Raw genomic sequence first — 112,061 nt, 5'->3', positions numbered from 1 at the left:
AACCGTTTCAAACTCGACTGGGTCAAGGCCCAGTTCGCCAGCCGCATCACCAACCTCGCCAGCGAATACTGGGAGTCCCCGATCGAAGTGCAATTCGTGCTCGACCCGCGCGTAGGCCAGGCCCGGCGCGCGGCGGCGGCCACCAACGGCGGCGCCGAGGCCGGCTATCCGGGCGCCGGCGGCGGCGGCATTTCAGGCCTCGGCCTGCCCGCGGCCCAGGCCTACCAACCTGAACCGGAACCGGTGCGCGCAGTCGCCCCGCGCCAGGAACAGTCGCGCATCAACCCGGTGTTGACGTTCGACAACCTGGTTACCGGCAAGGCCAACCAGCTGGCCCGCGCGGCCGCCACCCAGGTTGCCAACAACCCCGGCGTGTCATACAACCCGCTGTTCCTGTATGGCGGCGTGGGCCTGGGCAAGACCCACATCATCCACGCCATCGGCAACCAGGTGCTTGTGGATAACCCCGGCGCCAGGATCCGCTACATCCACGCCGAGCAATACGTGCGCGACGTGGTGACCGCCTACCAGCGCAAGGGTTTCGACGACTTCAAGCGCTACTACCACTCGCTGGACCTGCTGCTGATCGACGATATCCAGTTCTTCGGCGGCAAGAGCCGCACCCAGGAAGAATTCTTCTACGCCTTCGAAGCGCTGATCGCGGCCAAGAAGCAGATCATCATCACCAGTGATACCTACCCCAAGGAAATCAGCGGCATGGACGACCGCCTGATCTCCCGTTTCGACTCCGGCCTGACGGTGGCGATCGAGCCGCCCGAACTGGAAATGCGGGTGGCGATCCTGATGAAGAAGGCCTCCGCCGAAGAAGTCGTGCTGTCCGACGATGTCGCCTTCTTCGTCGCCAAGCACCTGCGTTCCAACGTGCGCGAGCTGGAAGGCGCGCTGCGCAAGATCCTGGCCTACTCGCGCTTCCACGGCAAGGACATCACCATCGATGTCGTCAAGGAAGCCCTGAAGGACCTGCTGTCGGTGCAGAACCGCCAGATCTCGGTGGAAAACATCCAGAAGACCGTGGCCGACTTCTTCAACATCAAGGTCGCCGACATGTACTCGAAAAAGCGCCCGGCCAACATCGCCCGGCCGCGCCAGATCGCCATGTACCTGGCCAAGGAACTGACCCAGAAAAGCCTGCCCGAGATCGGCGACCTGTTCGGCGGCCGCGACCACACCACGGTGCTGCACGCGGTGCGCAAGATCTCCGCCGACCGCGCCAAGAGCCCGGAATGCAATCACGAGCTGCACGTGTTGGAGCAGACCCTCAAGGGCTGAGGCGGCAAGCCGTACGTCATGCCGGCAAGATGCCGCCCGCGTGCGCCGGGCGGCATTTTTATTGGTGGCCCGGTCGCCTGAAAGCCACTCCAGCCGCCATCCCAATGGTTTTTCCCGCGCCGTGCCGTTCGGCGGCAACGCCCTCGCCAAAAGTCCTCGCCAAGCAAGCAAGAACTTACGTTCAAGGGGGATGATTGGTACAATGGAAGGCGATATTTCGCCGGCGGACGCCAGGGCCGCCCAGCACGCGGAAAATTCGCGGGATATCGCGGAAACTTCGGAGAAAAACCCTTTAAAAATAGGGGATTTGCCTTCAAATGTTCCCAAGATGTTGTCAGGCAGGTCGGGTCGGCCCGGGTTGTGAGTGAAAACACAACAATCGGCCCGCCCCAACGCTTGCCGGCGGCATCGGAACAGGTTTCGGACCGGCTGCGGGCAGGCCGTGCAAATGCAGGAGCGTTGCGTATTCCAGGCAGGTTCCGGCTGTTTTCACCAGAGGAGGAACACGCGCGACATTTGCATGAGCGGCTAGTCAGCCAACGGCATCCTTTAAACCACTATTAGCAAGGACAAACAGACTATGCAATTGGTTAAAACCCAAAGAGACACGCTCCTGCGTCCTCTGCAGATCGTGAGCGGTATTGTCGAGCGTCGGCACACATTGCCGATTCTGGCCAATATCCTCATCCGCAAGGACGGCGAGAAAGTGTCTTTCCTGTCCACCGACATCGAAGTGCAGATCACCACGCACGCCGAAGTCGGTTCCGGCAGTGAAGCCGTCGCCACCACCGTGGCCGCGCGCAAGCTGCTCGACATCCTGCGCGCCCTGCCCGACTCCGGCGAAGTCTCCATCTCGCTTGCCAACAAGCGCCTGACCGTGCAATCCGGCAAATCGCGCTTCGCGCTGCAGACCCTGGCCGCGGAAGAATTCCCCACCGTCGCCCAGGCCGAGCAGTACAACGCGCAAGTCACCCTGCCGCAAAAGACCCTGAAGCACCTGTTCAACATGGTCCACTTCTCCATGGCCCAACAGGACATCCGCTACTACCTGAACGGCCTGCTGCTGGTGGTCGAAGGCAAGAACGTCATCGCGGTCGCCACCGACGGCCACCGCCTGGCCTTCTGCCAGGTCGCCACCGAACAGGACTTCCCGCGCCAGGAAGTCATCATCCCGCGCAAGACCATCATCGAGCTGCAGCGCCTGCTCGACGAGAGCGATGAAGAAGTCAAACTCGAAATCGCCAACAACCAGGTCAAGCTGACCTTCGCCGACATCGAACTGATCTCCAAGCTGGTCGAAGGCAAGTTCCCCGACTACACCCGCGTGGTGCCCAAGGGCTACAAGAACGGCTTCACCATCAGCCGTGAACAGCTGCTGCGTTCGCTGCAGCGCGCCGCCATCATGACCAGCGACAAGTTCAAGGGCGTGCGCTGGGTGATCGCTCCCGGCAGCCTGAAGATCAGCTCCACCAACGCCGACCAGGAAGAAGCGGTCGAAGAACTCGAAATCGACTACGGCGGCGACACCGTCGACATCGGTTTCAACGTCAGCTACCTGCTCGACGTGCTCAACAACCTGAAGAACGACTACGTCAACATCGCCCTGGGCGATGCCAACTCGTCGGCCCTGGTCACCATCCCGGACAACGCCGACTTCAAATACGTCGTCATGCCGATGCGCATTTAAGCGCTGCCGCCTGCAAGCGAACGAGGGGCCGTCCGAGACGGCCCCTCAGTCGCTTTTAAGAATTCCGTTTTCAGCCGTACCCCGGTCGCATTTTGTAATTTCTTTGTCGTTTCACCCGCAGTCTCTAGTCGTTTGGCTAGCTTTTTCAGAAGGTAACCATGTCCTCCAGCCCAGCAGACAACACCAACTCCGCGCAACAAAGCTACGGCGCCTCCTCCATCCAGATCCTGGAAGGCCTGGAAGCGGTGCGCAAGCGTCCCGGCATGTACATTGGCGATACTTCTGACGGCACCGGCCTGCACCACCTCGTGTTCGAAGTGCTGGACAACTCCATTGACGAAGCGCTGGCCGGCTACTGCAGCGAGATCCACGTCACCATCCACGCCGACAACTCGATCTCGATCACCGACAACGGCCGCGGCATCCCCACCGGCCTGAAGATGGACGACAAGCACGAACCCAAGCGCTCCGCCGCTGAAATCGTGATGACCGAGCTGCACGCCGGCGGCAAGTTCGACCAGAACTCCTACAAGGTCTCCGGCGGCCTGCACGGCGTGGGCGTGTCCTGCGTGAACGCGCTGTCCAAGAAACTGCTGCTGACCATCCGCCGCGACGGCAAGGTGCACTCCATGGAGTTCGCCAAGGGCGTGGTGCAAAACCGCGAACTGGAAACCGTCGACGGCATCCAGGTCTCGCCCATCAAGGTCATCGGCGAATCCGACAAGAAGGGCACCGAAGTTCACTTCTGGGCCGACGAAGAAATCTTTACCCACGTCGAGTTTCATTACGAGATCCTCGCCAAGCGCATCCGCGAACTCTCGTTCCTCAACAACGGCGTGCACATCAAGCTGACCGACCAGCGCACCGGCAAGGAAGAAAACTTCGCCTTCGAAGGCGGCACCCGCGGTTTCGTCGAATACATCAACAAGAACAAGAACGTGCTGCACCCGACCGTGTTCCAGGCCACCGGCGACCGGATGTCGGACCAGAACACCAACATCTCGGTCGACGTCTCCATGCAATGGAACGACGCCTTCAACGAGCAGGTGCTGTGCTTCACCAACAACATCCCGCAGCGCGACGGCGGCAGCCACCTGACCGGCCTGCGCGCGGCGATGACCCGCGTCATCAACAAGTACATCGACGAGAACGATTTCGCCAAGAAAGCCAAGGTCGAAATCTCCGGCGACGACATGCGCGAAGGCCTCACCTGCGTGCTTTCGGTGAAAGTGCCCGAACCCAAGTTCAGCTCGCAGACCAAGGACAAGCTGGTCTCTTCCGAAGTGCGCGGCCCGGTCGAGGAAATCGTCGCCAAGACGCTCACCGACTACCTGATGGAAAAGCCCAACGACGCCAAGATCATCTGCGGCAAGATCGTCGAAGCCGCCCGCGCGCGCGAAGCCGCCCGCAAGGCGCGCGAACTGACCCGCCGCAAGGGCGTGATGGACGGCCTGGGCCTGTCCTCCAAGCTGGCCGACTGCCAGGAACGCGACCCGGCCCTGTGCGAACTCTACATCGTCGAGGGTGACTCCGCGGGCGGCTCCGCCAAGCAGGGCCGCGACCGCAAGTTCCAGGCCATCCTGCCGCTGCGCGGCAAGGTCTTGAACGTCGAAAAGGCGCGCTTCGAGAAGATGCTCTCCTCCGAGCAGATCACCACCCTCATCGCCACCCTGGGCACCAGCATCGGCGCCGACGAATTCAACCCGGACAAGCTGCGCTACCACCGCATCATCATCATGACCGACGCCGACGTCGACGGCGCCCACATCCGCACCCTGCTGCTCACGCTCTTCTACCGCCAGATGCCGGCGCTGGTCGAACGCGGCCACATCTACATCGCCCAGCCGCCGCTGTACAAGGTCAAGGCCGGCAAGGACGAGCGCTACCTCAAGGACGACCTCGAGGAAGCGCAATACATGATGCAGATCGCCCTGAACGACGCCGAACTGAAACCGGCCGAAGACGCCCCCGGCATCAGCGGCGACGCCCTGGTCGAACTGGCCCGCCAGTACAACACCGCCAACGCCATCATCATGCGCCTCACCCGCGCCATCGATGAAGCCGCGCTCGACGCCATCATGAACGCCGGCGTCACCCTGAAGATGGAAAACCTGGAACAAGCCGAAGCCACCGCCGCCGAACTCACCAAGGCCATCGCCGACCCCAGCGTGCAAGTCGTGGCCAAGCTCGACGAACTCTCCGAGAAGCTCGCCCTGCACATCCAGCGCCGCCACCACGGCAACATCAAGGCCACCGTGATCGACGCCGACTTCGCCAGCGGCCCCGACTACCAGGTGCTGTCGAACGCCGCCCAGACCTTCAAGGGCTTGATCCGCAAAGGCGCCTCCGTCGCCCGCGGCCAGGGCGAAAAGCGCAAGGAGTCAGCCGTCACCGACTTCCGCCAGGCCATGGCCTGGCTGCGCGACGAAGCCGAACGCGGCGTCAACAAGCAGCGTTACAAAGGCCTGGGTGAAATGAACCCCGAGCAGCTGTGGGAAACCACGATGGATCCGACTGTGCGCCGTTTGTTGAAGGTGCAGATCGAAGATGCCATTGCGGCGGATCAGATCTTCATGACGCTGATGGGGGATGATGTTGAGCCGCGTCGGGCGTTTATTGAGTCTAATGCGCTGCAGGCTGGCAACATCGACGTCTAATTAGTAGGGCGATATTTATATGTCATACCAGTTTTAATAAAGTAGTACCTAGGGGTAATCGATGAGATCGGTAGAGCTTTTTGCCGGTGCAGGTGGTCTTGCCATGGGCTGTGAAATAGCCGGCTTTGAGCATCTTGCGGTTGTAGAGTGGGACAAATGGGCGTGTGACACAGTCCGTGAAAACAAAAAGCTCGGTTATCCGATTCTAGCGAGTTGGAATTTGCACGAAGGAGATGTTCGGGCTTTTAACTGGGACTCTATTCCACAAGACATTGAATTGTTAGCTGGGGGGCCACCTTGCCAGCCATTTTCTATTGGTGGAAAGCATAAAGCATTTGAAGATAATCGCGATATGTTTCCTGCGACAGTGGAAGTGATCAGACGATTACGTCCAAAGGCATTTATTGTAGAAAACGTCAAAGGCCTCACTCGTGTAACGTTCGCAAGTTACTTTGAATATATCCGTTTACAACTAGAATTTCCCGAAATGCCTCCCCGACTAGAAGAGGATTGGGCGGATCACTTAGTACGTTTGCAAAAAGAAAAAGCCATAGAAAAAAAAAGAAGGAAGGGGCTAACGTACGACGTTAAATACACGTTGATAAATGCTGCGGACTACGGTGTTCCTCAGAAGCGAGAGCGCGTTTTTATTATTGGTTTTCGCGATGATTTAGACATAAAGCCATTGTTCCCAGCGCCGACACATAGTTATGACGCCTTGCTATTTGATCAGTGGGTGACGGGTAACTATTGGAAGCGCCATGGAATAATCCAACCGAAGTCCCCTCCTAAACTTGCGGGGCGGATTAGGAAATTACGTGACGCTAAATCTCCACCATCTGAATTGCCTTGGAGGACGGTACGAGATGCGATCTCGGGTCTACCGGATCCTGAGTTATCTAATCATCAGGTACCAAACCATGTATTTCAACCTGGAGCGAAGGCATATCCTGGACATACAGGTAGTCCGTTAGATTTTCCCGCGAAGACATTGAAGGCGGGGAATCATGGTGTGCCGGGAGGCGAAAACATGCTCGTCAAGGACAATGGTGATGTTCGTTACTTTACCGTGAGAGAAAGTGCCCGCATCCAAACTTTTCCGGACGGATTTCGGTTTCATGGAAGCTGGACCGAGACGATGAGGCAGCTTGGAAATGCAGTGCCAGTACTATTGGCTCAACGCGTTGCGGCAAGTGTTTCGCAGCAACTAGCGTTGGCCGGATTTGCTAGGCTTGAGAAGCTTGTAAAAGGGAAAAAAAGGGGAAATTCACGTGACAGGGAAGGTAATTCCATTCAATCCGCTGGATAAGAAGAATCTTGGTGCCAGTGTTGCAGAGGCGCTGCTTGCAAAAGAGATTTATCCGCTAGGAGACATTCCGAGCTTCGAAGGCGCGGGTATCTATGCGATTTACTATACCGGAAGCTTCCATGCGTACGAACAGTTAGCACGAGTAAACGCTAATGGAAAATTCGCGCTTCCAATTTATGTGGGCAAAGCTGTCCCCGCAGGAGCTCGTATGGGGGGCACCTCAGATCAAGCAGTTGGAAAGGTCTTGCAGAAGAGACTTAAAGAACATGCTGATAGCGTTAAGGCTGCACAAAACCTGGATATCAAAGACTTCTATTGTCGTTTTCTGGTGGTGGACGATATATGGATTCCTCTTGGCGAGTCTTTAATCATCGCGAGGTTTACTCCCGTATGGAACTCGCTAATTGATGGATTTGGTAATCACAATCCCGGCAAAGGTCGTCACGCCGGAATGAGGCCGCGTTGGGATGTTTTACATCCGGGGCGAACATGGGCGGCAAACCTCGGTGAGCGCCAAGAGACGGCTGCTGAGATCGCAGGTGACGCTGAAACTTATTTGAGAGTACTTCCCTCGAGTCTTTCAAGCAGATTCATTGACACACCTGGGGAATAGTTTGTCCATAGATTCGCGCACAGCGAACGAGGCAAAAACATATTGGGGAAGGGATCGGGGGATATGAATTACTTCAAGGACTTAGAGTTTGATTTACCAGAGGCATTACTTAACAGTGTTGTTAAGCATTTTGAGGCCTTAGAGTCCGCCCCACTTTCTGAAGAAAATGCTAACGCCATACCAGACGCTCAAGGAATTTATCAATTATTTTTCCAGAATAACCTTGTATATGTGGGGAAAACAGACTCAGAGCAAGGGTTAAAGAAAAGACTCGTTCGACATGCGAGAAAGATTCAATCTCGGAAGAATCTCTCAATCACGGATGTGACGTTTAAAGCTATTCGTATCTATGTGTTTGCAGCGATGGATCTTGAAACTTCGCTGATCAACTATTATAAAAAGAAAAAAATTAAGATGGCGTGGAATCTTAGTGGATTTGGCTCGAATGACCCAGGTAGGCGCCGTGATGCGACGTCCCTAAAAGAGGAACACTTTGACATACTCTATCCGATCAATATGGAGCTGCCGGTTGAACTAGATGAACCATCATCGGATTGGAGCGTCGCTGACGTGCTGACTCAAATGAAGAATTCACTTCCGTATGTTATTCGCTTTCAAACGTGCGGAGGGGGGGCAAAGAAACCTCACCCCGATCTTACGTCAACGCCATTAACGATAAGACCCTCTAGCAAGACTGTCTCAGGTGTGCTCCAGGACATCGCGACAGCGCTCACGTCTAAATGGCAAGTAGTTGCTTTTCCTGGATATATTATTGTTTATGAAGGGAATGAAGATTATCCGTTTGGAAAAGTGATCTCACCGCTTCCAGTTTTATCGAACTAAGAATTTTTCGAGCCGGTTTTTTAGTTTTTCTTCACTTAAAGTTTTTATCTGGCATTCCCAAATAACAAAATAGGCCCAGCCCATTTGGCGCAACTGCCGAAAATTTTTCTTGTCGCGTTGTTTGTTCATTTCAAACTTTAGACTCCAAAAGTCTACGTTCGATTTAGGCATTCTTGTGAGTGAACAGTTTGTATGTCGATGCCAAAAGCAGCCATGGACAAAGATCACTTTTTTTCTTGATGAAAAGACTAGATCAGGTTTTCCCGGAAGTTTCGATACATGCAATCTATAGCGAAAACCTTCTCGATGAAGGAGACGCCGAACTATCATCTCTGGGTGGCTATCTTTTCCCTGCACAAGAGACATGATGTGACTACGATGTTCAGGAGTTAGAGTGTCTGCCATAGAAGAAGGATCATAATCGCTACAGAACCGCGTTTAGCTCGGCGAGAAATCGGAAGGGACTTTTGATGGATAGCGGAGACGATATGCGAAGGTCATGTCACTAGCTTGCGGAAGGGTTAGAGAGGCTGTTCGTTTAGCTTTCGAATTTACGCAATATCGCCACAGCCTCATCCGCTAACAAGGGCCCGACCACCTTCACAACAGGCGATGCCCCCTCAACCGCACCAGCCGCCCGCAACGGCAACACCGCCCCCCCCAACGCCTCCCCAATCTGCACAGTAGAAGCAGCAAAAACCACCCTCCCCACCCCACCCCAAAACATCGCCCCAGCACACATCGCACAAGGTTCCCCGCTGGCATATACGGTAGCACCGCGCATCGCCGCCAACCCTAATTCCTTCTGCGCCCGCCGCACCAACACCATCTCCGCATGCCCCGTGCAATCTTGCGCGGTGTTCTGGTTATTCATCTCCACCAGCAGCACTTCGCCATCGGGCGAAACCAGCGTCGCGCCAAACGGCATGTCGCCGCGCTTCAATGCCTGTTCGGATGCCTCGATCGCCAGCCGCATCGCGGCAACATCCTGTTCGGTAAATCCGGTCACGGGTTTGTCACTCATGTCAGCCTCACATTTCATCAATCTGGGTAGATGCAGCCTGCGCCTTGTCCAGCGTAAATCGTCCACTGGAATTGAGATAAAAACTGGCCCCAAAGCGCCCGACCGGATGGTAGTCCTGCAACCTTACCCGCCATTGCTCGGTGTCGATCAGTCCATCGCGCGCGGCCAGCCATTGCACGCGGCCGATGAAGATGTAACGGCTGGGTGTTTCCAGTTTCTCGTGCAGCACGCATTCGAAGGCGACCGGCGCTTCGGCGATGCGCGGCGGGGCGATGGTGCGGGATGCTACGGCGTGCAGTCCGGCGTGCTCCAGCTCGCTCTGGTGCGGCGGCAGCGTGGCGCCGCAGGCGTCCATTTGCGTGCACATGGCTTCGTCGGTGAGGTGCACGACGAACTCTCCTGTGCGCAGGATGTTGGCGGCGGTGTCTTTCAGCGCGCCGTCTTGCAGGCGGTTGATGCTGACCATCACGATCGGCGGGTCTTCGCCCAGCATGTTGAACATGGAGAACGGCGCGGCGTTGACGGTGCCGTCAACGCCCAGCGTGGTGATGAGTGCGATCGGGCGCGGCACGATCAGGCTGGCCATCAGCTTGTAGCGCTGGTAGACGCCGATTTCGGAGAAGTCGATTTCAGTCATGGCGGTTCATGTGGATGCGGCCTGTTGCGGGGCGTGGCGGGCGGTCATGGTTGCTTGCCCTGGATGCCTTCCACGTACCACTTCATGGTCCACAGTTCGGATTCGGGGACGGCCTTGCCGGCGGCAACCTGCAACTGGCCGGCCTGGTTGTTGATGGGGCCGGCGAAGGGCTGCAGCGTACCGGCGACGATGGCCTTGCGGCGTTCTTCCGCCTGCGCCACCACGTCCTTGGGCAGCGCGGCGTTGTAGGGGGCGAGCTGGACGATGCCTTCTTTCATGCCCCATTTGGTGTCCTCCGCCTTCCATTTGCCTTCCAGTACCTGGCGCACCTTGTGCACGTAGTACACGCCCCAGTTGAGGGTGTTGCCGGTCAGGTGCGCCTTGGGGCCGAAGCGGCTCATGTCGGAGTCCTGGCCGAAGGCGTAGAGGCCACGGCTTTCCGCCACCTGTATCGGGGCCGGCGAGTCGGTGTTCTGGTAGAACACGTCGGCGCCCTGCCCGGCCAGCGTCTGCGCGGCGTCGCGCTCCAGGCTGGGATCGTACCAGGCATTGATCCACACCACCTTGGCGTTGACCTTGGGGTTGACGCTGCGCGCGCCCAGCACGAAGGCGTCCAGGTTGCGGATCACTTCGGGGATGGGGATCGGCGCGATGTAGCCCAGCGTGTTGGTCTTGGTCATGCGGCCGGCGATGGTGCCGAGCACGTAGGCGCCTTCGTAGAAGCGCGTCTGGTACAGGCCGACGTTGCGCGCCATGGTGTAGCCGGAACAGTGTTCGAAGATCACGTCCGGGTTTTCCTTGGCCACGCGCAGCACCGGGTTCATGAAGCCGAACGAGGTGGCGAAGATCATCTTGCAGCCGTCGTCGATCAGCTGGCGCATGACGCGCTCGGCTTCCGGCGTTTCGGGCACGCGTTCGACGAACACGGTCTCGATGCGCGTGCCGAATTCCTTCTCCAGCATGCGGCGTCCCAGTTCGTGCTGGAACGACCAGCCGATGTCGGCCACCGGGCCGGGGTAGATGAAGCCGATTTTGAGTTTGGGGGCGGCGGCCAGGGCAGCGAAGGGTTGCGACGAGGCGGCTAGGGCGGCGCCCGAGGCGAGCAAGAATTGACGGCGGTTCATGGCGGCAAGACTCCTTGATTGGATGGATCGATCGGTGGCGAAAGATCGCCGTTGATCGTATACATGCAATTTGAATGCCAGCCATAAATGTTATTCAAATAATTGATTTAAAAGGATTTAATTATATTTATTTGATTGTATACATTTTTTGGTTTGCACGCAAAATGGGCAAAAACCGTTCGACCGGAGGGCGCGCGCACCGCCAGCGGGCAGGCGCCGTATTGGTCGTATCGGGCGCATTGGCCGGAGATGGCGGGCGGGAAATCAGAATGCGCGGCGCAGCGCTTCGGTGTTGTCTTGCGGCAGGCGCAGCCGGGCTTCCAGCGCCAGCAGGTGTTTGTCCATTTCAGTGGCGGCGCCGTTGCCGTCGCGCAGCGCCAGGAGGTCGACCAGGCGCGTGTGTTCGTCGTGCTCGCAACTGGCTTCGCCCGGCATTTCATAGAGCGCCACGATCAAGGAGCAGCGCGTCATCAGCTCGGTCAGCATGCGCTGCAGGACCTGGTTGCCGGAGAGCTCGGCCAGCGCCAGGTGGAAGCCGCCGGCCAGCGCCACCCAGCGCGGGTGGTCGCCCTCGTGCAGGGCGGCGTGTTCGGCTTGCAGGCGTTGCTTGAGTTTGGCGACTTCGCCGTGGTCGATGCTGCGCGCCACTTCGCGCACGATCGCGCCTTCGATGGCGCGGCGCGCGGCGAACACGTCGCGCGTTTCCTTCGGCCCCGGCGTGGCCACCGCGGCGCCCTTGTTGGGCACGATGTCGACGATGCGCAATTCCGCCAGCCGCCGCAGCGCTTGCCGCACCACCGTGCGGCTGACGCCGAACTGCTCGCACAGGCTGGCTTCTTGCAGCCGCGTGCCGGGCTTCAGCCGTCCGTGCATGACGGCGTTGAAGATCGCCTCGTACACGTTTTGGTCGAGGGTTTCCGGGTTGTTGGCGGGCGCGCGTTGGGGTTTCATGGATGGTGAAGGGTGAGGCGGAGGATCGATATCATAACGCGGGGCGGCTTATCTCCAGCACTTTGGTTCGCGCCTCTTGTCTCAAGAGGCGCGGGAACTCGGCAATGTTTTTGCATTGCCGGCGGGGCGGCATCGCGGATCGCAAGCGGGTACGAACGCAGGGCAAGAACTCACAGGCGCGGTGCAAATACAGGCAGCAATTCAACATGACGCGGGATAGATCAATTATTGACTTTGACTGAATTGAGGCCTAAATTCGGGTCTATTCGTCTGAAGGAGTTTTTCATGCAATCCATTGCCAACATCAAGTCAATTTCCTATCTGAAAAGCCATGCGGCGCAAATTTCGGAAGACCTGGAATTGAATGGAAACCCATTCATCATCACCCAGAACGGCGAGGCCAGCATGGTGATCGAGGGCATCAAGCAATTTCAGGAAAAAGAAGAGCTCATTGCCGCGCTGAAAATCATCGCCTTGGGCGAGAAAGACCGTTTGCAGGGCAAGGGGCTCACCATCGATGAATCTCGCGCACAACTTCGTGCTGCCCGTCAGCGTCGCAAATAATGGCTGTCGTCATTCTTCCCGATGCGCAAGAGGATTTTCTCTCGCTTCAAGAGTACATGCTGGATAAATGGGGGGAGCTCGAATGGATCAAGGCGGAGGACGAGATTTTTGAAAAACTGCAACAGGCCCATGCGGGGGACTATCCGGGTACCGCCATAAAAGAGTTGGCGGCGGTTGGCATTTTTGAATACCAGAATGTGTTTACCTCGCATCACAAGCTCGTCTACCGACGAATCGGCAATGACATTTATGTATATGCCGTCGCCGGGCATCAGCAGGATTTCCCGACGCTTTTGATGAAGCGGCTACTGAAGAAGTAAGCGAGAAGTCCGAACGGCCAGTCGAGATTGCATGCTTGCAGCTTAGGGCATGCCAACAACAAGGAGAAGGTCATTTCGAAGATGGATCGCTTCCTGATTTCCGTTGATCAATTGCATGTCTATAACTGGCTGAGCATTCCGATGTGGGTGTTCGACAGAAGCCGGCTGCGAATCACATGGGCCAATCCGTCAGCCCTTGAATTTTGGGCGGCCAACTCGATTGAGGAGCTGGCGCGCAGGGATTTTTCAGACATCACCCCAACCGCGATGGATCGCCTGCATGCCGTCCATCGCAATGCCTTGAAAGGGATCAACGTTGAGGAGCAATGGACGCTTTACCCTCCAGGCCAGCCCAGGCAGGTGGTCCTGAAAAGCGCGGTGGTGCGGGAAAAAGATGATTCAACGGAGGGAATACTCTTTTGCGCGGCAAACCTGCGTGCCATGCCGGATGCGCAGTTGCGCGGCGTCCAGGTGCTGTCGTACACCTCAAACGTCGCGGCGCTTTACACGCTGGCAGGAGATGTTTTATTCCGAAACCCGATTGCATCTGCCATGTGGGATGGCTTGAGCAATGATCGCGACACGGATGCGCTAAGCGCCACCTTTGTCGACCCGCAAGATGCCAGGCGGATTATTCGTGCCGTATCGGATAAAGCGAGAATTTTGGCGGAGTTCAACGTTCGCACCGCGAAACAAGGGGAGCGGATTTTTGAATTGGATTGCCGGCCGGTCATCGATCCGATCGACGCGCAACTCGTGCTGGGCATTAGTGGGCGCGATATCACCGAACACAGGCAGGTGGAGGCTGAACGTAATACCTTACGTGAAGCCCAGCTCAGGGCCGCACAAGCAGTCGCTTCGGAAAAAGAGCTCACCGTTGCCGCGCGCAAGATCTTCATGGCCACGGCCTCGCATGAACTGCGTTCCCCCTTGCAAAGCATCATGAGCAGCCTCGACCTTCTTGAGCGCTATCCTCACGAAATTGAAAACTGTGTCATACCGATGCGCGAAGCGACGCAACAGCTCAATGACATTGCTCTGGACCTGGTTGAATTCGTACGCGCCGACAGCGCTCCCGGCTTACGCATACGCGCTTTGCACGCGGTCACGTTTTTCAGGAAAACACTCGCTCCTATCTGTAAGCAAGCGTTGGCAAAAGGACTCGATTTTTCATTCCTGCCTGAAGGGCTGGATGTGACCATCGAGATTGACGAAATCCGCATGCGGCAGATTATCGTCAACCTTGCAGACAATGCGGTTAAATACACATCTGCAGGTGCCGTGCAAATTCATGCCGAAATTCAACACGGAAAAGATTTGGTGCTGCTGGTCAAAGATACAGGAATTGGTATGAGCAATGCGGCAACCAAACGTGTTTTACAACCCTTTTCCCGCGGTAGTAAAAGTCATTTGATAAACCCTCAAGGCTTGGGCTTGGGATTGGCCATCGTTCAATCCCATCTGCTCGAAATGGGCGGCGAAATGGATATTCGCTCTCAATTGCAAGCGGGAACGGAGATCAGCATTCGCCTTCCGCTTCAAAATACATCGGCGTTCGTCGATTCAGAACCGACTTGAGTTTCTCAACAATAATCGATGTCGGAAACGGTTTTAGCAGGACATCAATATTGTGTGTGCGCACAAGTTCGGCGATATCGTTTTCGTTTTCTATCCGGGCCTGAATGGTGCCGGTCAAAAGAATGATGGGACAGGTCTTGTCAACGCGACGAATCGCCTCAATCAATCCCCGAGAAGTTTCTCCATCGGCCAACGTCCAGTCCAGGATATATCCATCGGGAAGCGGATGCGTTTCAAGAAGGGGGAGGACAGGCCCGGAATGGCTGAAATATTTTGTGTTGAAGCCGCCGTCGATTTGTATGAATCTACAGAAAGGCCGGGTTGACGTCTCTTCATCATCAACAATGACTACGGTGGGGCCTGAGGTGCTGAATGCATCCACATGCAAATCGAGAACCCCTCTTTGCGCCGTCCCGGTCGGTGCGTCGTTTGTCGGACAAACGACCACACACTTTTCGGCTTCATCTTCATAAGCGACAAAAAGATCGTGCGGCTCAGGTATTGATTTTCTTGTAATGACCGTACATGCACACTGAGAATTTCCAATTCGGAGCAAGGCCTTGCATGCTCCAGGCACTATTCTTTCCTCGGGAAAATTAGATTGCAACATCGCAGTGACGGTCGTCTTGAAGTGATCTGCAATAGCAAACAATTCTCCAAGTGAGAGAACGCTTTCATCCGCCAGGCGACGTGCGGCGGTTTTTTGCGTTCCGCCGATGATTTCTGAAATGATGCGCGCCCAACTTTTTTGCGGAATATTTTTGCGGCGTAACAGATTTTTCAGAATGGAAAACTCCCTTCTTCGGGCGATCTCATTTCTCATATGCGGTTTTATCAATTCTTATGGGCCCGAGCTGGCGGCATGACCTCTTCAAAAACATGTGCTGTATGGCGGGCAAAGACTACCGTGTAGTTTTTAATTCAAGCCCTTTGCCGGGCCACAACCAATGTGCTGATGGCATAAGTCAAATTATCTGGAGAGGGTTGATGCGTGAACGGGAAGACGCTCCCGTTCAGGTGATCGGTTAGTAAAGCCGATCCGAAAAGGCGCAGTCAAGCGAGCTTGGCGGCATCATCGACATGTATGCATATCTTGGTTGTTAAATGATTTTTTTCTAAAGATTTTTCTGGATTGCATACGATGTAGATGTGGAATCCAAAAAATTATCAATAGGGTAAAAAAATATAAGGTGGCAATATTTTTCCTTTTGGAAGTTTTTGGTGTTTTGTTGATTTTTGCCCGCGATCGGAAAAAATGTCTGCCAATGTTCTTTCGTCCTTATCTTCTTCGCTCGCCCCAGGCGATCTCGCCCGCGCGCGCCAATGGATACAAGCAGCCGACGCGCTCATCGTCACCGCCGGCGCCGGCATGGGGGTGGATTCAGGGCTGCCGGACTTTCGCGGCAACGCAGGTTTCTGGCAGGCTTATCCGCCGTTGCAGCGGGCCGGCATCGTCTTCACCGACATCGCCAATGGCCGGGCCTTCGACAAAGATCCGGCGCTGGCCTGGGGGTTCTATGGACATCGGCTCACGCTGTATCGCCAGACCGGGCCGCATGCCGGCTTTGCGCTGTTGCGCGAACTGGCCGCGGACAAGCCGCAGGGAATGTTCGTCTTCACCAGCAATGTCGACGGGCAGTTCCAACAGGCCGGCGTGGCGGAGGATCGCATCGTCGAATGCCATGGCAGCATCCATCACCTGCAATGCACGCACGACTGCGTCGGCGCGATCTGGCCGGCCGATGGGGTGATGCCGCAGGTGGAGATGGCGCACTGCCGGCTGCGCTCGCCATTGCCGGAGTGCCCGCATTGCGGCGCGGTGGCGCGGCCCAATATCCTGATGTTCGATGATTCCCGCTGGAATGAGCAACGTACGGATGGGCAGTATCGTCGCATGCGTTCCTGGCTGGACAAGGTCCGGCATCCGGTGGTGATCGAGCTTGGCGCCGGCACCGCCATTCCATCGGTGCGGCGCATGGGGGAGCGGCTGGGGGCGCCGCTGGTGCGAATCAATCCGCGCGAGTGGATGGCGGAGGGGGCAGATCGGATCGGGTTGCGCTGCGGCGCATTGGAGGGGCTGCGGCAGATCGCGGCGGGCTGGACCGCTTGATGCGCGACTGAGGCCGGAGCTCAGAAAATCGAAAACCCGGTGCGCCCGGCAAACAACTCCAGCGCCCTCGCCCCCGCCAGCGAATTGCCGTGCACATCCAGCGCCGGCGACCACACGCATAGCGCCATGCGGCCCGGCACCACGGCCAGGATGCCGCCGCCGACCCCGCTCTTGGCCGGCAGGCCGATGCGAAAGGCGAAGTCGCCGGCGGCGTCGTAGGTGCCGCAGGTCAGCATGATGGAGGCCACGCGCCGTACTTCGCTGGGCGTGAGCAGCGCCTCGGGGACGCCCGGCGCGGTGCCGTAGTGCACCAGCAGCTGCGCGGCCCTCGCCAGCTCGGCGCAACTCATTTCGATGGCGCATTGGTGGAAGTAGGCTTGCAGCACGTTGTCCACCGGCGCCTTGAGGTTGCCGAAGCTCTTGATGAAATTGGCCATGGCCGCGTTGCGAAAGCCGTGCTGCGCTTCCGAGCGCGCCACGCGGGCGTTGAAGTTGATGTCTTGCACGCCGCTGACCTGGCGGATGAATTCCAGGATGGCCAGGTGCGGGTTGGCGTATTGGCTGCACAGGATGTCGGTCACCACCAGCGCGCCGGCATTGATGAAGGGATTGCGCGGAATGCCCTGGTCGGTCTCCAGCTGCACCAGCGAGTTGAACGGGTTGCCGGAAGGCTCGCGCCCGACGCGCCGCCACAGCGCGTCGCCCAGCATGCGGTAGGCCATCACCAGCGTGAAGACCTTGGAGATGCTCTGGATCGAAAAGCGCTCGTGCGCGTCGCCGGCCGTGTAGATGCCGCCGTCGGGCAGGTAGAGCGCGATGCCCAGCTTGTTGCGGTCGATGTGGCCCAGTTCGGGAATGTAGCTCGCCACCTTGCCTTGCAGCGTCAGGGGGCGGACTTCTTCGAGAACCTGTTCCAGGATGGGTGTGAAATGGGTGGCGGTGTCCATGCGGGCGTGGCGGAGGATGGCAACAGGCACATCATGCCATCGGCTGCGCCCGCACGGGCAATTCCCGGTATCGGCAAGCGCGGTGAGGAAGACGGCGGCTTAATCGCCCAGGTCGATGGACGAGGCCAGCGCCACACCTTCCGGCGCTTCGTACAAGGCCACCACCCAGGCTTGCCGCTGGTTGCCCGCTTGCGCGTTGAGGGTTTGCGTGACGAAGTTGATCGAGGCGCGGTCCAGCCCGGCAAAGGGATCGTCCAGCAGGTTCAGCGCGGCGCCGGCGGCAAAGGCGGCGGCCAGGTAGACCTTGCGCTTGCTGCCGGTGGAGAGCATGAACAGTTTCTTTTCCAGATGCGGCGCCAGCGACAGGCCTGCGATCAGCGCCGGCAGGCGCGCATGGTCGAAGCCGGGAAAGCGCTTCTCCATGGCGTCGAAGAATTCCGGCGGCGTCATCTGGTCGTAAGCCTCGGTACGCGGATCGACGTGAAACACCTGGCGCCGATAAGCTTCGCTGTCTTCATCCAGCCGGATGCCGTCCAGTTCCAGCACCCCGTCCTTGACCGGCATCAGCCCGCCCAGCAATTGCAGCAGGGTGGTCTTGCCGCGGCCGTCGCCGCCGCGCACCAGCGTGACGCCGGGCGGGACCGTGGCGGACAGGTCCTTGAAGAGTTCATGCCCGGGATAGGCGAAATTGAGCTTGCGGACCAGCAACAGCGCGGGGCGGTCTTGTGATGTCGTCATGGAAGTCTGGCGTGGAAGCGCCGGGCGGCGGATCCGTCCGGCAATGCGGCTGGGAGCCGGTCAGCGCCGGCGTTGCTGCGCGGCCTGTTTTTCCCGGCGGGCGTCGGCCAGCATGGCGATCGCCAGCGCGACCGGCGGATACAGCAGGATCAGGCCGCTCCAGTCATGGCCGGAGAGGAACATCAGGCCGGCGATGCACAGGTCGAGCGCCATCAGCAACATCAATGGCCAGCCCACGGGCGCGCCAAGGAAGGTCTTCGGTCTCTTGTTCTTGAAATACAGTGCCATGCCATTCACCGTCGTTGTTCGCGCCATGCCGTCTTGACTGCTTGCCATCAATTCCGCCTGGCGGGTTCGATGACGAACCGGCAGGCATGCCGCGAGGGGTTGTCTCCTGTGGGCGATTATAAAAGATGTTGGCGGCCCGGGCGACGAAGACGGGAGATATTCATGCGCCGCGTTCCCCGGCGGCAAGATGCGCGCAGCAAGGCGCGGCCGCGATGGCGCTCAGAAATCGACCTGCGCCGACAACAGCAATGTGCGCGGCGCCGCCACCGTGGCGTAGGGGCTGGCCAGCAGCCAATAGTTGCGGTTGAACAGGTTTTCCACGTTGGCGCGCAACACCACCGGCTTGCCGGCCAGGCGGGTCTGGTAGCGCGCGCCGATGTCGGCGCGGGTCCAGCCCGGCAGGCTCAGGGTGTTCTCGGCGTTGAAGTAGACCGACGAGGTATGGACCACGCGCGCATTCAGGGCCAGCCCGGCCAGCCATGGGCTATCCCAGTCGGTCGCCAGGCTGAACGCGTATCTCGGCACGCCGGCGGCGTTCTTGCCGTCATTGGCGCCGTTGGCCGTGCGCGTCAGCTTGGCGTCGAAGAACGCGCCGCTGGCCATCAGGCGCAAGCCCGATGCCGCCTCGCCATAGGCCGAAAGCTCCAGGCCGCGGTTGCGCTGTTCGCCGTCGTAGCCGTAGAGGCTGGCGCCGGGCGGATTGGGCAACATGGTGATGACCGCGCTCGGGTTGGCGATCTGGAATACGGAGGCGCCGGTGGTCATGCGGCCCCAGTCGACCTTGACGCCGGCTTCGTATTGCCTGGAGCGGTAGGGCGGCAGGATCTGGCCGGCATTGAGCACGCCGGTCGGCACCACCGTCCCGCGGGTCAGGCCGGCCGTGTAGTTGGCATATAGCGAGACTGCTCCGGATGGCTTGAGCACCACGCCCAGCAGCGGCGAAACGGCGCCGGCACTGTAGGAAGAGGTCTGCAGCCCGGTGACGGTATCGAAGCTGTCGTAGCGCACCTGTTGCTGGCGCGCCCCGGCGAAGATGCTCAGCCGGCCTTCCAGCATGGACAGGGTGTCGGCCAGCGTCACGCTGGTGAGCACCATGTCGTAGGACTTCTTGGGCGAGGTGCGGGCATCGGTGATGGCCGGCAGCGGTGTGGCGCCGTAGATGCTGTAGGTGGCGGTGCCGCCGGAGGGGATGTAGGCGTTGCCGGCTTCCTGCTGCAGCCGCGTCATGCCGATGGCCAGCGCATGGTCGATGCCGGCCGTGTCGAAGCGTATGCGCAGGCCGGCGTCGGCGGTGATGGTCTTGCTGTAGGTGTCGTAGTAGCTGTTGCGCAGCGTGCCGATGCCGGCGGCGTCGACCGCGCCGGTCGTCAGGTTTTGTCGGGACGCGCCGTAGCGATAGCCGATGGCGCCGTAGGCGGTCAGGTCGCCATCGATGTCGTATTCGAGGCGCGATACCGTGGCCGCATCTTCCAGCCGCAACTGGCTGCCGCGATAGAAGTTCGCATCCGCCGGCGGCGGCGAGGGGATCGTCGTCACCTCCGGCAGGAAGCCGACCTGCGGGCGGAAATTGTCGCTGTCCTCATGCTGCGCATAGGTATCCAGCGACCAGCGCAACTGGCGGCCGCGGTAGTCCAGCGCCAGCGCGCCGACCGCCAGTTGCTGGTTGCCGTCCTTGATGCTGGCCTCCCCATCCTTGTAGACGCCGTTGACGCGGATACCCCACGCGTTGCCGGCGCCGAAACGGCGGCTGGCATCGGCCTGCACGCCGGCTTGCCCCTTGCTCTGGAAGGATGTGGTCAGGCGCGCGAGCGGCTCGTCGCCGGCGCGTTTGGTGACGATGTTGATGCTGCCGCCGATGCTGCCGTCGGGGTTGATGCCGTTCATCAGGGTGCCGGGGCCCTTGAGCACTTCCACCCTTTCCATGATGGCGGCCGGCATGTGGCTGGCCGAGGCCAGGCCGAACAGGCCGTTGAAACCGATATCGCCGCTGGAGAGGCTGTAGCCGCGGATCTGGAAGGTATCGCCGAAGCCGCCGGCGGCGGTGAGCATGCGCACCGAGGCGTCGTTCTCCACCACGTCGGCCAGCGTGCGCGCCTGCTGGTTGTCCAGCAGGGCGGCGGTGTAGTTCACCGTGCTGAATGGAACATCCATGGCATTGCCGGCGCCGAGGATGCCCAGGCTGCCGCCTTTGGCGAGCTGGCCGCCGGCGTAGGGCGCGGTGGCGTCCTGGTCGGCGGTCGACATGATGGTGACCGTGGGCAGCGGCCGGCTGGCCATGCCGAAGGCGGGCTTGCCCAGCAGATAGCCGCCGTTGCCCTGGCGGTTCGCCTGGATGCCGGTGTCGGCCAGCAGCGCGGCCAGGCCGCCGTCGACGCTATAACTGCCGCGCAGCCCGTCGCTATGGAGGCCGGCGGCGATGTCCGGCCGGAACGACAAGAGGATGCCGGCATCGTGGCCGAAACGGCCCAGCACCTCTTCCAGCGGGCCGGCGGGAATGTCATAGGTGTGCACCGCGGCCATGGCTTGCGCGAAGGCGGGAGCGGGGATCAGTTGCGCGGACATGGCGGCGCCGGCGGCAACGGCGCTACAGACGCGTGCCGCACGCCGCAGCACCAGCTGCATTGCCTGCATGGCTTGCGCATAGCGCGCCCTCGCCTGCTCCATGTCGATGCGACCTTTCCGGATAAGAAATTGACGTCCCTGCTCCGATGACCCGTGAAAACCGAAAACGGATCAGCCGCGTTGCGGGCGCGGGCCCATGCGGATGCGGCGGCCGCCCCAGAAGCGGTGGCGGATGTCGGCCTGCACGTCCAGCGTGGCGGCCAGCGTTTCGACGATCTTGTCGATATCGTCCAGCGGAAACGAACCGGATACCCGCCGGTCGGCGATGGCCGGGTCGCAAGCGAGGGTGTCGCGGCTATAGCGGCCCAGGTCGGCGATGAAGTCGTCCAGCCGCATGCTGCGGGCGATGATGAAGCCATCGATCCAGCCGCTGGCGGCCGCATCCACCCGGCCGGCGGCATGGATCCCGGCGGCGCTGAAGCGCGCCTGTTCGCCGGCCTGCAAGAGCAGGCCCCCGGCGGCAGCGTGGCGCGGCGCGATGCGCACCGCGCCTTCGAATACGCGCACTTCGGTGGCGTCGGCCATTTGCCTGACCGTGTAGCGGGTACCCAGCGCATGGGCCGTGCCGTGCACGGTCTCGACCATGAATGGGCGGTGCGCCGCATCCTTGGCCGTGCTCGCCAGGATCTCGCCGGCCACCAGCCGGATGCGCCGTTCGGTCTGGCTGAAGCCGAGGTTGACGGCGCTGCCGGTGTTGAGCATGAGCTGCGTGCCGTCGGCCAGCGTGAGCGTGCGGCGTTCGCCGACGGCGGTGCGGTAATCGGCGTTCCACTCGCGCCAGGGCGTGTATTGCGCCACGCCCCAGGCGCCGCCGCCGGCGCACAGCGCCACGGCCAGGCTCTTGATGATCTGGCGCCGATGCGGCGCACCGCGCGGCGCCAGCGCGGCCTGGGCGACGGCCGAATTGAGCGGCGAAGCCAGCGGCAGCAAACGGCCCCGCACCGACTCGATGCGCTGCCATGCGCGCTCATGGTCGGCATGCTCGCCGCGCCAGCGGGCCCATGCCGCGATGGTCTGGGGCGGCACCGGCTGGGCTTGCAGTTCCACCAGCCATTCGAGCGCGCGCTCGGCCACATGCTGCGGCAGCGTGGCGGCATCGGGCGTGTGCTTATACCAGTCGGAGGCGGACAAGGACGGCCTCATCCGAGGAAGGCAATGTCGGCAAAGTAGCAGCGCTGCAGGGCCTTGACGAGATAGCGCTTGACGGTGGGAATCGAGATGCCGAGCGCCGCGGCGACCTGGGCATGGGTTTGCCCGTCGAGCTGCGACAGCAGGAAGGCGCGCTTGACGATGGCCGGCAGGCCGTCCAGCAACTGGTCCAGTTCGAGCAGGGTTTCCAGCAGGATCGCCTGCTCTTCCGGCGACGGCGCCAGGCCGGCCGGGGCTTGCGCCAGCGCTTCGAGATAGGCCTTTTCCAGCTTCTCGCGCCGCCAGTGGTTGGATACCAGGTTCCGGGCGACCGTGGTCAGGTAAGCGCGCGGTTCATTGATGGCGGCCGGCACGCGTTCGCTGCTGAGCAGGCGGATGAAGGTGTCATGCGCCAGGTCGGCCGCCTGCTCGGTATTGCCGAGCCGACGCAGAAGCCATCCCTTGAGCCAGGAGTGGTGGTCGCAATAGAGGGCTTCGATGGACATGGGGAAAGGCATCCCAGACAAGATGGAAACCGATCCGGCAAGCCGCCTGCGCGCTTCGATCGGCGCCTTGTCGGCGCGGCCAGGCCGGGAGTGAGAAAGCGTGATTATAAATGATAGTGATTACCATTAACAAATGATGCCTGACGGTCGTTGTTTTCGTGCCGGGCCGGATAAAAAGAAATGCCGGCAGCGCCGGTAGTACCGTCCAGCTCCCGTTCGCCCTGAGTAGCTGCGCAGCAGCGTATCGAAGGGCAGGCAAGACCGCTAACGCTGACACGCTGGCTTCGATACGGCCCTGACGGGCCTACTCAGCCCGAACGGGTTCTGATGATTAGTCGAGAGTTGGCGCCATGCCGTCGATGGCCGTGCGCATGTCATGGTGGATGCGCACGACGCGGAAATTGGCCGGCTGCTCGACCATCACGCAGGTCTTGCCGGTGCGCTTGCAGTGGTCTTGCACGCGCCAGTAGGCGCCGTGGCTCAGGCACCCGGTCTGGCAGATCACGAGATCGGCGGCGACGATGCTGGCTTCCAGCGCCGAGATGTCTGGCGTCGCCGCGCCGGCGACGGCTTGCGGGCGTGCCGCCGGCGCCGGCGTCGATATGGTCGGGCGTAGCGTGTCGCGCATCAGGTCTTGCAGCCGCCGGCTCAGGTCCCTGACCTTGCGCGCCAGCGTGACGCGCGGCGCCAGATCGGGGATGGCCGCCTCCAGCGCGGCGCGGTCTTCGCAAGCCCAGGCCAGCGCACTGTCGCGCGCGATGATGGCCGCGCGCATTTGCATCGCCTGCGCGCGCAGTTGCGCGATCTCTGCGGCTTGCCGCCGCATGGTCTCGCTGCAACGCAGCTGTGCGGCAGCAAGGTGGCGCACCAGTGCCACGTGCTCGCCGGCTAGCGTGTCGTCCGGGCGCCGGATGGCGGGTGCAGGAAGCGTCGTGTCGTTCATGTGAGTCTCCCGTTGCGGGCCTCGCTGTGGAACCTGTCATCCGGCGAGGAGGGGCTCGATTATAGATGAGAACGATTGCTATTTGACGCGATTGGCAGCAGGGTTATTTCTGTCCATCGCCTTCGGCCGGCGATGAAAAAAAAGCGGCCCCGGCTTGCGCCGGGACCGCTGCAGGAAAAGGCTGGGGAGTGGCAGCCGGGCGTTCTCAGCGCGCCTTGGCGGCGCCCGGCCACAGGCGCACCGCCAGCGCCAGGATCGAGGTCAGCGTGGCCAGGCCGATCACGGCGATCCAGCCCCATTGCGCCAGCGCCAGGCTGCCCAATGCCGCGCCGCCGGCCATGCCGATGAACATGCCCACGAACAGCACCGCATTGAGGCGGCTGCGGGCGCCGGGCTCGATGCCGTAGACGATGGTCTGGTGCGCCACCAGCGTGGCTTGCACGCCGAGGTCGAAGCCGATGGCGGCCAGCGCGATCAGGACTAGTTGGCCCTCCTTGGAAAACCACGGCGACAGCGCCATCGCAGCGAAGGACACGGTTGCCAGGCCGACGCCCAGGCGGGTCACCAGTTCAGGGCCTTTCTTGTCCGAGATGCGGCCGGCCAGCGGCGCGGCCAGGGCGCCGGCGGCGCCCGCCAGGCCAAAGGCGCCGGCGGCGGCGCTGCCCAGGTGGAACGGCGCGCCATGCAGCATCACCGCCAGGGTCGACCAGAACGCCGAGAAACCGATCGACAGCAGGCCCTGGGCCAGGGCGGCGCGGCGCAAGGCGCCATGCTTTCTGACCAGGCTGGCCAGCGAACCCAGCAGCGCGCCGTACGGCATGCGGGTGGTCGGGTGGAAGCGCGGCAGGCCGCGCCATGCGGCCACGCCGATCAACGCAATGCTGGCGGCGGCGCCGACGAACATGGCGCGCCAGCCGAAGTTTTCGGCCACGAAACCACTCACCACGCGCGACAGCAGGATGCCCAGCAACAGGCCCGTCATCACGGTGCCGACGATGCGGCCGCGGTGCTGTTCCGGCGCCAGGGTGGCGGCGGCCGGCACGATGTCTTGCGCCATGGTGGCCGACAAGCCGACCGCCAGGCTGGCGGCCAGCAGCATGCCCACGCCGGAAGAGGCGCCGGCCAGCAGCAGCGCGGCGGTCAGCACCGCGGCCTTGATCAGGATGATGCGGCGGCGGTCGTAGCGGTCACCCAGCGGCGCCAGCAGCAGGATGCCCAGCGCGTAGCCGAGCTGGGTCGACATCGGCACCATGCCGACCACGCGCTCGGACGCGCCGATATCGTCGGCCAGTACGCCCAGCATCGGTTGCGAGTAATACAGGGAAGCCACGGACAGGCCGGCGCCGGTGGCCAGCAACAGGATCAGGGCCGGCGACAGGCCATGCGCCTGCGGATGCGCCTTGGCCGCCAGGTCGCCCGGGGCTATATGCGTGTTAGGAATGTTATTCATGATGAAACTCCCGATGTGTTTGCCATGCGTTTGCGTCAAACTGGTCTTGGAAAAGCCTTGTATGCCAGCGTTGTAGCGGATTCTGCGTCACCCGGCTCGCATACGGTAGTAGCGCAAACAGCAGAATTGATATACGTTTGGCGTATGACCAAGCCACCCGCCCCCGCCCAGCCGGCAGCGCTTGCCGCCGGCCTGACCGACCGCATCGAGCTGATGCAGACCTTTGTGCGCATCGTCGAAGCCGGCAGCCTGTCGGCGGCGGCATCCCAACTGGGCACGACCCAGCCCACCATCAGCCGCCGCTTGCAGACCCTGGAGCGTTCGCTGGGGGTGCGCCTGCTGCAACGTTCCACGCATGCGATGAAACTGACCGACGACGGCGAGCGCTGCTACGAGCGCGCCAAGGACTTGCTGGCGGGATGGGACGAGTTCGAAAGCGACCTGCGCGGGGCGCGCCTGCAGGCCGAGGGTTCGCTGCGGGTGGTGGTGCCGCATGCGTTCGGGCAAAAACAGTTGATCGGGCCGCTGGCGGAGTTCATGCGCCGCCATCCGCTGGTCACGGTGGAATGGCTGTTGCATGACCGCGCCGCCGATTTCATTTCCCAGGGCATCGATTGCGCGATCCAGGTGGGCGAGGTGCATGACCCTTCCGTGGTGGCGATCCACCTGGCCGAAGTGCCGCGCATGACGGTGGCCGCGCCGTCGCTGCTGGCAGGCCGTCCGCTGCCGCAGCATCCGGCCGACCTGGCCGCCCTGCCCTGGATCGCCATCCCCGCCTTTTACCGGCGCGAGGTGACGCTCACCCATGCGCGCAGCGGCGAGCAAAAGCACATCTCGTTCCGGCCGCAACTGGTCACCGACAGCCTGTACGCCTTGCGCAACACGGCCATCGAAGGCATGGGCGTGGCGGTCGGGTCGTCATGGATCCTGGCCGAGGATGTGGCGGCGGGCCGGCTGGTGCAGTTGCTGCCGGAGTGGGAACCGGCGCCGCTGCCGGTGTCGCTGCTGTATCCCTACGCGCGTTTTTACCCGGCGCGCCTGCGCCATTTCATCGACACCATGAAGGAGGCCATGCCGGGCGCCGTGCGCGGCGCGGTCGGCTGGGATGCGCTGGCGCGGCGGCAGCCTGCCGCCGGCAAGAAGGACTGAGCTTTCTTTCAGTCCAGGCGCATGGTCTTGTGCTGCGCGTAATGCTGGTGCCAGGAGAAGGCTTCGCCCAGCAGGTGCGGCGTATGGCCGCCGGCCCGGCAGGCGCGCTCGAAGTAGTCGCGCAATTGCGCACGGTAATCCGGATGGCAGCAATGCTCGATCACCTGCACCGCGCGCTCGCGCGGCGCCAGTCCGCGCAGGTCGGCCAGGCCCCATTCGGTGACCAGCACATCGACATCGTGCTCGCTGTGGTCCACATGCGTGACCATCGGCACCACGCTGGAAACCGCCCCGCCCTTGGCCACCGACTTGGAGACGAAGATCGAGATCTGTCCGTTGCGGGCGAAGTCGCCCGAGCCGCCGATGCCGTTCATCATGTGCGTGCCGCCGACGTGGGTGGAGTTGACGTTGCCGTAGATGTCGAACTCCAGCGCGGTGTTCAGGCCAATGATGCCCAGCCGCCGCACCAGCTCCGGATGGTTGCTGATTTCCTGGGGACGCAGCACCAGCTTGTCGCGGTAGCGGTCGAGGTGCTTGATGAAGTGCTCATACTTGGCCGGCGACAGCGTGATCGACGAGGCCGAGGCGAACGCCAGCTGGCCCGAGTCGAGCAGCTCGATGGCGCTGTCCTGCAGCACTTCCGAATACATGGTCAGGTCGCGGAACGGCGAGTCCACCAGCCCGTGCAGCACCGCGTTGGCGATGGTGCCGATGCCGGCCTGCAGCGGCGCCAGCGTATGCGGCAGGCGCTTGGCCTCTACTTCGCCTTCGAGAAAGCCGATCACATGGCGCGCGATGGCGTTGGTTTCCTCATCCGGCGGCAGCACCGAGGAGGGGCTGTCCGGCGTTTCGGTCAGCACGATGGCGACCACCTTGGCCGGATCGAACGGGATGGTGGCGCAGCCGATGCGTTGTTGCGGGCTGGTCAGCGGGATCGGGCCGCGCGCCGGACGATCGCCAGGCAGGTAGATGTCATGCAAGCCTTCCAGCGCCAGCGGCACGCTGGTGTTGAGTTCGATCACGATCTGCCTGGCCTGTTCGACGAAGCTGGCCGAATTGCCCACCGACATGGTCGGCACGATGCCGTGCTCGGTGATGGCCGCCGCTTCGATCACGGCGATGTCGATGCTGGACGGCGTGCCGCCGCGCAGCTGTTCGGCGGTCTCGGAAAGATGCTGGTCGATGAACATGACCTCGCCGGCATTGATCTTGCCGCGCAGCGTGGCATCCACCTGGAACGGCAGGCGCCGCGCCAGCAGGCCGGCTTCGGCCATCAGGCCGTCGCTGCCATTGCCCAGCGAGGCGCCGGTGATGACGGTGAAGCGCAATGGCTCGCGCCTGGCGCGCTCGGCCAGTGCGCGCGGCATGGCCTTGGCGTCGCCGGCGCGGGTGAAGCCGCTCATGCCGATGGTCATCCCATTGTGGAAGAATGCAGCGGCCTCGTCGGCCGACATGAGTTTGCCGGCCAATTCAGGCTGGCGAATGCGCTGGCTATCCATGGTGTGCTCCTGCTCGGTTTCTTTTGGAAAAGAGAAGTGCATCCGCGCCAGTGAGCGTTGCATGGCCTGCGGAACGGACTTCTTTCATTCTTGTTTTGATCGAGTATAGAAGTCGGCCTGCATGCGCTGTATGATTTAAATTCTGCGATTCCAGTCGGAATCTGCATACTTTGATCCGCCTCAAATTCGCCTTCGAAAGCCGGCCAACATGGATATCCGCGCCCTGCGCTATTTCACCGAAACGGTGCGCCTGAACAGTTTCAGCCGCGCCGCCGACGCGCTGCATGTGACCCAGTCCACCGTCAGCAAGATGGTGCGCCAGCTGGAAGACGAGGTGGACGCCCCGCTGCTGATCCGCGACGGCCGCCGCCTGGCGCTGACCGATACCGGCCGCGTGGTCTACGAGCAGGGCCAGCAGATCCTGGCCTCGATGCAGCGCCTTAACGCCGAGGTGCGCGACACCAAGGCGCAGCGCCTGGGCCACCTGGACATCGGCATCCCGCCCATGATCAACATCCTGTGCACGCCGGTGCTCAAGGCCTTCCGCGAGCGCCATCCGGAGATCGCGCTCAACCTCAAGGAAGACACCGGCCCGCAGATCGAACAGCGCGTGGCCAGCGGCGAGCTGGAGATCGGCATGACGGTGCTGCCCGTCGATCCCGAACTGGAGCTGGAAGTGATGCCGGTGGCGCGCTACCCGATCTGGGCCGTGGCCCAGGCCGGCAGCTTCCAGAAGAACCGGGCCACCTTGCGCTGCGCCCAGCTGGACGGCATGCCGCTGGTGATGCTCAACAACGAATTCGGCCTCACGCGCAGCCTGCGCGGCACCTTTGGCGATATCGGCATCGCCCCGCAGATCGCCGCGCAAAGCGGCCAGTGGGATTGGCTGGTGGCGATGGCGTTGGCCGGCATGGGCGCCGCCCTGCTGCCTGAACCGTTCATCCACCGCATCGCCACCGACCAGTTGCAGGCGGTGCGCCTGGTCGAGCCCGAGGTGCAATGGCAGGTCGCCTACGTGACGCGCGGCGGCTACCTGTCGCACGCGGCGCGGGCGTGGATGGAGATCAGCGCAGAATTGTTTGCCGGGGGCAAGCTGAAGACCTGAGGCGGCCTGAGATGGCTTGAGGCTTGAGTATTCGCCATTGGAATGCAACGCCGGAACTTAAGTCATACAAAGAATATTTCGGTCTTTCTATACTGCCTCCTGCCGATGCCTGCAGCGCCTGCCGGCCGTGGCGGCGGAACCGGAATGACGCCGCCGCGGGAATAAAGCGCGCGGGCCTCGGCCTCCCCTCCCCCAATTCAGACCGACCCGCCCGCCCCCTTAGCATGCCGCCGCCGCTATCCATCCCCGGTTTTTCTTTCTTGCGTGGTCTCGTCCGAACCCCCTGGCGCCGCGCCCGCGCGCGGCTGGAGCGCTGGCAAGCGGATTTCCCGTTGCGCAATGCCAGCCTGTCCGAGGGCCTGCGCGCGGCCTGCGGCGCCAGCGCCATGCTGCTGCTGGGCGAATGGCTGGGCAATCCGCTGTTCTCGTGGGCGGCGATCGGCGCTTTCCTTACCTGCCTGGCCGACAGCGCCGGTTCCAACCGCGCGCGGCTGGCGTCGATGGGCGGCTTCGCCCTGGCCTCCACCCTGGGCGGCATGTTCGCGGCCACGGTCGCCGGCTGGAGCGTCGAGGCGGGTTTGCTGGCCATCATGGCCTGCGCCGGCGTGGCCGGCTTCTCGCGCATCTACGGCGCCGCCGCCGGCCTGGTGCTGATGCTGGCGGCCGGGGTCTCGGCCATCATGGCCGACGCGCCGGTGGTGCTGTGGCCGCTGGCGCAAAGCCATGTGCTGATTTATTTCAGCGGCTGCCTGTGGGCCGTGCTGCTGGGGCTGACGGTCTGGCGCATCCACCCTTTCGCGCCGGCGCGCAAGGCGGTGGCGCGGGTCTATGGCGCGCTGGCGGAACTGGCGGCGATCGCCGCCGCAAGCCGCAATGACCAGGATCCCGCGCAATTGGCGCATGCCGCCGAACTGGCCGCGCATACGCGCCGCCATGCGCGCGTCGACATCGCCAATGCGCGCCGCGCGCTCGACGCGGTGGCCGGCGAGCGCACCGAATCGCGCCGCCTGTACGAAAACCTGCTGGTCCGGCTGGCGCGCGCCGGCGAGCTGCTCGATTGCATCACCGTGTTGGCCGACCTGCGCCTGACGCACTACCAGGCACCCGCAGCCGGCCGCCGCACCGCGCGCGTGCTGGAAGGCATGGCGCAACTGCTGCAAGGTATGCAGGCGGCGATGGCCAATGGCGACAGCATCGCGGTCGCCGATGACGCGCGCATCATGCTGCGGTTGCGGCAACTGGTGGCGCGCCTGCCCAGCGGCGCCGGGCGCGTGCTGCAATTGATGGAGGCCCCGCTGGCCGCGGGCGTCGGTGATATCGATCCGGCCGGGCTGAAGCAGGCCGCGCGGGGCGCCGGGGCAGACAGGGGCGGCGTGTTGCGCGCGCTGTCGCATCGTGTGCGCGCCCTGTGGCGCAAGGCGGCGCTGCACGCCAATGCCGGTTCGGCCGAGATGCATCACGCCTGGCGCTGCGCGGCGGCCGCCGGCGCCACCTACCTGATCGTGCATCTGCTGGAGCTGCCGTTCGGCTATTGGGCCACCATGGCCACCATGCTGGTGATGCAGCCGAGCATTGCCGACAGCTGGGCGCGCAGCATGGAGCGCGCCATCGGCAGCATCGTCGGCGGCGCGCTGGCCCTGGCCTTGTGCCTGGTGGTGCATTCGCCGCTGGCGCTGGCGGTGCTGGTGTTTCCGTTGACGGTGCTGACCATGGCCCTGCGCCCGGTCAGCTATGGCTTGTATGCGACTTTCCTGACGCCGGTGTTCGTGCTGGTGGCCGATGTGGCGGTCGATCCCGCGCAGCAGTTGGCCAACGCCGCGCTGCGCGTCGGCAACAACGTGATCGGCGCGGCGGTGGCGGTGCTGGCCAGTTACCTGTTCTGGCCGCGCCGCCAGCCGGTCGACCTGCGGGCGCAATTGCTGCGCATGGTGCAGCTCAACCTCGCGTATCTGGCCGACGCCATGTGCGCCGGACACGATGGCGCCGAGGTCGCCCGCATGCATGCGCGGCGGCGCGATGCCTGCGTGGCCAACGTCGAGGCCGGCCTGCTGTTGCAGCGCTTGATGCGCGAGCGCAGCCTGGCCGAGGGCGAGAGCGGCGCCGGCCGCACCGCCGTGGCGTTGTCGCGCCGCCTGGCGGCGGACGCCAGCCATGTCTGGACGCATCCGCAGCCGGGCGCGGCCGACCTGGTTCCCTGGTTGCAGGAGATGGGCGCGGCATTGGCGGCGCGGGATGGCGCGGCCTTGCATGCATTGTCGCGCCGGCGCCCCGCGCCGATCCAGTTGGCCCAGGCCGATGCGGTGGAAACCTTGTGCCTGCTGGCGGCGGCGCTCTGCCCTGCCCCGGCGCGGCATTGAGCGTTGCCTGGCAAAAAAGCGGAAACAAAATCCCCCTTCCCGGTTCGAACGCGGACACGGCGTTTGCATCCACGGCAATGCCGCGGCCACCACATGGAAGGGATACGATGAACCTGGATTTTCTCTACAACATGAACGAAGGCCCGCTGCGCTCGGGCCTGATCGTGCTGGGCGCGGCCATGGTGGCGGCGGTCGTGGCGCTCATCGCCCATCGCATCGGCATTGGGCTGATCCGCCGCATCGCCCGCGGCCATCTGTTCATCATGACCGCCACTGAAGTGGCCTACAACGCCAGTCGCCTGTGCCTGATCCTGTTCCTGCTGCGCCTGGTGTTGACCGGCGCGCCGGACAATACGCCCGGCCTGACCTCCATCTCCTACCTGGCCTCGATCGCGTTGATCCTGGCGCTGACCTGGTTCCTGACCCGTTGCGTGAAATCGGTCAGCGTCGCCGTCATCAAGCTCAATCCCTACGATGTCGCCGACAATCTCAGGGCGCGCCGCATCCTGACCCAGACCCGGGTGCTCTCGCGCAGCGCGTATTTCATCATTGCGCTGCTGGGTTTGTCGTTCGTGCTCCTGACGTTGCCGGGCGCGCGCCAGTTCGGCGCCAGCCTGCTGGCCTCGGCGGGCGTGGCGGGCATCGTCGCCGGCATCGCCGCCAAGCCGGTGCTGGGCAATTTCTTCGCCGGGCTGCAGATCGCCTTTTCCCAGCCGATCCGTATCGACGACGTGCTCATCGTCAAGGGCGAGTGGGGACGCGTCGAGGAGATCACCGGCACCTTCGTGGTGGTCCGGATCTGGGACGAGCGGCGCCTGATCGTGCCGCTGCAATGGTTCATCGAAAACCCTTTCGAGAACTGGACCCATCGCTCCTCCACTATCCTCGGCACGGTGTTCCTGTGGATGGACTTCAGCGTGCCCACGCAGCAAGTGCGGGCCGAATTCGAACGCGTGTGCCAGACCTTGCCGTTGTGGGACAAGCGCGTATGCGTGATGCACGTGACCGACGCCGGCGAGCGCAACATGCAGATCCGCCTGCTGGTCTCCGCCGCCGACTCCGGCAGCGCCTTCGAGCTGCGTTGCCAGGTGCGCGAACACATGATCGCCTTCATTGCGAAGAACTATCCGCACGCGCTGCCGCGCCTGCGCGCCGAAGTGCAGGCGCGTAATGACTCCGATGCGGACCCCGATGCGCCGGGCGCGATCATCGATGGCTCGCCGAGGGAAGGCGGCGCCTGAAGCGCGCTGGAAGAAGAGAAAACGGGAAGGCAAAAAGGTAGGCGGGCCACACTACTTGCGACCGAGGGGAGAGACTGTCGCTTTCATGGGGCCCGCCTGGGGAGAGCTTGGCACGCCGGGATCGCCGGCGTCCGGGGCAACGGGCGCGGATAGCGCCGCGTTGCCGGTTACTACGGTTGACGATGCGCAGCCTTGCCGCGCATCAGATCCGATTACAGCGGACGATATTGTTCGCTGCCGACGGCGTTGCCCTGCGAACGGGCCTGTTGCAGTTCTTCCTGCACTTGCTGGCGGGTCAGGGTCGAATGAAAGGGCTTGTCCACGGGATACTGGTCGGTGACCACCATCTCGCCGTTGGCGCGGGCTTCCTTCAGTTCGGCGACCACGTCGGCGCGGGTCTTGGTCGACACGAAAGGCTTGTCGATCGGGTATTGGTCGGTGACCAGGATTTCGCCGTTGGCGCGGGCTTGTTGCAGCTCGGCGACCACTTCGGCGCGCGACTTGGTCGACACGATCGGGGATTCCGGAGGATATGGAGCCTCGGCCATGGCGGCGCCGACGGCGCTGCTCAACAAAAGGCCTGCAATGATGTTCCTGGCAATGTTCTTGGTGTTCATGATCGTTTCCTTGTGAGAGAGAGGATGTGCGATTCAGCCCGGCCCGACGTTTGTGGATCAGTCGCTTTTCGCTTTCATCGTGAAACCAAGTGTAAGGATCGAAAGGGCCAAGAAAAAGGCTCAAAACCGGAATATATAATTCCCAAAACAAGAACAATCAGTTTTTTCGTACGAAAATATTGAATCCGAGGCAATCCCTGCATGTTGGGATGACATGTGAAATTTCAATGATAAATTACCTCGAATCGCCTGGAAACCCACGCCAGTAGCGGTTGTTCAATAGCGATTACTTGGTCCTTCGCGTCGCCGCGGCCAAGCCTTGAGATGGCGCAAGGCGCCGTCTATCGTCCCGATACAAAATGCCAATGAACTTGTTCAGTGTATTTGAGCAAGTCCTTCAGGCATTCGTTGTATACGTTAAGATATAGCGAAAACATCATCGACACCTTCGCGGCGCCGCACGCGCTCCTTTGCCACGCCCTCTTCCCTACGCCATCGCCATGAAAACCGCCCTCGCCCTCCGCCACGTCGCCTTCGAAGACCTGGGCCAGCTCGCGCCGCTGTTGAAGAAGAATGGCTACCAGGTCAGCTACTTCGATGTCGGCGTCGACTCCTTCGCCGATATCTCGCCGCTGGATGCCGACCTCGTCGTCGTGCTGGGCGGCCCCATCGCGGTCTACGACACCGCCGAATATCCCTACCTGCGCGCCGAGATCGCCTGGCTGCGCGCACGCCTGCTGGAAGACCTGCCGACGCTGGGCATCTGCCTGGGGGCGCAACTGATGGCCGCGGCGCTGCATGCGCGCGTCTATCCCGGCACCTGCGGCAAGGAGATCGGCTGGGGCCCGCTGCAACCCGGCGCGCATGCGGACGCGCTGCCGTGGTTCGGCCAACTGGTGGGCAAGGACACGCGCGTGCTGCATTGGCACGGCGACACTTTCGACCTGCCGGCCGGCGCGCGCCATCTGGCCTCGTCCGAGATGTATCCGAACCAGGCTTTCGCCTGGGGCGAGAATTGCCTGGCGCTGCAATTCCATCCGGAATTCGAGGTACGCATGGCCGAGCGCTGGCTGATCGGCCACGCGCACGAAATTGCCCATACCCGCAATATCAGCCTGGCCAGCCTGCGTTCGGATGCGGAACAATACGGCCGCTCTTTCCAGGCCGCTTCGCAGCACTTCTGGCAAGGCTGGCTGCGCAGCCTGGAAGGAGGAAAGGAAGAGATGCGGCGCACGGCATGAAGCCGCGCGCCGCCGTGAAGCGATTCAGGCCGAAGGCGTCAGCCGCAACGGCGATGGAGAGATGTCGCGTTCGCGCCGGGCGGCGCCTGCCGTCAATGGATGGCCCAGGCTGAACTTGCGTCCGGCCTCCGCCAGTTTTTGCGCCTGCGCGCGCAGCATGTCGGAGGTGGCGGTGGCCTGCTCCACCAGCGCCGCATTCTGCTGCGTGGCGTCGTCGATCTCGGTGACGGCGCGGCTGATCTGCTCGATGCCCGAACTCTGTTCGCGGCTGGCGATCGAGATCTCGCCCATGATGTCGGTCACGCGCCGGATGCTGTCGACCACATCGCCCATGGTGGTGCCGGCCTGGTTGACCAGTTTGCTGCCGGTATCGACCTTGCCCACCGAATCGTCGATGAGCTGCTTGATCTCCTTGGCCGCCGCCGCCGAGCGCTGCGCCAGCGAACGCACTTCCGAGGCCACCACCGCGAAGCCCCTGCCCTGCTCGCCTGCGCGCGCCGCTTCCACTGCGGCGTTCAGGGCCAGGATGTTGGTCTGGAAAGCGATGCCGTCGATCACGCTGATGATGTCGACGATCTTGTTGGACGAGCGGTTGATCTCGTTCATCGTTTCCACCACCTGCGACACCACGCCGCTGCCCTTGCGGGCGACATCCGACGCATCCATCGCGAGCTGGTTGGCCTGCTGCGCATTCTCGGCGTTTTGCTTGACGGTCGAGGTCAGCTGCTCGATCGAGGCCGCGGTCTCTTCCAGTGAGCCGGCCTGCTGCTCGGTGCGCGAAGAAAGGTCGAAATTGCCGGAAGCGATCTCGCCCGCCGCGGTGGTGATGGATTCGGTGCCGACCTGCACTTCGCTGACGATGGTGCGCAGCGATTCGTTCATCTCGTTCAACGCGCGCATCAACTCGGCGATCTCATCCTTGCCGTGCTGCTCGATGGTGGCCGAGAGGTCGCCCGCGGCCACCATCCTGGCCACGTCCAGCGCCCGTTTCAAGGGCGTGGTGATGCTGCGCGAAATGATCACCACCGCCACCGCGCCGATGGCCACCAGCAAGATGCCCAGCACGATCATCAGCTGCATGCTGCGCGCGCTGCTCTGGTCGATGCTGGTGGCCAGCCGGTCGATGGCGTTGCGCTGCATCGCCAGCAGGTTGTTGACCTGGGCGCCATAGGCCTTGGCCGCCGGGTCGAACACTTCCTTGTAGGCTTTTTCCGAAGCGGCGGCGTCGCCCGTCTTGCGGGTTTCCATCACCAGTTCCTTGGCGCCCTGGTATTTCTTGCGGGCCTCGATGATGACGGCCATCAGCGCCTTTTCCTCATCCGAAGACAACAGCGGCTCGATCTTCTTGATGATGGCGCTACCGCTCTTAACGCTGGCCTCGATATCTTCCTTGAAGGTATTGGAAAGTTCGGCATCGGTGCTGCGGGCGATCATCGAGGTGCGCACCACCGCGGAATACGTGAGCACGAACCAGTCGGCCACCAGTCGCTCCTTGGCCAGCGGGATTTCCATCATCTGTCGCGTGGCATCGGCGTTGCGCTTGGCGTTGTACAGCCCCATTACGGTGGAAAGAATCGCCAGCAGCAATACGATGGCGAATCCGATCGTCAGGCGGTTGGAGATCCGCATATTGGCCAGGATGTTCATGGTGCCTCGGATATAAATGGGCTTGGGGCCCGGGTCTCAGGATTATTAGAACTCATTTCATAAATAGGCGTGAGTGCGAGCTTATCCCGTTTGGGATGAAGTGCAAGGCGCGAAGTTGGGTCAAGACTGGACGTCTTGCCCCAACTTCGTAACGCAGCAATTCGCCCAAACGGGCCGCTCCCTTCGGGTTCTGCTCAGAAAGGGCGCTGGCCGTGTTGCGCTCCTTGCGTGTGGCACCCCACACGACGCGTCGCGCGCCTTGCCAGCGCCCTTTCTGAGCAGAACGCATCTCACGCCTATTTATGAAATGAGTTCTTGTTATTGGCCGTCGGCCTCGCAGCCCGTTCGCGGGGCGATACAGGCGTGCAAGGCGGGGCATGCCGACCCAGATTAGCGGCTTTCGCGGGTGCGGCAAACGGGGAAAAGAAGGCGGAAAGGGTGCCAGCGGCCAGAAAGCAACACAGTTGCTTCCAGGCATACGGATTGTTGCCATGCGTCAGGGGAACGCCGCGTTCCGAGTGATTTGACGCACGGTGCTATATCAAGCTTTCGCCGCGAGTCCGGCGCGCGCCGCCATCACCTGCGCCAGCGCGCGCGTGCCGGCGGCGAAGTCGTCCAGCGCCATCGCTTCGTCCGGATTATGGCTGCCGTTGCCGTTGCGGATGAACAGCATCGCGGTCGGGATGCCCTGGTTGGCGAACAGCGCGGCATCGTGCCCGGCCCCGCTGGGCAGGCGGCGATGCGCCAGTTGCAGGCGTTCGGCGGCGGCTTGCAGTTCGTCTTGCAGGGCCGCGTCCATGTGCGCCGGCTGGCTGCCGGTACGCTCGCCCAGCGCGAAGCGCACGCCATGCTGCTGCTCGGCGGCGGCCACCGCATCCAGCAGGTGGCGTTCCATGCGCTGCAGGCTGTCCACGCTGCGCGAACGCACATCGACGCCGAAGCTGACCTGCCCGGAGACCTTGCTGATGTCGGCTTGCTGCGCATCGGTATAGACCTGGCCGAAGGTCAGCGTCAGCTCATGTCCTTGCGCTTCCATTTGCGCCCAATCCTGCTGCAGGCGGGCGATCACTTCCGCCAGCGCCGCCACGGCGTCATGGCGATGGCTGCGCGGCGTGGCGCCGGAGTGCGCATAGTCGCCCAGCACTTGCGCGTGCCGGTAGCGCAGGCTGCCGCAGATGCCGGTGACGATGCCCACCTGTTCGCCCGCTTCCACCAGCACCGGCCCTTGTTCGATATGCAGCTCGAGGAAGCCGGCGATGCGTTCCGCCTTCAGGTGCGCCTGGCCATCGGCGATGCCTGCGGGATGCCCGCCGCATTCGGCCAGGTGCTGGCGCAGGCTGCGCCGCGTATCCAGGCGCAGGATCTCCAGCGCGTCGGCGCCCAGCAGGCCGAAAGCCGACTTGCTGCCGATGTAGGAGACCGGGAACCAGGCGCTCTCTTCCGCGCGCACGCCCATGACGGTGACGTCGCATTGCGGTTGCATGCCGGCCGCGATCCAGCCGGCCAGCACCGAGAGCCCCGCCACCACGCCGGCGGCGCCATCGTAATTGCCGCCGCGCGGGACCGAGTCGAGGTGCGAGCCGGTCATCAGCGCGGGGGCGGCGCGGTCGCGGCCCGGCAGCGTCAGGTACAGGTTGAGCGCGGCATCGGTGCTTACCTCCAGGCCGAGGCGGCGCGCGGTCGAGGCCATCAGTTCGTGCGCGCGCTGTTCGCCGGCGCCATAGGTGTCGCGCGTGATGCCGTGGGCGGCGCCATGCAGGGCCTCGTTGTCGCTGCGCAGTTGCGCGAAAAGCTGCTGCGCCAGTGGCATGTCGGGCTCGGCCGTCGCGGCCAGGGTCTTGATATCCATGTCTGCTTCCAATGTGATTGCGCTAGAGCCGGCGGCCAGGGATGAGGCGCCGTGGGGCATTCCGCTGTCCATTTATCCGTAGTGGCAAGCAATAGTCATGCCGCGCCCGGCGGCGGCGGGCCCTGCATCGGGCGCGCCAATGAAGAAGCCGGAGCGGGTCCGGCCGGGTTCGGCTTTTTCTTGAACGTATTCAGGCTCGGCCTGGCTGCCACAAGCGCCGGGCCAGCCAACCGGCCAGCAGCACCTGCAGCAACATGAAGCCCGCCACCGCATTCCACCCCGCATGCTCCCAGAACCAGCCGCCCACCGAACCGAGGATGCTGCCGCCCAGGTAGTAGGCCAGCAGATACAGCGAGGCGGCGTGGCCCTTGCCGCTGGCGGCCATGCGGCCGACCCAGCTGCTGGCGGCCGAGTGCGTGGTGAAGAAACCGATGGTGAGCAGCACGATGCCCAGGATCACCAGCGCCAGCACCGGCGTGCAGGTCAGGAACAGCCCCACGCAAGAAATCGCGATGCCGGCCGCCACCAGCGGCGCGCGGCCGAAGCGGTCGGCCAGGGCGCCGGCCCATGAAGAGGAAACGATGCCGAAGATATAGGCGCTGAAGATCAGCCCGGTGGCCGTGGCCGACAGCGAGAAGGGCGCGCCCATCAGCCGGAAGCCCGCGTAGTTGTACGAGGTGGCGAAGATGCCCATGGCCAGCGCGCCGATGCCGAATACCAGCGGCAGGCGGCCGTGCGTGAGATGCTGCTTCCACAGGGCCAAGTGGTCGCCCAGTCGCAGCGCGCCGTTGCGCACGAAGTTGCGCGATCCCGGCAGCAGCAGCATGAAGGCGGCCGCCAGCGCGAGGTCGAACACGCCGATGGCCAGCATCGCGTTGCGCCAGCCGAACGATTCGGCCATCAGGCTCATCGCCACCCGGCCCATCATGCCGCCGAAGGCGTTGCCGCCCACATACAGGCCCATCGAAAAGCCCAGGCCGCTGGGGTCGATTTCTTCCGCCAGGTAGGCCATCGCCACCGCCGGCACTCCGCCCAGGGCGAAGCCTTCCAGCGCGCGCGCCGCCAGCAGCATATGCCAGGTGGGCGCGACTGCCGCCAGCAGGTTGCAGCAGGCGGCCAGGGCCATCGATGCCAGCATCAGTTCCTTGCGGCCGTAGCGTTCCGAGACGATCCCGGCCAGCGCGATCGATAGCGCCAGCAGCGCGGTCGACAGCGACAAGGCCAGCGAGGCGCCGGCCGCGCCGACGTGGAACTCCCCGGCGAACTCGGGCAGCAGCGGCTGCACGCAATACAGCAGCGAAAACGTGGCGAAGCCGGAACAGAACAGCGCCAGCGTGATCCGGCGGTAGGCGGCCGAACCGCGCATGGCGCCTTGCGCGGGTTTGGACGGCGGGGTGGTCGGGGCCGGGGACTGCGCCGCGTCGGCGGAGTCGGAGAGGGATTGCATGATGGGCTTCCTTGCCGGCGGCCTGCGGGGAGGGCGCCGATTGATTCGGATGGCGCCAGTCTGGAAGAAATCAGCTATATTGTCCAATATATATCACTGGCTATCTCCATCTATAAAACAGATATCATGGAACTGCGTCACCTGCGTTATTTCCTCGCTGTCGCCGAACACCTGAGCTTCACGCGCGCCGCCGAAAAGGTCGGCATCGGCCAGCCGCCGCTGTCGATGCAGATCAAGTCGCTGGAAGAGCAGGTGGGGGCGCCGCTGTTTCGCCGCACCTCGCATGGGGTGGAGTTGTCCGAAGTCGGGCGGGTTTTCCTGCCGCATGCGCAGCAGGCGGTGGAGGCCGCGGGCCAGGCGCTGCGCGCGGCCCGGCAGGCCGCCAGCGGCGAGGTCGGCTTGCTGCGCATGGGCTTCACCTCGTCGGCGGTGTTTCATCCGCTGGTCTCGCATTCGATCCAGCAATTCCGCGAGCGCCATCCCAAGCTGGAGATTTCGCTCAGCGAAGGCATTACCGAGCAACTGCTGGCCGACATCGCCGGCTCGCAGCTGGATGCGGCGTTCGTGCGCATCGTCGGCACCCCGTCCGACGCAGTGGGAGTGGTCGAGCTGCCGGCTGAGAAGTTGAAGGTGGCGTTGCCGCGCGCGCATCCGCTGGGGCGCCGCAAGTCCTTGCGGCTGCAGGACCTGGCGCAGGAGAAATTCATCATGGTCCCGCGCGGCAAGGGGTCGGCGCTGTACGACGGAATCTTCAGCGCCTGCCAGGCGGCCGGTTTCGATCCGCAGGTGATCCAGCTGGCGCCGCAGCTCACCTCGGCGATCAACCTGGTGGCTGCCGGGCTGGGCATCTCCATCGTGCCCGAGGCGATCGAGCAGGTGCAGCTCGACCAGGTGCGCTACATCGAGATCCGCGAACCGGCGCCGCGCGCGCAGTTATCGCTGGCGTATCACCGGCAATCGATCGCCGCCGCGCGCTTCGCCGCGCACCTGCAGCGTTCGTTGCGGCGCACTGGCGGCACGGAGCGGCAGGAGTGATGGGGCAGGGCGGCCGTGTCGTGCCGTAGCCGATCGCGCCGCGCGCGTCACTGGGGCTTGAAGCGGTCGAGCACCGAATTGGCTTGTTCCAGGAAGGCGGCCGGATATTGCTCCACCAGTTTTTCCAGCGAAGGGATCATGCGTTCCAGTGCGATGGTCAGCGCGATGTCGCTGATTTCCTCGCCCCACAGCACCTTCTGCACGAAAGCGGCCGGCCCGATCTCGGCAATCAGGCGCATGCTCATCTGGCGTTCGATGGTGTCGGTGCGCGGTCCGAAGATTTCCTCGAAGATGCGCACGATGGCGTGTTCCAGCAGGCGGCGGAAGGCCTCGACATCGTCGACCAAGCGGCGCGGATCGTCCGGCGGCGGCATCTCGCCCCGCTCATAGAGCTGGCGGGCTTCTTCGGCCATGCGGCCCAGTTCCTGGACATGCAGCGTCAGTGCGCCGATCTCATCGATCAGTGTGCGCACCCGCATCTGTTGCGGCATGTCGGACTCGGCGGAATCCTGTGGCGTTGGATTCATGTTGTTCTGTTTGCGCAGGGCGCCGGCCGGAGATGGCCCGCACGACCCGCCTGAATCAAAATCAATTGTGCCGATGAAACCGTTCCCATGCGGTTTCTTCGCCACCCCTGCGAGCGCTGCCGGCCTTGCGGCCGTCTTCGGTTTCCCGGCCGGAATGGGCAGCCACTCGTCCCTTATCTTGGCAATAATTTCTTTACGGAAATTAATGGAAGTATAGTGCGGTGCAAAAAAAATCGCGCAACAATTTTGACCGGTTCGACGCAGAAGCGACAACGATCAGCGTAATTATTGTCTGGATATTAAAAAAAGGGGCCGGAATTACGTTTCTTAGCATGCTGCTGGCCCGCCAGTTCCTCGATCTGGAACATGTCGGAAAACTCGCAGCATTCCTGCGCCAGCATCAGGATGGATGAAATGAAGCTGCTCTTGCGTTCGCTGCGGTAAAGCGCCACGTAGGGCACGTCGGGCAGCCTGGGCGAGGTCTCGATGATTTCCAGGGTGCCGCTCTCGATCAGCGGGCGCAAGGGCTGGTAGGGCAGGTAGCTCACTCCCATGCCCGATACCGTCAGGCCGATCAGCGCCACCACGCTGCTGCAGCTCAAGGAGTGGCCGGGGAAGATCGACTGCGACTTGATCCAGCGGTCGTAGATGATGCCGGTGCCCGATTTGTTGCCCTGGGTGAGGATCGTGTGCGAGGCCAGCTCATGCATGCGCAGCGGTCGCTTGCGGTCGCCGATCAGCCCCGGGCGCGCCAGCCATACGCTCTTGACGCTGGCCAGCGGCAGCGCCGACAGGCCGGGATCGGTGAAGGCGTCGGGCACGATGATGGCGTCCATCTCGTCGTTTTGCAGCTTGTCGCGCAAGTGCACGCTCAAGTCCACGTCGGGTTCGATCACCACGCGCGGATAGTGCTGGTGGATGCGCCTGACCAGGCGCGGCAGCCAGGTCATCGCGGTCAGCTCGGTCACGCCGATGCGCAGGCGGCGCTCGATCACCTCGGGCTTGCTGAACTGTTCGACGGCGATATCGCGCTGCTCCAGCAGGCGCCGGGCGATCAGCAGCATTTCCTCGCCTTTTTCGGTCAGGCGCGCCTGGCGCTGTTCGCGGTCGAACAAAGGGGTATCGAAACTGGTTTCCAGCTCCTTGATGCGTTTGGACACCGCCGATTGCGTGGTGTTGAGCTTGCGCGCGGCCGGCGCGAAACCGCCCAGGGTGGCGATCCAGTAGAGGGCTTCGAGTTGCTTGAACGAGAACATGGGTATTTCCTGGCTGGCCGCCGTGGCGCCACGGCGGATGGCGCATTGTAGTGCAAGCGGCGGTGGCCCCGGTTCACGGGGTTGGCGACGGTGCACCGCATCTGGCTGCGTCATATCGCCGCAGCCAGGCCCCGTGGCGGCATTGAGGCCGGTGCGATCGGGGCATGGCTTATATAATGAGAATGCTTATCGATTCATTATTTTCCTGAAGCCATGCGATTGACCGAACTAGCCAGGGGCGCCTCCGCCATCGTTGATCATGTCGCAGACAGCCACGCCGCCGATGCGGTAGCCGGGCGCCTGCGCGACCTGGGATTCGTCGATGGCGAACCGGTGCGCGTGGTGGCCCTCGCGCCTTGGGGCGCCGACCCTATCCTGGTGCAGATCGGTTCCACCCGCTTTGCCTTGCGCCGCGCCGAGGCCGACCGGGTCCGGATACGCGCAGAGGGCGCGCAATGAGCGCCGGCGCACTCAACATCGCCTTGGTGGGCAATCCCAATTGCGGCAAGACGGCACTGTTCAACCAGTTGACCGGCGCGCGCCAGAAGGTGGCCAACTATGCCGGCGTCACCGTCGAGCGCAAATCCGGCAGCTTCACCGCGCCTTCGGGCCGCGCCATCCGCGTGGTCGACCTGCCCGGCGCCTACAGCTTGCGCTCGGTCAGCCCCGATGAGCGCGTGACCCAGGCCGTGCTGCAGGGGCGCTATCCGGGCGAAGCGGCGCCCGACCTGATCGTGTGCGTGGCCGACGCCACCAACCTGCGCCTGCACCTGCGTTTCGTGCTGGAAGTGCGGCGCCTCGGACGGCCCATGGTGCTGGCGTTGAACATGATGGATGCCGCGGTGCGCCGCGGCATCACCATCGACATCGAAGGCCTGGCGCGCCGGCTCGGCATGCCGGTGATCGAGACCGTCGCCGTCAAGCGCGGCGGCGCCCAGGCGCTGGTGGCGGCGATCGACCAGTCGGCGCTGCCGGCGGTGGCCGGCGATATCGCGGCCGGGGACTTGCACGCCGAAGTGCGCGCCATCCTGGCTGACACGGTTTCCATGCCCACGCCCACCGACCGCCGCGACGATGCGCTCGACCGCGTGGCATTGCACCCGGTGCTGGGTGTGGTGCTGCTGGCGGTAGTGATGTTCCTGGTGTTCCAGGCGGTCTATGCGATCGGCAAGCCGCTCACCGATGCCATCGCCGACGGCTTCGGCGCGCTCGCCGGGGTGGTGTCCGAATGGCTGCCCGACGGCCCGTTGCGCGGCCTGGTGACCGACGGCTTGCTGTCGGGGCTGGGCACGGTGCTGGGTTTCCTGCCGCAGATCCTGGTGCTGTTCTTCTTCATCCTGGTGCTGGAAGAGTCCGGCTACCTGCCGCGCGCGGCCTTCCTGCTCGACCGCCTGATGGTCTCGGTCGGCCTCTCCGGGCGTTCCTTCATCCCGCTGCTCTCCAGCTTCGCCTGCGCCATTCCGGGCATCATGGGCACGCGCAGCATCACCGACCCGCGCGACCGCCTGGCCACCATCCTGGTGGCGCCGCTGATGACCTGTTCGGCGCGCCTGCCGGTGTATGCGCTGCTGATCGGCGCCTTCATCCCGCATCGCCTGGTGCTGGGTGTCTTCAACCTGCAGGGGCTGGCGCTGTTTTGCCTTTACTTTGCCGGCATCGCCGCCGCCATGCTGGTGGCCTGGATCGCCAAGCGCTTGCGTCGCAGCCAGCAGGAGCGTGCGCTGCTGATGGAATTGCCGGCCTATCGCCTGCCCAAATGGCGCGATATCGGCATCGGCCTGTGGGAACGCGGCAGCATTTTCTTGAAGCGCCTGACCGGCGTGATGCTGGCGCTGACCGTGCTGATGTGGGCCATCTGCACCTTTCCCTCGCCGCCGGCAGGCGCTACCGAAGCCGCCATCGACTACTCGCTGGCAGGCTACATCGGCCACACGCTGCAATACGTCTTCGCGCCGCTGGGTTTCAACTGGCAGATCAGCCTGTCGCTGATCCCGGCCTTTGCCGCGCGCGAGACCGCCGTCGCGACGCTGGCGACCGTCTACGCGGTGGGCGGCGATGAAGGCATGGCGCTGCAGCAGGCATTGGCCAGCCACATTTCGCTGGCCAGCGCGTTGTCGCTGATGGTGTGGTTCGCCTTTGCGCCGCAATGCATGTCGACGCTGGCCATCATCCGCCGCGAGACGCAATCGTGGCGCATGGTGGCGCTGTCGTTCAGTTATATGTTCGTGCTGGCCTATGCCGCTTCGTTTGTCACTTACCAGGTCGCGAGGTGGCTGGCATGAGCGCGCTGTGGTGGCAATACGCGGTCATCGCCGTACTGGTCGCGGCCAGCCTGGTCTATATGCTGCGCAAGCTGGCGCCCTCGGCCGCCTGGCGTTGGCAGGCGCGCCTGGCGGCATGGCTGCTGCGGCGCGGCGCCGTTCCCTGGCAAGCGCTTGGCCGCCGCCTGTTGCCGCCGCGCGCCTCCGGCGGTTGCGCTGGCGGCGCCTGCGATGGCTGTGGCGACACGGGCGACGTGGGCGACGTGGGCGATGCCCAGCCGCCGCTGGAACAGAAAGTCACCTTCCATCGCCGCCGCTGAAGCGGCGCATCGTTTTTTCACCTGCTGGCTATTGCCGGCCCTGCCGTTCTTCCTTCCGTTTTCCTCCATCTTCCTTGGTGCATGAGACGCCTCTCCCGGTGGCCGGGAGAGCGTCTGCGCCCAAAAAGCCGTTTCATGCCGGGCATGCAATACATTCTTAAAAGCGATCATTTCTGATAATTAAATATCGCTTTTTTTACGTTTTTATCGCTCCTATGATGCGGCCATCAACCAAAACAACATGCATCCGAGGAGATCGACATGGCGACCACCGCCCCTGTTTCCGCTTTGCCTTTCCAGATCAATCCCGTTGCCGCGCCGGCCCCGGCCGACATCGTCGCCGCCTTGCAGGACATCGTCGTCTCGCACCTCTCCGACAACTTGCAGCGCCTGTGCGGCATGGGCGGCTTGCGCCGTATCCATGGCGGCAAGAAGCTGGTCGGCACGGCCGTCACGGTCAAGACCCGTCCCGGCGACAACCTGCTGATCTACAAGGCGCTGATGATGATGCAGCCGGGTCAAGTGCTGGTGGTCGACGGCGGCGGCGAGACCAGCAATGCGCTGGTCGGTGAACTGATCATGCTGTACGCGCAGCAGCGCGGCTGCGCCGGCTTCGTGCTGGACTCGGCGGTGCGCGACACCGCGGCTTTCCTTGAGGCCGATTTCCCCTGCTATGCGCGCGCCGTCTCGCACCGCGGCCCCTACAAGAACGGCCCCGGCCACATCAACGTGCCGGTCACCATCGGCGGCCAGGTGGTCAATCCCGGCGACATCGTGGTCGGCGATGAAGACGGCCTGGTGTCTTTCCCGCCGGCGCAGGCCGAGTCGCTGATCGCCGCCGCCCGCAAGACCCAGGCGTACGAAGAGGCCATCAAGGCTGAAATCGCCAACGGCCGCGTCGAGCAGGAATGGCTGGCCCGCGTACTGACGCCGTTCGGCCTGTGAGCCGCGCCGGCATCGCCCCCTGTTTTCACCCCATTGGAGTTTGCATTGAATTTCCTGCCTGCCCATCGGCTTGACAGCGTCAAGCCATCCCCCAGCATGGCTGCAAAAGCCCGCGTCGACGCCTTGCGCGCCGAAGGGCGCAGCATCATCGATTTCACCATCGGCGAGCCCGACTTCCCGACGCCGCAACACATCGTCGACGCCGGCATCGCCGCGCTCAGTGCCGGCCACACCCGTTACACCGCAGCCACCGGCACGCCGGCGCTGCGCCGCGCGATCGCCGACAAGCTGCAGCGCGAGAACGCGCTTTCCTACGGCGTCGACCAGATCGTGGTCGGCATCGGCGCCAAGCACATTATTTACAATGCCTTCGCCGCCACGTTGAACGAAGGCGACCAAGTCATCATCCCGACACCATTCTGGGTGTCTTATCCGGACATGGTGGCGCTCAACGGCGGTACGCCGGTCATCGTCGGCTGCGACGAAAGCTCCGGCTTCAAGCTGACTGCCGCCGCACTCGAAAAAAGCATCACGCCGCGCACCCGCTGGCTGGTGCTCAATACGCCCAACAATCCCAGCGGCGCGGTCTACTCCGCAAGCGAACTGAAGGCGCTGTGCGAGGTGCTCATGCGCCATCCGCAGGTATGGGTGATGACCGACGAGATCTACGAGCATTTCGTCTACGCCGGCGCGCAGCACGTATCGCCGCTGCAGGTGCAGCCGGAGCTGGCTGCGCGCACGCTGGTGATCAACGGCGTTTCCAAGGCTTATGCGATGACCGGCTGGCGCATCGGTTACGGCGCCGGCCCGCGTCCGCTGATGCAGGCGCTGGGTTTGCTGATGACGCAGAGCACCACCTGCGCCGCCGGCGTCAGCCAGGCCGCTGCCGTGGCGGCGCTGTCCGGGCCGCAGCAATGCGTGGCCGAAGGCGCGGCGCTGTTCGCGCAGCGCCGCGAGCGCATCGTCGCGCTGGTCAATGCCATCGACGGCATGCGCTGCCTGGCGCCGGACGGCGCCTTCTACATCTTTCCAAGCGTGCAGGGCCTGCTGGGCAAGAGCACGCCGCAAGGCAAGACGCTGGCCAGCGATGTCGACGTGATGATGTATTTCCTCGAGCAAGCCGGAGTGGCCACCATCGACGGCACTTCGTACGGCCAGCCGGGTTACCTGCGTTTTTCGTTCGCGACTTCGCTGGAGCAGATCGAGCAGGGATGCGCCCAACTCGCCGCAGCGGTTGCGGTGCTGAAGTAAGCGCGGGTTCAGCCAGACTTGTCGGCCGGTCTTGACCGGCCGGCTTCACACAGCGGCCATTCAAAAGGCCGCGAATAAACCGGGGGCGTGCGTCACGCGCTCCACCTAACCGGAGGGATCATGATGGACTTCAAGAAAACCGTTCTGGCCGTCGCCCTGCTGGCGGCGAGCTTCTCCGCCGCAGCCGACCAGCTGGCCGACATCAAGCAAAAGGGCACCCTGGTGTGCGGCACCCTGGGCACGGCTGAGCCGTTCAGTTTCTCCAACCAGCAAACGCGCGAGATCCAGGGCTATGACGTCGACTTCTGCAAGGCCATCGCCAAGAACCTTGGCGTGAAGCTGGAGCTGAAGATGATCTCGGTCGCGGCCCGCATCCCCGAGCTGCAGCAAAACCGGGTCGACATCGTGATCGCCAACCTCGGCTGGACCGCCGAGCGCGCCGAACAGATCGCTTATTCCGACGCCTATTACGCCAGCCCGCAAAAGCTTGCCGTCAAGCGCAGCTCCGGCTACAAGTCGCCGGCCGAGCTGGGCGGCAAGCGCGTTTCCGCGACCAAGGGTTCCACCTCGGAACTGGCCGTGCGCAAAGCCATCCCGACCGCTTCCGTGACCACCTTCCAGGATCCGCCGGCTGCTTTCCTGGCGATGCAGCAGGGCAAGGTCGAAGGTTTCGCCGTGTCCGAACTGATGCTCTCGAAGTTCCAGGCGCAAGTGGAAAGCAGCTCGCCGATCGACATCCTGAACCCGCCGCTGATCAATGAACTGTGGGGCGTGGGCATGCGCAAGGAAGAGGGCGGCCTGATCAAGCAAGTCAACGCCACGCTGGAAGGCATGGAAAAGTCGGGCGAAGCGCAGCAGGTCTTCGACAAGTGGTTCGGCCCATCGACCCAGTACAAGCTCAAGCGCGACTTCAAGATCGAGCCCATCAAGGGCTGATGCCAGGAACCTGTTCGCGATCTCCCGGCAAGATCGTGAACAGGCGCTAAGAAGGCACGGCGCCGGCATCGTCCGGGCGCCGGCATCACCGGACCGCGCCGGGCCAAACAAGATCCGGCGCAGCGCATTGCAGGAGTACTCCATGAAACTGGATTTTTCGGTGCTGCTGCGGGACGACTACCCGCGCATGATCATCGAGGGCGTGATCACCATGCTCAAGCTGACCGCCTATTCGTGGCTGCTGGCCATGGCGGTCGGCATCGTGCTGGCCGTGATCCGCATGAGCAACAACCGCGTCGCCACCGGCTTCGTCGCCGGTTATGTCGAATACCACCAGAACGTGCCGATGCTGGTGCAGATCTTCCTCTGGTATTTCGGCGTGCCAACGCTGTTGCCCGATTCCGTACAGCTGTGGTTCAACATGCACCGCAGCGATTTCCTGTTCGCCGCCATCGCGGTCGGCCTGGCCATGGGCGCGTATATGTCCGAAGGCCTGCGCGCAGGCATCCGTTCGATCCCGCGCGCGCAGATGGAAGCGGCGCGCGCGCTGGGGCTGTCGTATCTCAAGGCCTCGCGCCTGGTGATCCTGCCGCAGGCGCTGCGGCTGGCGCTGCCCACGCTGGTCAGCTACAGCGTGCTGCTGTTCAAGAATACCAGCCTGGCGATGGTGATCGGCGTGGCCGAACTGACCTACGCCACCCGCGAGATCGAAAGCCAGTCTTTCCACACGGTGGAAATCTACCTGCTGTCCACCACGATCTATCTCGGCATTTCGCTGCTGATCATGGCCATCGGCGCGGCGCTGGAAAACCGCTACCGCATCAAGACGCGCTGAGAGGAATGCCATGAACGATATCTACGACATCATCCGCGACAACTGGATGTTGCTGCTGGTGGGCCAATATCCGCACGGCCCGCTGGGCGGCCTGGCGATCACGCTGCTGCTTTCGGTGCTGGGCCTGGTGCTGGCGTTCCCGGTCAGCCTGCTGCTGGCGCTGGGGCGCGTCTCGCCGCTGCGCATGTTCCGCGTGCCGGCCACCGTCATCGTCTACCTCGCCCGCGGCGTGCCGCTGGTGATGTTCATCTTCTGGGTGTACTTCTTCGTCCCCCTGCTGATCGGGCGCACGGTTTCCGGTTTCACCACCATGCTCATCACGCTGGTGATCTATGAGGCGGCCTATCTGGCCGAAGTGATCCGCGCCGGCATCGAGGGGCTGCCGCGCGGCCAGGTCGAGGCTTCGCGCGCGCTGGGCATGAGCTACCTGCAGACCATGTTCAAGGTGGTGCTGCCGCAGGCCCTGTACAACATGCTGCCGGCGATGATCAGCCAGTTCGTCTCCAACATCAAGGAAACCTCGCTGGGTTATGTGATCAGCGTCAACGAACTGACCTTCGCCGCCAACCAGATCAACAGCATGCTGCTGACCAAGCCGTTCCCGGTCTTCATCCTGCTGGCGCTGATGTACTTCGTGCTGTGCTTCATGCTCACGCGCATGGCGCGCGTGCTGGAAAAGCGCATCGCCGCCAAGCGCGCGGCCAACCCCGTGAACCCGGCGGCGCAGGCAGCGCCGCCGGTCGCAGCCTGAACCCAACGAGGAGCAACGCATATGGCGAGCAACAACCCGTGCGCAACCAACACGGCCATGATTTCCTTCGAAGGCGTCAACAAGTGGTACGACAGCTACCACGCGCTGGCCGACATCAACGCTGAAGTCGCCAAGGGCGAAGTGGTGGTGATCTGCGGCCCGTCCGGTTCGGGCAAGTCGACCCTGATCCGTACCGTCAACCGCCTGGAAGAGATCCAGAAGGGGCGCATCGTATTCGACGGGCAAGACGTCCATGCGCCCAAGCTGGATGTGAACCACTTCCGCAGTCGCGTCGGTTTCGTGTTCCAGAGCTTCAACCTGTTCCCGCACCTGTCGGTGGCGGAAAACATCATGATGGCGCCCATCAACGTGCTCAGGAAAAAGCGCGCCGACGCCCGCGTGCGGGCGCTGGAGCTGCTCGAGCGCGTCGGCCTGGCGGCCAAGGCGGAAGCTTTCCCGGGGCAGCTTTCCGGCGGCCAGCAGCAGCGCGTGGCGATCGCCCGCGCGCTGGCGATGGATCCGCCCGCGATGCTGTTCGATGAGCCGACCTCGGCGCTCGATCCCGAGATGGTGGGCGAGGTGCTGCAAGTGATGAAGGGCCTGGCGCGCGAAGGCATGACCATGATGTGCGTCACCCACGAAATGAACTTCGCCCGCGAAGTGGCCGACCGCGTCTGGTTCATGGACCACGGCAAGCTGGTCGAGACCGGTACCCCGGAAGAGTTCTTCACCCGTGCGCAGAGTGAGCGCGCGCGCAAGTTCCTGGCCGAACTGCGCGACCACTGAAGCCGGCGCCGGACACAAGGACCAACAAGGGGAAGCCAATGAAATGGAATGACGTGCGCGTCTCTACACGCCTGTCGGCCTGCATTACCGGCCTGATGGTGGCGATGCTGTCGGTGGCGGCCGCGACCCAGTACACCACGGTGCTGACCATGGAGCAGGCGCAGGAGTCGGTGCGCGACTATGACCAGCGCATCATCACCGCGGTGCGCTGGCTGGGCACTGCCGAATTGACCAGCGAACGCATGGTGGGCGCGCTTAACACTTCCGATGGCGACCTGGCGATGCGCTACGAACAGGAAGTGCAGGCCGGCCGCGAGCAGATGGCCAAGCTGGAAAAAGAGCTTGCTGCGCATGCGCTGAGCGATGGCGACCGCGCTTCGCTAGCCGCCATCGAGGCCGCCAGCGCCAGGCTGGCCGGCATCTCCAAGGCCGCCTCCGAACTCTCCTACAAGGGCGATATCGGCGGCGTGCAGACCATGATCGACAACGAGCTCAAGCCGGCCATCGCCGCTTACCTGGGCGCGCTCAAGAAGTTCGTCGCCCTGGAAGAGCAGCAGCGCGACCAGGTGGTGACCGATGTCGGCGCGCAAAGCCGTCGGCTGATGAGCGCGGGCCTCATCGGCGCCGCCTTGCTGCTGGCCATCGGCTTTGCTACCGCGCGCCTGATCGCGCGCTCCATCACGCGTCCGCTGGCGCGCGCCGTCGAACAGGCCGAGCGTATCGCGCACGGCAACCTGTTGCGCGGCCGGGATGATGGCATTGAAGACCGGCGCGACGAGTTCGGACAGCTGCAGCAGGCGCTGGAGCGGATGGCCGATGGCCTGCGCATGCTGGTGGCGCAAGTGCGCAGCGGCGTCGGTTCGGTTTCGACCGCGACCTCGGAAATCGCCAGCGGCAACCAGGAGCTGGCGTACCGCACCGAGCAGACCGTGGGCAATTTGCAGGTCACCGCCGCTTCCATGGAAGAATTCGCCGGCACCATCGGACAGTCGGCCGATACCGCGCGCCAGGCCAGCCAGCTGGCCACCCAGGCGGCGCAATCGGCCACCCGCGGCGGCAGCGTGATGAACGATGTGGTCGAGCGCATGGCACAGATTTCCGGCTCCTCGCGCAAGATCGCCGAGATCACCGGCGTGATCGACGGCATCGCTTTCCAGACCAATATCCTGGCGTTGAATGCAGCGGTGGAAGCCGCCCGTGCCGGCGAGCAGGGCCGCGGTTTCGCAGTGGTGGCGTCCGAAGTGCGTTCGCTCGCACAACGTTCGGCCCAGGCCGCGCGTGAAATCAAGGAACTGATCGGCAGTTCGCTGGCCACGGTGGCCGCCGGCTCGGAACAGGTAGGCCAGGCCGGCGCCGCCATGCAAGAGATCGTTGGCGACGTCCATCGCGTCAGCGGCCTGATCGGTGAAATTACGGCGGCTGCGGTCGAACAGAACAGCGGCATCAGCCAGGTCAACGCCGCCTTGTCGGATCTCGACGCCATGACCCAGCAGAACGCGGCCCTGGTCGAACAGGCCTCGGCCGCCGCCGAGTCGCTGCGCGAACAGGCGGCCGGTTTGGCGCAGCTGGTCAGCGTGTTCGAGGTTGACGGGAATGAGCAGCGGCCCGCCCTGCGTCAGGTGCGGATCCAGCCAGAATCTTTGGACGCACCGGTGGCGCGAGCCATCGGCGTATAGCTTGTTCCGGGCTGGATCAGGCCCGGGATGTTTTGTCGGGCCGGGTATCCCCCGGCCCGTTTTTATTGGGCGTTATTTTTCCGCTGTGGCGATCAACTGGAGATATGCCGCGAGCTTGTTTGCGGAGTCATTGACTTCATTCAGCATGCTGCCAGATGTCGACAAAGGCGCCGTTAATCCATAAGGTGAGCGCCCTGGTCCTGTTGCGGCGTGCCGTTACCATCGGGGCGTATCCGGCATGGATGCGGAACTGGGAACGTCGGCGTCGGTTTTGCGCAATACCAGTTCAACACCCAGTATGTTGAGCAGTTCGAGCAGGCGGTCGGCGCTTGCCTTGGCGGCGTTCCTCTCCATGGCGGAAAGCGTTTGCTGCGTAACGCCGAGCCGGTGGGCAACCTCGGTCTGGGTCATTCCGGTTTGCTTGCGGTAAGCCTGCAGGATTGCCGGTAGATGGGCAGCGGTTCTGATCGGATATTCAGTCATACAAGCCTCAGTATGTATTCAAGTGAAACAAGTCATACTCTGTTTTAATGTTTTACGTATCAAGATTTGTTTATTTGATATACAGATTTTGATTTGTTTTTCAAATTAACACATTGTGATTTGTATCGAAGGCGGATTCATCTATCCAGGCGTGCGTCTGCCCGGCGCCTTTTTCACTTCCACCTGATGCGCCGCGAGCGGTTTGCCGTCGTGTCCGGTCGGCTGCATGCGCGGCACGGGCTTGCCGCTTTTCTTTTCCAGCAGTTGCGAATGCCTTTCGCCCGGTGCGAACAGGTGCTGCTCGCCCCACTGGCGCAGGCCGATCACCACCGGCAGCAGCGCCTCGCCTTTTTTCGTCAGCACGTATTCCTGGTAGGCGCTGCCATCCGAGGCCGGCACGCTGTCGAGGATGCCGGCCTCGGTCAACTTCTTCAGGCGGTCGGTGAGGATGTTGCGCGCCACGCCCAGGTTGTCGCGGAACTCGCCGAAGCGGCGCAGGCCGTCGAAAGCGTCGCGCACGATCAGGAGCGCCCAGCGGTCGCCGACGATGTCGAGTGAACGACCTACGGGGCAGTGTTGGGCATAAGCCGCATGGGGCTGGAGGGCGGGTTTCTTGTCGGTGGGCATGGGCGGGTGGTGTCGGTCGCAGTTGCGTTGTCGAAGCGGCAGCTGAAAACCCTGCCGCCAGTCTGGTTGCATTTTAAAACCATAATCGCTTACACTCCAAATGGTTTTGAAATGCAACCACATTGAAAGGCTTCCCATGCCATCCGCCGCCCCGGATTCGACCGCGACATCAATCGCGACCCCTTGCCTGCCATCCCGGCAGCCGGCCCTCAGCCGGACATTGACGCTGCTGTTCGCCATCGCCGCCGGCATCAGCGTGGCCAACGTCTACTATGCCCAGCCCTTGCTGGATGCCTTGGCCGCCGATGTCGGCATCGCTACCGCCGCGGTGGGCATGGTGGTCAGCGCCACCCAGGCCGGTTCCACACTGGCCTTGCTGTTGCTGGTGCCGCTGGGCGACTTGCTGTCGCGGCGCCGGCTGATGCTATGGCAGGCGGCGGCGCTGGCCGTATTTTTGCTCGCCGTGGCCGCCAGCGATTCGGTGTGGATGCTGCTGGCCGGCATGCTGGCGGTGGGCATGCTGGGCACGGCGATGACGCAGGGACTGATTTCCTATGCGGCCGCGCTGGCGCCGCCGCAGGAGCGCGGCGCGGTGCTGGGGACGGTGCAGGCCGGCGTGGTCATCGGTTTGCTGCTGGCTCGTGTGGTCGCGGGGGGGGTGGCTGATGTGGGGGGCTGGAGGCTGGTCTACCTGTGTTCGGCGGCGCTGATCGTGGTGACCGCCATTGGCCTGGCGCGCATGCTGCCGCCGGCGCCCGCAGCGGCGCCATCGATGCGCTATGGGCAATTGTTGCGTTCGATGGCCGGCTTGCTGTTGCGCGAGCGGGTGTTGCAGGTGCGCGGCGTGCTGGCGCTGCTGATGTTCGCCGCCTTCAATATTTTCTGGAGCGCGCTGGTGCTGCCGTTGTCGGCGCCGCCGCATGCGATGTCGCATGGTGCCATCGGCGCCTTCGGCCTGGTCGGGGTGGTTGGCGTGCTGGGTGCGGCCCGCGCCGGCCGCTGGGCCGACCGCGGCCTGGCCCGGCACGCCACCGGCGGCGCCTTGCTCCTGCTGCTGCTGTCGTGGCTGCCGCTGGCTTTTGCCGATACCAGCCTGTGGGCGCTGGTGGCCGGCATCCTGCTGCTGGACCTGGGCGGCCAGATGATCCATGTCACCAACCAAAGCCTGATCCTGCGCGCGCAGCCGCAAGCGCACAGTCGCATGATCGGCTGCTACATGATGTTCTACGCGGTGGGCAGCGGCGGCGGCGCGCTGGCGGCCACGCACATGTATGCGTATGCCGGCTGGGGTGGGGTTTGCGTTCTCGGTGCGGCGGTCAGCCTGGCGGCCTTGTTATGGTGGGGGCTGACGCTGCGCCTGATGCCGCGTCATTGAATGCCGGCATCAGGCTGACATGCTGTCTCAGTGCAGCTCTTCCGCCTCGAACCCGGCCCCGCGCAGCGCCTGCAGCACTTGCGCCAGATGCGGGCGGCCGCGCGTTTGCAGCACCAGTTCGATGTCGACGTTTTGCGCCGCCAGCAGGGTGAAGGCGCGCTGGTGGTGGACCTCGTCGATGTTGGCGCCGGCTTCGGCGACGATGCCGGTGATTTTCGCCAGCGTGCCGGGGACGTCGCGCGAGCTGACCTTCACGCGCGCCAGGCGGCCGGCGCGCACCATGCCGCGTTCGATGATGGCGGTGAGCAATAGCGGGTCGATGTTGCCGCCCGACAGCACCAGTCCCACGCGCTTGCCGCGGAAGCGGTCGGGGTGGCGCAGCAGCGCCGCCAGGCCGGCGGCGCCGGCGCCTTCGACCAGGGTCTTCTCGATTTCCAGCAGCATCAGTACGGCTTGTTCGATATCGCCTTCGTCCACCAGCAGCAGCTCGTTGGCTTCGCGGGCGATGATGGCGCGCGTGAGCGTGCCGGGCGTGCCGACCGCGATGCCTTCGGCGATGGTGCTGGTGCCCATCGGATGTTCGGTGCCCTTGACCGCGTTGACCATGCTCGGGAAGCGCCGCGTCTGTACGCCGACGATTTCAAGCTCGGGCTTGATGGCGCGCGCCGCCACCGCCATCCCGGCCAGCAGGCCGCCGCCGCCGATGGCCACCACCAGCGTGTCGAGGTCGGGCACCGCGTGCAGCATCTCCAGCGCCACCGTACCCTGGCCGGCGATGATGGCTTCGTCGTCGTAGGGATGGACGAAGGTCAGGTTCTCTTTTTCCGCCAGCTCATAGGCATGGGCGCGCGCCGCTTCCAGCGTATCGCCGTGCAGCACGACATTGGCGCCGAAGCCGCGCGTGCGCTCGATCTTCACGCCGGGGGTGAAGCGCGGCATGACGATGGTGGCCGGCAAGCCCAGGCGTTGCGCATGGTAGGCCACGCCCTGGGCATGGTTGCCTGCGGACATGGCGATCACCCCGCGCGTGCCGTCGCCGCTTTGGGCGACGTCGACCAGCTTGTTGCAGGCGCCGCGTTCCTTGAAGGAGGCGGTGAACTGCAGGTTCTCGAACTTGAGGAACACCTGGGCGCCGACGATCTGCGACAGCGTGCGCGATTCGACACAGGGGGTTTCCAGGATCTGGCCTTGCAGCCGGCGGGCGGCGGCTTCGATGTCTTTAAGTGTAGTCATGGTGGGATTGTAGAGGCATTGCACCGCTTTGTAGCATTTGCCCTTGGTGCCCGTGTGAGATGGCGAAAAATAGACAAGCGGGACGGAACGATGTGCATTTTTCAAAAAACCGACGCGGGAAATTTGCAGGCTATCGCCAGCGGCGCCCGGATAGCCATTGGCGGGCGTCGATTGGCATCGATTTCCCTGTTAGCGCATGGATATATGTTTCTCTGCCGCGATTGAGAAATTCTTTTGCCGGCGCCATTGAAGTGAGGCGATGCGCCGACTAGAGTGAAGACTCCGTCGCATCGCGGCCTGGTTCACACCAGCTCGGGAAGCGGCCCCTCAGGATTGCCCGTCTGATCAGACATCAGACATCGGCAGGCCTTCTCGGCAGTTCCTCAATACAAGCTTCTGCGTTCCACCCAAGGAGACATCAATGAGCATTGCAACCCGGTATCCGGATGTCAAGCCGTCCCCGCCACCACTGTTGCCGCCCGAGGGCGGGGCGCGCGTCACGTCGCGTTTCGAACAGCGCAGTTCCCCGTTGTTGCTGTCGTTGGTCGAACTCGATCCGCGCGAAGTCGTGGATGGCGTGATGACCGAACAAGGCTTCCTGGCCGCCGACATCGTTCCGGTCGGCCCCATGCGCGAAGCATGCCCGCATTGCCAGGGCGTGGCCCTGCAACTGGTGTTGCGTCATCGCCATGTCAAGCGTTCCCATCTGTTCTGCCGCGTGTGCACCCGTTGTTATGACGCCATGAACGAAAGCGGCCGCTCGGTGCTGACCATCTGAGCGGACCGATAGCAAGGTTTCCGCGGCATCATGCGCAGGGCGCCGTCCGTAAAAGGGCCGCGCCCTGCGGCGTTTACCGCGCCGGGCCGGCAACGCGCACCCACTTCCCCCCGCAACAATCACCAGGAGTCGCCATGCCCCGTGCCCCCAGGTTGCCCGCCAAGCAGGATTTCCCGGTGCACCAGATACGCCGCTACCTTGAGCCCGGCCCGATCGTGCTGGTGTCGTCGGCGTACAAGAAACAACGCAACATCATGACCATGGGGTGGCATACCGTCATGGAGTTCGCCCCCTCGTTGCTAGGATGCGTCATCGCCGGCGGCAACCATAGTTTCGAACTCATCCGCAACAGCCGGGAATGCGTGATCAACCTGCCCACGGTCGCACTGATCGACCAGGTGGTCGGCATCGGCAACTGTTCGGGCGCGCAGGTCGACAAATTCGAGCGCTTCGGCCTGACCCCGCTGCCTGCGGCCGAGGTCGGCGCGCCGCTGATCGGCGAATGCCACGCCAACTTCGAATGCCGCCTGCACGACGGCAAGCTGATCGGGAAATACAACTATTTCATTTTCGAAGTGCTGAAGGCGCATGTGGCGCGCACGCCGAAAAATCCGAAGACGGTGCATTACAAAGGCAATGGGGAATTCATGGTGGCCGGAGAAGTGATCAGCCGGCGCTCAGGTTTTCGCCGCGAATATCTCTGAGCGTTTCGGGATAGGAGCAATAGGCTAGAATCGGCTTCCGACTCAGGAGGCCGCATATGGACTACGCATACAAGCACATCGATTCGCCGGTCGGCCGGCTCACGCTGGTGGCCAGGGGCGACAAACTGACGGCCATCCTGTGGGAGAACGACCGCGCCGGCCGCGTGCGCCTGGGCGAGATGGCGCAGGACGACGCGTGCCCGGTGCTGCTCGAGACGGCGCGCCAGTTGGCCGATTATTTCGCCGGCCGGCGTACCGGCTTCGATATCGCATTGGCATTCGACGGCACCGATTTCCAGAAGCAGGTATGGGCCGCGCTGCTCACCATTCCCTACGGCCAGACCCGCACCTATCTGGAGATTGCGCGCCAGCTCGGCAACGAGAAGGCGGTGCGCGCGGTAGGCGCGGCCAACGGGCGCAATCCGATTTCCATCATCGCGCCCTGCCATCGCGTGATCGGTTCGGGCGGCGAGCTGACCGGTTTCGCCGGCGGCTTGCACGCCAAGAAGCTGCTGCTGGCGATCGAAGGCATTTCCACCGAGGGGCGCGACGCGGGCGCGGCGATCGACCCGGGCAGAAAAGCGCAACACCGGCGCGCGGCGGATCCCAACCAGCTTTCGTTGCTGTGATGCCGGGAATCGCTTAGGCCGCCTGCAGGAACTCCGGACCGAAATCGAGCAGCACGTCGCGCACAAGCGAGGCGGTGCTTTGGCAGCCGAGCTTGTCCTTGATGCTGGCGCGGTGCACGTCCACGGTCTTGACGCTGATGTCGAATTCGCGCGCGATGAGCTTGCTGGAATGGCCGAGGATCACCTTGTCGAGGATCTCGCGCTCGCGCGCGGTCAGCGTCTTCAGGCGCGCCTTGAGCAGCAGGCGGCGTTCGCGCGCCTGCATGTTGCCGGCCACATTCTTGAGCGTGACCTGGATGCGCTCGAGCATCTGCTGCGAGTTATAGGGCTTCTCGAAAAAATCCACCGCGCCATTTTGCAGCGCGCGCACCGACATCGGGATGTCGCCATGCCCGGAGACGAAGATCACCGGGATGCCGGCGCCGATCTGGTTCAGGCGCTCCTGCAGCTGGAAGCCGCTCACCTCGGGCATGCGCACATCGAGGATCAGGCAGGACAGGCTGTTGGCGTCGTAGGCCTTGAGGAAGGCTTCCGGCCCGTCGAAGCATTCGGTGCGGATATTGACCGAGCTGAGCAGCCAGGCCAGCGAAGTGCGGACGGCCTCGTCGTCGTCGACGATATAGACCACAGGCGAGTTGGGTTCCATCATCATCTTCATCCCGTCAGGAATTGCCGGATCGTCCCGGCCTGTTGCGGACTGCGCGGCGCGCCGTCGCGCGGGCACAGTGTTGCGGAGCTTGCCTTGATCCATAGCAAAAAGCAGGCCTGCCGCCAGCCCGTAATTTATGCCAATGCCGGCGTGCGCGGTAGAGGCCCGCGGCGCGGCATCCCGGCCGCGCAGGCATGGCTTGTGCGGCGCACGATCGCCGCCGTTGCGCGCCGATATTGGGGGATGGCTGAAACCGGCCATGCCGGCGTGCGCAAACTGTGCACTGCATCTAGGGGTTTATACCTAGATGCCATATGGGAATCCCCCGTGGCGCGGCAATCCGCACGAATGGTGGGCGCATCGGGCTTGCCTTAATCTAGTGACATTCGAAGCGCCGTGCCTCATCGGCGTGCAAACAGGAGCCACAGCATGAGCGCCAACGGCGTAAGCAGCCACACCACCGATTCCGCGGCCAAGCCGGCGCCGAGCCGGGAGCAGATCGAATTCCGCAATGCCATGGCGCACCTGCCGGCGGCGGTCTCCATCATCACCACCAACGGCGAAGGCGGCCGCTGCGGCGTCACCGCCAGCGCGGTGTGTTCCGTCACCGACTCGCCGCCCACCATCCTGATCTGCCTGAACCGCGGCAGCGCCATGCACGACGTGTTCAAGAAGAACGGCCACCTGTGCGTGAATGTGCTCTCCGACGAACAGGAGCAACTGGCCATGCATTTTTCCGGCGCCACCAGGGTGCCGATGGAGGAGCGCTTCTCCTGGGATGTCTGGGAAGAAGAGGGCGCGTTGCGGCAGCCGGTGCTGGCCGACGCGCTGGTCAAGTTGCAGGGGCGCATCCGCGAGTTCAAGGAAGTCGGGTCGCATTCGGTGATGTTCGTCGAGTTGTCGGACGTGCGGGTGTCCGAAGAGAAGGACAGCCTGATCTATTTCAACCGTCTGTTCCACAAGGTCAAGCGCATGGCGCTGTGATTGCGCCCGGCGTCCCGACCGAAGTCGGGGGCGCCAGTGCCGTTCGCGGCACTCCCGATGAACAATCGAAAAAGCCGATCGAAAAAGCCGCTCAGGTCGAGCGGCTTTTTGCTTGGCCAGATCCGCTCAGAGATCCAGCACCAGCAAGCCCGACCTGGCCCGCGAGACGCAGGTGCAGATCTGGTCGTTGGCGGCTTTTTCCTTTTTCGACAGGCAGTTGTCGCGATGGTCGGGTTCGCCTTCCAGCAGCGGCACCACACAGGTGCCGCAAATGCCTTCGCGGCAGGAAGTGTCGATGGCGATGCCTTCCTTGGCGAGGATATCGACGATGGGGATGCCCGCCGGGATCTGCACCACCTTGCCCGAACTGGCGAGCTTGACCTCAAAGGCGCCGTCGCCGCCGGCCGCTGCGGCGGGCGGCGGGGCCGCCTGGAAGTGCTCCAGGTGGATCGCGTCCTCGGCCCGGGTGCGGGCGGCGCTTTTCACCACGGCGTCCATGAACGGCGCGGGCCCGCAGGTGTAGACGTGGGCGTCGCGGCCGGCGGCTTCCAGGCAGGCCGTCAGGCAGTGCTCCATGTCGCGCGGTTGCACCGCGTAGTGGAAGCGCACATGGGCGGCGAAGGGCGCGGCCTCCAGTAGATCGGCGAAGGCCGCATGCTCGCGTGCGCGCACGAAGTAGTGCAGCGTGAACTGCTTGCGTTCGGCCCAGAGCTGGTAGGCCATCGACAGCAGCGGCGTGACGCCGATGCCGGCGCCGAACAGGATGTGTTCCGGCGCCGCCGCATCCAGCGCGAACAGGTTGCGCGGCGTGCCGATTTCCAGTTCCATGCCTTCGGTCACCGCGTCGTGCAGGGCGGATGAGCCGCCGCGTGAAGCCGGCTCCTTCTTCACCGCGATGGTGTAGGCACAGGTGTCGTCCAGCGGCCCGCACAGCGAGTATTGGCGCATCACGCCGGTCGGCCCGGTGACATCGATGTGGGCCCCCGGCGCATAGGCCGGGAGCGCCGCGCCATCGGCGCGCACCAGGCGCAAGGAGCGGATGTCGCCGGTTTCGTCGATGAGTTTGTCTACGATCAGTTTCATGTGTTGCGCCAATACGCGTTACGGGTGGAGCGGGGGAGCGGTCAGAGCAAAAAGCCGAGGGCGTTGAGGCTGTCCATCGAGTTGATCAGGCGGATCACCTTCTGCTCGATCTTCGGCCCTTGCGGCGTGAAGCGGATGCGGTGCGTCAGGTTCGCCACGAACAGCGTGTGCTGCTGGCGCTTGTAGCCGACCAGCACTTGCGCCGAAGTGATCTCCACCAGTTCCGCCGACAGGTGCACCGGCACGAAACGCGACACCGTGCGCACCGTCGCCGAGGCGTCGGTAGCCGACATGGCGAAGCCCGAGGTCAGGCGCTCGATGCGGATCTTGCGCATGTGGGCATCGTCGTAGGCGTAATTGAGGGTGGCGGCGAAGTCGGTGGTCTCGTGGTCGATCGGCACCACGTAGTGGCCATCCTCGGCCCACAGCGCGGACCAGGCGGCGTAGTCCTTGCGGTCCAGGATCTCGGCTTCTTGCCAGATGAAGGCGATCGCCTTTGCCATCGGTTCGGGGATGCCTTGCAGGTTGTCGCTATGGCTCATCATGCTCCTCATTTCTCCATCATCTTTTTCCACATGGCATACGCTTCGCGCATGCCGGTCTCATCGGTCGAGTGCGATACCTTGTCGCCGTTGTCGTCCACCCATTCGCGGTTCAGGCCGCGGTTGACCAGGATGGGCGCGTTGCGGCCGGCGTTGGCGCCGGCCTGCACGCGCTCCCAGGCTTCGGCGTCATCGGGGCTGCCGAAGCCGAACGGGCCCTGGAAGTGCTCGTGGATGCGCAGGCGCTCGCGGTTGGCGATCTCGGGGCCGCCGTCCATGCCCAGCGCCACATGGCGGATCTGGGTCTCGGTCACCGACACCGGATGCAGCACGCGGAAGAACGACATCGACATCGCCACGTTGGGGAACAGGTTCAGGTTGAAGCCGGCGCCATGCAGCGAGCGCACGATGCGGCGCACCTGCTCCGGCGGCATGCTCCTGGACAGCTCTTCGACCACATGCGAGAAACGCTCCTGCAATTGCTCGCTGCCGTCGTCCGCATCCAGGTCGACGTGTTCCGGCACCATGATCATCACGCTGTGGCCGTTGCCCAGCGAACGGGTGATCGACTGGTCGTCGGTCATGAAGGACAGCATCGCGGACGTCTCGGCATCGACCGAGGACAGGAAGGTCTTGTGCACCACCGGGAAGTGGTAGCCGTCGGTGGTGTTTTCCAGCTGGATCTTCCAGTTGCCCTTGAAGGTGAACTTGTGCTCGCCCTGCACCTTGATCGGGAAACCGGCGCCCTGCTTCATGAACAGGTCGATCCATTTCCTGGCGTGGCCGAGGAAATCTTCCAGCGGCTCGATGTCCTGCCTGAAGGAGGCGAACACCATGCCGCCGTAGCTGCCCACGCGCAGGCTTTGCAGCGGCAGGTCGGCCTTTTCCACCACATCTTCATAGCCTTCCGGATAGGGCAGGCCGCGCAGCTTGCCGTCCAGGCCGTAGGACCAGCTGTGGTAGGGGCAGGTGAAGCCGCTGGCATTGCCCTTGTGCTTTTCGCACACGGTGGCGCCGCGGTGACGGCAGCGGTTTTCCAGCACGTTGATCTTGCCGCTCTTGTCGCGCACCACGATCACCGGCTGGCGCCCGATCTGGGCGGTCTTGAAGTCGCCCGGGTTCCTGATTTCGCTCTCATGCGCGACCCAGACCCAGGTCTTGTAGAAGATCTTGTCCATCTCGGCTTCGAAGATCGCCGGGTCGGTGTACAGCGCGGGATCGACCACCGCGTCCTGGACCAGGTCGGCGTAGGAAGAGTCCGGCGTTCTCGGATGGAAGCGTAACGGTGCGTTCATTGCATTCTCCAGTGTTGTTGCGGTCATTGCTGCCTGTGTTGTTGCGGTTCGGCGTGTGTCACGCTGCGGCGTTGAGCGCCTGTTCCAGGTGCAGGCCCAGCGCGCAGATTCTTTCGTCGTCGCCCTTTTTGCCGACCAGTTGCAGTCCGGCCTTGAGTTGGCTGCCGGCCAGCGCCACCGGGATCGTCAGCGCCGGATGGCCGGACAGGTTGAACGGCCGCACCAGCGAACTCAGCGTCAGTACCGAGGCGCCGTTGCGGATGTCGGCCAGCGTCGGCGGCAATTGGGGCAGGGTGGGCAGCAGCAGGGCGTCGGCACCCACCAGCGCGGCGTCGACCGCGGCCGAGAACGAGGCGCGTACCGCTTCGGCCCTGGCCACCGCCGCATCGGTGGTGGCGCCGGCGGCCGACAGGCGCTTCTCGATATCGGCGCCGAGCCGGCCCTGGCCGGTCAGGTGGCCGAAGGCATTCCAGGTCTCGCGATTGATCAGCACCATGCCGGCGTCGAAGGCGGCTTGCATGCCCTCCAGTTCGATGGCGTCGCCCTGCCAGCCGCTGGCGTCGAAGGCGGCCAGCATGGCGGCGGCGATTGCCGCATCGGCTTGGCTGCGCACCAGCCTGACGCGGGCGCCGGCCTGCGGCGCCCTGGCGGCGGCGGCGTCGAAGCCGGGCGCGATGGTGGCCAGCGCGCTGATGATGAGCTCCATCCGGCGGGCGAAGGGACCGACGCAATCCAGCGAGCTTTGCGCGGGGTAGGCGCCGGCGCGGCTGACGCGGCCGAAGGTGGGTTTGAAGCCTGCCACGCCGCAGCAGGCCGCCGGCAGGCGGATCGAGCCGCCGGTGTCGCTGCCGATGGCGACATCCACCAGGCCGGCGCCGACCGCCGCGGCCGAGCCGCTGGAGGAACCGCCCGGCATGCGCGCCGGATCCTGCGGGTTGAGCGCGGTGCCGTTCCATTCGTTGATGCCGGTCATGCCATAGGCCAGTTCGTGCATGTTGGCCTTGGCCGTGAGTTGCCAGCCGGCGTCGATCAGGCGGCGCACCACGTCGGCATGCGCGGTGGCGGGCGCGGCATCGGCCAGCGCGGCGCTGCCGCCGCCGGTGGGCATGCCGGCGATGTCGATGCAGTCCTTGATGGCCACGGTGGGGCCGCTGCCGCCCAGGTGGAAGCGCGACAGCAAGGCGTTGCCGGTGCCGGGCACGGTGCGTTCGCTCATCGGGCATCTCCCTTGCATGCGATTTCAGCCTGGCGCTGCAAGGCGGCGGCGGACGAGCGCGGGGCCGAAGCCCGGCGCGTGGCCGCTGGCAGGCCCCGGCCGGTTGCCGCAGCGGTCTGGCCGGCGGCCGGCGGCGATGGCGTGTGGGTAGTTTGGGTTGGCTCAGGTGTCATGGTGCATCCGTATGAATGAAATGTTGCTCAAGGGCGCATGGCTTGGAAGGCCTTGTCGGCGCCGGATGCAAGCGATCAAACCTTGGCTGATCGAAAGCATTCTAGAAGTCGCATTAAAATAGATCAAATTGATGTAAAATATTTTTCTCATAAATGGCATGGATTCATGTGCCGTCCGGTGCTTCTTTCGTCAGATCCATCCAACTCACCCCAAAGGCAGCGATGGCAACGTTCAACAACATGGACCTCAACCTGCTGCGCGTCTTCCAGGCCATTGCCGACGAGCGCAGCCTGACGCTGGCGGGCAACCGCCTGCACCTGTCCCAGCCGGCGGTCAGTTACGCCCTGGGGCGGTTGCGCCAGATCTTCGACGACCCGCTCTTCATCCGCACCAAGGAGGGCATGCAGCCCACCCCCACCGCGATCGAACTGGCCAAGCCCATCAACCGCGCGCTGCAGGCGGTGCAAGATGCGTTGCGCTACACCGAGCGCTTCGATCCGGCCGCCAGCACCCGCGTGTTCCGCGCCTCGATGACCGATGTCGCCGAGATGATGTTCTTGCCGCACCTGTGCGAGATCCTCACCGAGCAGGCGCCGGGCACCCGGCTGCAGGTGGAGCAGGTGCCGCCCGCGCATCTGGAAGAGGCGCTGCGCATCGGCCAGCTCGACTTCGCCTTCGGCAACCTGCCGGCCTTGAAGCCGGTGACCCATTACGAATTGCTGTTCCGCGAAACCTACGTCTGCATGATGCGCAAGCGCGACGGCCTGCCGCAGCGGCGCCACCTGGAACTGGACGAGTTCCTCGCCATGTCGCACGTGCTGGTGGAGTCGGCCGAAAGCAGCCACCACCAGGTCGAGAGCTCGTTTCGCACGCTTGGCGTGCAGCGCAAGATCAGCCTGTCGATCCCGCACTTCACGGTGCTGCCGCGCATCCTCGGCAAATCCGACCTGGTCGCCACGGTGCCGCTGCGCATCGCCAAGCTGTTCCAGAGCGAACACCCGGACGCCTTCATGGCCTATCAGTTGCCGGTGGAAATCCCGACGGTCGAGATCACGCTGCATTGGCACGAGGCTTTCGACAACGACGCCGGCAATTCCTGGTTGCGCCAGATCTTCATCGACATGCTGCAGCAGTACGGCCGCAGCAGTTGAGATACGTATTCCTCTAATGCAGAAGGCCCGTCCGTGACGGGCCGTTCCTGCTACCTCAAGACCGTGCCCGCCGGATGTCAGTCAAACGGGCACGCTTGCTCGGACTATTTCCTGCAGCATCAGAAGCGGTGGCGGATGCCCATGCGCACCGCGCTCTGGTTGCCGGTGGCCGACTGCGCGCCGCCGCCGTAGACCGGATAGGCGCGGTAGCCCTTGTCGCGGTCATACACGGCGCCCACGTACAGGTCGGTGCGCTTGGAGATCTTGTAGTCGGCCATCGCGATGACCGCCTGCGCATTGCCCACGCCCTGGTTGCGGCTCTGGAACTGGTAGGCCGCCGACAAATCCCACAGCGCCGTCAGTGCATAGACCGTGCCCAGTTCATAGGTGGTGGCCTTGGCGCTGGTGTTGGTGTTCTTCACCTGCGTGGCTACGCCGAAGAACTTGAAGGCGTTCAACTGGTAGCTGGCGCCCAGGCCGTACATGCGGGTCGAGTAACTGCCGGTCGAATCCTTGATGTCGGTATAGGACAGCGCGCTGCTGAACGGGCCGTTGTCGTACTGGCCGGTGGCGCTGATGGTGCGCCCGGCCGTGTTGTTGCCGGCCACTTCGCCGAAGCCGTACATGGCGCCGAAGGAGAAGCCGCCCATCTTGTTGCTGCTGTACTTCAGCGAATTGTTGGTGCGGTCGCCGGCGAAGATGTGGTTGTTCAGCGCGGCGCCGTTGGCGGCGTCGGCATGCAGGCCCCAGGCGAAGGAACCGGCCGGCGACAGCGCGCCCATGGCGTACTGGCCGCCCAGGTTGGCCATGAAGTCATATTGGCGGCCCAGGCTGACCGAGCCCCACTCCTTGCTGCCGATGCCCACGAAGGATTGGCGCCCGAACAGCAGGCCGCCCTGGCCCATCGAACCGTCGTCGGAATTGAAGCCGTTTTCCAGGGTGAAGAAGGCCGACAGTCCGCCGCCCAGGTCTTCGGTGCCCTTGAAGCCGATGCGGCTGCCCTGCGCGATGCCGCTGTCCATGCGCAGCAGCGACGCATTGCCGCCGGTGCTGGTGCGCGCGCTGGAGTAGTAGGTCATGCCGATGTCGATCAGGCCGTAAATGGTGACGCTGCTCTGCGCATGCGCCATTCCGGTACATGCCGCGAGCGTCGCGGCGACCAGCAGTTTCTTCTTCATGTAATGAGGCTCCCTGTAGTGTTGCGTAGTGAATGTGCGTACACGTGCGTGCACAGACTTCCGGTGGACACAACGCGCCGCGCGGACTCCGAACGCAGTCACGACAACGTCATGCAAGGCCGATGGTAGGGATGGGCTTTGCGCCAGATCAAATTGGCGCATTGGATCAGCGCGATAAGCGCGGCTGATGTTGGAAGGGAAGTGGCGGTTTCTCGCAAATTCGGTGCGCAATTGCGAGCCTTTGCGCGGCGCGGGCGGCCTGCTTCACCAGTGGAGTGCGCGCCGTCACCAATCCGGCGCGGCGCTAAAGGTATCTTTATATGTGGCTTTTCACCAACGGCAATGCGAAGCAGAAACTGGCGCCGCGCGTTTGGCCGGGTTGCGCCCAGATGTCGCCGCGATGGCGCGCCACGATGTTCTTGCACAGCGCCAGGCCGATGCCGTTGCCGCTCACCTTGGAAGAGAAGAAGCCGTCGAACAGCCGCTCGCGGTGGCCCGCCGCGATGCCGCCGCCCTGGTCGGACACGCGCAGCAGCGCGGTCTCGCCGGCCCGCTCGCAGGCGATCTCGATGCGCCGCATGTGTTGCGGAAAGCGCGTCATCTCTTCGATGGCGTTGAAGGCCAGGTTCAGGATCACCTGGCCGATCAGCACTTTCTCGCAGCTTACCTCCAGCATGTCGGCGGCCGGCGCGATGTGCACCTCGACCTTGGCTTCGGCGGCCTTGAGCTCGATGAAGTAGCGCACCTCGCCTACGATCGCGTTGAGGTCGATGACGGCCTCGGTCTGCTCCAGCTTGACCACGTACTCGCGCACGCTCTTGATGATGGCGGCGGCATGGTCGACCTGGCGCCCGGCATTCTCCAGTCCCCAGACGATGCCCTCGGCATGCTCGCGCAGCGCCTCGCTGCCGTTGATGCGCAGCATCGAGCCTTCCAGGAAGTTGCGGATCGCCGCCAGCGGCTGGGACAGTTCGTGCGCGATGGCGGTGGCCATCTCGCCCATGGCGTTGTGGCGCGCCAGGTATTCCAGTGCGGCCTGGTCGCGCAGGCGCGCCTCTTCGGCCTCGACCTGGTCGCTGATGTCGTGGAAGTGCAGCAGGTGGCCCTTGAGGTCGTTCTCGATCTCGATGTAGCGGCAGGTGGCATGGTGCCAGCGCTTGCTGCCGTTCTTCTGCACCAGCTGGTAACGGATCGGGAAGGAGATCGCATCCGGCAGCGCCAGCGTGAGCAGCTCCAGCAGTTCCTCGCGCGAGTCCGGCATGCACATCTGGGCGAAGTTCTTGGGCGGATGCTGGCCGGGCCGCACCCCCAGCAGCTTGCGGCCGGCGTCGCTGATGTATTCGATGCCGCCGTCGGGACGCAGCACCGCCACGCCTTCGTCGGAGTCCTGCATGAATTCCTTGAGGCGCGCCTCCAGCCGTTTCATGTCGCGCTTGATCTGCTCCTCGCGCGCGATGTCGCGGAACTGCACCATGATCACGTCGCGCCCGGACAGCTTGACCAGCGTGGCGATCGCCTCCGACATGATCTCGTCGCCGTTCTTGGCGCGGTAGCACCACTCGATCATGTTGCGCCCGTGCAGCACCGCCTCGTGCAGCCACTTGCGGCCGATCTCGCGGCGGTACTCGTGCGAACGGCGGCTCATGTCGGGCGCCTTCAGCGGCAGCAGTTCCTCCAGCGTGAAGCCCAGCACCTGGCAGGCCGAGGGGTTGGCCCAGAGGATCGACTTGGTCTGGGCGTCGTGCAGGATGATGCAGATGGAAAGCGCATCCATCATGCGTTTGAAGTCGTCGAATTCAAACCGCATGGGAGTGTCGTCGGTGCTCATGGAAGTCTTCGCGTGTTGGTGGGGCGGCGCCGGCCGATATCCGATGTCGATCGATTCTAAAGGAAATCGCGGCGCCGACCGCATCGCTCAGGCCGATGCGGCGTGCATTGGGACGATCTTGCCAATATGCCTAGGTAATTTCTTTAGCTGCCTTCTACCTATCCCCTAAAAATCCCGCGGCCGTCCCGATTGAACCGGGAACTTGCGCTCCCTACACTCGATTTCCAGAACGACAGCATCCGCCTGTCATCCGATGCAGCAAGCAATTTTGGAGAACGAGATGTCCGTGATGGAAGTACCGGCTGCGCTGGCGGCCAGCGAGGAAGAGGCGATGGCGCAATTGTTTACCGAGATCCGCGCGCGCCGCGACGAGTTCGGCCGCCAGCGTTTCGTGCCCAGGGAATTCATCGCCCAGTTGAAAAAGCTGGGCGTCTACCGCGCCGCCACGCCCAAGTGCTTCGGCGGCAGCGGCCTGGCGCCGAGCGCCTTCCTGCAATTGATCGAGAAGATTTCGGAAGCCGACGGTTCGGTGGGCTGGGTCGCCAGCTTCGGTTCGGCCTCGGTCTACCTGGCGGCGCTGCCCAGGGAAACGCAAGCCAGGCTGTATGCCGATTCGCCCGACCTGGCATTTGCCGGCGGGCTGTTTCCGATCCAGCCGGCCACGCAAGTGGACGGCGGCTGGATGGTCAACGGCACCTGGAAATTCGCCAGCGGCTGCAAGGGCGCCGACATGCTGGGCGTGGGCATCGGCGCGGCCGTGCCGGGCCAGCAAGGCGCCAAGCCGCGCACCGCGGTGCTGCCGCCGGCCAAGGTAGAGATCGTCGACAACTGGGACGTGATGGGATTGGCCGGCACCGGCAGCCACGACCTCAAGGTGACGCAGCAATTCGTGCCGGACGAATGGACCTTCATCCGCGGCGGCGCGCCCACCATCGATGAGCCGCTGTACCGCTATCCGACCATCGCCTACGCGGCGCAAGTGCTGGGCGTGGTCAACCTCGGCATCGCGCGCGCCGCGATCGACGAGATCAACCAGATGTCGGGCGGACGCGTGGCCATCACCGGCGCCCCCAAGCTGGCCGAGCGTTCCTATGTGCGCATCGAGGTGGCCAAGGCCGAGGCCAAATTGCGTTCGGCGCGCGCCTTCCTGTACGACGCCACCGACGACGTGTGGCAATCGATCCTGGCCGGCAATCCGGTCACGCCGGAACAGGTCAGCCTGTTGCGCCTGAGCGCGGTGGAGATCGCCAAGGCCGGCAACGAAGTGGTGCAGAGCATGTTCGGCCTGGCCGGCACCACCGCCATCTATTCGCACCATCCGCTGCAGCGCTATTTGCGCGACGCCGCCGTGGTCAAGCAGCACGCCTTCCTGGGCGAAGGCATCTACGACGGCGTCGGCGCGGTGACGCTGGGCGTGCCGCCGATGCCCGGATTTTTGTAATCGACATGGTATTCAAGACGGAGATCGACATGACCCAAACCACCGAAAAAGAATCGCTGCGCGTGCTGTTTTGCGTGGGCGTCACGCAAAATTTCTTCGACCTGCCGGCCACCGAGACCGGCCCGGTATGGAAAGCCTACGGCGACATGATGAGCGCGCTGGCAAAAATGGATGGCATCGACGTGCTCGGCACCATGGATGACGACCGCCTGATGGTAGGCAAGTCCGACGCCGCGCCCTGGACCTTCTACATCATGGCCGACGTGGCCGACCTCGATACCGTGGTGGCCGCCTGCAACCTGTTTCGCACCACCATGGTGGGCGAACACCGCCTGTGGAAGTACGGCAAGATCGAAGCGCGCGTCGGCCGCGCGCTGATCATCCAGGGCTGACCTTCGGGATGGCATGCCGCCCGACCCATACGCTCTCACCCGACAGGAACCCATGGACAAGAAGATTGCACTGGTCACGGGCGCGGCCCGCGGCCTTGGTGAACGCATCGCGCGCAAGATGCACGCCGCCGGCTACAAGGTGGCGCTGGCCGACGTCGACCTGGAACTGGCTTCGGCCGCGGCCGCCAGCTTCGACGCCAGCGGCGCCACGGCAATGGCGCTGGCGCTGGATGTGCGCCGCAAGCCCGATTTCATCGCCGCCTGCGACGCCATCGAACTGCGCTGGGGCGGCGCCGCGGTGCTGGTCAACAACGCCGGCCAATCGCGCGTGGCGGCGCTGATGGAGATCACGCCGGAAGAGTTCGACGAGGTCACCGCCATCAACCTGAAGGGCACGTTTCTTGCGTGCCAGGTGTTCGGCAAACGCTTCGCCGAACGCGGTTACGGACGCATCGTCAACATCGCCTCGCTGGCCGGGCAGAACGGCGGCACCGCCACCGGCGCGCATTATGCGGCGGCCAAGGGCGGGGTGCTGACATTGACCAAGGTGTTCGCGCGCGAACTGGCGGGAGCCGGGGTCACGGTCAACGCCATCTCGCCGGGCCCGCTGGATTTGCCCATCGTGCGCGAGATCGTGCCGGCCGACAAGCTGGCCGCGACCATCCAGAACATCCCGGTCAAGGCGCTGGGCGAGCCCGACTTCATCGCCGACGCGGTGCTGCTGCTGGCTTCGCCCGACGCCGGCGCGGCTACCGGCACTTGCCTCGACATCAACGGCGGCTTGTTCATGCGCTGAGCCGGATCTGTTTCGACTGCGTGGCGGCGTCGGGAAATGCCGCCACGGCAAGTATCTGCCGTACCGCCATCGTATTCACTCACCAAGGGAGAAACCAACATGCTGCACAAACGCCTGATTGCCGCCGCCGTCGCGCTGGCCGCCGTCTCCGTCACGTCCATCGCCTGTGCCCAGGTCAAGATCGGGGTCGTGACCTCGTCCACCGGCCCGGTATCGCTGGTGGGCATTCCGCAAAAAAATACCGTGCCGCTGTTGCCGGCCAAGGCCGGCGACCTCAAGGTCGAATACATCTCGCTCGATGACGCCAGCGATCCGACCAAGTCGGTCACCGAAGTCAAGAAGCTGATTGCCGAATACAACGTCGACGCCATCATCGGCCCCAGCGGTTCGCCCAACGCCATGGGCGTGATTTCGTTCGCCGCCGAAGCCGGCGTGCCGCTGCTGGCGCCGGTCGGCACCGCCGCCGTGGTGCTGCCGATGACCGAGCAAAAGAAGTGGGTCTTCAAGACCACCCAGAACGACGACCTGATCGCCAAGGCGCTGGTCGAGCAGATGCTCAAGACCAAGGTCAAGACAGTCGGCTTCATCACCATCAACGATCCGTTCGGCGAGAACTGGAACAAGGTGTTCGGCGAGCTGGCCGGCAAGGCCGGCATCAAGATCGTCGCCAACGAACGCTACCAGCGCACCGACACCTCGGTCACCGCGCAGACGCTGAAGATCATGGCGGCCAATCCCGACGCGGTGCTGGTGGCGGCGCCGGGCGCGGCCACCGTGCTGCCGCAGACCACCCTGTTCGACCAGGGTTACAAGGGCAAGATGTACCAGACCCACGGCGCGGCATTGCCGGCCTTCCTGCAACTGGGCAAGAACAAGGTCGAGGGCACCATCCTGGCGGCCAGCCTGATGCTGGTGCTGCCGGAAATGCCCGACAGCAATCCGTCCAAGAAGATCGCCGCCGACTACATCGAGGCCTACAAGAAGATGTACGGCAGCGTGCCGGCCACCTTCGGCGCCAACGTGTATGACGCCGGCCTGCTGCTGCAACAGGCCATTCCGGCTGCCGCCAAGAAGGGCAAGCCGGGCACCAGGGAATTTCGCGCGGCCCTGCGCGATGCGCTGGAAAACACCAGGGAACTGGTGGCCACCCAGGGCGTGTACAACATGTCGCCGGCCGACCACAGCGGTTTCGACGAGCGCGGCCGCGAGCTGATCACGGTCAAGAACGGCAACTGGATGTTGCTGAAGTAATTGTCGGATTGTTGTTTGGCCTTCGATACGGCGGGTCATGCCGTATCGAAGCTTTACCGACAGACATCGACAGACATGCATCCCCGAACCCGCCGCAAGAAGACGGGCTCACCAAGGAAGTCGCAATGAATCTCCAAATCGTGGCGCTGCTGGGACAGGACGGCATCACCAACGGCGCCATCTATGCGCTGCTGGCGCTTTCCATCGTGCTGGTGTTTACCGTCACCCGCATCCTCCTGATCCCGCAGGGCGAATTCGTCTCCTTCGGCGCGCTGACCATGGGCATGATGCAAAACGGCCAGCCGCTTACCGTGGCCTGGCTGCTGGTTGCGTTATGCCTGGGTTCGGCCGCGTTCGACCTGGCCGACATGTGGCGCGGCGCGCGGCGTCGCCCCAGCCTGTGGCTGCCGGCCAAGCTGGCGTATGCGGCGGCGGTCGCCTGGCTGGCCTTCACGCTGCCCTTCGCCACGCTGCCGATGCCGCTGCAGGTGGCCATGACCTTGCTGCTGCTGGTGCCGATGGGGCCGTTGATGTACCGTATCGTGTTCCAGCCCATCGCCGGCGCTTCGCCGCTGGTGCTGCTGGTGGTATCGATCGCCGTGCACGTGGCGCTGGTCGGCGTGGCGCTGCTGGTGTTCGGCCCCGAGGGCGTACGCACCGCGCCGTTTACCGACGCCGCGTTGGAACTGGGATCGCTGCGCTTGAGCAGCCAGGCGATCTGGGTCATCGGCGTGTCGCTGCTGCTGATCGTGGGCCTGTTTCTGATGTTCGAGCGCACGCTGTACGGCAAGGCCCTGCGTGCGGCCGCGCTGAACCGCATGGGCGCGCGCCTGATGGGCATCTCGCCGGTGTTCGCCGGCAAGGCCATGTTCTTCCTCGCCGCGCTGATCGGCGTGATGTCGGGGATCCTGATCGCTCCCATCACCACCATGTATTACGACTCGGGCTTCCTGATCAGCCTCAAGGGCTTCGTCGGTTCCATCATCGGCGGCCTGGTGAGCTATCCGGCTGCCGCCATCGGCGCCGTCGCGATCGGCCTGATCGAATCGTTCTCCACCTTCTGGGCCAGCGCCTACAAGGAAATCATCGTGTTTGTCCTGATCATCCCGATCCTGCTGTGGCGCTCGCTGACCAGCCGCCATGTGGAGGACGAAGAATGAAGCGTCCCGTTTCTTCGCGCACGGTGCTGGGCGTGTTCGTGCTGCTGTTGGCGGCCGCGCCGTTGGTGCTGCCCTCGTTCTACATGACCTTGCTCAACAATATCGGCCTGGCTGCGCTGGTGGTGCTGGGGCTGGTGCTGCTGACCGGCGTGGCCGGCCTGACCAGTTTCGGCCAGGCGGCCTTCGTCGGCCTGGGCGCCTACATCTCGGCGGCGCTGTCGGCCAATGTGCTGCCGCTGCCGGCGGCGCTGGCCTGGATGCATTCGCCGTGGGCGGCGCTGGTGGTGGCATTGGCGCTGACGGCCTTGCTGGCGCTGCTGGTGGGCGGCGTCACGCTCAAGCTGTCGGGCCATTACCTGCCGCTGGGCACCATCGCCTGGGGCATCAGCATGTATTTCATCTTCGGCACGCTGGAGAGCATGGGCGGCCAGACCGGCATGTCGGGCATCCCGTCGATCTCGCTGTTCGGTCTGGCGCTGACGTCGGACCGGCTGATCTACGGCCTGATCTGGATTGCGGTGCTGCTCGGGGTGGCGGCGCTGAACAACCTGCTCGACTCGCGCCAGGGCCGCGCCATCCGCGCGCTCAAGGGCGGCATGGTGATGGCCGAGGCGATGGGCATCGACACGGCGCGCTCGCGCATCGTGATCTTCGTGCTGGCGGCGCTGTTCGCGGCGGTGTCCGGCTGGCTGTACGTGCACATGCAGCGCTTCGTCAATCCCTCGCCGTTCGGCCTGGGCTTCGGCATCGATTACCTGTTCATGGCGGTGCTGGGGGGCGCCAGCCATGTCTGGGGCGCGCTGCTGGGTTCCGGCCTGATCGTGATCCTCAAGGAATGGCTGCAGGGCCTGCTGCCGGCGCTGCTGGGGCGCTCGGGCAACTTCGAGAGCATCGTCTTCGGCCTGCTGATCGTGGTGCTGCTGCAGCGCTCGCGCGATGGCATCTGGCCTTACCTGGCCAGGCTGGTGCCGGTGCGCGCGCGCCGCCTGCAGATCGACCCCGATGCCGAACCGCTGCCGCGCCGCGCTGCGCTCAATCCCGACGAGGTGGTGCTGGATGTGCGCGATGTCACGCGCAAGTTCGGCGGACTGGTGGCCAACAACAACATGAACCTGAAGGTCTTCGCCGGCGAGGTGCTGGCCCTGATCGGCCCCAACGGCGCCGGCAAGTCGACCTTGTTCAACCAGATATCGGGCGTGGATACGCCGACCTCGGGCAGCGTGCAGTTCCGCGGCCATGAGGTGACGGGCAAGGGTTCGCGCCACACCGCCGGCCTGGGCATGAGCCGCAGCTTCCAGCATGTGCGCCTGATGTCGCGCATGACGGTGCTGGAGAACGTCGCCATCGGCGCCCACTTGCGCGGCAAGCGCGGAGTGCTGGCCTCGATGCTGCGGCTGGACCGCAAGGAAGAAGCGCGCATCCTGGCCGAGGCGGCGCGCCAGATCGAGCGTGTGGGCCTGAAGGCGCAGATGCATGCGCTGGCGGGTTCGCTCTCGCTGGGACAGCAGCGCATTCTGGAGATCGCCCGTGCGCTGGCCGCCGATCCCTGCCTGCTGCTGCTGGACGAACCGGCCGCCGGCCTGCGCCTGGGCGAGAAGCAGGCGCTGGGCGACCTGCTGCGCCGGCTGCGCGCCGAGGGCATGGCGATCCTGCTGGTCGAGCATGACATGGATTTCGTGATGGAACTGGTGGACCGCATCGTGGTGATGGACTTCGGCCAGAAGATCGCCGAGGGCTTGCCCGAAGAGATCCAGAACAACCAGGCGGTGCTGGAAGCCTATCTCGGCGTGGCCGACGAGGAAGAGGCGCCGCCGCTGTCATCGTCACCGTCGCCGCAAGCGGCAATCGCGGGAGCGCAACATGGGCAATAAGGTATTGGAAGTGCGCGACCTGTCTGCGGGCTACGGCCGTGTCCAGGTGCTCTCGGGCATCAACCTCGGCGTCGAGCAGGGCAAGATCGTCACCGTTATCGGCCCCAACGGCGCCGGCAAGACCACGCTGCTGTCGGCCATCATGGGCGTGCTGTCTTCGCGCGGCGCGATGGCTTTCGACGGCGTCATCCGCACTTCGCCCGAGGTGGAAGAGATGGTGGCCGCCGGCATGACGCTGGTGCCGGAAAAGCGCGAGCTGTTCTCCGAGATGAATATCGAGGACAACCTGATGCTGGGCGCCTTCCACCGCTACCGCACCGGCCGGCGCGATTACAAGGACACGCTGGAAGAGGTCTACACGCTGTTCCCGCGCCTGCGCGAGCGGCGCACGCAATTGGCCGGCACGCTCTCGGGCGGCGAGCGCCAGATGCTGGCGGTGGGCCGCGCGCTGATGGCCAAGCCCAAGCTGCTGATGCTGGACGAACCCAGCCTGGGCCTGGCGCCGCTGATCGTGCGCGAGATCTTCCGCATCATCGCCGAGTTGCGCCGGCGCGGCGTTTCCATCCTGCTGGTGGAGCAGAACGCGCGCGCCGCGCTGCAGGTGGCCGACTATGGTTACGTGCTGGAAAACGGCGAGATCAGGATGCATGGCCCGGCCAGCCAACTGGCGCACGACCCGCGCGTGATCGAGGCTTACCTGGGCCTGTCAGGCAAGCACCAGGACAAGCTGGCGGGCTGAAGGCGGCCAATAACCGGAAGTGACATGCCGGCGGCGGGCCGCCGGCAGGGCGGAGCATCGCCTTCGACAAACAATTCGCCAATGTTGGGTGAGCGACATGAGCATTGAGAACAAAGTGGCGCCGGAAAACGCCTTGCGTATCTGCATCGCCGGCGCCGGCGCCATTGGCGGCACGCTGGCGGTGCGGCTGTCGGTTGCCGGCCATCACGTCAGCGTGCTGGCGCGCGGCAGCACGCTGCAGGCCATCCGTGACAACGGGCTGGTGCTGCACGACCTGCACGGCGAGAGCCACGCGCGGCCCGCCGCCAGCGAGCGTCCCGACTTCGGCCTGCAGGACGCGATCTTCGTCTGCGCCAAGAGCCAGGACATGGCCGGCCTGCTGCCGCAATTGCGGCCGATGGTCGGCCCCGGCACGGTGGTGATCCCGACCAACAATGGCGTGCCATGGTGGTACTTCCACAAGGAGGGCGGACGCTTCGACGGCGAGCCGGTGCGCGCGGTCGACCCACAAGGCGCGCTGGCGCAGGCCGTGCCGCTGGAGAACCTGGTCGGCAGCGTGCTGTTCATCACCGCCGAGGTCGCCGCGCCGGGCCTGATCAGGTCGGTCAATCCGCACCTGATCGTGCTGGGCGAACCTTCCGGCGAAATGAGCGGGCGCCTCATGCGCGTGCGCGCCGCGATCGAGGCCGCCGGCATCGAGGCGCGCGCCACCGACCGCATCCGCGACAAGCTGTGGACCAAGATCATCGCCAACATCAGCACCAATCCGCTGTCGGTGATCACGCATGGCACGCTGGAGCAGCTCTACGGCCAGCCCGAACTGCGCGAGGTGGTCACCCAGATCATGCGCGAGGCCTTGCTGGTGGCATCAAGCTACGGCGCGCGCGTGGATATCGACCCGCTTACCTTCGTGCAGTTGGGCGAGGCGATGGGCCCGTTCCGCACCTCGATGCTGCAAGACCTGGAACGCGGCCGGCCGCTGGAGCTGGCGGCCATCGGCGACGCCGTGCTGGAACTGGCCGGACGTTTTGCCGTGCCGATGCCGATCACGCGCGCGGTGGTATCGCTGGCGCGTTTTCGCGGCGCGGCCGCGCAGCGGGAATACGCCGCCCACGCGGCCTGACAGCATCCGGGGAAGCGGCCGCGCCGGGAGCGGCGCGGCCTTATCAATGACAGACAGCATCAGGAGTTGCAACGATGAGCATCATGCAATACAGCTACGGCGCCGAGCAGCCGGCCCACTGCAGCGACGAGGAATGGCGCTTGCGCATCCAGCTGGCGCACTGCTATCGGCTGGTGGATTACCTTGGCTGGACCGAGATGATCTTCAATCACATCTCGGCGCGCCTGCCGGGGCCGCAGAACCATTACCTGGTCAACCCCTTCGCGCTGAATTACAACGAGGTGACGCCGGCCAACCTGCTCAAGGTCGGCCTCGACGGCCACCTGGTCGAAGCGTCCGAATACAAGGCCAACCCCGCCGGCTTCGCCCTGCACAGCGCCATCCACGGCGCGCGCGACGACCTGCATTGCGTGATCCACACGCACACCACGCCGATCTCGGCGGTGACCATGAAGAAGTCCGGTTTCGAGCACAACGACTTCTACGGCGCGCAACTGTTCGGCCGCATCGGCTACCACGCGTTCGAGGGCATTACGCTGTTCGCCGAAGAGAAGGAGCGCATGCTGGAGAGCCTGGGCGAGAAGCACATCCTGGTGCTGCGCAACCACGGCGTGGCGGTGTGCGAGCGCGACATCCAGCGCGCCTTCTTCCTGCTGTGGACGGTACAGCGCGCCGCCGAGATCCAGGCGGCCGGGCGGGCGATGGGCGGGGAGGATGTGCAACTGAGCGACGAGGTGCGGCAGAAGTGCGCCGACCTGACGCAGCAGTTGATCCACAATGACGGGTTTGCGGTGATTTTCTTCGAGGCGATCGTGCGGAAGATGCTGAAGGCGCAGAAGCTGGCCTGAACCTCGCCAGCCCAGCGGCAACGCCGGTTCAGGTGTGCGTCAGCGGCTTGACCTGCAAGCCCAGGCCCATCGCCTTGAGGATGGCGGTGAGGCTGGCAAGGCCGGGATTGCCCTCCGACGACAGCGTGCGGTAGAGCTGGGTCGGGTTCAACTGCGCCCGCTCGGCCACCGCCGGCACGCCGCCGAATGCCTGCGCCAGCTGGCGCAGCACGACCAGCAGCTCGGACTGGTCGCCGTCTTCGAGGATGGCGTTGATCACGTCCAGCGCCAGGGCCGGGTCTTCTCGGTACATTTCGGCCATGACTTCGTCATTGGGTCTGCTTCTCATGATCGCTCCTTTGCAGCCAATCTTTCCAGTATTCGACGGCGCGCGCAATATCGGCCTCTTGTGTGCGCTTGTCGCCACCGCATAGCAGCAGGACGATGCGGCCGCCTGTGCTGGCGAAATACACCCGATAACCCGGGCCTGTATCGATGCGCAGCTCCCACACGCCATCCCGGCAAAACTTGTGGTCGCCGAAATTGCCGTTCTCCATTCGCACTACTCGCCGGATCACGGCCATCTTTGCACGCGCGTCTCGTAAGCCCTGCAGCCAGTCGCCGTAGATGTTTTTCCGCCTGTCGGCAGTCAGGTAGTGCTCGACGAGATAATTCATTTTCGTTTATTGACGAATAAAAATCAAGGAAATGATATTGGCGCGCTGCAACCTCTCTGGATAATGGAATGATAAAAAAAGGACGGATGCCCGTGCAGGCATCCGTCCTCGCGAATCAACGAAATCTGTGGAGATTTCTATGGCGTCAGCGCTGCATCCCCCAGCGCTTCACCGTCACCCGCTCCAGCGTATTGAATACCAGGTTCTCCACCAGCAGGCCGATCAGGATCACCATCGCCAGTCCGGCGAATACCTTGTCGGTATAGAGCTCGTTGCGGTTCTGGAAGATGTACCAGCCCAGGCCGCCCTTGCCGCTGGTGGCGCCGAACACCAGCTCGGCGGCGATCAGCGTGCGCCAGGCGAAGGCCCAGCCGATGCGCAGGCCGGCCAGGATCGACGGCAGCGCGGCCGGCACCAGCACCTGCAGCACGAACGGCAGGCCGCGCAAGCCATAGTTGCGGCCGGCCATGCGCAAGGTGTCGGATACGCCCAAAAAGCCGGCGTAGGTATTGACCGCCAGCGCCCACAGCACCGAATGCACCAGCACGAAGATCAGGCTGCCCTGGCCCAGGCCGAACCACAGCAGGGCGATGGGCAGCAGGGCGATGGCCGGCAAGGGGTTGAACATCGAGGTCAGCGTGCTCAAGAGGTCGCGGCCGAACTGGGTGGAGACCGCCAGCGTGGTCAGCACGAAGGCGGCGGCGATGCCCAGCACATAGGCCTTGAGCAGCACCTGCAACGACAGCCAGGTCTTGTTGAACAGCTCGCCGCTGGCGAGGCCGTCGGCAAAGGCCTGCGCGGTCTGGCCGAAGGTGGGCAGCAGCAGGTCGTTGTCCTGCCAGCGGCCGACGAGTTCCCACACGATGGCCAGCAGCAACAGGATCGCGCCCTTGCGGATCCAGGCTTGCTGCCAGATGCGCTGGGGCAGCGAGAGGCGGCGTTCCAGTACCACGCCGGACAAGGGCGTCAGCGGCAGTTCATATTCTTCCCGCACGGGGGGCGTCAGGTTCATGGTGCTTATCTCGGTGGGCGCGGCGCTTCAGTAGGAGAAGCGCACGTCGCCGAAATTGATCGGTTTCTCCGGTGCGGCGGGGGCCGCGCCTTCGTCGAACAGCAGCCGGTGGATACGCTGCGCGGTCTGCTGGAAACCGGCGCCGCCCAGGCTGGCGAGGTCGTACTGGTGGCTGTTGATTTCGGCGCGCACGCGGCCCGGATGGGGCGAGAGCAGCAGGATGCGGTTGCCCACCACCAGCGCCTCTTCGATCGAGTGGGTGACGAACAGCAGCGTGAAGCGCACCTCGTCCCACAGCGTCAGCAGTTCTTCCTGCATCTTGCGGCGGGTCAGCGCATCGAGCGCGGCGAAGGGCTCGTCCATCAGCAGCATCTTGGGCTGCATGGCCAGCGCCCGGGCGATCGCCACGCGCGCCTTCATGCCGCCCGAGAGCGTGTGCGGATAGGCGTCGGCGAAGCGCGCCAGGCCGACTTTCTCCAGGTAGTGGCGGGCGCGTTCGGCGGCTGCGCGCTTGCCCAGCGTCTTCGAAGCCAGCAGCGGGAACATCACGTTTTGCAGCACCGTCTTCCACGGCGGCAGCTGGTCGAATTCCTGGAACACCACGATGCGGTCCGGGCCCGGATGGCGCACGGTCTGGCCATCCAGCCGAATCTCGCCGGAAGCCGGGGGCAGGAAGCCCGCCACCGATTTCAGCAGGCTCGACTTGCCGCAGCCGGAAGGGCCGAGCAGCACGAAGCGGTCGGCCGGATAGACGCCGAAGCTGACATCATGCGTGGCCTGCACCACGGCCGAGGCGGTGCGGTACTGCAGGCTGACCTGGTCTACCTGCAGCAGCGGCGTGGAGGCCTGGACGGCGGCCGATACGCTGGCCGCTTCAGCTGCCGGGTTGTGCATACGCTTCCTCGAAGAAGTAGTCTTTCCATGACGTCGCGCGGTTCTTCAGCACGCCGATCTCATGCAGCTTTTCGGCATACACGAAGCTGCGCTCGGGCGAGACGGTGAAATTGATTTCCGGGTCTTCCACGATCTTGCGCACGAACTCCGGCGCCAGCTTGGACTTCTGCACGCGGATGAAGGTATCGGCCGCCTTGGCCTTGTTGTTGCGGATGAATTCGGCCGCTTCCACCAGCGCGTTGTAGAAGGCGCGGTAGGTCTTCGGGTTCTCGTCGTGGAACTTCTGCGTGGTGTACAGGAAGTTGAAGGAGGCCGGGCCGCCCAGGATGTCGTAGGAGCTGATCACCTTGTGCACGTTCTTGTTTTCCAGCGCCTGGTACTGGAACGGCGGGCTGGAGAAATGGGCATTGATTTCCGAGCCGCCGGCCAGCAGCGCGGCGGTGGCGTCCGGGTGCGACAGGCTCACCGTGATGTCGTCGAAGCGCTTGTAGTTGTCCTTGCCATACAGCCTGGCGGTCTCGATCTGCAGCGTGCGCGACTGGAAGCCCACGCCCGCGGCCGGCACCGCGATGCGGTCCTTGCTGCTGAAATCCTTGACGGTCTTCACGTTCGGATTGCTCGACAGCAGGTAGTTGGGCATGGAGCCCAGCGAGGCGATCGCCTTGACGTTCTGGCGGCCGCGCGTGCGGTCCCACAGCACCAGCGCCGGCGGGGCGCCGGCCGAGACCACATCCAGCGCGCCGGCCAGGAGCGCCTCGTTCATGCCGGTGGAACCGGACAGGCTGTTCCATTCGACCTTGATGTCGAGACCTTCCTTCTTGCCCTGCTTTTCGATCAGCTTCTGGTCCTGCACCACGTCCAGGATCAGGTAGCCGATGCCGAACTGCTGGGCGATGCGGATCTGGCCTTCGGCATGCGCGTTGGCGACTAGGCCGAGGGCGATCAGGCCGGCCGTCAGGGCCGGGAAAAATGTGCGTGCGAACGGCATGTCAGCTGCCTCCCTGGATATGGGCGTCCTCGAAGAAGTAATCCTTCACCGAGGCCGGCTTGTTCTTGATGGCGCCCACGCGGTGCATGAACTCGGCCAGCGGATAAGTGTTCTGCGGGCCGATCTTGAACTGCACTTCCGGGTTCTTGATGATTTGCAGCAGCAGCTTGCGGTCGGTATTGCCCTTGTTGACCTTGAGGTAGATGTCGGCCGCCTTCTCGGGATTGGCGGCGATGAACTTCGCGGCTTCATCCAGCGCGCCGACGAAGGCGCTATAGGTCTTGGGGTTGTCGCGGCGGTATTTCTCGGTCGCGTACAACACCGTGGCGGAGGACGGGCCGCCCAGCACCTGGTAGGAGTTCAGCACGATGTGCGCTTTGGGATTGCCGGCCAGTTCCTGTTCCTGGAACGGCGGGTTGCCGAAGTGGCCGGTGATCTCGGTGCCGCCGCTGATGATGGCGGCGGTGGCGTCCGGGTGCGGCACGGCGATGCTGATCTTGTCCAGCTTGTTGTACTGGGCGTCGCCCCACAGCTTGGCCGAGGCGAACTGCAGCACGCGCGACTGCACCGACACGCCTACCGCCGGCAGCGCGATGCGGTCCTTCTCGGTGAAGTCGGCGATGGTCTTCACGTTCGGGTTGTTGCTCACCAGGTAGTAGGGGAAGTTGCCCAGCGACGCCACGCCGCGCACGTTTTGCTTGCCGTAGGTGCGGTCCCAGATGGTCAGGAGCGGGCCCACGCCGGCGCCGGCGATATCCACCGAGCCGGACAGCAAGGCGTCGTTGACGGCCGAACCGCCGGAGAGCTTGAGCCACTCGACCTTGATGTCCACGCCAGCGGCGCGGCCGTGCTTTTCGATCAGTTGCTGGTCCTGCGCGACGTTGAGCAACAGGTAGACGATGCCGAACTGCTCGGCGATGCGCAGCTGCCCTTCGGCATGCGCTGCCATCGGCGCGCCCAGCAGCGACAGCGCCAGTGCGCCGGTGGCCGAAGCGGCCAGGGTGTTGGAAATGAGGCGCCGGAGACGTCCCGGCGTGGGGCGAGCTGGTTGCATGATGTCCTGTCGTTGTGAAAGAGGGCCGGCTGGCCGTCGGGGAATTGACTTAGAACCATATTGCCGAAAAACCGTGGTTCTTTATTCGATTGGAGTATATAAAGGGAGCGGGAGAAAGAAAAACTCGATTACCGCATATCCATATGAGGCTACGGTATAGGCCGTGAAACCGTGTGGTTGGCGGCTTTTGGCGGTCGGGCCGGCCATGCGGCAAGGGCGCGGGAAGATGCGCCATGCCGGGAGCCGGCCGGCAAAACCCGAACCGCTGTATTGCCGTGCTGTCAAGTTCCGGATGCCTGGGCAGAGGCAGCGGCGCAACGTCCGGCATGCGGCCCGGGCAATTTGCGCGCACCGCAGGTAGAGTGCGATAAAGTACGCCTCCTGCCCGGCCGGATGCCCTGATTTACATTTTTTGCGCAAGGCCTGCGGCGACAATTTGAAGAAGCAAAGGGAGTCCGATGAGTTCGTCTCACACCAATCCAAATCTTTCCTTCCGTTCGCAGAAGCTGCACCTGATCACACTGGCCGCGCTCGGCGTGGTGTTCGGCGACATCGGCACCAGTCCGTTGTATGCGCTCAAGGAGTGTTTCAGCCCCGACCACGGCATCGCCTTTTCTCCCGACGCGGTGCTGGGCATCATCTCCATGCTGTTCTGGGCCATCACCATCGTGGTGAGCGTCAAATACGTGCTGTTCGTGCTGCGCGCCGACAATAACGGCGAAGGCGGCGTGCTGGCCCTGATGGCGCTGTCGCTGCGGTCGGCCGTGTCGGGCTCGCCGCGCGCCAAGCTGCTGATGATGCTGGGCGTGTTCGGCGCCTGCATGTTCTACGGCGACGTGGTGATCACGCCGGCCATCTCGGTGCTGTCGGCGGTGGAAGGGCTGGAGATCGCCGCGCCGCAGACCGCCCATGTGGTGATCCCGCTGACGATCGCCATCGTGGTGGTGCTGTTCCTGATCCAGCGCCACGGCACCAGCGTAGTGGGCCGTTTCTTCGGGCCGGTGATGTTCGCCTGGTTCCTGTCGCTGGCCTTGCTGGGCATATACAACATCGTCAAGGCGCCGGAAGTGCTGGTGGCGATCAATCCTTACTATGCCGCGCGCTTCATGGCCGAGCATTCGCTGCAGGCCTTCATCGTGCTGGGCTCGGTGGTGCTGGTGCTGACCGGGGCCGAGGCGCTGTATGCCGACATGGGCCACTTTGGCATCAAGCCGATCCGCTTCGCCTGGATTTTCACGGTCATGCCGGCGCTGCTGATCAACTACTTCGGCCAGGGCGCCAACCTGATCGCCAACCCGGCGGCGATCAAGAACCCCTTTTACCTGATGGTGCCCGAGGCGCTGGTGCTGCCGATGGTGCTGCTGGCGACCTGCGCCACGGTGATCGCGTCGCAGGCGGTGATCTCGGGCGCCTTCTCGCTGACCAGCCAGGCCATCCTGCTGGGCTTCGTGCCGCGCATGCGCATCCTGCACACCTCCGAAGACGAGCAGGGCCAGATCTATATCCCGCTGATCAACTGGATGTTGCTGGTGCTGGTGGTGGCCGTGGTGCTGGCCTTCAAGAAATCGGACAACCTGGCCGCCGCGTACGGCGTGGCGGTGACCACCACCATGGTGATCACCACCATGCTGCTGGGCGTGGTGATGCGCCATATCTGGAAGTGGCGGCTGCCGGCGGTGGTGCTGGTCATCAGCTGCTTCATGGTGGTGGACGTGGCGTTCTTTGCCGCCAACCTGCTCAAGCTCACCGAGGGTGGCTGGTTCCCGCTGGTGATCGGCGGCGCGGCGTTCTTCCTGCTGATGACGTGGTATTCCGGCCGCATGCTGCTGCGCATGCGCATCAAGGACGACGGCATCCCGCTGGAGCCCTTCGTCGAAGGCCTGCTGGCGCATCCGCCGCACCGCGTGGGCGGCACCGCCGTCTTCATGACCGGCAACATCAACACCGTGCCGGTGGCGCTGCTGCACAACCTCAAGCACAACCGCATCCTGCACGAGCGGGTGTTCTTCCTGAAGATCAGCATCTGGGACGTGCCTTACGTGGCCGACAGCGAGCGCCTGACCATCAAGGACCTGGGCGGCCAGGTTCACCTGCTGCGCGCTTCCTTCGGCTTCAAGGAGACGCCGGAGGTGAACCGCGTGATGGCGCTGGCCGAGCAGCAGTTCGGCCACCATTTCGACCTGATGGACACCTCGTTCTTCCTGGCGCGCGACACGGTGGTGCCGAGCAAGCTCTTGGGCATGTCGCTGTGGCGCGAGCGGCTGTTCGCCTGGATGTACCAGAACGGCGCCAAGCCATCGGACTTCTTCAACATTCCCGCCAACCGGGTGGTGGAGCTGGGCACCAAGATAGAAATCTGATCGCTGCCTGACGGCGGCCCGGAAAAGCAAAACGGCGATGAGCAATCATCGCCGTTTTGCTTTCTGCATTGCTGCCGCTTAATACCGCAATCTAATGCCGCATTCCAAGCACCACCGCCCCCGCTGCGATCACCACGCAAGACAGGACCCGCCGCAACGTCAGCTTTTCGCCCAGGAAGATCGCCCCGATCAGCAGCGCGAACAGCACCGAGGTTTCGCGCAGTGCCGAGACCATGCCCATCGGCGCCAGCGTGACGGCCCAGATGACGATGCCGTAGGCCAGCAGCGACATCACGCCGCCGAACAGGCTGATCCAGGTGTCGCGCTGGCCCAGGGCGAGCGGCGAACGGCGATGTTTGTAAAGGTAGATCAGCGCCAGCGGGATGCTGTCGAGCACGAACAGCCAGCCGGTATAGGAAATCGAGTCGCCGGCCAGGCGCGCGCCGATGCCGTCGGTGACGGTGTAGGCCGCGATGAAGGCGCCGGTGGCAAAGGCGGCTGCCGGCGCCCGCAGGTGTTCGCGGTTGCCGATGCCGCGCAGGTTGGCCAGGCTGACGATACCCACGGAGACCAGCGCGATGCCGATGGCGGTATAGATGCCCAATTGCTCGCCGGCGAACACGGCGGCGCCCAGCGCCACCAGCAGCGGCGAGGAGCCGCGCGCGATGGGGTAGGACTGGCCGAAGTCGCCGATCTTGTAGGCGCGGATCAGGAACAGGTTGTAGCCGGTATGCAGGATGCCGGAGAGGATGATGCAAAACCAACTGGCCGGATCGGGCAGCGGGCGCCACAGCACCAGCGGGACGGCGGCCACGCCGGCGCCGATGGTCATCAGCGACAGTGAGGCCAGGCGGTCGGCGCTGCTCTTGAGCAAGGCGTTCCACGAGGCATGCAACAGGGCGGCTGTCAGTACCAGCCCGATGATGGCGAGGTTCATAGAGTTGCGCGGCAGCGCCAGAGAGAATGGCCGGAGGCGAGGTACTTGCGCTCGAAGGGGGTGATGGGGGCGTCGGTGGCGTAGGGCTCGGCGACGGCGTGCAGCCCGCTCAACTGGTTCAGCGCCGCGGCGAATTCCTCGACATAGATGCGCCAGTTGCTGCGGCATTCGAGATGGCCGCCCAGTTGGAGGATGGTTGGGAAGACGGCGTGGCCGTGCCAGCGTCGTGCGAGGTGGCCGATCTTGGGCCAGGGATTGGGATAGAGCAGGTAGTGGCGCGCCGGACGCCAGCCGGCATCGGCCGCCAGGCGCCAGTAGTCGACCAGGTCGGCCCGCACGAAACACAGGTTGCCGGGTTCCGGGCCTTCCCAATGCGTGTTGCGCGCCAGCCGGTCGGCCGACTGGTCGATGCCGATCACGAAGTGGTCGGGGTATTGCGCAGCCAGGTGCAGTGTCGACAGCCCCACGCCGCAGCCGGTGTCGAGGATCAGCGGCGCTTCGCCGGCGGCGCGCCAGGCCGCCATGCTGTGCTCGAAGGCGCGGCGGTTGTAGTCGGCGATAGGTTTGCGGAACGCGTGTGCGGCATGGCGCGCGACGAGGTCGGCCAGCTGTTCATGCGTGCCGGTTTGCGCGCTGCTGATGGGGGATGAGTTCACGGACTGCGCAAAAGAAGACGAAAGCGCAATTCTAGGGCTTGTTCGCCATTATTTCAGCAGAGCAGTAGAGCGGCAGCGCAAAGAAAAACGCCGCGCTGGCGGGCGCGGCGTTTTCACGGGATGGTGGAGGGAGGATTCAATGCAGCGTCATCGGGTGGCGCATCATCACGTCGTAGCGGCTCAGGAAGGTGTCGATGTCTTCCATTGTCGGTTCGCTGGCGATGAGCTCTTGCACATCCTTGCGGAACAGTTCTGCGGCGGGGCCGTCGATGTAGATTTCCCGTTGGCCCGATTTGTCCATGATTTCGTAGCCGCCGAAACGCAGGGCTTCATGGTCGGTGTCGGCACCGAATTCGACGACGCTGTACTGTTCACTGTTGTAGATGAGATTCATAGTGACTCCTTATGCTGGAATACTGCTTCGAAAAGGAAGTGGCGTCTTCACTGGGAATTTCAAGAGCAAGCCCGAAGAACCTGTTCTGGCGGGCCGTGATGCTTTATTGCTATCTTGCTGCGGTACCTCCGGGAGCAACCCCATGCGCTCCCTGAGTCTGGTTACGGCGTTTTTGCCTGAAACTTTGATATTTCGACTGTATCCCCGTTTTCCCTGCATCGTACGGCCGTTGCGGACGATGGAATCACACAAGTAGATGAAACCGTGTGCCGGAAGTTCATCGCCGGGCGGGCGTTGCCGGGGCGCAAACAATTCCGCAAACCCGGCGCCGCGCCGCCATTGCCGGACCTTTCCGGCGCGGCGCCGGCGCGATACCGTAAAACTACCGTCCTTTTCACGCGATGCATGCGTGACGCCGGTGCAACTGGCGAAGCGCTTGTGTGCAGGATGCAAGCAGCAAGGGGAAATGGAAATCAGGAAAATTCTGAGTCCGGAAAGAAACTTGCGAAGCGGCTGCAATCGATGCGGGGACGGGCGCGCCTTTGATTGGCATGCCATGAAAGCAAACAGGACCGCCAAGCGGTCCTGTTTGTTGGTGTCGGTGCCGGATGCCGTCGGACGGCATGGCCGCGTTCAATGGTTCTTCTTGGCCAGCTTGCCGGGTTCCACGCCCAGTTGTTTCAGCTTGCGGTAGAGGTGGGTGCGTTCCAGCCCGGTGCGTTCGGCCACGCGTGTCATGCTGCCGTTTTCGCGCACCAGGTGGTATTCGAAATAGGCGCGTTCGAAGGCATCGCGCGCCTCGCGCAGCGGCAGGTCGAAGGAGATGTTGGCGGCATTGTCGGCCACCTGGCTGTAAGGCGAGGCGGCCGGCATGCCATGGTGCAGCGGGTCGCCGCCCAGGGCGGGGGCGTAGCTGGCAATCGGGGCGGCGTGGTCGGCGGCGTGCAGGCTCTCGGTGCTGCCGTTGGCGACGGCGGCGATCGGGGCCGGACGGTAGCTGGCCGGGCGCGCCGGTTCGCGGCTGTGCGACAGCCCCTGCTGGACCGCCTTGAGCAGCTTTTGCAGCGCGATCGGCTTTTCCAGGAAGTTGAGCGCGCCGATGCGGGTGGCCTCGACGGCGGTGTCGATGGTGGCGTGGCCGGACATCATGATCACGGGCATCGTCAGCAGGCCGTCGCGCTGCCACTCCTTCAGGAGCGTGACGCCGTCGGTGTCGGGCATCCAGATATCCAGCAGCACGAGGTCGGGCACGCTGTTCTGGCGCAGCTCACGCGCTTGCTGCGCGTTCTCCGCGGTTGCCACGACATGTCCCTCATCGCCCAGAATTTCTGAGAGCAATTCGCGGATACCCATTTCGTCATCGACGACCAGGATGTTAGCCATGTGCTGCTTTCCTCGTTGCTAGTTCATTGTCCAAGTGTTCGGTCGGGTCCCGGTGGGCTGGCTGCGATGCGTTGCGAATTCCCCGGGGTGCTGCACTCGAATCTTGAGTCTTAATCAATAGGTGCTAACTTTACCAGCAAAATTACTATTTTTGCGCCTCTGCCGTCGGTGCGATTCTGGATATCGATTCTTCCGCCGTGTTCCTCGACGATTTTCTTGACCATGGCCAGTCCCAGACCGGTGCCCTTGGGTTTGGAGGTGACATAGGGTTCGAAGGCGCGCGCCAGGATCTTGGGCGAAAAGCCGGGGCCATTGTCCATGATGGACAGGCGCGCCGCCGGCCGGCGCGCGCCGTCGGCGCCGGCGATCTCGATCTGCTCGGTGACCAGGTCGATGCGCGGCGCTGGCTGGCCGTCGTCGCCCACCGCATCCTGCGCGTTTTGCAGCAGGTTATGGATGACCTGGCGCAGTTGGGTGGCGTCGCCCATCACCTTGGCCATGCCCGGCGCCAGGCGCGGATGGATGGCGTCGCGGCCGTCGCCGGCAAGGTAGAGGTTGAGGATTTCCTCGATCAGTTCGTTCAGGTCCAGCGCCACCGGTTTGGCCGGCGGCGTCTTGGCGTAGTCGCGGAAGTCGTCGACCATGCGCTTCATGGCGGTGACCTGGTTGACGATGGTGGCGGTGCCTTTTTCCAGGATCGCGGCGTCGTTGGGCATGAGCTTGTCCGACAGGCGGTGCTGCAGGCGCTCGGCCGAGAGCTGGATCGGCGTGAGCGGGTTCTTGATCTCGTGCGCCAGGCGGCGCGCCACCTCGCCCCACGCGATCGAGCGCTGGGCCGAGATCACGTTGCTGATGTCGTCGAACACCACCACGTAGCCCACGCCGTTTTCCACCGGCAGGTGCGAGCCGCGCGCGAACAGCGTGATCTTGTCCTGGTCCGGCTTGCCGGCGTTGCCGAGGCTGTCATCGCCGTCGAACGCCGCGCCCGGCTGGCGCGGCAGCTCGATCTGGCGTTGCCAGTGCAGGGCGTCGTGCGGGGTTTCGGTGCTTTGCTGGGCGCGCTGTTCGGAGAAGGCGCGGATGATGGCCTGGGCGAACAGCGTCTGGCCTTCGATGGTCTGCAGCGGGGTGCCGATGTCGCCCGAGAAATCGTAGCCCAGGATGCGCGGCACCGAGTCGTTGCTGCTGACGATGTTGAACTGGCCGTCCAGCACGATCACCCCGGCCGACATGTTGGCCAGCACCGATTCCAGGTAGGCCTTGGCGTTTTCGAGCTCGGCGCGGTTCTGTTCCACCGAGGTGCGCGCTTCCAGCAATTGGCGCGTCATGGTGTTGAACGATTGCGTGAGCGTGCCCAGTTCGTCGGAAGTGCTGACGATGGGCCGCGGCGACAGGTTGCCCTCGGCCACCGCCTTGGTGCCTTCGGCCAGCAGCAACAGCGGCTTGGCCAGGTCGCTGGCGATCAGGAAGGCGCTGGCGATGGCGCCGAAGATGGCCAGCAGCAGCGTGAGCGTGAGCGTGACCAGGTAGATCTTGCGCAGGCCTGAGCGCGACACCGAGCGCTGCTGGTATTCGCTATAGGCCACGCGCAGGGTCTCGGCGTTGGTCGCCAGGTAATCCGGCACCGGTTGCAGGATCTGCAGGTAGCGGGTCTCGTTTTGCAGCGACAAGCCCTTGCTGGAGCCCGGGATCAGCACCACCACATGCAGCCGCAGGTTGGCGTCGGAATCGGATTCGCCGCTGGGCGGGCGCGAGTCGTCGCTTTCCACCGCGGCGAAGCCGCGCGAGATGCGGGCCTGGCGCATCGCCTGGGCGCTGGGCAGCACCGGCGTGAGCGAACCGATGGCGCCGCCGACGGCGCTGATGACTTGCCCGCTGCCGTTGACGATGGTGATCTCGCTGTTTTGCTCGCGCAGGCGCGAGAAATAGGTCACTTGCTCGGACTCGCTCATGTCCGACAGCTCCTGCGCCATGCCGCGCGCGCGCGAGGACAGGTCCGACAGCGACGAGTCGAGCGCGTTGCGGCCCAGGTTCAGGCCGGACTCCAGCGCCGCCTCCATGCGCACGTCGAACCAGGATTCGATCGAGCGCGACACGAATTGCACCGACATCAGGTAGATCACCGCGCCCGGCAGGATGCCGATCAGCGCGAACATCAGCACCAGCCGCGCCAGCAGCTTGGAGCCGAATTTGCCGCGCCGGTAACGCTTGTAAAGGCGGGTCAGCAGCAGCAGCACCAGGCCCAGCAGCGAGATCGCGACCATGCCGTTCAAGAACAGCAGCCACGGATAGTGCTGCTCGAACAGGGCGGAGTTTTCGGAAGCCGAGGCCAGCAGGAACAGCAGGATGCTGATGACGCCCCCGCCGATCACCAGCAGATAGCGTAAGGCGCGGTTCATTCGGGTTTGTAGGTGAATTCGATCCAGTCGGAAGACAGGCGCCAGTCGCTGTTGTTGAGCGCGTTGATCTGGAACGGCTTGGGCAGCTGCGCCACGTCCAGCCGCATGCGCACGCCCACGTTGTAGGTGTCGCCGGACTTGAGCGTGTCGTTGTCGGCGACGATCCAGCGCGGCGGCCGGCGGATCAGCGCCATGGCGTCTTCCAGGTTGGAAAAGCTTTGCTGCAGCTGGCCGCTGATGGCGGTGTGGTACTGGCGGGTCAGGACGTTATAGGAGATGCGCACGGTGCGGGTGGCCGAGACGTTGGTCTCGTCGAACCAATACCAGCGGCGGCGCGTTATCTGCACTTCGGTCGTGAAATACAGCGGCACGCCGCGCGTGAGCGCATCTTCCAGGCCACGGTTCAATTCGAAGGAATAGGCCAGCGACAGCCGGTGGCCTTCGGCGCCGGGTTCGATCGAGGCTTGCGTGATGGTGATTTCGGCGGCCTGGGCCGGGATCGCGGACGACAACATCAGCAGCGCCGCCAGTGCCGCCAGCGCCAGCCGCAGCCAGCGCCCGAGCGGGCCAGGCGACTGCGGATGAGCGCCGCCACAGGCCTGGCGCGGGCCGCATTGCGAGCTCAAGAGGAGAAAGGCCGATTGCGTCAAATTCATGCACCAGTTTTTTGGAACAGCGCGTAAAACAGGCCATCATGGTCGGTTTCTGCGCTGGCAGTCGGCAACAGTTGGCCTGGGGCTGGCAGCCGTATGGCATTGTTTCTTTGCGCGAAGGCAAGTGCCTGCTGCTCCGATTCTTGCGGCCACAGCGAGCATGTTACGAGCAGCAATTTACCATCCGGCCCGAGCATCTGCCAAAGGTTGTCTAAAATTTGCGCAGAAAGTGTTGCAAGCTGCGCGGTATCGGTCTTGCGGCGCAGCCAGCGGATATCGGGGTGGCGCCGCACGATGCCCGAGGCGGTGCAAGGCACGTCGGCCAGGATGCGGTCGAACGGTCGGCCGTCCCACCAGCCGCCGCCTTGCGCGCCCTGGCGGGCGTCGCCGGCGACCAGCTTGGCGCGCAGGCCCAGGCGTTGCAGGTTTTCATCGATGCGGGTCAGGCGGCGCGGATCGTGGTCCAGCGCTTCCAGTTCGATGTCGGCCAGTTCCAGCAGATGGCCGGTCTTGCCGCCGGGGGCGGCGCAGGCGTCCAGCACGCGCATGCCGTCGGCCACCTCCAGCAGCGGCGCGGCCAGCTGGGCCGCGGCATCCTGCACCGACACCACGCCCTCGGCGAAGCCGGGGATCTGCTGCACCGGCGCCGGCTTGTCTAGGCGCACCGCCGATGGGCCGACCTGGCGGCCGGGCATGCCGGCCGCGGCCAGCGACGCGAGATATTGTTCAACCGTGGCTTGACGGCGGTTCACGCGCAGCGTCAGCGGCGGCGCCTGGTTGCCGGTATGCAGGATGCGCTGCCAGTCCTCGGGATAGGCAGCCTTGATGCGGTCGATCCACCAGGTCGGGTAATTCCAGGTGCCGGGCGGGGTCTTGAGGGCCTGCGGCATCAGGTTCGCGCGCTCGCGCAGGAAGCGGCGCAGGATGGCGTTGACCACGCCCTTGGCAAAGCTCATGTCCGGGCTGATGGCGGCCGCCTCGACCGCCTGGTCGACCACGGTGAAGCTGTCGTAGCCGGCCTCGTCTTCATCCACCAGCAGCGCCAGCGCGCAATCGAGCAGGCCGCGCAATACCTCGGGCTGCGGCGGCTTGTTGGCCAGCAGCGCCAGCAGGGCATCGGTGATGCCGAGGCGGCGCATGGCGCGGTAGCTGATGTCCTGGATCGCGCCGCGCGCCTGCGGCTGCTGGTCGATGCGGGCAAAAATCTGGGCCAGCGCCTGCGGCAGCGCGGCGCCGGCGCGCACGCCGGCCACTGCCTGGGCGGCGTAGGCCAGCTGGTAAGCCAGCGAATCGGCCTTGGCCGAGGAGGAAATAAGGGAAATTTGGATCACGTCAATTCTTGCTGAAAGCGGGGCGCGGGCGGGCCGCCAGTTTACCAGTCCGGGGCGTCGCCGACAGGAATTTGCGAGTTCGGCTAAAGTGGCTGCCTTCATCGCCAGGGTTCGCCCGGCCTCCTTTGTAAGGAAAACAACACCGTGCAAACCGCCACAGCCGCTACAACCGATACAACGCTGCCGCAGGATATTCCCCGCTGGATGGTGATGCTGCTGGCCGCCGCCTGCGGCATTATCGTCGCCAACCTGTATTACGCCCAGCCGCTGATCGGCCCGATCAGCCGCGCGACCGGGATCTCGCCCGCCGCCGCCGGCCTGATCGTGACGCTCACGCAGATCGGCTACGGCCTGGGCCTGCTGTTCATCGTACCGATGGGCGACCTGTTCGAGAACCGCAAGCTGGTCCTGACCGGGCTGGTGGCGACCTGCCTCGGCCTAGTGGGGGCGGCCCTGGCCCAGAGCGCCGCGCAATTGCTGGTGTCGGTGCTGGTGATCGGCCTGTCGTCGGTGGGCGCCCAGGTGCTGGTGCCCTATGCGGCCCACTTCTCGCTGCCGCATACGCGCGGGCGGGCGGTGGGCAGCGTCATGAGCGGACTGCTGCTGGGCATTTTGCTGGCCCGTCCGCTGGCCAGCCTGGTGGCCGACCTGTTCGGATGGCATGCCATCTTTGGCCTGTCGGCGGCACTGGTGGCGCTGCTGACCGTGGTGCTGTCGCGCTACCTGCCGCCGCGCCGTCCGCCTGCCGGCATGCACTACGGCGCCCTGCTGGGCTCGATGTGGACGCTGATGAAGACCACGCCGATATTGCGCCGCCGCGCCTTCTACCACGCCATGCTGTTCGCGTCGTTCAGCCTGTTCTGGACCGCTTCGCCGCTGTGGCTGGCCAGCCCCGCATTCGGCTTGTCGCAACAAGGGATCGCCCTGTTCGCCTTCGCCGGCGTGATTGGCGTGATCGCCGCGCCGATTGCCGGACGCGTGGCCGACCGCGGCTGGAGCCGTCCGGCCACCGGCGTGGCCTTGCTGTGCGGTGCGCTGTCGTTCCTGCTGCCGCTGCTGATGCCCGGCGGACGCGACTTGTCGCTGGCCATGCTGTTGCTGGCGGCGATCCTGCTGGACTTCGCGGTATCGGCCAATCTGGTGCTGAGTCAGCGCGCCATCTATGCGCTGGGCGGCGAGATCCGCAGCCGGCTGAACGGCTTGTTCATGGCCACTTTCTTCGCCGGCGGCGCGCTTGGATCGGCATTGGGCGGCTGGATGTATGCGCAGGCCGGCTGGACGGGCGTGGCCTGGGTAGGCTTTGCCTTTCCGTTGCTGGCGTTGTTGTACTACCTCACCGAATTGCGCGGGCGGAAATAACGCCGGCAGGACATCCCGGTTCACAATGCAAAGCGGCTGTCGCAGTGGATGACTGCGACAGCCGCTTTATTTTTTGCGCCGGTGAAACTGTCGGCGCATCGTCACGCAAGGCGCAAGCTCAGACGCCCCACAGGATGTCGTAATTGCCCTTCTTGGCTTCGCGCAGCATGTCCAGCAGCGGGTAGGCGCGCGCCGAGAAGCTTACCGGCTCGATCTTTTCGTGGTTGTGGTCATCGGTATTGGCGTTGTGGTGGGCGTTGACGTCGCGCTCCAGCACTTCGGCCGCTTCATGCGCCTTGCTGGCGGTGATCTGCCGTTCCAGCAGGGCGATGGCGTCGCCGGATTCGGCCGCCGTGATCACGCCGCGGGCGAGATCCTTGTGAAGCATGTCCAGGATGGGTTTTGCGTGCGACTCGTACATCACCACATCGGCGGCCGCTTTCGATTTGAATGTGATCAGCATATTTCCTCTGAAGTCTTTGATTTGAAACGATTTTTGTCGGGTGGCCAAGCGTGCTGCCAGGCAGCGCCGGGCCATCGGGAAATGCGCTGCGGATGACGTCGGCATTTCTGGGCTTGTCCGGATCGGTTCCTAGAATACTACCCGGCTTGGTCCTTTGTCATTACCTGTCCGGTTGGCAGGTTGGCAGGTAATGCGCCGTTCCGGTCATATTGGTTTGAAAGAGGCGAAAAAGGTTTCAATATTCTCTTCCGTGACGGCCTGTTGGTCGCCCAGGATCAATACTTGATAGATGCGCCTGTCTTTGGATGCCAGGCGCGCCACCAGGCGCAGCGGGCGGCCGCGCGCCGTGCCTTGCGCATCCAGCTCCAGCGTGCGCGAGAAGCCTGCCGTCTGGCCCGGCAGGGGCGCCCTGTCGATGGCCTTGCCGCCGATGTTGTTGAGCAGGGCGGCGCGCATCGCATCCAGCGCGCGGTCGGCGGCGGCGCTGTCGGCCAGTTCGGCGGTGCCGACCGCGAACGTGGCGCCGTCGATGTCGGTCGCGATCATGCTCATCTCGACCTTGGGGCCGTCGAGGTCGACCGTGCGCGTCGCGCTGGTGGGTTTGCCGGGCAGCAGCACCACGAAGTGCGCGCCGTTGTCGCTGCTTTCACGCCAGTTGTATTTGGGCGAGCAGGCGCCCAGCGCCATCGCGGCGGCCAATACCGGCAGCAGAATTGTGTTGCGTAGTGCGTTCATCAGCGGCATTCGTTGGGATAGCGGCCGCAGGGCCGGAGCATGGGGATCATAGCAAAACGCCAGTGCGGTTCCGCCGGCGTTGGATGCGATGCAAGATGCGGTATCCCCATCAAAAATCAGATTTGTCTGACTGCGGCGGGCCGGTTCTTGCGGTATAAGAATCCATTCCAACCGATAAGGGAGCGCGACATGCATCATCACAACGGAGCCGGCCTGCCTGAACTGACTTTGCGCGGCATGGTGCTGGGGGCGCTGATCACGGTGGTGTTTACGGCATCGAATGTCTATCTCGGGCTCAAGGTCGGGTTGACCTTTTCCTCGGCGATCCCCGCCGCGGTGATCTCGATGGCCGTGCTGCGCTTTTTCAGCGGCGCCAACATCCTTGAAAACAATATGGTGCAGACCCAGGCGTCGGCCGCGGGCACGCTGTCGTCCATCATCTTCATCCTGCCCGGCTTGGTGATGATGGGCCACTGGCACGGCTTCCCGTTCTGGCAGACGCTGGGGATCTGCGCCGCCGGCGGCATGCTGGGCGTGATGTTCTCGATCCCGCTGCGCCGCGTGATGGTGGTGCAAAGCGGGTTGCCGTATCCCGAAGGGGTGGCGGCGGCCGAGATCCTGCGCGTGGGCAGCGCCGCGGCCGGCGAGCAGACGCAGCGCGGCTTGCGCGACATTATGTTCGGCGGCGTCCTGTCGGCGGCCTTTACCGTGATGGCCAGCGGTTTTCGCATATTCGCGGAACACATGAACCTGTGGTTCTCGGCCGGGGCCTCGGTGCTGCGCCTGCCGGTAGGTTTTTCGCTGGCGCTGGTGGGCGCGGGTTACATGATCGGCATCGTCTCCGGCATCGCCACCCTGATCGGCCTGGTGATCGCCTGGGGCATCGCGGTGCCTTACCTGAGCGCGGTGACTCCGCGCGAGGCGGGAATGGCCATTTCCACCTTTGCCAACGGCATCTGGAGCAGCCAGGTGCGTTTCATGGGGGCGGGCATGATCGGCGTGGCGGCGGTGTGGACGCTGGCCACGCTGTTCAAGCCGATGATGACGGGTGTGAAGGCATCGCTGTCAACCTTGTCGCAACGCCAGCAAGGCAGCGGCGACCAGACCGACCGCGACATGTCGCCCACCTGGATCATCGCCATCAGCCTGGCCATGATCGCCCTGCTGGCGGTGGTGTTCGCCTCGTTCCTGTCGGAGGCGCCGGTGTCATCCGCGCTGTTCGTCGGGCTGATCGTGTATGCCGTGGCGTTCGCCTTCATCTTCGGTTTCCTGGTGGCGGCGGCGTGCGGCTACATGGCCGGCCTGATCGGTTCGTCGTCCAGCCCGATTTCCGGCATCGGGATCGTCGCGGTGATCCTGGTGTCCTTGCTGCTGCTGGCGTCGGGCGCGGTCGATTCATTGCTGGCCACGCCGCAGGGCGGCAAGCTGGCCATTGCCATCGCATTGTTCGTCACCGCCGCCATCATCGCGGTGGCGGCGATCGCCAACGACAACCTGCAGGACCTCAAGACCGGCCACCTGGTCGGCGCCACCCCCTGGCGCCAGCAGGTGGCGCTGCTGGTCGGGTGCGCGGTGGGCGCGGCCGTCATCCCGCCGGTGCTGAACCTGCTCTATAACGCCTACGGTTTCGCCGGCGCGCTGCCGCGCGAAGGCATGGACGCGGCGCACGCCCTGGCGGCGCCGCAGGCCACGCTGATGACGACCATCGCCACCGGCATCTTCACCCATGAACTGAACTGGACCATGCTGGTGATCGGGATGGCGCTGGGGATCGCGCTGATCGTGGTGGATTGGCTGCTGGAACGTCGGGGCGGCGTAGCGCGCCTGCCGGTATTGGCGGTCGGCATCGGCATCTACCTGCCGCCGACGGTGAGCATGGCGTTGTTCTTCGGCGCGGTGCTGGGATGGCTGATCGACAGGCGCTTGCGCCAACGCGCCGCCGCGCTTGGCCAGGGATTTGACGACTATGCGGAGCGGCCGCGCCAGCGCGGCATCCTGGTGGCATCCGGGCTGATCGTGGGCGAGAGCCTGGTGGGCGTGCTGCTGGCGGGGCTGATCGGTTTCACCGGCGAGAATGCGCCGCTGGCATTGGTGTCGGGCGCTTTCGAGGGCATCGCCCAATGGCTGGGCTTGCTGGCCTTCCTGCTGATCCTGTGGGCGGTGGCGCGACGCGTGTTGTCGGCGCGCTGATCGGCGGGCTGAGCCGTTGCCAAGCGATCGGTGCAATGCCTGCTAGTTGTTGTTCAGCGCGCGCCGGTACTGGATGGCTTCCGCGATGTGCGGCTGCAGTACTTGCGGCGCGCCTGCCAGGTCGGCGATGGTGCGGGCCACCTTGAGCACGCGGTGATAGGCGCGGGCTGACCAGTTCAGCCTTGCCATGGCGGCGTGCAGCAGTTCGTCGCCGGCTTGTTCCGGCCGGCAATGCAGGTCGATCTCCTGGGGCGCGAGCCGGCTGTTGGGCTTGCTTTGGCGCTGTTGCTGCCGATCCAGCGCCAGCGCGGTGCGTGCGGCGATGGCCTGGGAGGTTTCGCCTGCGGCTGCGGCCGCCAGTTCGTGTGGCGCCAGGGCGCCCACCAATACCTGCAGATCGATGCGGTCGAGCAGCGGGCCGGACAGGCGGCCCTGGTAGCGCGCGATGGCATCCGGCGTGCAGCGGCATTTGCCGCTCTCATGGCCGAAATAGCCGCACGGGCACGGGTTCATCGCCGCCAGCAACTGAAAGCGCGCCGGGAACTCGGCCTGACGCGCGGCGCGCGAGATGGTGATGCATCCCGACTCCATCGGCTCGCGCAAGACTTCCAGCACATGCCTGCTGTACTCGGGCAACTCGTCGAGGAACAACACCCCATGATGGGCCAGCGAAATCTCCCCCGGACGCGGCGTGCTGCCGCCGCCTACCAGCGCCACGGCCGAGGCGGTGTGATGCGGTGCGCGATAGGGGCGTTGCTTCCAGCGTGAAACGTCGAAGCCGGCGCCCAGCGATTGGACCGCGGCCGCTTCCAGCGCCTGTTGATCGCTCATGGGCGGCAGGATGCCGGGGAAGCGTGCCGCCAGCATCGATTTTCCGGTGCCGGGCGGTCCTACCAGCAGCAGGCTGTGGCCGCCGGCGGCGGCGATTTCCAGCGCGCGTTTGGCTTGCAGTTGGCCCTTGACGTCGCTGAAATCGGGCCAGATGCCCGGACGCGGCTTGTGCGCGGCGCGGTGCCGCGCCAGCCGGTGCTGTTCATCGCGCGAAGAGAAGTGCGCGCAGACATCCAGCAGCGAGTGCGCCGGCAGGATGGTGGCATCCATCACCAGGGCGGCTTCATCGGCATTGGCGGCGGGCAAGATGAAGGCGCGCCGGGCTGGCGCATCGCCGCCGGCGTGGTGCATGGCATAAGTCATGGCCAGCGCGCCGCGGATCGGCCGCAGTTCGCCCGATAGCGAGAGTTCTCCCGCGAATTCATATTGGTCGAAGCTGTCGCCCGGCACCTGGCCGGAGGCGGCCAGGATGCCCAGCGCGATGGGCAGGTCGAAACGGCCGGATTCCTTGGGCAGGTCGGCCGGAGCCAGGTTGACGGTGATGCGGCGGGCCGGGAACTCGAAGCGCGCGTTTTGCAGCGCGGCGCGTACGCGATCCTTGGCTTCCTTTACTTCAGCCTCGGGCAGGCCGACGATGGTGAAGGAGGGCAATCCATTGGCCAGGTGCACCTCGACCGTGACCGGCGAGGCGCGCATGCCGGCCAGGGCGCGGCTGCGGAGCACGGCCAGGCTCATCGCGGCGAGCCTGGGCAGTCCTTGGCGTGAATGGCGGCGGGCGAGGAGGCAGGGGGATGGGCTGTCGTCAGGGTCATGGGGTTTGTTTTTGCTGGGCTTCAAGCTCGGCAACACGCGCTTCCAGCGCTTCCAGGCGGGCGCGGGTCTTGGCCAGCACCTGGGCCTGGACGTCGAACTCCTCGCGCGTGACCAGGTCCAGTTTGGCAAAACCCTGGCTCAGCATGGCCTTGACGTTCTTTTCGAGGTCCTTGGCCGGAGAGCTTTCGATCGCCTTGTTGAGTTTGGATTGCAGGTCTTCAAAGAATTGGGGCTTGTCCATGTCGGATCTCCTTGGCGGGTTGCTGTGGCGTCAAGTTTAGCCGTTTCCCGCGCATGCATAAACCTTCGGCGTTGCATGCGCGGACAAGCGTCATCGCGGGCGCATGCCTGGCAGGACGCTGAAAGCATTCTGAAGGGAAAAGTGATCCGACTTGGTGATCCCAATGGCCTGTCAGCCACTACGCACCAAAAAAGTGTTTGCCGATATTGAATAAATTTGTAAAAAAGAAACCAATATCGCACCAACACCGTGCTTTTATCCTATTCACGCACTATTTTGGTCTGTATCCACAAAAAAATCGGGAGGAATGCCTTCTTTCTCTGGAAAAGCCGAGTTCACCGTGCCGAAAGGACTTGGCACGGCTCCTGCTACATGGTCTGGGCAAAACACAAGAAACGACTTTTATTGTTCAACAACAAACCAGAGGGAAGTCATGAAGAAACTGATTCTTGCAACAGCCATCGCAGCATCGTTTGTTACTACCGTGGCCCGCGCGGAAGACGCCAAGCCAGACAACGAATTCAGCTTCAACGCCGCCGTGGTGAGCGATTACCGCTATCGCGGCCTGACCCAGACGCGCTTCGATCCGGCATTGCAAGTCGGCGCAGACTACACGCATAACCCGACCGGCCTGTATGCCGGCACATGGCTGACCAACATCAAGTGGATCAAGGATGCCGGCGCATTGAGCGGCACCGATACCAAGGGTAATGTCGAATGGGATATCTACGGCGGCAAGCGCGGTGATATCGGCGGCGGTTTCACCTATGACGTTGGTGGCCTGTACTACTACTATCCGGGTAATACCCTGGCAAACAGCGGCGTGAAGAACGCCAACACCTTCGAACTGTACGGCCAGGTCGGCTACGGCCCTGGCTACTTCAAGTATTCGCAGTCGCTGACCAACCTGTTTGGCGCGGTCAACAGCAAGTACAGCCAATACTATGATCTGGGCGCCAACATTGAAACCTTCTACGGCATCATGCTGGGCCTGCACGTCGGCCATCAGAATGTGCGTGGCAACCCGAGCCAGGCCAGTTACACCGACTGGAAGGTCGGCCTGTCCAAGACGTTCGACGATCTGGCTGGCATCACCTTGGGTGTGGCTTACGTCGGTACCGACATGACGGATGGCTTTGCGACTACCCCGGAGTCGGACGGCCGCAAAAACGTTGGCAAGAACGGTGTCGTCTTTTCCCTCAGCAAAACTTTCTAACAAGAGGTGCGTATGAAACTGATCACAGCGATCATCAAACCCTTCAAGCTGGACGAGGTGCGTGAAGCCCTCTCCGCGATCGGGGTGCAGGGCATCACCGTGACCGAAGTCAAGGGCTTCGGCCGTCAGAAAGGCCATACCGAGCTGTACCGGGGCGCCGAGTATGTGGTCGATTTCCTGCCCAAGACCAAGATCGAAGCGGCAGTGGACGATGCCATCGTCGAACGCGCGCTGGAGGCCATCGAGACGGCCGCCCGCACCGGCAAGATCGGCGACGGCAAGATCTTCGTGCAGGATTTGCTGGATGTGATCCGCATCCGTACCGGCGAAACCGGCAAAGACGCTCTGTAAAACAAAGGGGAATTCGAATGAGCATGAAAAAAATGTTTTCCAGCGCCCTGGCAATTGGCGCTTTGCTGTTGGCGGTAGGATTTGCCGCCCCGGCCCAAGCGCAAGATGCGCCCAAGCCTGAAGCCGCCGCGACCGCTGCTGCTCCGGCCGCGGCTGTCGAAGCGCCCAAGGCTGACGCCGCACCAGCGGCTGCCGCTCCTGCTGCGCCGGCTGCCGCCGCCGCTGCGCCGGCACCGGTGCCCAACAAGGGCGACACCGCATGGATGCTGGTCTGCACCGCGTTCGTGATCCTGATGACCTTGCCCGGCCTGGGCCTGTTCTACGGCGGCCTGGTCCGCAGCAAGAACATGCTGTCGGTGCTGATGCAGTGCTTCGTCATCTTCTCGCTGATCTACATCTTGTGGTTCGTCTACGGCTACAGCATCGCATTCACCGAGGGCAGCGCGTTCTTCGGCGGCTTCGATCGCCTGTTCCTGCATGGCCTGACCGGCGACTCGAACGCCGGCACCTTCAGCAAGGGCGTCGTAATCCCCGAGTTGGTGTTCGTGGCCTTCCAGGGTGCGTTCGCGGCCATTACCGTGGCGCTGATCATCGGCTCCTTCGCCGAGCGCGTGAAGTTCTCCGCCGTGATCCTGTTCTCGATCCTGTGGTTCACCTTCTCGTACCTGCCGATGGCCCACATGGTCTGGTTCTGGCCTGGTCCGGACGCCTTTACCGATGCCGCTGCCGCTGAAAAGGCGACTGCCGTCTCGGGCTGGCTGTTCCAGAAGGGCGCGCTGGACTACGCCGGCGGCACCGTGGTGCACATCAACGCTGCGGTCGCTGGCCTGGTCGGTTCCTACGTGATCGGCAAGCGTGTCGGTTTCGGCAAGGAAGCCTTCAAGCCGCATAGCCTGACCCTGACCATGGTCGGCGCCTCGCTGCTGTGGTTCGGCTGGTTCGGCTTCAACGCGGGCTCCGGCCTGGAAGCCAACGGCGGCGCAGCCCTGGCCTTCGTCAACACCATCCTGGCAACGGCTGCCGCTGTCCTGTCCTGGAGCTTCGGCGAATGGATCGGCAAGGGCAAGCCTTCGATGCTGGGTGCAGCGTCGGGCGCCGTCGCCGGCCTGGTGGCCATCACTCCGGCCGCCGGCTTCGTGGGCGTGATCGGCGCCGTGGTGCTGGGCCTGCTCGCCGGCCTGCTGTGCCTGTGGGGCGTGACCGGCCTGAAGAAGCTGCTGGGTTCCGACGATGCGCTGGACGTGTTCGGCGTGCACGGCGTGGGCGGCATCCTGGGCGCCCTCCTGACCGGCGTGTTCGCAGCGCCGAGCCTGGGCGGCACCGGCATCTATGACTACGTTGCCAATGCGGTGTCCCCGGACTACTCGATCGGCGGCCAGGTCTGGATCCAGTTCCAGGGCGTGCTGACTACCCTGATCCTGTCCGGCGTGGTGTCCTTCATCGCCTACAAGATCGTCGACGTGGTGATCGGCCTGCGCGTGACCGAAGAGGAAGAGCGCGAAGGTCTGGACATCTCCAGCCACGGCGAGTCGGCCTACCACTAAGTCGAATTCAGGTTTTATTCCTTCGGGGCCGGCAACGGCCTCTTTCAAAGGCGCTCTTCGGAGCGCCTTTTTTATTTCTCTCTGGCAAGCATAATTCCCGAGTATTTGACTCGGACTCTTTAAAAAGCGCCTAATAGCCGCCATGTAGGCAACCCGAACCTCCGCTGTGCAGTGAGGCGATCGAGGCAAATGGTTTCCCGCAACGATGGATGGCGATTTGGCAAGGCCATCCTGCGGCGTCGCAACACGACTTCAGGAATCCGCTAAAATCAGCATTTGCTGCCGGCATTTACAAATCGTTAAGGTCTTATATGGTCCCGCATCTTGTCACCGCTCTGAATGGCCCTTTGTTGGAGCTGGAGAAGAAAATCCTGGGCGCCACGCCGGCCATCGAACGCTGGTTCCGCATGGAGTGGCAAGAGCACACGCCGCCTTTCTATTGCTCGGTTGACCTGCGCAACGCCGGTTTCAAGCTGGCGCCGGTGGACACCAACCTGTTCCCGGGCGGCTTCAACAACCTGTCGCCGGAAATGCTGCCGCTGGCCGTGCAGGCGGCGATGGCGGCGATCGAAAAATATTGCCCCGACGCGCGCAACCTGTTGCTGATCCCGGAAAGCCATACCGGCAATACCTTCTATCTGCAAAACATCGGCCGGCTGATGCAGATCTTCCGCCAGACCGGGCTCAATGTGCGCCTGGGCACGCTGGCGCCGGAGATCACCAAGTCCAAGGAAATCGCCTTGCCGGACGGCACCAGCATCACGCTGGAGCCGCTGGAGCGTTCGGCCAACGGCCGCCGCTTGGGGTTGAAGAACTTCGATCCCTGTACCGTGCTGCTCAACAATGACCTGTCGATCGGCATCCCCTCGGTGCTGGAAGGCTTGCATGAGCAAAGCGTGCTGCCGCCGCTGCACGCCGGCTGGGCTATGCGCCGCAAGAGCAACCACTTCGCCGCCTACGATGAGGTGGTCAAGAAATTCGCCAAGATGGTCGAGGTCGACCCCTGGATGCTCAATCCGCTGTTCGCCAAGTGCGGCGAGATCGATTTCCAGGAAAACACCGGTACCGATGCGCTGGCCGACAACGTATCGAGCCTGTTGTCGAAGATCCGCAAGAAGTACAAGGAATACGGCATCAAGGAGCAACCCTTCGTCTTCATCAAGGCCAATGCCGGCACCTATGGCATGGGCATCATCGCCGTCAAGGACGCCAGCGAGGTCAAGGACCTCAACCGCAAGCAGCGCACCAAAATGCTGGTGGGCAAGGAAGGCCTGGAAGTGTCCGAAGTGATCATCCAGGAAGGCGTGCATTCCTTCGAGCGCATCAATGAAGCGGTGGCCGAGCCGGTGGTCTACATGATCGACCGCTATGTGGTGGGCGGTTTCTACCGCGTGCATGCCGACCGCGACGTCAATGAGAACCTGAACGCCCCCGGCGCGCATTTCGTGCCGCTGGCCTTCGCCCAGCAGCATGCCTTGCCGGACATGCACGCCAAGCCAGGCACCACCGCCCCCAACCGTTTCTACATGTATGGCGTGGTGGCGCGGCTGGCGCTGCTGGCGGCGTCGCTGGAAATGGAAAAGACCGATCCCAACCCGGAAGTATATTGACCGGCATCGCCACGCACATTCGTACGATCCAGCCAAGCCCAACAGGACGCCAGCAATATGAAAATCGCTTTTCTCGCCGATCCGCTCGATACGTTCAAGACGTACAAGGATTCCACTTTCGCCATGATGCGCGAGGCCGCCCGCCGCGGCCATGCGATCTACGCCTTCGAGCAGGGCGACCTGGTGCTGGAGAGCGGCCTGGTGACCGCCAGCGCCGCCAGGATTGCGCTGACCGGCGAGGCCGACGATTGGTATCGCGCCGACAAGCCGGCATCGGTGTTCCTGTCGGAATTCGATGCGGTGGTGGTGCGCAAGGATCCGCCGTTCGACATGGAATACATCTACACGACCTACCTGCTCGAATTGGCTGAAAAGCAAGGCGCGCGCGTGTTCAACAAGCCCGAGGCGATTCGCAGCCATAACGAGAAACTGGCGATCGCCCAGTTTCCGCAATACACCGCGCCGACCCTGGTCACGCGCGACGCCAAGCGCCTGCGCGACTTCCACGCCGAGCACCAGGACGTGATCCTCAAGCCGCTGGACGGCATGGGCGGCATGGGCATCTTCCGCATCAAGGCCGATGCGATGAACCTGGGCTCGATCATCGAGACGCTGACCGACAACGGTCAACGCACGATCATGGCGCAGCGTTTCATTGCTCAGATCAGCGCGGGCGACAAGCGCATTTTGCTGATCGGCGGCAAGGTGGTGCCCAATGTGCTGGCGCGCATCCCGCAAGGCAGCGAAGTGCGCGGCAACCTGGCCGCGGGCGGCCTGGGGGTGGCGCAGCCGGCATCGGCGCGCGACCTGGAAATCGGCGAGGCGCTGGCGCCTATCCTGTATCAGCGCGGACTGTTGCTGGTAGGATTGGATGCAATCGGCGACTATTTGACGGAAATCAACGTGACCAGTCCGACCTGCTTCCAGGAGATTACCCAGCAGACCGGCTTTGATGTGGCGGCGATGTTTGTCGATGCGCTGGAAACGGCAGTTGGAGGCTAAATGGGAACGATGGAGCATGACGGGCTGCTCGGAGAAAAGCGCGTCGCATTCGATGGCAACAATTCCATGGTTGGTATTCTTCTTGTGACGCACGCCCCGCTGGGGCAAGCTTTTCTGGACGCGGCGACCCACGTATTTCGCGGCAAGCCCGAGCGGATTGAAGCGATCGACGTGATCGCGGACCAGAACCCGGCTGAAGTGCAAAACCTGGCGATCGAGGCGGTCAAGCGCCTCGATGACGGCAGCGGCGTATTGGTGATCACCGATGTGATGGGCGGCACGCCGTCCAACTGTACGGGCTTCTTGTGCGGCCTGGAAAACGTCTCGGTGATTGCGGGCATCAGCTTGCCCATGCTGCTGCGCGCGTTGACTTACCGCAACGATACGCTCGACGTGGTGGTCGAAATGGCCCTGGCGGGAGGGCAGAATGGCGCGGTGCGGGTGGATAACCGCATCCGCGTGGCGACCTCGGCCTGATGCCTGCGCATGCCGCGCAGCAGGCGCAGGATCATAAAAACGAAAGCTGATCAATGATTCAAAAAGAACTCGAAATCGTCAACAAGCTGGGCTTGCATGCGCGTGCCTCCGCCAAATTCACCCAGCTTGCCAGCAAGTACAAATGCGAAGTGTGGATGGCCTTCAACAAGCGCCGCGTCAATGCCAAGTCCATCATGGGCGTCATGATGCTGGCCGCCGGCAAGGGCAGTGTGATTACGCTGGAAACCAACGGCGAGGACGAGCAGGAATGCCTGGCCGCGCTGGAAGCGCTGATCAACGACAAATTCGGCGAAGGCCAGTAAGCGCTTTCCCGGCAGGCGCCGCGCGGCGTTGCGCTGCGTCGCAGCATCGCTGGCGCCGGTAGTGATGTCCGGTTCAACAAGGTTGCCCGTTTTCCTGTTCTCCGCCTGGCTTCGTTCATCCTTTCGATGGCCGTGATTGCCAAATCGTGGTTTGTTCGGTAACTTTCTTCAGGCTACCGCGAACGACAATACGGCGGAATATAAAAACGAAGCAGGAGATAACGCGATGGCATCATTCAGCTTACATGGAATCGCGGTGTCGCAAGGCATCGCCATCGGACGCGCGCATCTGCTGGCGCCGGCCGCGCTGGACGTCAAACATTACCTGATCGCCGACGAACAGGTCGAGGCCGAGGTCGAGCGCCTGAAGAGCGCAATCAAGGCGGTGCACCAGGAGCTGCATACGATACGCAGCGAACTGCCCAAGGATGCGCCGGCCGAGCTCGGAGCTTTCATCGACGTGCATTCGCTGATCCTGTCGGATCCGATGCTGCTGGAAGTGCCGCAGAACATCATCCGCCACCGCTACTACAACGCCGAATGGGCGCTGGTCACGCAGATCGACGAACTCTCGGCGCAATTCGACGAGATCGAAGACCCCTACCTGCGCGAGCGCAAGGCCGATATCCAGCAGGTCGGCGAACGTATCCTGAAGGTGCTCACCGGCAGCGCCATCCACTTGCCGCCGACCGATGGCGACACCGCGCCCAACATCATCGTGGTGGCGCACGACATCTCGCCGGCCGACATGCTGCAGTTCCGCGACGGCGCCTTCGCCGGTTTCGTGACCGACCTCGGCGGCCCCAATTCGCATACCGCCATCGTCGCGCGCAGCCTGGATATCCCGGCCGCCGTCGGCATGCATAACGCTTCGGTGCTGGTCAAGCACGATGACCTGCTGATCATCGATGGCGATGCCGGCGTGGTGATCGTCGACCCGTCGCCGCTGGTGCTGGCGCAGTACCGCGCGCGCCAGGAGCGCATGCTGCGCGAGCGCAAGAAGCTGATGCGGCTGAAGAAGACGCCGGCCATCACCCAGGACGGCGAGCCGATTGCCTTGCTGGCCAACATCGAACTTCCGGCCGACGCCGCAACGGCATGGGAGGCCGGCGCGATGGGCATCGGCCTGTTCCGTTCCGAATTCATGTTCATGGGGCGCGCCGGCTATCTGGAAAAATTCCCGTCCGAGGATGAGCAGTTCGAGTCCTACAAGCAGGCGGTCATCGCCATGAAGGGGCGGCCGGTGACGATCCGCACGCTGGACGTGGGCGCCGACAAGCCGCTGGACGAGGACGAACAGACCGCGCTCAACCCGGCATTGGGCTTGCGCGCGATCCGCTATTGCCTGTCCGAGCCGCAGATGTTCCTCGCGCAGTTGCGCGCCATCCTGCGCGCGTCGGCCTTCGGCCCGATCAAGTTGCTGATTCCGATGATGGCGCATGCCTTCGAGATCGACCAGTCGCTGGGCATGATCGAGCAGGCCAAGCAGCAACTGCGCGAGCGCAAGCAGAAGTTCGACGAGGAAATCCCGGTCGGCGCCATGATCGAGATTCCCGCCGCCGCGCTGGCCTTGCCGATGTTCGTCAAGCGCCTCGATTTCCTGTCGATCGGCACCAACGACCTGATCCAGTACACGCTGGCGATCGACCGCGTCGACCATGAGGTGGCGCATCTCTACGATCCGCTGCACCCGGCGGTGCTGTTCCTGCTCTCCACGGTGATCGCGCAGGGCCGCAAGGCCGGCATCCCGGTCTCGGTGTGCGGCGAAATGGCGGGCGACCTCAAGTGGACGCGCCTGTTGCTGGGCATGGGTTTGCTGGAGTTTTCCATGCACCCCTCGCAACTGCTGTCGGTGAAGAACGAGATCCTCAACAGCGACTTGCGGCTGTTGGAACCGCAAGTCAAGAAGGTCATCCGCGCCACCGAACCGGCCGCGATTGCCTCGGCCATGATGCAGTTGCAGGCGCTGTCGGCCGAACCCGAGATCCGCGAAGCCAAGACCGCGCGCCGCCGTTGATCGACCATCCGACGTGTTCGACAAGGCCGCCTGCGGGCGGCCTTGTCGATTGCCGGCGCACTGCGCCGGTTTGACGCGCCTGCCCGACTTGGGTATTCTTACGCCACTGCGCCGATTTGAATGGTTTAACCAACCTCAGCTTGCGGGCGCCGGGAGATTGTTCCCATATAAATGCGGCTAAAGCGAGCTTGGAGTCAGCAGTTCTCCCCAAGACGAGCCCGCAAGCGATGCTTCCGGGCTTTTTTATTGCCCCGACATGTGGCCCGATTTTGCCCCGATGTGGCCCGGAAGCAGGTGGAAAACCTTCGCTGAAGCGAAGCGATCGTCCCATGCCGGCACGCGCGATGCGCATGCTTGGCCGGACGCCTTGCCACTCACGCCGAGTCATCATGTCGATTGGAATCGTATCGCCCCAGGTCATGCATTTCGCCGAGCCGCTCCCGCTGCAAGGGGGCGCGGCGCTGGCGGATTATTCGCTGACCTATGAAACCTACGGCACGCTCAATGCCGACAAATCCAACGCCGTGCTGGTGTGCCATGCGCTCAACGCTTCGCACCACGTCGCCGGCGTGTATGCCGATGATCCCGACAATGTCGGGTGGTGGGACAACATGGTCGGCCCCGGCAAAGCGCTCGATACCGACAAGTTCTTCGTCATCGGCGTCAACAACCTGGGCTCCTGTTTCGGCTCGACCGGACCGATGCACGCCAACCCGGCCACCGGCAAGCCGTATGGCGCCGATTTCCCGGTGGTCACGGTGGAAGACTGGGTCAACGCCCAGGCGCGGCTGGCCGACCGCCTCGGCATCGTGCAGTTCGCCGCCGTCATGGGCGGCTCGCTGGGCGGCATGCAGGCATTGGCCTGGAGCCTGATGTATCCGGATCGCCTGCGCCATTGCCTGGTGATCGCGTCCACCCCCAAGCTGTCGGCGCAGAACATCGCGTTCAACGATGTCGCGCGCCAGGCCATCCTGACCGATCCGCAATTCCACGGCGGCGATTTCTATGCGCACGGCGTGGTGCCCAAGAACGGCCTGCGCGTGGCGCGCATGGTGGGGCACATCACCTACCTGTCGGATGACGACATGGCCGAGAAATTCGGCCGCGACCTGCGCTCGGGCAGTTATCAGTTCGGCTATGGGATCGACTTCGAGATCGAGTCCTACCTGCGCTACCAGGGCGACAAGTTCTCTACCTATTTCGATGCCAACACCTACCTGCTGATCACCAAGGCGCTCGACTATTTCGATCCCGCGCGCGAGTTCGGCGGCGGCGACCTGGCCAAGGCCTTCAGCCGCACCCAGGCCAAGTTCCTGCTGGTGTCGTTTGCCACCGACTGGCGCTTTTCCCCGGAACGCAGCCGCGAGATGGTGCAGGCGCTGGTGGCCAACAAGCGTCGCGTGTCGTATGCGGAAATCGATGCGCCGCACGGGCACGACGCCTTCTTGCTGGACGATGCGCGGTATATGTCGGTGGTGCGCGAGTACTACCTGGGAATCTGGAACGAACTGGCGCAGGAGGGCCGCGCATGACTTTCAACGAATTGAGCGGGCTGCGTCCGGACCTGGCGTTCATCGCCCACTGGGTGCGCGAGCAATCCAACGTGCTGGACCTGGGCTGCGGCGATGGCGTGATGCTGGACTATCTGCAGAGCGACAAGCAGTGCGTGGGCTACGGCGTGGAGATCGACGACGAGCAGATTCCCAAGTGCGTGGCGCGCAATGTCTCGGTCATCCAGCAAGACTTGAATGGCGGGTTGGCGATGTTCGAGGACAACGCCTTCGATACCGTGTTGTGCCTGTCGGCATTGCAGATGGTCAAGGATGTGGAAGGCACGCTGCGCGAGATCGCGCGGGTGGGGCGCGAGGCCACGGTTTCCTTCCCCAACTTCGCGTACTGGCCGCACCGCGTGGCGCTGTTGCGCGGGCGCATGCCGGTGTCCAAGACGCTGCCATACCAATGGTATGATACGCCGAACCTGCGCTGCGCCACGATCAGGGATTTCGAGGCGCTGGCCAACGCGGTCGGGCTGGAAGTGCTGGAATGCGTGGCGCTCAAGGACGGCAAGCCGGTGCGCTATCTGCCCAATTGGCGCGGCAGCGTCGCAGTGTTCAGGTTGCGCAAGAAGTAGGCTGGCGCAAGGCAGGTGCGGCAGCGCCATCCCGTGTCGCAAACGCCGGTTCGCCGGCGTTTTTCATTTCCCCTTTCACCTGACTCTCGCCTATGACAGCACCTGACGCCACTTGGCGCCAATACCTGAACCGGCGCATGCTTATCTGCGTCTTTCTCGGTTTTACCTCCGGCCTGCCGTTGTTCATCCTGCTGAGCCTGTTGCAGGCATGGCTGGCGAAGTCGGGCCTGAATGTCAAAACGCTCGGCTTGTTTGCGCTGGTGATGTTTCCGTATACGTGGAAATTCGTCTGGTCGCCGCTGATGGACCGCTTCCACTTCGGCAAAATGGGGCGCCGGCGCGGCTGGATGTTCTCTACCCAGCTGCTGCTGTTCCTGGGCATCGGTTGCATGGGAATGCTCGATCCATTGACCCAGGTGCCGACGATCGCCTTCATGGCCTCGGTCGTGGCCTTCCTCTCGGCCAGCCAGGACATCGCCATCGATGCCTTCCGGCGCGAAATCCTGCCCGATGATGAGCTCGGCCTGGGCAGCGCCATCCATGTCAACGCCTACAAGCTGTCGGGCATGGTGCCGGGCGCGCTGTCGCTGGTGCTGGCCGACCAGATGCCGTGGGCCAGCGTGTTCTGGATCACCGCCGCCTTCATGTTGCCGGGGCTGCTCTGCTCGTTGCTGGTCAAGGAGCCCAAGGTGTATGGCGCGCCGCCCAAGAACCTCTCCGAGGCGGTGGTGCTGCCGTTCCGCGAATTCATTACGCGCGACGGCTGGAACAGTGCGCTATGGGTGCTGGGCTTCATCTTCCTCTACAAGCTGGGCGACAGCATGGCCACGGCGCTGGCCACCAAGTTCTATATCGACCTCGGTTTCTCGATGACCGAGATCGGCGTGGTTTCCAAGACCACCAGCCTGTGGGCCAGCGTGGCGGGGGGCATCATCGGCGGCATCTGGATGGTGAAACTGGGCATCAATCGCGCATTGTGGGTGTTTGGCGTGCTGCAGGCGATCCCCATCCTCGGCTTCGCCTGGCTGGCGCATGTCGGCGCGAGCCTGCCGACGCTGGCCGCGGTGATCGGCCTGGAAGCTTTCGGCGTGGGCCTGGGGACTACCGCCTTCGTCGCCTACATCATGCGTGAAACCGACCCCCGCTACACGGCCACGCAGTTCGCGTTGTTCACCAGCCTGATGGCGGTGCCGCGCACTTTCGTCAATTCCTCGGTCGGGTATGTCGTGGCAGAAACGGGCTGGCTGACTTTTTTTGTCATTTGCTTCGTTCTTGCCTTGCCTGGAATGCTGATGTTGCCTAGAATTGCGCCCTGGAATGAAAAGCCGGTTGAGTCGCAGACAAAAAAAGCCTGAAGATTCGAAAAAACGTCGCTGCGTCATTCCTGGGAGAAACTCTCGCCAAGTCAATAAAAACCGCGCTTCGGCCCTTCTTTTAGTTGACAAACGAAAAGTGTTCCACTATAGTTTTGAGTTCCCTGCGCGGAGAGGTGGCCGAGTGGTTAATGGCAGCAGACTGTAAATCTGCCCTCTTACGAGTACGCTGGTTCGAATCCAGCCCTCTCCACCAATAAGTAGGGAAGCGAAGTAAATTCGCGAACAAAAGATTCGGCGGCAGTGAAGTAAAGGTTGTTTCCTCGCGGGTGTAGCTCAATGGTAGAGCTGAAGCCTTCCAAGCTTATGACGAGGGTTCGATTCCCTTCACCCGCTCCAAGTTTTGGTCCGGTTGCATGTTTGGTAGTTGTGCAATTGGCAAAGATGCCCTTGTAGCTCAGTGGTAGAGCACTCCCTTGGTAAGGGAGAGGCCACGTGTTCAATCCACGTCAAGGGCACCAGTTTCTTGAGTCGTTTCGCTGAGGCAAGTCAGCAATCGTCGGGCTTATTGCCTGGACATTCTCATCAAATAGTTAGGAGTCTAAAATGGCAAAAGGCAAGTTTGAGCGGACCAAGCCGCACGTGAACGTAGGCACGATTGGCCACGTTGACCATGGCAAGACCACGCTGACCGCAGCGATTGCAACGGTGCTGTCGAAGAAGTTCGGCGGCGAAGCGAAGGCGTATGACCAGATCGACGCGGCGCCGGAAGAAAAGGCGCGCGGCATCACCATCAACACCGCGCACGTCGAATACGAAACCGCAAATCGCCACTACGCGCACGTTGACTGCCCCGGCCACGCCGACTACGTCAAGAACATGATTACCGGTGCTGCGCAGATGGACGGCGCGATCCTGGTGTGCTCGGCCGCTGACGGCCCGATGCCGCAGACCCGCGAACACATCCTGCTGTCGCGCCAGGTTGGCGTTCCTTACATCATCGTGTTCCTGAACAAGGCCGACATGGTGGACGACGAGGAGCTGCTGGAACTGGTCGAAATGGAAGTGCGCGAGCTGCTGTCGAAGTACGAATTCCCAGGCGACGACCTGCCCATCGT

The 112,061-nt window shown here is 63.7% G+C and carries 104 protein-coding genes and 3 tRNA genes (1 of these 107 running past the window's edge); 59 read left to right on the top strand and 48 right to left on the bottom strand.

The window, feature by feature from the left end; all coding sequences use genetic code 11:
- The 6 genes from dnaA to AC07N6_RS15145 all read left to right on the top strand — a co-directional run.
- A protein-coding gene (gene dnaA / locus AC07N6_RS15170; protein WP_494782328.1) for a chromosomal replication initiator protein DnaA crosses the window boundary here: on the top strand, positions 1–1,290 show its 3' portion. It extends 129 nt beyond the left edge of the window; only the last 1,290 of its 1,419 coding nucleotides appear in the window; its start codon lies beyond the left edge, outside the window; the stop codon is at positions 1,288–1,290.
- A gap of 580 nt (positions 1,291–1,870) precedes the next feature.
- Positions 1,871–2,977, top strand: a complete 1,107-nt coding sequence (gene dnaN, locus AC07N6_RS15165) for a DNA polymerase III subunit beta (protein WP_494782329.1) — start codon at positions 1,871–1,873, stop codon at positions 2,975–2,977.
- Positions 2,978–3,135: 158 nt separating this feature from the next.
- On the top strand, positions 3,136–5,634 hold the full coding sequence (gene gyrB / locus AC07N6_RS15160) for a DNA topoisomerase (ATP-hydrolyzing) subunit B (protein ID WP_494782330.1): 2,499 nt from the start codon (positions 3,136–3,138) through the stop codon (positions 5,632–5,634).
- A gap of 61 nt (positions 5,635–5,695) precedes the next feature.
- Entirely contained in the window at positions 5,696–6,943 is a 1,248-nt protein-coding gene (locus tag AC07N6_RS15155; RefSeq protein WP_494782331.1) for a DNA cytosine methyltransferase, read from the top strand.
- Positions 6,906–7,556, top strand: coding sequence for an Eco29kI family restriction endonuclease (locus AC07N6_RS15150; RefSeq protein WP_494782332.1), 651 nt, complete (start codon positions 6,906–6,908; stop codon positions 7,554–7,556). The genes AC07N6_RS15155 and AC07N6_RS15150 overlap by 38 nt, the downstream gene beginning before the upstream one ends.
- Before the next feature lie 63 nt (positions 7,557–7,619).
- Entirely contained in the window at positions 7,620–8,399 is a 780-nt protein-coding gene (locus AC07N6_RS15145; protein ID WP_494782333.1) for a GIY-YIG nuclease family protein, read from the top strand.
- On the opposite strand, the gene AC07N6_RS15140 is transcribed toward AC07N6_RS15145, so the two are convergent.
- From AC07N6_RS15140 to AC07N6_RS15120, 5 genes are all read right to left on the bottom strand, one after another.
- On the bottom strand, positions 8,388–8,804 hold the full coding sequence (locus AC07N6_RS15140; protein WP_494782334.1) for a very short patch repair endonuclease: 417 nt from the start codon (positions 8,802–8,804) through the stop codon (positions 8,388–8,390). The two genes, AC07N6_RS15145 and AC07N6_RS15140, sit on opposite strands and share 12 nt — an antisense overlap.
- Positions 8,805–8,937: 133 nt before the next feature.
- Positions 8,938–9,423, bottom strand: a complete 486-nt coding sequence (locus tag AC07N6_RS15135; protein WP_494782335.1) for a nucleoside deaminase — start codon at positions 9,421–9,423, stop codon at positions 8,938–8,940.
- A 7-nt stretch (positions 9,424–9,430) separates the two neighbouring features.
- Positions 9,431–10,060, bottom strand: coding sequence for a flavin reductase family protein (locus tag AC07N6_RS15130; protein WP_494782336.1), 630 nt, complete (start codon positions 10,058–10,060; stop codon positions 9,431–9,433).
- Positions 10,061–10,104: 44 nt separating this feature from the next.
- Positions 10,105–11,184: a BMP family ABC transporter substrate-binding protein gene (locus AC07N6_RS15125; protein WP_494782337.1), complete on the bottom strand. Its 1,080-nt coding sequence runs from the start codon at positions 11,182–11,184 to the stop codon at positions 10,105–10,107.
- 264 nt (positions 11,185–11,448) lie between these two features.
- The gene (locus AC07N6_RS15120) at positions 11,449–12,135 is read right to left on the bottom strand and encodes a GntR family transcriptional regulator (RefSeq protein WP_494782338.1); all 687 of its coding nucleotides are present in this window, start codon (positions 12,133–12,135) and stop codon (positions 11,449–11,451) included.
- 285 nt (positions 12,136–12,420) lie between these two features.
- Between AC07N6_RS15120 and AC07N6_RS15115 the strand changes: the two genes are divergently transcribed.
- From AC07N6_RS15115 to AC07N6_RS15105, 3 genes are all read left to right on the top strand, one after another.
- Positions 12,421–12,699 (top strand): type II toxin-antitoxin system Phd/YefM family antitoxin, encoded by a 279-nt coding sequence (locus AC07N6_RS15115; protein WP_494782339.1) that lies wholly within the window; start codon positions 12,421–12,423, stop codon positions 12,697–12,699.
- Positions 12,699–13,019: a type II toxin-antitoxin system RelE/ParE family toxin gene (locus AC07N6_RS15110; protein ID WP_494782340.1), complete on the top strand. Its 321-nt coding sequence runs from the start codon at positions 12,699–12,701 to the stop codon at positions 13,017–13,019. Before AC07N6_RS15115 ends, AC07N6_RS15110 begins: the two co-directional genes overlap by 1 nt.
- A gap of 81 nt (positions 13,020–13,100) precedes the next feature.
- Positions 13,101–14,597, top strand: a complete 1,497-nt coding sequence (locus AC07N6_RS15105) for a PAS domain-containing sensor histidine kinase (protein ID WP_494782341.1) — start codon at positions 13,101–13,103, stop codon at positions 14,595–14,597.
- Here AC07N6_RS15105 and AC07N6_RS15100 read toward each other — a convergent pair.
- Positions 14,539–15,420, bottom strand: coding sequence for a response regulator (locus tag AC07N6_RS15100; protein ID WP_494782342.1), 882 nt, complete (start codon positions 15,418–15,420; stop codon positions 14,539–14,541). The two genes, AC07N6_RS15105 and AC07N6_RS15100, sit on opposite strands and share 59 nt — an antisense overlap.
- Positions 15,421–15,852: 432 nt before the next feature.
- Here AC07N6_RS15100 and AC07N6_RS15095 point away from each other — a divergent pair, with 432 nt between their 5' ends.
- Positions 15,853–16,707, top strand: coding sequence for an SIR2 family NAD-dependent protein deacylase (locus AC07N6_RS15095; RefSeq protein ID WP_494782343.1), 855 nt, complete (start codon positions 15,853–15,855; stop codon positions 16,705–16,707).
- A 20-nt stretch (positions 16,708–16,727) separates the two neighbouring features.
- On the opposite strand, the gene AC07N6_RS15090 is transcribed toward AC07N6_RS15095, so the two are convergent.
- From AC07N6_RS15090 to AC07N6_RS15055, 8 genes are all read right to left on the bottom strand, one after another.
- Entirely contained in the window at positions 16,728–17,654 is a 927-nt protein-coding gene (locus AC07N6_RS15090) for a glutaminase (RefSeq protein ID WP_494782344.1), read from the bottom strand.
- Between the two features lie 99 nt (positions 17,655–17,753).
- Entirely contained in the window at positions 17,754–18,392 is a 639-nt protein-coding gene (locus tag AC07N6_RS15085) for an ABC transporter ATP-binding protein (RefSeq protein WP_494782345.1), read from the bottom strand.
- A gap of 60 nt (positions 18,393–18,452) precedes the next feature.
- Entirely contained in the window at positions 18,453–18,728 is a 276-nt protein-coding gene (locus AC07N6_RS15080; protein WP_494782346.1) for a hypothetical protein, read from the bottom strand.
- Between the two features lie 171 nt (positions 18,729–18,899).
- Positions 18,900–21,344, bottom strand: coding sequence for a TonB-dependent siderophore receptor (locus AC07N6_RS15075; protein WP_494782347.1), 2,445 nt, complete (start codon positions 21,342–21,344; stop codon positions 18,900–18,902).
- Between the two features lie 69 nt (positions 21,345–21,413).
- On the bottom strand, positions 21,414–22,433 hold the full coding sequence (locus AC07N6_RS15070) for a FecR domain-containing protein (protein WP_494782348.1): 1,020 nt from the start codon (positions 22,431–22,433) through the stop codon (positions 21,414–21,416).
- 8 nt (positions 22,434–22,441) lie between these two features.
- Entirely contained in the window at positions 22,442–22,936 is a 495-nt protein-coding gene (locus tag AC07N6_RS15065) for a sigma-70 family RNA polymerase sigma factor (protein ID WP_494782349.1), read from the bottom strand.
- Positions 22,937–23,267: 331 nt separating this feature from the next.
- The gene (locus tag AC07N6_RS15060; protein ID WP_494782350.1) at positions 23,268–23,879 is read right to left on the bottom strand and encodes a DUF2325 domain-containing protein; all 612 of its coding nucleotides are present in this window, start codon (positions 23,877–23,879) and stop codon (positions 23,268–23,270) included.
- Positions 23,880–24,084: 205 nt separating this feature from the next.
- Complete coding sequence (locus AC07N6_RS15055) at positions 24,085–25,329, bottom strand: MFS transporter (protein WP_494782351.1); 1,245 nt, start codon at positions 25,327–25,329, stop codon at positions 24,085–24,087.
- A gap of 144 nt (positions 25,330–25,473) precedes the next feature.
- Here AC07N6_RS15055 and AC07N6_RS15050 point away from each other — a divergent pair, with 144 nt between their 5' ends.
- Positions 25,474–26,478, top strand: coding sequence for a LysR family transcriptional regulator (locus AC07N6_RS15050; RefSeq protein WP_494782352.1), 1,005 nt, complete (start codon positions 25,474–25,476; stop codon positions 26,476–26,478).
- An 8-nt stretch (positions 26,479–26,486) separates the two neighbouring features.
- Here AC07N6_RS15050 and scpC read toward each other — a convergent pair whose 3' ends face one another.
- Complete coding sequence (gene scpC / locus AC07N6_RS15045) at positions 26,487–27,977, bottom strand: succinyl-CoA:acetate CoA-transferase ScpC (protein ID WP_494782353.1); 1,491 nt, start codon at positions 27,975–27,977, stop codon at positions 26,487–26,489.
- 208 nt (positions 27,978–28,185) lie between these two features.
- Between scpC and AC07N6_RS15040 the strand changes: the two genes are divergently transcribed.
- From AC07N6_RS15040 to AC07N6_RS15030, 3 genes are all read left to right on the top strand, one after another.
- Entirely contained in the window at positions 28,186–29,082 is an 897-nt protein-coding gene (locus tag AC07N6_RS15040) for a LysR substrate-binding domain-containing protein (RefSeq protein WP_494782354.1), read from the top strand.
- A gap of 260 nt (positions 29,083–29,342) precedes the next feature.
- Complete coding sequence (locus AC07N6_RS15035; RefSeq protein ID WP_494782355.1) at positions 29,343–31,439, top strand: FUSC family protein; 2,097 nt, start codon at positions 29,343–29,345, stop codon at positions 31,437–31,439.
- A gap of 107 nt (positions 31,440–31,546) precedes the next feature.
- Complete coding sequence (locus tag AC07N6_RS15030; protein ID WP_494782356.1) at positions 31,547–32,680, top strand: mechanosensitive ion channel family protein; 1,134 nt, start codon at positions 31,547–31,549, stop codon at positions 32,678–32,680.
- 212 nt (positions 32,681–32,892) lie between these two features.
- On the opposite strand, the gene AC07N6_RS15025 is transcribed toward AC07N6_RS15030, so the two are convergent.
- On the bottom strand, positions 32,893–33,297 hold the full coding sequence (locus tag AC07N6_RS15025) for a DUF4148 domain-containing protein (RefSeq protein ID WP_494782357.1): 405 nt from the start codon (positions 33,295–33,297) through the stop codon (positions 32,893–32,895).
- A 500-nt stretch (positions 33,298–33,797) separates the two neighbouring features.
- Here AC07N6_RS15025 and AC07N6_RS15020 point away from each other — a divergent pair, with 500 nt between their 5' ends.
- Positions 33,798–34,538 carry a glutamine amidotransferase gene (locus tag AC07N6_RS15020; protein ID WP_494782358.1) on the top strand — a complete coding sequence of 247 codons (741 nt, stop codon included), beginning with the start codon at positions 33,798–33,800 and terminating at the stop codon, positions 34,536–34,538.
- A 24-nt stretch (positions 34,539–34,562) separates the two neighbouring features.
- Here the strand turns inward: AC07N6_RS15020 and AC07N6_RS15015 are convergent, their stop codons facing one another.
- The 3 genes from AC07N6_RS15015 to AC07N6_RS15005 form a co-directional block, all read right to left on the bottom strand.
- Complete coding sequence (locus AC07N6_RS15015) at positions 34,563–36,185, bottom strand: methyl-accepting chemotaxis protein (RefSeq protein ID WP_494782359.1); 1,623 nt, start codon at positions 36,183–36,185, stop codon at positions 34,563–34,565.
- A 541-nt stretch (positions 36,186–36,726) separates the two neighbouring features.
- Positions 36,727–38,034, bottom strand: coding sequence for a Zn-dependent hydrolase (locus tag AC07N6_RS15010; RefSeq protein WP_494782360.1), 1,308 nt, complete (start codon positions 38,032–38,034; stop codon positions 36,727–36,729).
- 190 nt (positions 38,035–38,224) lie between these two features.
- Entirely contained in the window at positions 38,225–39,481 is a 1,257-nt protein-coding gene (locus AC07N6_RS15005) for an MFS transporter (protein ID WP_494782361.1), read from the bottom strand.
- 126 nt (positions 39,482–39,607) lie between these two features.
- On the opposite strand from AC07N6_RS15005, the gene AC07N6_RS15000 reads away from it, so the two are divergent.
- Positions 39,608–40,516, top strand: a complete 909-nt coding sequence (locus AC07N6_RS15000) for a LysR family transcriptional regulator (protein ID WP_494782362.1) — start codon at positions 39,608–39,610, stop codon at positions 40,514–40,516.
- Positions 40,517–40,563: 47 nt separating this feature from the next.
- Here the strand turns inward: AC07N6_RS15000 and AC07N6_RS14995 are convergent, their stop codons facing one another.
- Positions 40,564–41,043: a hypothetical protein gene (locus AC07N6_RS14995; RefSeq protein ID WP_494782363.1), complete on the bottom strand. Its 480-nt coding sequence runs from the start codon at positions 41,041–41,043 to the stop codon at positions 40,564–40,566.
- Positions 41,044–41,342: 299 nt separating this feature from the next.
- Positions 41,343–42,299 carry a LysR family transcriptional regulator gene (locus tag AC07N6_RS14990; protein ID WP_494782364.1) on the bottom strand — a complete coding sequence of 319 codons (957 nt, stop codon included), beginning with the start codon at positions 42,297–42,299 and terminating at the stop codon, positions 41,343–41,345.
- Between the two features lie 213 nt (positions 42,300–42,512).
- Here AC07N6_RS14990 and AC07N6_RS14985 point away from each other — a divergent pair, with 213 nt between their 5' ends.
- The 10 genes from AC07N6_RS14985 (at position 42,513) to AC07N6_RS14940 (ending at position 52,060) form a co-directional block, all read left to right on the top strand.
- Positions 42,513–42,758, top strand: coding sequence for a FeoA family protein (locus AC07N6_RS14985; protein ID WP_494782365.1), 246 nt, complete (start codon positions 42,513–42,515; stop codon positions 42,756–42,758).
- Positions 42,755–44,581, top strand: a complete 1,827-nt coding sequence (feoB, locus tag AC07N6_RS14980) for a ferrous iron transporter B (protein ID WP_494782366.1) — start codon at positions 42,755–42,757, stop codon at positions 44,579–44,581. The genes AC07N6_RS14985 and feoB overlap by 4 nt, the downstream gene beginning before the upstream one ends.
- Complete coding sequence (locus AC07N6_RS14975; protein ID WP_494782367.1) at positions 44,578–44,880, top strand: DUF6587 family protein; 303 nt, start codon at positions 44,578–44,580, stop codon at positions 44,878–44,880. The genes feoB and AC07N6_RS14975 overlap by 4 nt, the downstream gene beginning before the upstream one ends.
- 261 nt (positions 44,881–45,141) lie before the next feature.
- Positions 45,142–45,825 carry an RraA family protein gene (locus tag AC07N6_RS14970; protein ID WP_494782368.1) on the top strand — a complete coding sequence of 228 codons (684 nt, stop codon included), beginning with the start codon at positions 45,142–45,144 and terminating at the stop codon, positions 45,823–45,825.
- A gap of 96 nt (positions 45,826–45,921) precedes the next feature.
- Positions 45,922–47,076 carry a pyridoxal phosphate-dependent aminotransferase gene (locus AC07N6_RS14965; protein WP_494782369.1) on the top strand — a complete coding sequence of 385 codons (1,155 nt, stop codon included), beginning with the start codon at positions 45,922–45,924 and terminating at the stop codon, positions 47,074–47,076.
- Positions 47,077–47,196: 120 nt separating this feature from the next.
- A complete protein-coding gene (locus AC07N6_RS14960; RefSeq protein ID WP_494782370.1) occupies positions 47,197–48,012 on the top strand; it encodes an ABC transporter substrate-binding protein in 816 nt (271 codons plus the stop codon).
- Positions 48,013–48,154: 142 nt separating this feature from the next.
- Positions 48,155–48,847, top strand: coding sequence for an amino acid ABC transporter permease (locus AC07N6_RS14955; RefSeq protein ID WP_494782371.1), 693 nt, complete (start codon positions 48,155–48,157; stop codon positions 48,845–48,847).
- A 10-nt stretch (positions 48,848–48,857) separates the two neighbouring features.
- Positions 48,858–49,598 carry an amino acid ABC transporter permease gene (locus tag AC07N6_RS14950; protein ID WP_494782372.1) on the top strand — a complete coding sequence of 247 codons (741 nt, stop codon included), beginning with the start codon at positions 48,858–48,860 and terminating at the stop codon, positions 49,596–49,598.
- 57 nt (positions 49,599–49,655) lie between these two features.
- Entirely contained in the window at positions 49,656–50,384 is a 729-nt protein-coding gene (locus AC07N6_RS14945) for an amino acid ABC transporter ATP-binding protein (RefSeq protein ID WP_494782426.1), read from the top strand.
- Between the two features lie 38 nt (positions 50,385–50,422).
- Positions 50,423–52,060, top strand: coding sequence for a methyl-accepting chemotaxis protein (locus AC07N6_RS14940; protein ID WP_494782373.1), 1,638 nt, complete (start codon positions 50,423–50,425; stop codon positions 52,058–52,060).
- Between the two features lie 216 nt (positions 52,061–52,276).
- On the opposite strand, the gene AC07N6_RS14935 is transcribed toward AC07N6_RS14940, so the two are convergent.
- Together AC07N6_RS14935 and AC07N6_RS14930 are read right to left on the bottom strand one after the other, a co-directional pair.
- Positions 52,277–52,543, bottom strand: coding sequence for a helix-turn-helix domain-containing protein (locus AC07N6_RS14935; protein ID WP_494782374.1), 267 nt, complete (start codon positions 52,541–52,543; stop codon positions 52,277–52,279).
- A 141-nt stretch (positions 52,544–52,684) separates the two neighbouring features.
- Entirely contained in the window at positions 52,685–53,170 is a 486-nt protein-coding gene (locus tag AC07N6_RS14930) for a winged helix-turn-helix transcriptional regulator (RefSeq protein ID WP_494782375.1), read from the bottom strand.
- A gap of 136 nt (positions 53,171–53,306) precedes the next feature.
- Here AC07N6_RS14930 and AC07N6_RS14925 point away from each other — a divergent pair, with 136 nt between their 5' ends.
- Positions 53,307–54,545, top strand: a complete 1,239-nt coding sequence (locus tag AC07N6_RS14925) for an MFS transporter (protein WP_494782376.1) — start codon at positions 53,307–53,309, stop codon at positions 54,543–54,545.
- A gap of 27 nt (positions 54,546–54,572) precedes the next feature.
- On the opposite strand, the gene AC07N6_RS14920 is transcribed toward AC07N6_RS14925, so the two are convergent.
- On the bottom strand, positions 54,573–55,778 hold the full coding sequence (locus AC07N6_RS14920) for a threonine ammonia-lyase (RefSeq protein WP_494782377.1): 1,206 nt from the start codon (positions 55,776–55,778) through the stop codon (positions 54,573–54,575).
- A 421-nt stretch (positions 55,779–56,199) separates the two neighbouring features.
- Here AC07N6_RS14920 and AC07N6_RS14915 point away from each other — a divergent pair, with 421 nt between their 5' ends.
- The 3 genes from AC07N6_RS14915 (at position 56,200) to AC07N6_RS14905 (ending at position 57,889) form a co-directional block, all read left to right on the top strand.
- Positions 56,200–56,556: a hypothetical protein gene (locus AC07N6_RS14915; protein WP_494782378.1), complete on the top strand. Its 357-nt coding sequence runs from the start codon at positions 56,200–56,202 to the stop codon at positions 56,554–56,556.
- A gap of 134 nt (positions 56,557–56,690) precedes the next feature.
- Complete coding sequence (locus tag AC07N6_RS14910) at positions 56,691–57,260, top strand: flavin reductase family protein (protein WP_494782379.1); 570 nt, start codon at positions 56,691–56,693, stop codon at positions 57,258–57,260.
- Between the two features lie 56 nt (positions 57,261–57,316).
- Positions 57,317–57,889: a methylated-DNA--[protein]-cysteine S-methyltransferase gene (locus tag AC07N6_RS14905; protein ID WP_494782380.1), complete on the top strand. Its 573-nt coding sequence runs from the start codon at positions 57,317–57,319 to the stop codon at positions 57,887–57,889.
- A 13-nt stretch (positions 57,890–57,902) separates the two neighbouring features.
- Here the strand turns inward: AC07N6_RS14905 and AC07N6_RS14900 are convergent, their stop codons facing one another.
- Positions 57,903–58,538 carry a response regulator transcription factor gene (locus AC07N6_RS14900; RefSeq protein ID WP_494782381.1) on the bottom strand — a complete coding sequence of 212 codons (636 nt, stop codon included), beginning with the start codon at positions 58,536–58,538 and terminating at the stop codon, positions 57,903–57,905.
- Between the two features lie 429 nt (positions 58,539–58,967).
- On the opposite strand from AC07N6_RS14900, the gene hpaC reads away from it, so the two are divergent.
- Positions 58,968–59,522, top strand: coding sequence for a 4-hydroxyphenylacetate 3-monooxygenase, reductase component (gene hpaC / locus AC07N6_RS14895; RefSeq protein WP_494782382.1), 555 nt, complete (start codon positions 58,968–58,970; stop codon positions 59,520–59,522).
- A 126-nt stretch (positions 59,523–59,648) separates the two neighbouring features.
- Here the strand turns inward: hpaC and AC07N6_RS14890 are convergent, their stop codons facing one another.
- Genes AC07N6_RS14890 through AC07N6_RS14875 form a run of 4 tightly spaced genes read right to left on the bottom strand, consistent with a single transcriptional unit; the run spans position 59,649 to position 63,658 of the window.
- On the bottom strand, positions 59,649–60,605 hold the full coding sequence (locus tag AC07N6_RS14890) for a PDR/VanB family oxidoreductase (RefSeq protein ID WP_494782383.1): 957 nt from the start codon (positions 60,603–60,605) through the stop codon (positions 59,649–59,651).
- A 41-nt stretch (positions 60,606–60,646) separates the two neighbouring features.
- Positions 60,647–61,147 carry an aromatic-ring-hydroxylating dioxygenase subunit beta gene (locus tag AC07N6_RS14885; RefSeq protein WP_494782427.1) on the bottom strand — a complete coding sequence of 167 codons (501 nt, stop codon included), beginning with the start codon at positions 61,145–61,147 and terminating at the stop codon, positions 60,647–60,649.
- Positions 61,148–61,155: 8 nt separating this feature from the next.
- Positions 61,156–62,442, bottom strand: a complete 1,287-nt coding sequence (locus AC07N6_RS14880; protein ID WP_494782384.1) for an aromatic ring-hydroxylating oxygenase subunit alpha — start codon at positions 62,440–62,442, stop codon at positions 61,156–61,158.
- 58 nt (positions 62,443–62,500) lie between these two features.
- Positions 62,501–63,658 carry an amidase family protein gene (locus AC07N6_RS14875; RefSeq protein ID WP_494782385.1) on the bottom strand — a complete coding sequence of 386 codons (1,158 nt, stop codon included), beginning with the start codon at positions 63,656–63,658 and terminating at the stop codon, positions 62,501–62,503.
- 395 nt (positions 63,659–64,053) lie between these two features.
- On the opposite strand from AC07N6_RS14875, the gene AC07N6_RS14870 reads away from it, so the two are divergent.
- Positions 64,054–64,983 (top strand): LysR family transcriptional regulator, encoded by a 930-nt coding sequence (locus AC07N6_RS14870; protein ID WP_494782386.1) that lies wholly within the window; start codon positions 64,054–64,056, stop codon positions 64,981–64,983.
- Between the two features lie 119 nt (positions 64,984–65,102).
- Here AC07N6_RS14870 and AC07N6_RS14865 read toward each other — a convergent pair whose 3' ends face one another.
- Both AC07N6_RS14865 and AC07N6_RS14860 read right to left on the bottom strand, forming a co-directional pair.
- Positions 65,103–66,161: a porin gene (locus AC07N6_RS14865; protein WP_494782387.1), complete on the bottom strand. Its 1,059-nt coding sequence runs from the start codon at positions 66,159–66,161 to the stop codon at positions 65,103–65,105.
- A 316-nt stretch (positions 66,162–66,477) separates the two neighbouring features.
- Positions 66,478–67,989 carry a PAS domain-containing sensor histidine kinase gene (locus AC07N6_RS14860; protein WP_494782388.1) on the bottom strand — a complete coding sequence of 504 codons (1,512 nt, stop codon included), beginning with the start codon at positions 67,987–67,989 and terminating at the stop codon, positions 66,478–66,480.
- Between the two features lie 280 nt (positions 67,990–68,269).
- On the opposite strand from AC07N6_RS14860, the gene AC07N6_RS14855 reads away from it, so the two are divergent.
- The 9 genes from AC07N6_RS14855 to AC07N6_RS14815 all read left to right on the top strand — a co-directional run bounded on the left by AC07N6_RS14855 (position 68,270) and on the right by AC07N6_RS14815 (position 77,610).
- Positions 68,270–69,430 carry an acyl-CoA dehydrogenase family protein gene (locus AC07N6_RS14855; RefSeq protein WP_494782389.1) on the top strand — a complete coding sequence of 387 codons (1,161 nt, stop codon included), beginning with the start codon at positions 68,270–68,272 and terminating at the stop codon, positions 69,428–69,430.
- A gap of 29 nt (positions 69,431–69,459) precedes the next feature.
- Entirely contained in the window at positions 69,460–69,822 is a 363-nt protein-coding gene (locus tag AC07N6_RS14850; RefSeq protein WP_494782390.1) for a hypothetical protein, read from the top strand.
- A gap of 52 nt (positions 69,823–69,874) precedes the next feature.
- Positions 69,875–70,618: an SDR family NAD(P)-dependent oxidoreductase gene (locus AC07N6_RS14845; RefSeq protein ID WP_494782391.1), complete on the top strand. Its 744-nt coding sequence runs from the start codon at positions 69,875–69,877 to the stop codon at positions 70,616–70,618.
- A gap of 99 nt (positions 70,619–70,717) precedes the next feature.
- Positions 70,718–71,869 carry an ABC transporter substrate-binding protein gene (locus tag AC07N6_RS14840; RefSeq protein ID WP_494782392.1) on the top strand — a complete coding sequence of 384 codons (1,152 nt, stop codon included), beginning with the start codon at positions 70,718–70,720 and terminating at the stop codon, positions 71,867–71,869.
- 125 nt (positions 71,870–71,994) lie between these two features.
- Positions 71,995–73,029, top strand: a complete 1,035-nt coding sequence (locus tag AC07N6_RS14835; RefSeq protein WP_494782393.1) for a branched-chain amino acid ABC transporter permease — start codon at positions 71,995–71,997, stop codon at positions 73,027–73,029.
- Complete coding sequence (locus tag AC07N6_RS14830; protein WP_494782394.1) at positions 73,026–74,900, top strand: branched-chain amino acid ABC transporter ATP-binding protein/permease; 1,875 nt, start codon at positions 73,026–73,028, stop codon at positions 74,898–74,900. The genes AC07N6_RS14835 and AC07N6_RS14830 overlap by 4 nt, the downstream gene beginning before the upstream one ends.
- A complete protein-coding gene (locus AC07N6_RS14825; protein ID WP_494782395.1) occupies positions 74,890–75,639 on the top strand; it encodes an ABC transporter ATP-binding protein in 750 nt (249 codons plus the stop codon). Before AC07N6_RS14830 ends, AC07N6_RS14825 begins: the two co-directional genes overlap by 11 nt.
- 97 nt (positions 75,640–75,736) lie before the next feature.
- Positions 75,737–76,762 carry a ketopantoate reductase family protein gene (locus AC07N6_RS14820; RefSeq protein ID WP_494782396.1) on the top strand — a complete coding sequence of 342 codons (1,026 nt, stop codon included), beginning with the start codon at positions 75,737–75,739 and terminating at the stop codon, positions 76,760–76,762.
- A gap of 74 nt (positions 76,763–76,836) precedes the next feature.
- The gene (locus tag AC07N6_RS14815) at positions 76,837–77,610 is read left to right on the top strand and encodes a class II aldolase/adducin family protein (RefSeq protein WP_494782397.1); all 774 of its coding nucleotides are present in this window, start codon (positions 76,837–76,839) and stop codon (positions 77,608–77,610) included.
- Between the two features lie 28 nt (positions 77,611–77,638).
- Here AC07N6_RS14815 and AC07N6_RS14810 read toward each other — a convergent pair whose 3' ends face one another.
- The 6 genes from AC07N6_RS14810 to AC07N6_RS14785 all read right to left on the bottom strand — a co-directional run bounded on the left by AC07N6_RS14810 (position 77,639) and on the right by AC07N6_RS14785 (position 82,214).
- The gene (locus AC07N6_RS14810; protein WP_494782398.1) at positions 77,639–77,938 is read right to left on the bottom strand and encodes a helix-turn-helix domain-containing transcriptional regulator; all 300 of its coding nucleotides are present in this window, start codon (positions 77,936–77,938) and stop codon (positions 77,639–77,641) included.
- The gene (locus tag AC07N6_RS14805) at positions 77,919–78,266 is read right to left on the bottom strand and encodes a type II toxin-antitoxin system RelE/ParE family toxin (RefSeq protein ID WP_494782399.1); all 348 of its coding nucleotides are present in this window, start codon (positions 78,264–78,266) and stop codon (positions 77,919–77,921) included. The genes AC07N6_RS14810 and AC07N6_RS14805 overlap by 20 nt, the downstream gene beginning before the upstream one ends.
- A 145-nt stretch (positions 78,267–78,411) precedes the next feature.
- Entirely contained in the window at positions 78,412–79,278 is an 867-nt protein-coding gene (locus AC07N6_RS14800) for an ABC transporter permease (protein WP_494782400.1), read from the bottom strand.
- 27 nt (positions 79,279–79,305) lie between these two features.
- Positions 79,306–80,172, bottom strand: a complete 867-nt coding sequence (locus AC07N6_RS14795) for an ABC transporter ATP-binding protein (protein WP_494782401.1) — start codon at positions 80,170–80,172, stop codon at positions 79,306–79,308.
- Entirely contained in the window at positions 80,153–81,160 is a 1,008-nt protein-coding gene (locus AC07N6_RS14790; RefSeq protein WP_494782402.1) for an ABC transporter substrate-binding protein, read from the bottom strand. The genes AC07N6_RS14795 and AC07N6_RS14790 overlap by 20 nt, the downstream gene beginning before the upstream one ends.
- Position 81,161: 1 nt before the next feature.
- On the bottom strand, positions 81,162–82,214 hold the full coding sequence (locus AC07N6_RS14785) for an ABC transporter substrate-binding protein (protein WP_494782403.1): 1,053 nt from the start codon (positions 82,212–82,214) through the stop codon (positions 81,162–81,164).
- A 458-nt stretch (positions 82,215–82,672) separates the two neighbouring features.
- On the opposite strand from AC07N6_RS14785, the gene AC07N6_RS14780 reads away from it, so the two are divergent.
- The gene (locus tag AC07N6_RS14780; RefSeq protein WP_494782404.1) at positions 82,673–84,574 is read left to right on the top strand and encodes a potassium transporter Kup; all 1,902 of its coding nucleotides are present in this window, start codon (positions 82,673–82,675) and stop codon (positions 84,572–84,574) included.
- Positions 84,575–84,665: 91 nt separating this feature from the next.
- Here the strand turns inward: AC07N6_RS14780 and AC07N6_RS14775 are convergent, their stop codons facing one another.
- From AC07N6_RS14775 to rsmB, 7 genes are all read right to left on the bottom strand, one after another.
- Entirely contained in the window at positions 84,666–85,511 is an 846-nt protein-coding gene (locus AC07N6_RS14775; protein WP_494782405.1) for a DMT family transporter, read from the bottom strand.
- Positions 85,508–86,167, bottom strand: a complete 660-nt coding sequence (gene trmB / locus AC07N6_RS14770; protein WP_494782406.1) for a tRNA (guanine(46)-N(7))-methyltransferase TrmB — start codon at positions 86,165–86,167, stop codon at positions 85,508–85,510. Before trmB ends, AC07N6_RS14775 begins: the two co-directional genes overlap by 4 nt.
- A gap of 136 nt (positions 86,168–86,303) precedes the next feature.
- Positions 86,304–86,561: a BTH_I0359 family protein gene (locus AC07N6_RS14765; RefSeq protein WP_050468757.1), complete on the bottom strand. Its 258-nt coding sequence runs from the start codon at positions 86,559–86,561 to the stop codon at positions 86,304–86,306.
- 633 nt (positions 86,562–87,194) lie between these two features.
- Complete coding sequence (locus AC07N6_RS14760; protein WP_494782407.1) at positions 87,195–87,944, bottom strand: response regulator; 750 nt, start codon at positions 87,942–87,944, stop codon at positions 87,195–87,197.
- Between the two features lie 110 nt (positions 87,945–88,054).
- A complete protein-coding gene (locus AC07N6_RS14755) occupies positions 88,055–90,343 on the bottom strand; it encodes a sensor histidine kinase (RefSeq protein WP_494782408.1) in 2,289 nt (762 codons plus the stop codon).
- Positions 90,340–90,858, bottom strand: a complete 519-nt coding sequence (locus AC07N6_RS14750) for a DUF4390 domain-containing protein (protein WP_494782428.1) — start codon at positions 90,856–90,858, stop codon at positions 90,340–90,342. Before AC07N6_RS14750 ends, AC07N6_RS14755 begins: the two co-directional genes overlap by 4 nt.
- Positions 90,859–90,995: 137 nt before the next feature.
- On the bottom strand, positions 90,996–92,327 hold the full coding sequence (gene rsmB, locus AC07N6_RS14745; RefSeq protein WP_494782409.1) for a 16S rRNA (cytosine(967)-C(5))-methyltransferase RsmB: 1,332 nt from the start codon (positions 92,325–92,327) through the stop codon (positions 90,996–90,998).
- 204 nt (positions 92,328–92,531) lie between these two features.
- Here rsmB and AC07N6_RS14740 point away from each other — a divergent pair, with 204 nt between their 5' ends.
- A complete protein-coding gene (locus tag AC07N6_RS14740; protein ID WP_494782429.1) occupies positions 92,532–93,686 on the top strand; it encodes an MFS transporter in 1,155 nt (384 codons plus the stop codon).
- Between the two features lie 118 nt (positions 93,687–93,804).
- Here the strand turns inward: AC07N6_RS14740 and AC07N6_RS14735 are convergent, their stop codons facing one another.
- Both AC07N6_RS14735 and AC07N6_RS14730 read right to left on the bottom strand, forming a co-directional pair.
- Entirely contained in the window at positions 93,805–94,149 is a 345-nt protein-coding gene (locus AC07N6_RS14735) for a DUF1840 domain-containing protein (RefSeq protein ID WP_494782410.1), read from the bottom strand.
- 204 nt (positions 94,150–94,353) lie between these two features.
- On the bottom strand, positions 94,354–94,884 hold the full coding sequence (locus AC07N6_RS14730; protein WP_494782411.1) for a hypothetical protein: 531 nt from the start codon (positions 94,882–94,884) through the stop codon (positions 94,354–94,356).
- A gap of 189 nt (positions 94,885–95,073) precedes the next feature.
- Between AC07N6_RS14730 and AC07N6_RS14725 the strand changes: the two genes are divergently transcribed.
- On the top strand, positions 95,074–97,074 hold the full coding sequence (locus AC07N6_RS14725) for an OPT family oligopeptide transporter (protein WP_494782412.1): 2,001 nt from the start codon (positions 95,074–95,076) through the stop codon (positions 97,072–97,074).
- A 42-nt stretch (positions 97,075–97,116) separates the two neighbouring features.
- Here the strand turns inward: AC07N6_RS14725 and AC07N6_RS14720 are convergent, their stop codons facing one another.
- Together AC07N6_RS14720 and AC07N6_RS14715 are read right to left on the bottom strand one after the other, a co-directional pair.
- Positions 97,117–98,640, bottom strand: coding sequence for a YifB family Mg chelatase-like AAA ATPase (locus tag AC07N6_RS14720; protein WP_494782413.1), 1,524 nt, complete (start codon positions 98,638–98,640; stop codon positions 97,117–97,119).
- A gap of 73 nt (positions 98,641–98,713) precedes the next feature.
- Positions 98,714–98,959 carry an accessory factor UbiK family protein gene (locus tag AC07N6_RS14715; protein WP_494782414.1) on the bottom strand — a complete coding sequence of 82 codons (246 nt, stop codon included), beginning with the start codon at positions 98,957–98,959 and terminating at the stop codon, positions 98,714–98,716.
- Between the two features lie 433 nt (positions 98,960–99,392).
- On the opposite strand from AC07N6_RS14715, the gene AC07N6_RS14710 reads away from it, so the two are divergent.
- The 15 genes from AC07N6_RS14710 to AC07N6_RS14640 form a co-directional block, all read left to right on the top strand.
- Positions 99,393–100,175 carry a TorF family putative porin gene (locus AC07N6_RS14710; protein ID WP_494782415.1) on the top strand — a complete coding sequence of 261 codons (783 nt, stop codon included), beginning with the start codon at positions 99,393–99,395 and terminating at the stop codon, positions 100,173–100,175.
- A gap of 12 nt (positions 100,176–100,187) precedes the next feature.
- Complete coding sequence (locus tag AC07N6_RS14705; protein ID WP_006713297.1) at positions 100,188–100,526, top strand: P-II family nitrogen regulator; 339 nt, start codon at positions 100,188–100,190, stop codon at positions 100,524–100,526.
- A gap of 17 nt (positions 100,527–100,543) precedes the next feature.
- Complete coding sequence (gene amt, locus AC07N6_RS14700; protein WP_494782416.1) at positions 100,544–102,070, top strand: ammonium transporter; 1,527 nt, start codon at positions 100,544–100,546, stop codon at positions 102,068–102,070.
- A 311-nt stretch (positions 102,071–102,381) separates the two neighbouring features.
- The gene (gene gshA / locus AC07N6_RS14695; RefSeq protein WP_494782417.1) at positions 102,382–103,680 is read left to right on the top strand and encodes a glutamate--cysteine ligase; all 1,299 of its coding nucleotides are present in this window, start codon (positions 102,382–102,384) and stop codon (positions 103,678–103,680) included.
- Between the two features lie 57 nt (positions 103,681–103,737).
- Entirely contained in the window at positions 103,738–104,682 is a 945-nt protein-coding gene (gene gshB / locus AC07N6_RS14690) for a glutathione synthase (protein WP_494782418.1), read from the top strand.
- A gap of 66 nt (positions 104,683–104,748) precedes the next feature.
- Complete coding sequence (locus tag AC07N6_RS14685; RefSeq protein WP_494782430.1) at positions 104,749–105,159, top strand: PTS sugar transporter subunit IIA; 411 nt, start codon at positions 104,749–104,751, stop codon at positions 105,157–105,159.
- Between the two features lie 53 nt (positions 105,160–105,212).
- Complete coding sequence (locus AC07N6_RS14680; RefSeq protein ID WP_494782419.1) at positions 105,213–105,482, top strand: HPr family phosphocarrier protein; 270 nt, start codon at positions 105,213–105,215, stop codon at positions 105,480–105,482.
- 226 nt (positions 105,483–105,708) lie between these two features.
- Complete coding sequence (gene ptsP, locus AC07N6_RS14675) at positions 105,709–107,499, top strand: phosphoenolpyruvate--protein phosphotransferase (protein ID WP_494782420.1); 1,791 nt, start codon at positions 105,709–105,711, stop codon at positions 107,497–107,499.
- A gap of 389 nt (positions 107,500–107,888) precedes the next feature.
- Positions 107,889–109,031: a homoserine O-succinyltransferase MetX gene (gene metX, locus AC07N6_RS14670; RefSeq protein WP_494782421.1), complete on the top strand. Its 1,143-nt coding sequence runs from the start codon at positions 107,889–107,891 to the stop codon at positions 109,029–109,031.
- On the top strand, positions 109,028–109,630 hold the full coding sequence (gene metW / locus AC07N6_RS14665) for a methionine biosynthesis protein MetW (protein ID WP_141917751.1): 603 nt from the start codon (positions 109,028–109,030) through the stop codon (positions 109,628–109,630). Before metX ends, metW begins: the two co-directional genes overlap by 4 nt.
- Before the next feature lie 92 nt (positions 109,631–109,722).
- Positions 109,723–110,985, top strand: a complete 1,263-nt coding sequence (locus AC07N6_RS14660; RefSeq protein WP_494782422.1) for an AmpG family muropeptide MFS transporter — start codon at positions 109,723–109,725, stop codon at positions 110,983–110,985.
- A 128-nt stretch (positions 110,986–111,113) separates the two neighbouring features.
- A tRNA-Tyr gene (locus AC07N6_RS14655) sits at positions 111,114–111,199 on the top strand.
- 69 nt (positions 111,200–111,268) lie between these two features.
- Positions 111,269–111,342: transfer RNA gene (locus AC07N6_RS14650), tRNA-Gly, on the top strand.
- A 47-nt stretch (positions 111,343–111,389) separates the two neighbouring features.
- Positions 111,390–111,464, top strand: a tRNA-Thr gene (locus AC07N6_RS14645).
- A gap of 85 nt (positions 111,465–111,549) precedes the next feature.
- Positions 111,550–112,061, top strand: a 512-nt coding sequence (locus AC07N6_RS14640) for a GTP-binding protein (protein WP_494782423.1), incomplete at its 3' end; no start/stop codon positions are given.

The organism is Herbaspirillum sp. GW821-FHT09A12, assembly GCF_059418325.1.
Note: the sequence above shows the minus strand (reverse complement) of the source record. Positions and strands in the feature narration are given on the sequence as shown.

Coding starts and splice junctions, on each gene's coding strand:
- gyrB (WP_494782330.1), top strand. CDS start 3,136: ATGTCCTCCAGCCCAGCAGACAACACCAACTCCGCGCAACAAAGCTAC.
- AC07N6_RS14855 (WP_494782389.1), top strand. CDS start 68,270: ATGTCCGTGATGGAAGTACCGGCTGCGCTGGCGGCCAGCGAGGAAGAG.
- AC07N6_RS15020 (WP_494782358.1), top strand. CDS start 33,798: ATGAAAACCGCCCTCGCCCTCCGCCACGTCGCCTTCGAAGACCTGGGC.
- dnaN (WP_494782329.1), top strand. CDS start 1,871: ATGCAATTGGTTAAAACCCAAAGAGACACGCTCCTGCGTCCTCTGCAG.
- AC07N6_RS14870 (WP_494782386.1), top strand. CDS start 64,054: ATGGCAACGTTCAACAACATGGACCTCAACCTGCTGCGCGTCTTCCAG.
- feoB (WP_494782366.1), top strand. CDS start 42,755: ATGAGCGCCGGCGCACTCAACATCGCCTTGGTGGGCAATCCCAATTGC.
- AC07N6_RS15145 (WP_494782333.1), top strand. CDS start 7,620: ATGAATTACTTCAAGGACTTAGAGTTTGATTTACCAGAGGCATTACTT.
- AC07N6_RS14760 (WP_494782407.1), bottom strand. CDS start 87,944: ATGGCTAACATCCTGGTCGTCGATGACGAAATGGGTATCCGCGAATTG.
- AC07N6_RS15005 (WP_494782361.1), bottom strand. CDS start 39,481: ATGCAATCCCTCTCCGACTCCGCCGACGCGGCGCAGTCCCCGGCCCCG.
- AC07N6_RS14990 (WP_494782364.1), bottom strand. CDS start 42,299: ATGTTCTCGTTCAAGCAACTCGAAGCCCTCTACTGGATCGCCACCCTG.
- AC07N6_RS14815 (WP_494782397.1), top strand. CDS start 76,837: ATGAGCATCATGCAATACAGCTACGGCGCCGAGCAGCCGGCCCACTGC.
- AC07N6_RS14910 (WP_494782379.1), top strand. CDS start 56,691: ATGCCCCGTGCCCCCAGGTTGCCCGCCAAGCAGGATTTCCCGGTGCAC.
- AC07N6_RS14715 (WP_494782414.1), bottom strand. CDS start 98,959: ATGGACAAGCCCCAATTCTTTGAAGACCTGCAATCCAAACTCAACAAG.
- AC07N6_RS14820 (WP_494782396.1), top strand. CDS start 75,737: ATGAGCATTGAGAACAAAGTGGCGCCGGAAAACGCCTTGCGTATCTGC.
- AC07N6_RS14750 (WP_494782428.1), bottom strand. CDS start 90,858: ATGTTGTCGTCCGCGATCCCGGCCCAGGCCGCCGAAATCACCATCACG.
- AC07N6_RS15080 (WP_494782346.1), bottom strand. CDS start 18,728: ATGGCAAGCAGTCAAGACGGCATGGCGCGAACAACGACGGTGAATGGC.
- AC07N6_RS14660 (WP_494782422.1), top strand. CDS start 109,723: ATGACAGCACCTGACGCCACTTGGCGCCAATACCTGAACCGGCGCATG.
- AC07N6_RS14710 (WP_494782415.1), top strand. CDS start 99,393: ATGAAGAAACTGATTCTTGCAACAGCCATCGCAGCATCGTTTGTTACT.
- AC07N6_RS14905 (WP_494782380.1), top strand. CDS start 57,317: ATGGACTACGCATACAAGCACATCGATTCGCCGGTCGGCCGGCTCACG.
- AC07N6_RS15010 (WP_494782360.1), bottom strand. CDS start 38,034: ATGGATATCAAGACCCTGGCCGCGACGGCCGAGCCCGACATGCCACTG.
- AC07N6_RS14900 (WP_494782381.1), bottom strand. CDS start 58,538: ATGATGGAACCCAACTCGCCTGTGGTCTATATCGTCGACGACGACGAG.
- AC07N6_RS15095 (WP_494782343.1), top strand. CDS start 15,853: ATGTCTGCCAATGTTCTTTCGTCCTTATCTTCTTCGCTCGCCCCAGGC.
- AC07N6_RS14830 (WP_494782394.1), top strand. CDS start 73,026: ATGAAGCGTCCCGTTTCTTCGCGCACGGTGCTGGGCGTGTTCGTGCTG.
- AC07N6_RS14720 (WP_494782413.1), bottom strand. CDS start 98,640: ATGAGCCTGGCCGTGCTCCGCAGCCGCGCCCTGGCCGGCATGCGCGCC.
- AC07N6_RS14780 (WP_494782404.1), top strand. CDS start 82,673: ATGAGTTCGTCTCACACCAATCCAAATCTTTCCTTCCGTTCGCAGAAG.
- AC07N6_RS14955 (WP_494782371.1), top strand. CDS start 48,155: ATGAAACTGGATTTTTCGGTGCTGCTGCGGGACGACTACCCGCGCATG.
- AC07N6_RS14765 (WP_050468757.1), bottom strand. CDS start 86,561: ATGAATCTCATCTACAACAGTGAACAGTACAGCGTCGTCGAATTCGGT.
- AC07N6_RS14890 (WP_494782383.1), bottom strand. CDS start 60,605: ATGAAACTGATCGTAGACAAACTCATCGACGAAACCGGCGACATCCGC.
- gshB (WP_494782418.1), top strand. CDS start 103,738: ATGAAAATCGCTTTTCTCGCCGATCCGCTCGATACGTTCAAGACGTAC.
- AC07N6_RS14885 (WP_494782427.1), bottom strand. CDS start 61,147: ATGAGCCATAGCGACAACCTGCAAGGCATCCCCGAACCGATGGCAAAG.
- AC07N6_RS14925 (WP_494782376.1), top strand. CDS start 53,307: ATGCCATCCGCCGCCCCGGATTCGACCGCGACATCAATCGCGACCCCT.
- metW (WP_141917751.1), top strand. CDS start 109,028: ATGACTTTCAACGAATTGAGCGGGCTGCGTCCGGACCTGGCGTTCATC.
- AC07N6_RS15130 (WP_494782336.1), bottom strand. CDS start 10,060: ATGACTGAAATCGACTTCTCCGAAATCGGCGTCTACCAGCGCTACAAG.
- AC07N6_RS14725 (WP_494782412.1), top strand. CDS start 95,074: ATGCATCATCACAACGGAGCCGGCCTGCCTGAACTGACTTTGCGCGGC.
- AC07N6_RS15085 (WP_494782345.1), bottom strand. CDS start 18,392: ATGACGACATCACAAGACCGCCCCGCGCTGTTGCTGGTCCGCAAGCTC.
- AC07N6_RS15030 (WP_494782356.1), top strand. CDS start 31,547: ATGAACCTGGATTTTCTCTACAACATGAACGAAGGCCCGCTGCGCTCG.
- AC07N6_RS14825 (WP_494782395.1), top strand. CDS start 74,890: ATGGGCAATAAGGTATTGGAAGTGCGCGACCTGTCTGCGGGCTACGGC.
- AC07N6_RS14850 (WP_494782390.1), top strand. CDS start 69,460: ATGACCCAAACCACCGAAAAAGAATCGCTGCGCGTGCTGTTTTGCGTG.
- AC07N6_RS15120 (WP_494782338.1), bottom strand. CDS start 12,135: ATGAAACCCCAACGCGCGCCCGCCAACAACCCGGAAACCCTCGACCAA.
- AC07N6_RS15140 (WP_494782334.1), bottom strand. CDS start 8,804: ATGGCAGACACTCTAACTCCTGAACATCGTAGTCACATCATGTCTCTT.
- AC07N6_RS14985 (WP_494782365.1), top strand. CDS start 42,513: ATGCGATTGACCGAACTAGCCAGGGGCGCCTCCGCCATCGTTGATCAT.
- AC07N6_RS14730 (WP_494782411.1), bottom strand. CDS start 94,884: ATGAACGCACTACGCAACACAATTCTGCTGCCGGTATTGGCCGCCGCG.
- AC07N6_RS14785 (WP_494782403.1), bottom strand. CDS start 82,214: ATGCAACCAGCTCGCCCCACGCCGGGACGTCTCCGGCGCCTCATTTCC.
- AC07N6_RS14960 (WP_494782370.1), top strand. CDS start 47,197: ATGATGGACTTCAAGAAAACCGTTCTGGCCGTCGCCCTGCTGGCGGCG.
- AC07N6_RS14680 (WP_494782419.1), top strand. CDS start 105,213: ATGATTCAAAAAGAACTCGAAATCGTCAACAAGCTGGGCTTGCATGCG.
- AC07N6_RS15075 (WP_494782347.1), bottom strand. CDS start 21,344: ATGGAGCAGGCGAGGGCGCGCTATGCGCAAGCCATGCAGGCAATGCAG.
- AC07N6_RS14860 (WP_494782388.1), bottom strand. CDS start 67,989: ATGAGCACCGACGACACTCCCATGCGGTTTGAATTCGACGACTTCAAA.
- AC07N6_RS14685 (WP_494782430.1), top strand. CDS start 104,749: ATGGTTGGTATTCTTCTTGTGACGCACGCCCCGCTGGGGCAAGCTTTT.
- AC07N6_RS14915 (WP_494782378.1), top strand. CDS start 56,200: ATGAGCATTGCAACCCGGTATCCGGATGTCAAGCCGTCCCCGCCACCA.
- AC07N6_RS15155 (WP_494782331.1), top strand. CDS start 5,696: ATGAGATCGGTAGAGCTTTTTGCCGGTGCAGGTGGTCTTGCCATGGGC.
- AC07N6_RS14970 (WP_494782368.1), top strand. CDS start 45,142: ATGGCGACCACCGCCCCTGTTTCCGCTTTGCCTTTCCAGATCAATCCC.
- AC07N6_RS14965 (WP_494782369.1), top strand. CDS start 45,922: ATGGCTGCAAAAGCCCGCGTCGACGCCTTGCGCGCCGAAGGGCGCAGC.
- AC07N6_RS15060 (WP_494782350.1), bottom strand. CDS start 23,879: ATGAACGACACGACGCTTCCTGCACCCGCCATCCGGCGCCCGGACGAC.
- AC07N6_RS15015 (WP_494782359.1), bottom strand. CDS start 36,185: ATGAACATCCTGGCCAATATGCGGATCTCCAACCGCCTGACGATCGGA.
- AC07N6_RS14795 (WP_494782401.1), bottom strand. CDS start 80,172: ATGCACAACCCGGCAGCTGAAGCGGCCAGCGTATCGGCCGCCGTCCAG.
- AC07N6_RS14945 (WP_494782426.1), top strand. CDS start 49,656: ATGATTTCCTTCGAAGGCGTCAACAAGTGGTACGACAGCTACCACGCG.
- AC07N6_RS14840 (WP_494782392.1), top strand. CDS start 70,718: ATGCTGCACAAACGCCTGATTGCCGCCGCCGTCGCGCTGGCCGCCGTC.
- AC07N6_RS14995 (WP_494782363.1), bottom strand. CDS start 41,043: ATGAATCCAACGCCACAGGATTCCGCCGAGTCCGACATGCCGCAACAG.
- AC07N6_RS14935 (WP_494782374.1), bottom strand. CDS start 52,543: ATGACTGAATATCCGATCAGAACCGCTGCCCATCTACCGGCAATCCTG.
- AC07N6_RS14920 (WP_494782377.1), bottom strand. CDS start 55,778: ATGACTACACTTAAAGACATCGAAGCCGCCGCCCGCCGGCTGCAAGGC.
- AC07N6_RS15115 (WP_494782339.1), top strand. CDS start 12,421: ATGCAATCCATTGCCAACATCAAGTCAATTTCCTATCTGAAAAGCCAT.
- AC07N6_RS15065 (WP_494782349.1), bottom strand. CDS start 22,936: ATGTCCATCGAAGCCCTCTATTGCGACCACCACTCCTGGCTCAAGGGA.
- AC07N6_RS15135 (WP_494782335.1), bottom strand. CDS start 9,423: ATGAGTGACAAACCCGTGACCGGATTTACCGAACAGGATGTTGCCGCG.
- scpC (WP_494782353.1), bottom strand. CDS start 27,977: ATGGATAGCCAGCGCATTCGCCAGCCTGAATTGGCCGGCAAACTCATG.
- AC07N6_RS14805 (WP_494782399.1), bottom strand. CDS start 78,266: ATGAATTATCTCGTCGAGCACTACCTGACTGCCGACAGGCGGAAAAAC.
- AC07N6_RS14975 (WP_494782367.1), top strand. CDS start 44,578: ATGAGCGCGCTGTGGTGGCAATACGCGGTCATCGCCGTACTGGTCGCG.
- AC07N6_RS14880 (WP_494782384.1), bottom strand. CDS start 62,442: ATGAACGCACCGTTACGCTTCCATCCGAGAACGCCGGACTCTTCCTAC.
- ptsP (WP_494782420.1), top strand. CDS start 105,709: ATGGCATCATTCAGCTTACATGGAATCGCGGTGTCGCAAGGCATCGCC.
- gshA (WP_494782417.1), top strand. CDS start 102,382: ATGGTCCCGCATCTTGTCACCGCTCTGAATGGCCCTTTGTTGGAGCTG.
- AC07N6_RS14810 (WP_494782398.1), bottom strand. CDS start 77,938: ATGAGAAGCAGACCCAATGACGAAGTCATGGCCGAAATGTACCGAGAA.
- AC07N6_RS15105 (WP_494782341.1), top strand. CDS start 13,101: ATGGATCGCTTCCTGATTTCCGTTGATCAATTGCATGTCTATAACTGG.
- AC07N6_RS14775 (WP_494782405.1), bottom strand. CDS start 85,511: ATGAACCTCGCCATCATCGGGCTGGTACTGACAGCCGCCCTGTTGCAT.
- AC07N6_RS14790 (WP_494782402.1), bottom strand. CDS start 81,160: ATGCCGTTCGCACGCACATTTTTCCCGGCCCTGACGGCCGGCCTGATC.
- AC07N6_RS14735 (WP_494782410.1), bottom strand. CDS start 94,149: ATGCTGATCACATTCAAATCGAAAGCGGCCGCCGATGTGGTGATGTAC.
- AC07N6_RS14940 (WP_494782373.1), top strand. CDS start 50,423: ATGAAATGGAATGACGTGCGCGTCTCTACACGCCTGTCGGCCTGCATT.
- AC07N6_RS15040 (WP_494782354.1), top strand. CDS start 28,186: ATGGATATCCGCGCCCTGCGCTATTTCACCGAAACGGTGCGCCTGAAC.
- AC07N6_RS15090 (WP_494782344.1), bottom strand. CDS start 17,654: ATGGACACCGCCACCCATTTCACACCCATCCTGGAACAGGTTCTCGAA.
- AC07N6_RS14950 (WP_494782372.1), top strand. CDS start 48,858: ATGAACGATATCTACGACATCATCCGCGACAACTGGATGTTGCTGCTG.
- AC07N6_RS15000 (WP_494782362.1), top strand. CDS start 39,608: ATGGAACTGCGTCACCTGCGTTATTTCCTCGCTGTCGCCGAACACCTG.
- AC07N6_RS15025 (WP_494782357.1), bottom strand. CDS start 33,297: ATGAACACCAAGAACATTGCCAGGAACATCATTGCAGGCCTTTTGTTG.
- AC07N6_RS14800 (WP_494782400.1), bottom strand. CDS start 79,278: ATGAACCTGACGCCCCCCGTGCGGGAAGAATATGAACTGCCGCTGACG.
- AC07N6_RS14740 (WP_494782429.1), top strand. CDS start 92,532: ATGGTGATGCTGCTGGCCGCCGCCTGCGGCATTATCGTCGCCAACCTG.
- AC07N6_RS14875 (WP_494782385.1), bottom strand. CDS start 63,658: ATGAGCGAACGCACCGTGCCCGGCACCGGCAACGCCTTGCTGTCGCGC.
- AC07N6_RS15100 (WP_494782342.1), bottom strand. CDS start 15,420: ATGAGAAATGAGATCGCCCGAAGAAGGGAGTTTTCCATTCTGAAAAAT.
- AC07N6_RS15050 (WP_494782352.1), top strand. CDS start 25,474: ATGACCAAGCCACCCGCCCCCGCCCAGCCGGCAGCGCTTGCCGCCGGC.
- AC07N6_RS14835 (WP_494782393.1), top strand. CDS start 71,995: ATGAATCTCCAAATCGTGGCGCTGCTGGGACAGGACGGCATCACCAAC.
- amt (WP_494782416.1), top strand. CDS start 100,544: ATGAGCATGAAAAAAATGTTTTCCAGCGCCCTGGCAATTGGCGCTTTG.
- AC07N6_RS14705 (WP_006713297.1), top strand. CDS start 100,188: ATGAAACTGATCACAGCGATCATCAAACCCTTCAAGCTGGACGAGGTG.
- AC07N6_RS14930 (WP_494782375.1), bottom strand. CDS start 53,170: ATGCCCACCGACAAGAAACCCGCCCTCCAGCCCCATGCGGCTTATGCC.
- metX (WP_494782421.1), top strand. CDS start 107,889: ATGTCGATTGGAATCGTATCGCCCCAGGTCATGCATTTCGCCGAGCCG.
- AC07N6_RS15125 (WP_494782337.1), bottom strand. CDS start 11,184: ATGAACCGCCGTCAATTCTTGCTCGCCTCGGGCGCCGCCCTAGCCGCC.
- AC07N6_RS15055 (WP_494782351.1), bottom strand. CDS start 25,329: ATGAATAACATTCCTAACACGCATATAGCCCCGGGCGACCTGGCGGCC.
- AC07N6_RS15110 (WP_494782340.1), top strand. CDS start 12,699: ATGGCTGTCGTCATTCTTCCCGATGCGCAAGAGGATTTTCTCTCGCTT.
- AC07N6_RS14865 (WP_494782387.1), bottom strand. CDS start 66,161: ATGAAGAAGAAACTGCTGGTCGCCGCGACGCTCGCGGCATGTACCGGA.
- AC07N6_RS14755 (WP_494782408.1), bottom strand. CDS start 90,343: ATGAACCGCGCCTTACGCTATCTGCTGGTGATCGGCGGGGGCGTCATC.
- hpaC (WP_494782382.1), top strand. CDS start 58,968: ATGAGCGCCAACGGCGTAAGCAGCCACACCACCGATTCCGCGGCCAAG.
- AC07N6_RS14845 (WP_494782391.1), top strand. CDS start 69,875: ATGGACAAGAAGATTGCACTGGTCACGGGCGCGGCCCGCGGCCTTGGT.